Genomic DNA, 114838 nt, shown 5'->3' with positions numbered 1-114838 from the left:
TTAACGGGCCGCAGCCGGGGCACAAGCCCCGGCGGACAGGACCGGGCATTGAGGATGCAGAGACCAAGGGTGGCCTGATGGACACGATGAGCGTCAGCGTCGCAACCGCTCGCTCCGCGACGTCCGTGGCCGGCGCACGCGAGAGCGCCCGGGAATTCCTCGAAGGTCTCGTACCAGCGATTGCATCCGAGGCCGCCGACACCGTGGTCCTCGTCGTTTCGGATGCTCGTCACCAAGCCCCTGCGCCACGGCGGCGCCTGCACCCTGGACCTGACCGCGCACCCGGACAGCATCAAGGTGGCCGTGCATGACAGCAGTCCGCAGGCTCCGCGCATGCGCACCCCCGGCCTGAACGGCGGCACCGGAGGCTTCGGCTGGCCCATGATCAACCGCCTCGCCCGCGCCACCGCCGTGACCCGCCAGCCGACCGGCGGCAAGACCGTAAGCGCCCTACTCCCCCGGTAACGCCAAGGCGTCGGCGCCGACCGGGGCGACCGACGGCCCCCCAAGGCCAATCCCACAGATGACCGCTGTACCGACGTCCGTGACAGCTGCCTGTATCGCCGGTTTTCGTTCCGACGTTGTCCACCCACCGCGGGGGTGACGTCCACTGCGCCGGAACCGGACGCGGTGCAGCCGGTCAGCGGAGCGTGCGGCGGTGGCGGCCGGAGCGCCGCAGGTGCATCCCCAGGTAGACCAGAGCGGCGGCGAACACCACGATGCCGATGACCAGCAGGTAGAGCAGTCCTTCGGCGACGGCGCCGATGATGCCCAGCACGATCGCCGCGATGATGAGGATCAGGAAGAGCGTCATGGCGCGGACACCTCCTTGAGGAGACCAACGTTCAGCGGCGGGCGAGCTGCCGCTCACCGTTCGCGCCGGGCTGGTAGGGCAGGTCGTAGTGCGCGAAGACCGCCGCTTCGTCTTCGGCGGGCAGGACATCGTCCGTGCCGATCGTCGGGCACTTCTTCACCAGCGACTTGTCGTAATTGACCTTGACGTACCCGGGGCCAGCGATCGCGCCAGCCAGCGGGACGAAGACCAGGTGGTGGCGGGTGGGCAGCCCGACCTGGACGGTGGCCATGGCCGGCTCGTCGGTGCTGGTGTCCACGTAGACCGCTTCCATCGTGCCGATCTTATGGCCGCCCGCGTCGACAACGTCGTGGGTGCGCCACTCACGGATATCCGCGATCTGGATCATCCCGGTTCCCTTCGCACGGCGGTGCCCAAGCTCTACACATCGTCAGCGTTGGCTGCCGAGCCGAGCTGCGACAACGACACCCGCCCCGCCGCCCCGCATGAACCCGGGTAACCGCCTGCGCACATCGAGAAGGTCAGCGGTTCAAGCGCGCAACGAGGTGCCTGGTTGCACGGCCAGAGGCCAGCCCCACCGCGGCCGACCCCTGGAGACCGTGGTCACGCCCACTCACACCCTGGATGCCCACAAGACACGCCCTCTAACAACCCGAGACTCACGACGCTCGGAGGCAGGGCATCCGGGCAGACAGTGACCGTGACGCCCTGGTGGTCGTTGTTCCGCCGACGCGGGTGTGCATATCCGTCCCCCACGGACTCGCGTTGTGAGGGCCCTGCTCAAGCCCCTCAGGGCCTGTCGTCTGCCATGAAGAGGTCAGTGGTGCTTGCCACTGGATGTCAGTGGTTCTGCCATGAGGTGTGTCAGTAGGTGCTGACGTCGTCGGTGTCGGTGAGGCGGAGGCTGTACCGGACGTCGTCGGCCAGTACAGCGGTGCCGTCGTCGGCGCGTACCAGGAGCCCGGCGTCGAGCAGGCCCGCGACGGTGGCCGCGGTCGGCTCCTCGGTGTCCGTGGAGACGGAGCCTTCGTAGGACGCCTGGAACAGCACGGCCGCGTCCTGTTCGCTGAGGACGTCGCGCTGGAGCGGCCGGTAGTGCGCATCCTGGGGGTGCCGCCACGATTCGGTGTGGTTGGCGGGGTGGACCCAGTTCATCTGTCGGTCGGTGAGGACGTCCAGGCGCGGGCTCAGGGTGAAGTGCGCGGGGGCCGCCCGCCGCAGGGCGTACGGCCCGGAGAGCTCCGGGTAAGCCCAGGCGCGTTCGACGGCGTCGGTGACGCGGTCGAGGTTCCAGCCGAGGGACTCGGCGAGGAAGTCGGCGGTGAGTGGGCGGCCGCGTGGGCGAGGGCGTTGAGGACGGCGACCGCGTCCGTGTCGGTGCCGGGGGCGGGCTCGGGCTGCTGCTGGACGTCGAGGTAGCGGGGGTGGTCGTAGACGTCGGCGGCGTACGGGCTGAGGTCGCCGGGGTGGAGGTCCAGGCGGCGGGCCAGTTCGAGGACGACGTGCAGCGGCTGGTTGGGCAGGTGGTCCAGGGAGATGTCGTGTTCGTGGACGCCGAGGAGGTCGGCGAGCTCCCAGTCGGACATGCCCGCGTTGTGCTGGCGGCGGCGCAGTTCCTCGCCCCAGCCGCGGGGCTTGTAGCGCGGGGGCTTGTAGGGGCCGGTCACAGGATGGCCCCCCGGTCGCTGAGGATCTTCACGTCGAGACGGCGGGCGGCCATCCAGTCGGTCCGCGGGGCGAGGCCCGCGCCGAGCGTGGCGACTTCGCAGTGACCGCGGTGCAGCCAGAGCGGATCGACGCCGATGCGCCGGCAGGTCCGCAGGACCACTTCGGTCAGGGCCCGGTCGGAGGATTCGAGCTCGGGGTTCTTCGGGTCGGCGAAGAACCGTCGGCGGGTGCCGGCGCCGTCCGCGCGGCGGTGGGCGAGGTGGGCGGCGATGATGTCGGCCGCGTACGGCGGGAGGAGGGTCTTGCCGGTGGTGTGTCCGTAGCTGGGGCACTCGTCCTCGTCGTGGCGGTCGAGTTGATGGGCCCAGTCGGCGCGGAGGTAGACGGCGGCGTCCGCGAAGGTCGGCAGGTACAGGTACCGGCCGTGCTCGTCGACGTTGCGGCACAGCAGGTGGGAGAAGCGGTCGGGGGCGGCGGTGAGGTGCAGGGAGAGCACGGTGACGGCGGCGGCGTGGGTGGAGACGGTCGCGCGCAGGGCTCGGCAGATGCCGGGGGTGAGCCAGGTGGTAAGCCTGTCGGGGACGGCCGGTCCGAGGGCGGCGGACTGCCAGCGCAGCAGGACGCCTCGGGTGAGCAGGGCGGCCTGGATGGCGCGCAGGCGTATCAGGGCGAGGCGCGGGCTGGCGGCGGTGCCGAGGCGTTCGTCGCGCAGGTAGGCGTTGAGCTGCCGCTGGAACTCTCCGGTGGTGCGGTTGGGGGTCAGCTCGTGGCGGTGGCGGCGTACGAACTCGTCGGTGCGCTGGGCTTCGGCGCGGTAGGTGATGTTGAGCTGGTCGAAGGTGTCTCCGGCGAGGCGGCGGCGGCAGGCGGCGAGGAAGAGGGGGAAGTCGACGGTCGGCAGGGCCGGCCAGTCGGCGCCGATGTCGACGTGCTCGTCGGGGTGGAGCGGCTGCTGGTGGGCCGGGGCGGGCAGCGGCAGCAGGTCGTGAAAGATGCTGATGCCGATCACCCGGACTTCTCGGTGGGGTCCGCTGTGCGGCAGGCGGCCGCCGTTGCGGCGGGCACGACCGAGGCTTTCCAGGCAGTTGCAGGTGCGAGTCGGATCGGCGGGTGAGGACCAGATCAGCCACAGGTCGGCGTCTATGGCGTCGGCGAGCCGGGCGAGGTCGAGTTCCTCGCCGGGTAGCAGCCGGTGGGCGCGTTCCACGATGACGTCGGTGACGTGGGCGGCGGTCAGCCAGGCGGTGACGGCCTTCCACGCGTCGCTGACGCCCAGGCGCGGCGAGTGGACGGCGGCGGGGTTCTTGCCCGCGGCGGCCAGGACGTCCCACACCAGGTCGGTGGTGGTGCGTACGGGGTTGGGGCGGATCACGATGCGGCTGGGGGCTTCGAGCGCGGCCAGGCGCCGGTTGAGGTTGGGGTCGTCGGCGGCGTCGATGACGACGCGGACGGTACGGCGTGGGACGACCGGCCGGGCTGCGGGGTCATCGGTCTGTTCGGCGGCGGGCAGGGTTTCAGTCACGCAGGCCGCCGCCGAGGAGGGAGTAGGCGTTGTGCACCGTGGTCTGGTCGACGGTGGCCAGGTTCTGCTCGGCGCACAGGGCGGCGGCGGTGTGGGTGAAGACTGCCCAGTCGCGCATGGTGCCGTGTCCGTAGGAGTTGTCGACGTCGACGAGCAGTTCGTCGGCGGCCTCCTGGTAGATGGGGTGGTAGCGGCGCATCAGGGCCGGGACCTTCGCCGGGGCCAGGGGTGCAAAGGGCAGGCGGCGAAAGACGCGGGAGCGGAGCATCGGCTCCTTGGACAGGACCTCCCAGCAGCCGTCTCCGCCGACGTAGAGCAGCGCGAAGCGGGTCTTGGGGTGGTCGTGGAGGTGGCGCAGCAGCTCGATGCAGTCGCCGTTCAGCCGCTGGGCTTCGTCGACGACGACCAGGCGCATGGGGGTGGCGAGCAGGCCGACCAGTTTGGTGGTGAGGTCGAAGCGGTTGCGGGAGGTGGGGGTGTCGGCGCCGGTGAGTTCGCGCAGCAGCTGGTCGGCGATCATGCGCATGGTCGGGCGGGAGGGGAAGGTCAGCAGGCACACCTGGGGCCGGTCGACGCCGGGGAGCGCGTCGAGGGCTTCGAGGGCGGCTTCGACGGCGAAGGTCTTGCCGGTGCCGGCCGGGCCGTGGACGACGCCGGTCGCCGCGTGCGCGACGAGGTCGCGGACGATCCGGGCGGTCATCTGGAAGTGGCCGGTGGGCAGGGCGTTGGCCCCGTCCAGGTCGACGAAGTGGCGCGGCATCAGCTCTCCGGGTCGGCGGGAACGGGGGCGGTGGGGTCGATGAGCCCGAGCAGGCTGGTGGAGGCGCGGGCGGCGAGGGCTGCGTCGCGGTCGCGCTGGGTGCGGTCGCGGCCGTCGGCGGCCGGGACGAGCCGGGACTCCGCGGGCGTCGGCCGCGCGCTCGCCGACCCGATCCGCTGCCGGATCCTCCTCGCTCTGCGCGAGGCCCCGGCCCACCCTGCCGACCTTGCCGACACCCTGGAGATCTCCCGCACGCGGCTGTCGAACCACCTGGCGTGCCTGCGTGACTGCGGCCTGGTCGTCGGCGTACCGGTCGGCCGGCGCACCCGCTACGAGCTCGCCGACGAGCGACTCGGTCACGCGCTTGACGACCTGCGCACCGCCGTCGTCGCCGTCGAGGCCGACAAGACCTGTGTCGACGCGAACGAGAAGGGCTGCTGCTGATGACCGCCGAGATACCCATTCGTATAGGCCCGGCTCCGGCCCGCCGCGACGTCCTCGCCAAGCGGATACGGCTGCTTGTGGCCGCCACCATCACCTACAACGTCATCGAGGCGATCGTCGCGATCACCGCCGGGACGATCGCCTCCTCCACCGCGCTGATCGGCTTCGGCCTGGACTCCGTCATCGAGGTCTCTTCCGCCGCCGCGGTCGCCTGGCAGTTCTCCGCCCGCGACCACGCCGTACGCGAGGCCCGGGAGAAGACCACCCTGCGGATCATCGCCGTCTCGTTCTTCGTCCTCGCCGTGTACGTCACCCTCGACGCCGTCCGGGCGCTGGCGGGCACCGGCGAGGCCGAACGCTCCATCCCCGGCATCGTCATCGCCGCTCTCTCGCTCGCGGTGATGCCGTTCCTGTCCGCCGCTCAGCGCAAGGCCGGCCGCGAACTCGGCTCCGCCAGCGCGGTCGCCGACTCCAAGCAGACCCTGCTGTGCACGTACCTCTCCGCCGTCCTCCTGGTCGGCCTGGTCCTCAACGCCACCCTCGGCTGGTCCTGGGCCGACCCGATCGCCGCCCTGGTCATTGCCGCCATCGCCGTCAAGGAAGGCCGCGACGCCTGGCAGGGCAAGGGCTGTTGCGCACCCACCGCCGCGGTGGCACCGTCCGCCGCCGGCGGTGAGGCGGACGCGTGCGGCTGCCGCCCCGGATGTGACTGCTGCACCTGACCGTCCTCGGTGACCGGCAGGGCCCGGGCGTGTCAGGGCCCTGCCGGCGTTCACGATCGTCCGCCCCGGCGCCGCCGCTGACGGCACACTGACGCGAGTGACCAACCTGACCGATGTCCTCGCCGCGGACGACGACCTCCTCGCCGTCTTCCCCCTCCGCTCCAGCGAGATCCGGATCGGCTACGCCCGGGTCTCCACCGGCGGGCAGAAGTTCGACCGGCAGATCGACGCCCTCACCCTCGCGGGATGCCGGCGCATCTTTCCTGAGAAGAAGTCCGGGAAGAACGACCTGCGCCCGGAGCTGAAGGCGTGCCACGCCTTCCTCCAGAGCGGGGACACGCTCGTCGTCCCCTCCCTGGACCGGTACGGCCGCAGCCTCCAGGACCTGGTGAACATGGTCGCCGAACTCCGTAAGCGGCAGATCGGCTTCACCTCCCTGCACGAGAACCTCGACACCACCACCCCCGGCGGAAGGCTGATCTTCCACGTCTTCGCCGCCCTCGCGGAATTCATCCGGGAACTGATCGTGTCGGGCACCAACGAGGGCCTGGCCGCCGCGCGGGCCCGCGGCCGCGTCGGCGGCCGACCCACCGTCGTCAACGACAACCTGCTGCGCGCCGCCCGCGACATGCTGCCCAACCCGGAGAACAGCATCGAGACCATCGCGGCCCTGCTCGGCGTCTCGGTGGGCACCCTCTACAACCACATCCCGGAGCTCAAGGAGCTGCGGACCTCCCGCGTCCCGGCCCAGCTCGAAGGCGGCAGCCGGTGACCGACCAGGCGCAGGAGGCATGGGCCGACGCCCTGGCCGAAGAGATCCAGACCAGGTACCCGGGTGTACGCCTTCAACTCGGGATCGATCGTGGTCCGTACCTCGTGCTGTTCTGGATCTTCTTGCCCGAAAGCGAACGGGGCAAAGGGCTCGGCACCCGAGTCATGAAGCACATCACCGCCGCCGCCGATGTCCGTGGTGTACCGATCACGCTCAGCCCGAGCGACACGTTCGGCGGGGACCTGCACCGACTGCACGCGTTCTACCGACGTCTCGGCTTCGTCCCCAACACCAGGCGCGGCGAGATCGGCTCTCCTCGGGAGAGCATGGTCCGCACTCCACACAGCTCCGCCTCGGTCGGCTAACCCCACTGACACACCTCGCGGCAAAGCCACTGACGTTTTCGTGGCAGACGACACTTCGCCGATTGCCGCCCGATCGAATCGAAAGGAGCGTTCATGGACCAAGCACCGAAGTCATGGGCCGATGCCCTGGCCGAGGGGATACGGACCAGCAACCCGAGCGTGCGGCTTGAACTCGGACTCGATCGCGGTCCGTATCTCGTGCTGTTTTGGATCGTCCTCCCGGAGAGCGAGCGAGGGAACGGGATCGGCACGCGCGTCATGGAGCGCATCACCGCCGCGGCCGACCTGCACGGTGTGCCGGTGGCGCTCGGTCCAAGCGGCAATTTCGGCGGGGCCCCGGATCGGCTGCACGCGTTCTACCGACGCCTCGGCTTCATCACCAATGCCAGCCGCGGCGAGATCGGCTCTTCCAAGGAGAGCATGATCCGCGCACCACGCCAGTTGGCGGCCCGGTGACCTGGGCGCTGAAATCTCTGGTGCGGCGACATCTGACCGAGCGAGCGCACCATTTGTTTCAGTGCGGCGCTCTGCTTGGACCTGGCCGTCGGGCGATAGGTCAGCGTTTCACGCGGTTACGAACGGCCAGGACCGCCAGGCCCAACAGGACCGGCTCGGTCACGCGGGACGCCATCTCGATGTAGGTGCCGGTGGTGGTCAGGTCCTGGCCGGAGGAGCGGAACACCACCGAGTTGAGCGTGACGTTCAGGGCCTTCTCGAAGCGCTCGCCGGTGAACCGGTCCCCCGTGGGGTTCTGGGGATCAGCCTTGTCGATCTCGAAGGTGACCTTGCCTCCGCCGGGCGGCACGGTGCCGGTCGCTTCCTGCTTCGGGAAATCCTTCGGGAGCCCGAAGCCCACGAGCAGCATGATGGTGATGAGCATGGCGGCAGCGAGCCAGCCCAGGGCCCGGGAGGCGCGCAGACCGTAGCCGGACAGTGCCCAGTAAGCGGTCAGAAGGCTCCGTTCGCTTCGGGGGATGTGGTCGGCGTGGCGGCGCATCTCCATCTCCCCGTAGTAGAAGTCGGCCGCCCCCGGCTCGTGTTTGCCATCCTCGAACGCTTTGCGCAGCGCCCGGTACACCGGCGCCAGTTGCAACGGCCCGACACGTCCAGTTCCGAGCACCGCCACGTTCCAGCCCCGGACTGCCGCCGGCCGGCTCGCGCGCCAGTGGTGTTCTTCGGCGAGGGTACGGCGCTGGGTGAACCGTACGGGGCGCCAGCGCCCCCAGTGCGTACGCGGCGGGACTGCATCGAAGGAGCAGTTGCCCTCCAGCCGCAGCTGGTCCAGGTGCACGGTCCCGGTGAACAGGCACCCCGACAGGTCGACGTCCGCGAGGACCAGATGCGCCGCGTCCACGCCACGCAGCGAGGCTATGCGCACCGTGGCGTCGGGCGCGTCGGCCAGAGCCTGTTCTGCCACCGGCTGGCCGTCGGGGAGAACGAAGGGGTCGGCTTCCGCGGCGATCGTGAGGGGGTATTCGAAGACCGCGTGGGCGAAGTCCACCGTGGCGTAGCGCAGACGCAACTCGGCGGTAGACGACCAGCGGGTCCGCCGACACTCCAGGCGGCGTGCGGCGAAGGAGAGGGTCGCCGGGCCGCCGAACACCGCGCCGGACAACTTCATCCGCCCCGCGCACACCAACGGCCCGAGGCTGACCGACTGCTCGAAAACCGCCTGCCCGAACCGGGCATCGCTCTGGAAGGTCGCCGACCCGAACATGGCGTAGCGCTGGAAGGTCGCCGACCCGAACATGGCGTAGTCCTGGAAGGTCGCCGACCCGAACATGGCGTAGTCCTGGAAGGTCGCCGACCAGAACCCGGCGCCGCCCTGGAAAGTCGCCGACTCGAAGTCGGCGCCGCCCTCGAAGGTCGCCGACCTGAACCCGGCGTCGCCCTCGAAGGTCGCCGACCCGAAGTCGGCGCCGCCCTGGAAAGTCGCCGACCCGAACCCGGCGCCGCCCTGGAAAGTCGCCGACCTGAACCCGGCGTCGCCCTCGAAGGTCGCCGACTCGAAGTCGGCGTAGTCCTCGAAGGTCGCCGACCAGAACCCGGCGTCGCGCTGGAAGGTCGCCGACCCGAACCCGGCGTCGCCCTCGAAGGTCGCCGACCCGAAGAGGGCGCGGCCCTGGAAGGTCGCCGACCCGAACATGGCGTAGCCCTCGAAGGTAGCCAACCTGAACCCGGCGTCGCCCTCGAAGATCGCCGACTCGAACATGGCGTCGCCCCGGAAGGTGGCCGACCCGAAGAGGGCGCGGCCCTGGAAGGTCGCCGACCCGAACCCGGCGTCGCCGAAGTGGGGGTGTCCGGTGGCGGGGTCGCGGAGGGCATCGAGGAGGGCGTCCAGAAGAGGTTGGGTGAAGGTGGTGCCGCAGTGGTCGATGTCGGCGCCGGGGGTCAGGCCGGCCAGGTAGGCGTCGCGGTCCGTGTCGTCCAGGTGGGCGAGGCATGCGGTGTGGCCGGGGACGTGGATGCCGCGGCAGCCGACGGGGTCCACCGGCGTGGTGCCGTGGCCACAGTGCGGCCAGGCAGGCGGAGTTGGGGACGGTTCGGAGCTCGGGTGGGGCATACCCGAAGGACGATCCTGCACGACCGGATAGTTGCCGATCGAGCGTCCGAGTCCGCACTGCCATCTTCGCTGCGGCACTGAAAGGCGTCCTGAAATGAATCGTGCGCTACTGAAATCTTCCATGCCGTCCGACACGCGACCCCACCGCGGTCAAGGAAAGCCCACTGACATATCCGTGGCAGACCCACTGACGTTCTCGTGACAACCGACAGGGCCCTCACCCTCCTACCGGCCGGCAGCGCGCGTGCTTCTCGTGCCCCCTGCCCGGCCGGGCTCACGGGGAGCACCATGGAGCTGTGGCTTCCTCGGATGAGCAGGGTCAGGGTGCGGGGCTGGAGCCGGTGGGCCGGGTACATGCGGTCCGGCTGACCGAGCAGCTGCGTGCGGCGATCGGCGAAGCGCAGCGGGCGGCTGTGGTGCTGGCGCAGCGGGTGCGCGAAGCGCACCGGGCGCGGGTGTGGGTGGCCCTGGGCTACGGCGGGTGAGTACCCGCAGGCCGAGCTGGGGATCAGCCGGGCGCAGGCGTTGGGGTCGTCGCCGACCTCGACCTGCTGCCCGCGGCCTACCGCGTGCTGCAAGTCCCCCTCGGTGTACCGGGCGCTCGTGTCAGCAGACGGGCCGAGGGTCCTGTCTGCTGGGGGCAGCGAGGACCACATCCGGCCGCCCACCTTGATGGCGGGCATGCACCCGCGACGCGGGATCGGCCAGGGGGCTGATCGCCGTGGTCTGGGCGCGCCTGCTGGCCTTAGGAAATCGAACACGAGTAGCATTCTGGGGTGGCTACGTACGACTTTCCCGAAGACCTTCGCGCGGCTCAGCTGCGCCTGCACCAGACTTGGGCGGAGTACGAAGCCCTCGGCCGCACTCTCCCCTGGTCGGTGGAGCCCTCGGAGGGGTGGACGGCTCCGAAGGTTCTCTACAGCGACGGGGAACCCCGCAGCCTGCCGCCCAGCCCTGGGTACACCGACGTGCAGAAGGTGGAGGTCGCCCGCCTGCGTCGTGAGCTCCTTGAGTTGTCGGCTGTGGTGTCGACGCATCCGTACTGGGAGACGGTTGAGGTGGGCAAGAGGGTGGATCAGCGGATGGCGCTGAAGCATGTGCATGAGCTGGACGCTGATGCTGACCGGGCGGAAGCGGCGTAGTCATGTCTGGTCTGCCTGCCCGGGTGCCCACAAGACGCGCCTTCTGCAGCCCGAGACTCACGACGCTTAAGACACAGCGCACTCCGGGCAGGCAGTGACCGTGACGCCCTGGTGGTCGTTGTTCGCTGACGCGTGCATGCATATCCGTCCCCCACGGACCCGCGTTGTGGGGGCCCTGCCCCCGTTCAGGGCTCTCACCCCCATGCCGGCCGGCACAGCGGCGGCGTCAGTGCTCCCGCGCTCCACCGGCTCACCGGACGCTGACCAGGCCAGACGCCAGCGAATCCCCCCGCCCGGTGCGGGGGACTGCTCGGCGAATGCGTCCGGTTCCCCCTTGGCAGGGCCAGCTGATACGAAAGTCAGGCTGGCCAAAGCTCCGCGCCGTTGGCGTCCGTGTCGGCGAGGAGCACCAGGTCCTCCTCGCTCACGCGGGCCCGCCCGCGGGCCACTGCGAGCTTGGCCAGGTAGGCAAGGTGGAAGTCGTCGGGGAGGTCTCTGCCGCCCTGGGTGGCCCGGTGAACCAGACGACAGTGTCGTCCGATCCGACGCGGGCCGCGACAAGCTCCTCGGCGGACGTGCTGAGGTAGGTGATGGCGTCGGAACGGATCAGACGGCTTTTCTCCGGCTCGCTGTGACTTGGACTGAGCACCCAGACGTCGGCCATGGTCCCCTCCCGAGGGTCAGCGGTGATCATCAAGACCCATCCTCCACCCGGCCGGAGCTAACGACAGGACGACACCGGGGGTGATCGACGACGACTCGCGCACCTTCGCCCTCGCGCAAACCGGAATCGGGGTAGTGGGCCTCTGCGGAGACCCGCTCGTCGTCGCCTCGCCCGGTGAGAGCGACCACCCGACGTTTCACCCGGCGGAGTGTCCGGGCCCGCCCCCACGCCCACTGCGGTGTCCGTTTTAGGCCGATACCCCCACCGCTGGAGGCCCGCCATGCCACGCCCCATCTGGAGTGGAGCCATCTCGTTCGGCCTAGTGACCATCCCTTGTCGCGTCCTGAGCGCCACCGAGAACCACAGCATCGCCTTCCGTCAGTTCCATGAGGCCGATGGCGGTCGGATCCGGTACCAGAAGGTCTGCGAGCTGGACGGGCAAGTCGTGCACCAGGGCGAGATCGGGCGCGGCTACGAGATCTCCCGCGACACGATCATCGAGGTCACGGACGCCGAGCTCGACGCCATGCCGCTGCCCACCGCGAAGGCCATCGAGATCGTCGCCTTCGTGCCGGCCGAGTCCATCGACCCTGTACGCATCGGCGACTCCTACTATCTGGCAGCCGACGGCGCCGTCGCAGCGAAGCCCTACGTCCTCCTGCGCCAGGCCCTGGAGCGCTCCAGCAAGGTCGCCGTCGCCAAGTACGCGTGGCACAACCGGGAGCGCCTCGGGCTGCTGCGGATCAAGGAGGACGCGATCGTCCTGCACAGCCTGAAGTGGCCGGACGAGATCCGTCCCCTGAGTCCTTGCTCCCCAAGCCTGTGCCCGTGGCCGACGAGGAGATCGAGGCGGCCGTCGACCTCATGGAGGCCATGGCCGTTGAGGACCTCAGTGGTTTCCGTGATCATTACCGCGCAGCCCTGGAAGATCTGATCCGCGCCAAGGCCGAGGGTGCGAAGCCCGAAGGGGCTCAGCCCGAGCCGGCCGCGGCTCCCGTCGTCGACCTCATGTCCGCACTGCTCGAATCCGTGAGTCGCACGCCAGGCCCGCGGCGAGGTCCAGGCGGCGCGGGCGGCGATGATGCGAGCGTCCATGACATGGCCGGGCACGTAGAACGCAAAGCCGCGAACGCGCCCGCCAAGAAGCGGCCAAGGCCCCGGGCAAGAAGTCGGCGGCAAAGAAACGACGGGGCGTAAGTCCAGCGCCTAGGTCAGCCCGTCTTACTCGAGGATGCCCAGTTCCGTGTCCGGGCGGCACAGGGTGCAGGCGCTGACCCCGTCGTGCAGGGCCTGGATCGCGTCCTGCCGGCTGATCGCCTTGCTGCGGACCTCGCTTCCGCCCATGGAACACGCGCCGACGTGCACGGCGACGGGCGTGTGCCCGTTGATGCTGATCTGCACCGTCCACTCCGGCGGCGGCTTCTGCCGCTCGATCTTCTCGTGGATGACAGCCTGCTGCTCCAGGTGCCGGATCCGCTCCCGCACCCGGGCCAGGATCGCGAGCAGGAAGGTCTCCAGCACGCGCAGGCGCGACAGGTCCGGTGGGAGATCAAACGGTGCGGACATGGCGGTGCCCCGCCTTCAGGTCAATCGGTAGGAGCGCCAGCGGCTGCCACTGCGCGAGATCACGCCTGCTGCTCAAGCCGCTTGAGCTGGTACTGCACGGACGAGTGCTGGACAGGCCGACCCGGTGACCGATCTCGCGACCGTCGGCCCCTCCCGTGCTCGTAGATCCACTCCCGGATACAGGCCAGAACTTGCTCCTGCGCTCGGTCAGGTGACCATCACGCGCATCCCTCCCTGTTTGTGGGCGCGTACCGGCTGGGACAGGGCGGCCCGGGCGGCGGTCGATGTCCGGCCGGGGTGGACCAGAAGGGATGCCAGAAGAGCCGGTTGGAGAGGTGCAGCAAGCGACGCCGCACGCCGTGGTGCCGCGCGGGTGGGCAGCGGCAAGCGCGGTGTACGTACGGCCCCAGTCGTACTGCGCCTGCGCCAGGTCGTCGCGGAGCGTGGAATGCGCCATGGCTCAAATTAGACCACGTGTTCGATTTTCACTGCACATCGAAGAGACCAGTTCACTGTGTCGCCCGACGCCGCCGCCCACACCCTCTCCCCCTTCCGCCCCCCGGCCGCAGCACCGAACAAGGCCGACAGCCAGGCGCCGCGTACGCCGTAGGCAGGACGGCGGCGGGCCCCAAGGATGCGCCACCCTGTTGCCACGTAGCAGGCGGGGCCGAATGCGGGCTATCCTGTGTGCGATACCAGACGCACGAGGGCCCCCGCCATGGCGGGGGCCTCGTGTTTGTCAGCCCTGTCCGGCGCTGCGCTCTCTTCGACTTCGTCGATGCGCGGCCAGATCGGTCGGCGGCTTCGGCGGGGCCTTCCGCTCCACCGCCTTGCGCTTCAGCTCTTCCTGGTGGCGCTGGACAGCGGCCTGGTAGCGATCTTCGAAGTCCTCGACGTCGAGGTAGTCAGCCTCATCCATGTGCCTGATGGCTTCGTCGGCCTCGGCGGGCGTCGTAAATCCGGCCACCTGGGGGTTGAGCTGATAGACCCCCTGCCTCTCCTTCCAGACGATCCTCGCGAACTGAAGATGCTGGAGGCCAGGTCCGTCGTCTGCGGGATCAACGTCCACGGCGCCGTCAGGGCGTGCTCGGAGAACAGCCCTTCCAGCAGTGCGCGCCGCTCGGCGTACGGGCGTGTGAGGAGCTCCTGGCCGTCCTGCTGCAAGACGTCGAAGGCAACGAAGTAGGCCGGCCACCGGGCGGCTAGGCCCAATGCCACTGACTTAATGTGACTCGCGAGTCGCTGACCTGCAACGATGCAGCGGTTGGCGTGCCTTGGGAGGCCGCAAAGTCACCGGCATTGCGGCTAGGCCGGCGGCGCCGCGGGCGCGGGTGGCGGCCCGTCGCTGCAACGCCTCGAACGACAACCGGCCTGCCTCGGTGTTCCAGACGACGAGTTCGCCATCGAGGACCAGGCCGTGCGGCAACTGCGCCTCGGCGGCCGCCACCAGGTCTGGCCACCGGTCCTGGACCAGCGCTCCGCGGCGGGTCTGCACCAGCACCACGCCGCCCGCGCCGGCCGCGGTGAACAGCAGCGCCCGATGACCGTCCAGCTTCTGCTCGTACGCCACCCCCCGCCCGCAGCGCCGCCGGGCCCGGCACCGACTCCGCGGCCTGCGCCAGCATCGGCTCAACCGGCGGTCTGAGCCTCACGGGGGCCTCCCTCACGGCTTGCCTGCCCCTCTTCCAGGGTCCGCCAGACCAGCCACTGTGCGGACATGCGTCGGGGCCGGCCGCCAACCACTGCGGCCGGCCCCCTGGTGAGCGAGGCGGTAGGACTCCGGCCATGCCCACTTCCACTCACTCACACACGGTCTTAGCCGGGCCTTCTCCGAGCTGGCCAGTACAGCGTGGTGCGGGAACGAGGGCTTGGATGGACGCCCCGCACCACGCCGCCCTGTCGGCGCCACGCCAGGCACCTGCTCGTCAGCCTGCCCCACCCCCAGCCCCCTGCCCCGACCGGACCGTGGCCCAAGATCCACCCGCGATGAACCGCTCGAAGCGTGCACACTTCCGCGGATTCGGATCGCACGCTCAGGGGCCCCAACGGACTGGGGCCCCCACCCCAACTCGTCCCACCCCGGCACCTGGTGGGGAACCGACCAAATGCGGTTCACGGGGTGACGGAATGCCCAGAACGGATCAGCGGGCCGGGGGTCGGCCGAACGGGTTCGTCCTCGCTCGCGCCGGGCATAAGTTCCAAATCTGGGAAAGCGAGTCGTACTGCCTGCGCGGCATGGCCTCACCCGGCTCTGACCGGTCAAGGGATGGGACCACCCGGGCCCGCCGGTGGGGACGGTGGTTGTGGCGGCGGCCCGGCGTTCCCTGCGTTCCCGAGGAACCTCCCCAGGTTCCGCATGTCGCTCGCGTCACTACGCCGAAGAACGAAAACCTTCATTAAGGCAAGCAGAGACGGTCCGCATAGGCCCAGCGCCAACCAAATATTGGTCGGTGCTACATAAATGCCACCGCCGAGCATGGCGAGGGACAGCATTGCAGCGACGATGAGATTGGTCATCTGGTACGTGTGATGGCGCTTCGCGATGACATCGTCCGCAGCCAGCTTGGCGGCCACTTCCTGCATGGCCAACTGGCGGAGACGGAACTGGTGTGCCCGCTTGGATCGAGGCTCCAGAGCCTTGAGAGCGAGGTCGAACTTCTCAGGGTCCAGTTCGGCCCACTGCTCGGCGACTCGGTGAGCGGCAGCGGTATATGGGTCTGGATCGGAAGCCACCGGCAGGGGTTCCTCAAGGCTCATGCCTGCACCCCGCCGTCGCCAGATCCAGTCGGGGCGAAATTCGCGTTCGTGGTGGCTGGGGGTGGTCCAAGTTCCAGAAGCAGGCTGGCGAGCGCATGGTTCAGGTCGTCAGCCGCCTGCGTAACATCTGCCGCCTCGGCGGAGGAAGACAAGTGGGACTCGTCGGGTTCTTCGAACCTCCGCACCAAAGCGTTGTCCCACGCGTCGGCATGGCCACCGAAGCCGAGGCCGTAGATGGCGTCTGTCATGAAACCGATAGTGGATCCTACGTGTGACGTTCCTACTCCGGCCTGAACTGCTGCCTGCAGTAGCCGCCTCCGGCGGATCGTGCGCAAGAGCCGCGCCCACTTCTCGGCTTCAGCATGACGGGTTGAGTCTGAGCCGTCCCGCACGATTCGGCGTGTCTCATTCAGTTGGTCCAGCCAGTCGCTGCTGCTTCTCATGCCATCCGACCGAGATAACTGGGACGCCAGTATCTGAGACCATCGGCGCCACCTGAACGACCATTGTTTCCTGGCCGCTTCGACCACCCACAAGCCGAACTCGTGGTCCCGTTCCAAGGCTGCCCCCTCTTGCCGCGCTGCGTCGACCGTAGCGGTGGCCACCGGAGAAGGGGAACGTTTTGGTGTGATCACTGCGGACTGCCCGCCCAGCGTCCGTGCCGCAGCCCACCACAACACTCGCCACCGTCATCCGCGCCGGAGCCACGCTCGTCTGCCTGTCCGACTGGCCCAACGGGACACCCGGACCGACGAAACTGGCCTACGAAAGCGCACCGGGAATCTCCACGCCTCTGAAGTTTCCCCGTGATCTCGGACACTCAATCGGCCAGCCCCAGGCCTTCCGACCACTGTGGGACGCCGCACGCCACGCCCTGCCCACCCAACCAAGCCACCCCACGCTCAGCGAGCAGCGCGGACCGCTCGCCGAATGCCCGTGTTCCTGGAGCCCGGCGAGGACCCGCAGGACATGGTCGCCAGCGCCTCGTTCCGCCCCCTTGTGGCGGTTCTCCAGGGCCTGCGTTCGCATGACGAACGTCTGGTCGAGCAGCTCGCTTCCCGGGCGCTCACGAGCGGGAAGCGTAAGGTCCACGTCCGGCGTGACGAGAACGGGCGGATCGTCGGGGCCGGCGGCGCGGGTGACGGCGAGGACCAGGAGGACGACACGCAGGCCGCCGCCGAGGCGGCGCTGCTGCACTTCTCCAGCCCGCGCGACGCCGCGACCATCGCGGCGTTCCTTCGCACTCGGGTGTACCGGCCGGAGTCGCTGGTGTGGCTGGAGGGCTACCAGGCGTTGCTGCGGTGGCGGAAGGAGAACGAGATCACCGGCCTGTACGCCGTTCCGTATGACGTCGAGGTCGAGGTCGGCGTCACCAAGGACTTCCCCCTTGGCCGATGGGTCCACCAGCAGAGGAAGGCGCTGCGGGCCGGGGAGCTGGAGGAGCGGCGCAAGACCCTGCTGAACGCACCGGAGGCCGGGATGGTGTGGGAGCCGGGCGAGGAAGCCTGGGAGAACAAGCTCGCCGCGCTGCGGTCCTACCGGCGGGCCATGGGGCACCTCGCGCCGCGTCAGGACGCGGTGTGGGGCGAAGGCGAGGCGATGGTGCCGGTCGGGCAGCACACGGCGAACCTGCGCCGCAAGGGCGGCCTCGGCAAGGACGCGGAGCGGGCCGCCATGCGTGCGCAGCAGCTGGCAGCGGTCGATGAGGACTGGAACTGCCCGTGGCCGCTGGACTGGCAGCGGCACTACCGCGTCCTCGCCGACCTGGTCGACGCCGACGGCAGCCTGCCCGAGATCCAGCCCGGGGTGCTGTTCGAGGGCGATGACATCGGGCGGTGGCTTCAGCGGCAGAAGAACCCGGGCACCTGGGCGCAGCTTCTCCCCAAGCAGCGGGAGCGGCTGGCGAAGCTGGGCGTGACGCCCGATCAGGCCCCCTCTCCCGCCCCGACGGCCGCGCGCGCGACGAAGGGCCCGAGCAAGGCGCAGCAGGCGTTCCAGCGGGGCCTCGCGGCCCTCACGCAGTGGATCGAGCGGGAAGGCACGGACCGGCCCGTGCCGCGGGGGCACAGCGAACAGATCACGGTCGACGGCGAGGCGGAGCCGGTGACCGTCAAGCTCGGCGTATGGATCTCCAACACCAAGGCCCGGCGCGACAAGCTCGATGCCGAGCAGCTCGCCGCCCTCGCCGAGGTCGGCGTGCAGTGGGCGGGACCGGTGCCGGCCGGTCGCTGAGCCGGACCGTACGAGGTCCCGGGCCACGATGCCCGGGACCTCGTGGGTGGGCCGTGCTGCAACGCGGTGATGCAACAGCGGCCCCGGCTGTTCTCTGTCATTGCGGGTCAGGGGTGCAACCCGATGCGGACCCGGCCTTTTAGGAAGCCGGGAGCCCGGTCTGGAGCAGGCCGCCGGGGCCGAGATTGAGAACGCTGGCGGGGCTTACGTCGATGTCCGGGAGTCTGATTGTGACCTTGCCGAAAAGGGGGTCATCAGCGGGAGCTGCTGATGCGGGAGCGACGGGCGTGAGAAGGGCGGCGAGAGTGAGGGCGAGAACGCCTGCCAGCCGCTTGAATGATGTGGCCATGCGACAGACGTACCCCGGCCGACCGGTGCCGTGCGGGAAAGTCACCCGATGGAGTACGGGTGCCTGCGGTCAGCCGATGGCACGCGCGGGCGGCATCCGGCCGCCCAATCCTGCTGAGGCTGCCGAAACGGGGTGCTGTTCGAGGGCGATGACATCGGGCGGTGGCTTCAGCGACAGAAGAACCCGGGCACCTGGGCGCAGCTTCTCCCCAAGCAGCAGGAGCGGCTGGCGAAGCTGGGCGTACAACCCGCTGAGGCCCCGGCCCCCGCCCCAGCGGCCACGCGTGCGACGAAGGGCCCCAGCAAGGCGCAGCAGGCGTTCCAGCGGGGCCTCGCGGCCCTCACGCAGTGGGTCGAGCGGGAAGGCGTGGACCGGCCCGTACCCCGCGGCGCCGTCGTGGAGATTGCGGTCGACGGCGAGGCGGCGCCGGTGATCGTGAAGCTGGGCGTATGGGTCTCCAACACCAAGACCCGGCGCGACAAACTTACCCAGGAGCAGCTGGACGCGCTGCGGAAGCTGGGCGTCCAGTGGGCGTGACGCGTGCGTTTACCGGTCGAGCAGTTCGGGCGAAAGCCCTCCTCAGAGGCTCCAGGATGACCTCGTCGACTTTCGCCTCTTTCGATTCCCGGGCAGCGGGTCAGACAGCTGCGTCATGGGCTCCATCGGGACGAGGTTGGGGTAGAGGGGGCGCGTGGCGGAGTTGGTCGGGAATGAGGTCGCCGTGACGGCTGCGCAGGTAGTCGAGGGCCTGCTCAAGGGAGGGGTTGTGTTCGATGCCGCTCTTGACGAACTCCAACCGCTGCTTGGCCTCACGCAGGATCTCTGACCAGGTCCGGACCCAGACTCGGACTTTGGCGTGCTCGTAGCTGGTGGGCTGGCTGTAGAGCCCCTCTGGCTGGCCGGCTTGTCGTAGCTGCGGCTTCAGCCTGTCTTTGATGTTGCGGACTACGAGGTAGAAGTCCCAGGTGGTGTCGATGTTGGCGAAGCGTGGGTCGTTGAGGACGGTCTGCATGTAGTCGTCGAGCTGGTTTGCCTGGTCGCGGTCGGCATCGACGTCGGGGGCCTTGAGTTCGATCACGAGGTGGCGGACTCGGTCGTGCTCGGTGCTGTTGGCGGAGAGCATGAGGTCGACGCGTCCCCTGCGACCGGACAGCTGGTAGACGGGCCCGTCTGGGGTCGGGTCCCAGCCGATGGCACGCCTGTGGTGCTCAAGCATGCGGGTCAGGCCGATCTCGCTGCTGCGCATCATGTTGTATTCCTCGCCGAAGACCCACAGTTCGCGTTCGAGGATCTTGTGCAGGTGGTCACGCTCGCCGACCAGGCCGTAGGTCTCCTCGTCGAAGACGAGGTGTTCCAGGACGGTGAGGAACTGGAGCCTGGCGGTGACGATCGACGAGGCCCGGATGATGCTGGAGAGGCTGGTCTGCTGGAGGAGTCCGTGGAGGTGGCTGACGTCGTCGCCGGACATCCGGAGAACCTTCTCCAGGATCTCCACCATCTGGTCCGGGTTGTGGCGCAAGGAGTTCTGGAGGAGGGACAGGGTGAGTCGCTTCTTCATCCTGTCGCCGGTGATGTGGCGGTTGATCGATGTGGCCACGAGATCGAATGTTGCCTGTTCGGCCTGGGCCTGGCTGCCTTCTGCTCGGGCCGGGTAGGGGTAGACCCCCTCATCGATCCACCTGTCGACGACGCGTCGGCGCTGACGTCGGCGGCGATCTTCCAGACGTGAGGAGATCCATGCCCGGGCCGTGGTGAGGAGGGGCGCGAGTGGTGTCTCCCCGCCCAGGGTGATCAGCGGTACCTCGTTGCGGTGTCGGGGCATCGGCGACCACAGCACGTAGGCGGTGTAAGTGAAGTCGCTGTGCTCCGCGGTGGCGTCGATGGTCTCCACGGGCGAGGCGGCTGCGTCGCACAACGCGATCATGCGTTCTGAGCCGGTGCGCCAGTGAATGAGCCGGATTTGGAAGGACTGGGGCTGGCCTTCGTACTCGAAGGTGAGGTCTTCCGACCATTCCTCGTCCTGGACCTGGTCGCGCGGGTTGATGAGCGCGCCGTCGTACGTCACGCGCACGTCGGTCCAGGTGAGTAGGTACGGCGCGAGTGCGGCGGTGATCTGGGAGACGGCCTTCGGCTCCAGGAGGCGGTTGAGGTGGGTGGACTGTTTGCCCCACAGCTCGACCGTCGTTCCGCAGTCGGCTGTATCCGGGGCGGGCCTTGCGTCGATGGACCACGTCGTGCGGCTTCCGAACCCTGATTCGACCGTGGTGAGCATGAGCTGACCGTCCAGGGCTCGCGCTGTGCTGGTCCAGCGCGTCGTGTCGCCAAGAGCGAAGGCCCGCAGGCGTCCGCGGCCGGCCTTGCCGTGCAAGGGCCGCTTCAGCCGTGGTGTCGTCCCGCCCTCGCGTTTCTCGGAGTTTCCCACTCGTCGGAAGGCATTGCGCGCCACCTCGGGAGTGAAACCGTCACCGTCATCGTGCACGACGATCTTCTCCACCCCGTCGATGGCCGAACGCTCGATGGTCACGCCTACCTGAAGTGCGTCGGCATCAAGTGCGTTCCACACCAGCTCGAGGACCGCTTTGACGGCTTCCCTTTCGTGAGAGAGCTGCCGTACGAGGTCATCGCCCGCTTCGAGGAGTACGTGATCCGTCATAGCACCGCATCCTCCAGCAGACCGGAACACAATGTCCATGCCTCGTCGACAGGGCGTAAGCAGCGTGGATTGCGCTGTCCCGCCCGGCCGGGGTCTCCGCTGGGCCCCCTGGAGCGGGCGCTGCCGGGGCCGCCGTAGCCGTGCTTGCTGTCGTTGCCGCCCGGCAGCTTCGCCGCCTCCACCCCGGCGACGGCACGCGTGACACCGTCGCCGACCTAGGTAGTTGGTGGGCGGCCGTGACGCAGCCATCCGGCTATGAGGGCCGGCTGTTTCTTCCCGCCGCTGCCGCAGGCACCCGCGCCTCTTGGGGCGCCCGCGTAGGCAACGGGGTAGCCGTCGGCGCGAGCGGGCCGCGGCGGCCGCGGCTGCCGCTGGACCTGGTGGCGCCGGCTGGAAGAGACGACTCCGGGGCGTGTCTGCGAGAGCGGCGTGTCGTTGGGGCAGCCGTGAAGAAGATCCATTCCCTCGCCCTCTCCTTTGGCCTGGTCGCCGCGCTGACCGGAACCGCGCAGGCCACCGGGCAGCCCGGCCGTGCGCCGCTGCCGACCAACCAGATCACGAACGTGATCAGCGGCTACGTCATCGACAGCGCCGGGAAGACCGGCAGCAACCGGGTGCCGGTCTACATCTACAGGGACGCCGCCAACCCTTCCGACAACCTGAGGTGGAGGTATGACCCGGCCACCCAGCACATCGTCAACATCGCGACCGGCTACGCCCTCGACAGCGGCGGCGACACCAGCAGGCCCGTGGTGCAGGTCTACGCCTACAAGGACGCCACCGGCCCGTCGAACAACCTGAAGTGGAGGTGGGACGCCGACAGGCAGCACATCGTCAACGTCGCCACCGGCTACGCCCTCGACGCCGGACCCATCCGCTCGACCAGCCCCAGCTCGCAGTCCCTCTTCGCGTACTGGGACAACACCAGCACCTCGGACACCCTCAGGTGGAAGACCGACATCTTCAACTGACCCCGGTGGAAGGCTGGCCTCCTGCATGGACCGTGCGGTGACATGACAAGGGGCCCGCGCTTCGGCGCGGGCCCCTCGTGCTGATGGCACGAAGGCGCGGTCAGGTGTGGCCGGTGGCCGTCCGGTCGGTCACAAACCACGGTCTGCTGTCGCGCCGGGCACAAACTCGATCAACCTGCCTGGGCAGTACACCTAGGATTTGGTGTCCGAGCCGGCCTTGCCGCCCTGGTTCAGCATGCCGCCGATGGCGCTGAGGTTTCCGCCGCCGCCGGTCACGAGTGGTGCCGCCTTGCCGGCGGCGTCGACTGCGATCTGGGCCATCTTCTGCAGGTGTTCGGTGGCGGTCTTCAGGGCTTCCTGGGCGCGTTCGCCAGCGGCCTTGTCGTTGCCGGCGGCGGCTTCGATGCCCTTGGTGAGCACCTGGCTCATGTTGTTGAGGCCGCTCATGTCACGGAACAGGTTCGCGGTGGTGATGGCCTGCGCCGCTTGCAGGGCGACCGGGTCGGGCATCGCCGCGAGCGGCGTGAACTTCGCCTGGGAAGCGCCCATGCCGGCCGCCGTGACGTCGAGGTTTTGCGCGCGCGATGCGGTGGAGACGGGCGCGATGTCGGCCGGCGTGATCTGGATCGGCGAGTCCTTCCAGTTCCAGAAACGGGTGAGGTCGATCTTCTCCGCCGAGTTGGCCCGGCCCAGTACGGCCTCGGCGAAGACGCCCTTGGTGGCGATGGCGATCGTGTTGGTCACCGGCGCCCCGAACGTGGCATCGCCCGGCTGGCGGGCCTTGGTCCACGCCTCTCGTTCCTGCTCACTGCTGAAGTTCCACCGGAAGCCGAGATAGTTGCCGGTGGCGGCGATCGGCTTCGGATCCAGCAGCGTGCCCAGCAGAACCGGCGCGGCGCTGGAGCCCGCCGGCGTGTACGAGTAGTTGGCGAGGATACGGCTGAGCGTCAACTCGTCGGCGTTGGCCCACACCGCCTGGCTGTAGTGGCGGCGGTTGTCGTTCAGATGGTCCAGGACCGCCTGCGACACGTTCCCGCCGCGCACGTAGAAACCGAGCGACGCGACATAGGTGCGGGTACCGGACTTCACCGTCGAACCGAACACCCCGCAGATGGCCGCGCCGCCGGCGTCCTCGGTCAGATCGGGCGCGACGGTGGTGGTCTCGGCGGGAGCGGTAGATCAGGTGGAGTTCGTTGCCGTCGGCGGCGAGGGCGGAGCCGGAGAAGGTCAGCGTGCCGGGGTTGGTGATCGGCGTGAAGCTGCTCCAGCTGGAGCCGGAGTTGGTGCTGAGGTAAATCCGGTCGTCGGTGCCTCGGATGGCGCAGTGCAGGGTGTTGCCGTGCACGCCCAAGGCGGGTGCGCCGGTGGCGGTTCCGGGGAGGGTTGTCGCCCCGGCCCAGACACTGAAGTTGGTGCGCGTGGTGACGTACACCTTGCCGTCGCGGCCGGTGTAGGCCATATACAGCTTGTTGTTGAAGGAGGCCATGGCCGGCAGGAACATGGACCGGTGGCCGCCGTGATCCTTCCAGGGCACCCAGTCGAGCCCCTCCCCCGTGATGGACGGACCAAAGCTGCCGACCTTGAGGCCGTCGTAGTAAGTGCCGCCGCTGTCAGGGTGATCCCTGCTCAAGTGATCGGGGCTTCGCCGACCAACCTCCGTGGGCGGAGCAACTAGGGCACCGGGTGGGGCGGCTGCACCGGCGGCGGGGGCTCCTCAGGCGGGGGTTGCTCGTGAGGTGGCTCCTGAGCCGGCGGCTCCTCGGGCGGGGGCTCCTCGGGCGGGGGCTCCTCGGCTGGCGGCTCCTCGGGCGGGGGCTCCTCAGCCGGCGGCTCCTCAGCCGGCGGTACCTCGGGCGGGGGCTCCTCAGCCGGCGGTACCTCAGCCGGCGGTACCTCGGGCGGGGGCTCCTCAGCCGGCGGTACCTCAGCCGGCGGTACCTCGGGCGGGGGCTCCTCAGCCGGCGGTACCTCGGGCGGGGGCTCCTCAGCCGGCGGTACCTCGGGCGGGGGCTCCTCAGCCGGCGGTACCTCGGGCGGGGGCGGCACAGGCCCTGGTTCCTCCGGCCCCGGCACGGTCGGTGGCTTGGGAGGGTCGGGCGTGTTGTAGGCGCTCCACGCCCAGGCTCCGGCACCCACCAGCGCGAGCACCCCGATGGCCACGACAATCCCGGGCACACCCCCGATGGCACCTCGGGCAACAGTGGTGACCAAAGTGCCGACGCCCGATTTCGCAGCTCGGACGAGGGCTGCCGCGCCGGAAAGGATCGCCTTCGCGTTGTTTCTGATCGTGGGCCAGGCCGCGTTCCACGCGTTCGCGATTCCGTTGCCGACAGCGACTACACCCTGCACAACCCCGCCCACGACTTTTCCGGTCACGTACGCGATTCCGTTGACGACAGCTTGTACGGCCTGCACACTCCCGCGCCTGATCTTTTGGGTCACCTGCGCGATTCCGTTGCCCACAGCGCGTACCGGTGACCCAAAACGCTGGACCCACTCGGGGGCCAGGTTCCAGAGGCGCTGCCCGATCGACGGACCGTGTGCGATCCTCTGGGTCACCGCCTTCGCGGCCTCGACCCCGCCCTCGCGCACCTGCTGAAGCACCTTCTGGCTGTCGCGTATGGTCCGGAGCCCCTCCTTGAATTCCCTGATTTGCCTGGCCGCGTCTCTCTGCTCTCCGATGATCCGGCGGCGATCCGTCACGGTTCGAGCCTCGCCGAGCTGCTGCTCCAGAGAAGTCGACAGATTGTGGAGATCAGAAATATGTCTCCAGGCGGTACGGACCCCCTCATTGAGGTTGCCAGACAGGTTTTTCAATCCGTCCGAGCCCAGATGTGCCATATCCTGTGGAGTCAGTCTCATTCTCAGCAATTGGTCCGGGGTCAAATTCCCGGTATCCGGTGGCACCGTCATGATGGCTCCTCGTTTGGTTCAGGCCGCCCGCCACCCCGAGGGCGTCCGGGTGTCCTCAGCTGGAACCACGCGTCCACCGCGAACACAGACAGCGGCAAGCCGGTCACCGTGTGCCCTCCCGCAGCAACTGTCACGCGCGCCGCTGCCCTGCCGCGCATTTGGGCCATGTCCCTGTCCATGGAGCCGGTGCCGCCCACCAGCCGGATGACCGCTCGCCGGTGGTGACCTCGGTGAGCACCAAACGCTGCAACGGTTGGCGGGAGGGCAGACGTGAACAGCCCGTGTTCACTGCCGTACCGGTCGGCCACGCCCACGTTTCCGGGATCCGAAGGATCGGCCGGAGAGACGATGGGCTGTCTGCCCAGGAAGAGAAGAGCAGAACCTGGCGCCGCCTACGCCGGTGCGGACCTGTCGAACCCCTCCCCTCGGTGGCACCTCCGGCGAGGGGCAAGCCGGTGATCGGGGCGGCGGTACCGGACGGAGGTCCCCGCAGATAGGGATCCGACATGCGCGGCGAATTCATGGAGCACTTTCTTTCTACACTTCGCCGCACGTCGGCCCGTGTCAAGCAGCTCAGTCCGGCACTTCAACGCCCATGTCATTTACCGTTCAACGGCATACATGCCCTGGCGGGTTCTCAGTACCACGCGCCTTGATTAGATTCCCTAACCGGTATCCACAGCGAGAAAGCCAGCAGGGGCCTCTGACACCGGTTTTTTGGTGCGGCGAAAACCCCTCCGGCGGGGCAATGGCCGCGGCTCAGCGCCAGTCGGGGGTGCCTGAGACAGGGAAACCCTCGCAGCCGCGTCCCCAACCTCACAGGGCAATACAACTAGCGCTGACGACGGCCGCCGGCGATCTACACCCACGAGGACGAGCGACCTGCGCGTGCCGCTCACGTACCGCGGCCGGGAACGAGGCCGAAGCTGAGGGTGCCTGCATCCGTCTCCGGACGAGCGACGGACCCAACGGGCATCCGATCCTGGCGCGCAGGCAGTCACCAGAGCCTCGCCCGTGTCGGCGACCACGCGCAGCGCCTGCTCGTTCCACATGCGGCCAGAGCGGTGCACGTCTCGCCGTACAAACCGTCTGTGCTCATGGATGCGCGTTACGCGGCGCTGACTTCTTCCAGCAGCGCAGCAGGTACCGGATCTTGCTGGGATCCTGGCCGGTCGCGTCCGCGATGGCGCCGATCGAGCTTGACATCCATAGGGGCATCAACGCGATGGCCGAAGCCCTCAACGGCTCCTTCAAGGCCGAGCTGATCGAGCACCAAGGCCCCTGGCGAGACGCTGACCAGGTCGAACACGCCGTCGTCCAATGGGTCGGCTGGTACAACACCGAGCGCCTCCACCCAGCCCTCGGTTACCTCCCGCCCGAGGAATTCGAGACCCACCACTACCAACTCCAGGCGACCACGAACGCCGCCGTAAACCACACAACCCGCCGCTACAAAACGGGGAACAGCTCAGGCCCGTTTCCGATCAGGGGGTCTGTAAAAGGAACGGCTCTGGCTCACATTCGGTGGTGACGGTGAGTCGTGATGGTCGTTGACATTCGCGTGAAGGATGTCAACGAGCTTGTGCAGACGGTGTTTTCGGGCCTGGCCCCGCTGGTCATCGAGGACGTGGCCGACGAGGGCGAGCGGATCGCGGTGCGGGCACGGACTCCCCAGGACACCGCGGCCTGTCCGGCGTGCGGGGCGTCGTCCGGGCGGGTGCACGGCTATCACTGGCGGATCGTGGCCGATGCGCCGGTCGATGACCGACGGGTGGTGGTCCGGGTGCGGGTACGGCGTCTGGTGTGTCCCACGCGCGGCTGCCGCCACACCTTCCGCGAGCAGGTGCCCGGGGTGCTGGAGCGTTACCAGCGCCGCACGACCCGTCTGGCCAGGCAAGTCGAGGCCGTGGTCAAGGAGTTAGCGGGCCGGGCTGGGGCACGCTTGCTGGCGATACTCGCGATGGGGCTGTCGCGTCACACGGCTCTGCGCGCCCTGTTGCGGATCCCGCTGCCCGCCGGGCGGGTGCCCCGCGTGATCGGCGTCGACGACTTCGCTCTGCGCCGGCGGCACCGCTATGCGACCGTGGTGATCGACGCCGAGACCCATGAGCGGATCGACGTACTGCCCGACCGCACGGCCGACACGCTGGAGGCGTGGCTGCGCGAGCACCCTGGCGTCGAGGTCGTATGCCGTGACGGCTCGGCGACCTATGCCGAGGCCATCCGCCGCGCTCTGCCCGACGCGGTGCAGGTTGGTGATCGCTGGCATCTGTGGCACAACCTGTGCGAAGCCGTTTTGAGCGAGGTCAAGGCGCACAGCACCTGCTGGGCCACTGTGCTGGATGCGCCTATCTATGACGGACCCCGCGCCCAGACCACCCTGGAACGCTGGCACCAGGTCCACGGTCTGCTCGACCAGGGCGTGGGCCTGCTCGAATGCGCCCGCCGCCTGGAACTGGCCCTGAACACCGTCAAACGTTACGCCCGCGCCGACCGGCCCGAGCGCATACTCCGCGTCCCCAAGTACCGCGCCAGCCTGGTCGACCCCTACCGCGAGCACCTGCGCAAGCGCCGGGCCGAGGACCCTGGAGTCCCCGTCAAGCACCTCTTCGAAGAGATCAAAGGCCTTGGCTTCACGGGCTGCCTGAACCTCCTGCACAAGTACATCAACCAAGGCCGTGCGGACGCCGACCGCAGCCATATCTCCCCGCGGCGGCTCGCCCGGATGCTGCTGACCAGGCCCGACAACCTCAAGGCCGAGCAACGCCAGCTCCTGTCCAAGCTCACCGCCGCCTGCCCTGAGATGACCCAACTGGCCACAGGTATCCGAGACTTCGCCCCGCTCCTTGTCCCTCACGCCGACAATGCCGACGCACTCTCGCGCTGGATCGTCCAGGTCCGCGGCGCCGACCTGCCCCACCTGCATGCCTTCGCCCGAGGTTTGGAACGAGACCGTGACGCCGTGAACGCCGCCCTCACGCTTCCGTACAGCAACGGCCCCACCGAGGGTGTCAACACCAAGACCAAGCGGATCGCGCGCCAGATGCACGGACGAGCAGGCTTCACCCTGCTTCGCCACCGCATCCTCCTCGGATAGCAGCACCCTCTGTCACCACCGAATGTGAGACAGGGCCGTTCGATTGACAGACCCGCATTCGTTCGGCGTACTCGTGCCCCTGCTCCTGGCGGCGCACCTTCTGTGCCATCCGCTCGGAAGCGCTCGGGTTCACAGAACCAGGGCGGCGTCATGCGTGAATCCGCACGCCGATCGCTGCTGTGTGTCAATTGGGCGACGAGTCAGCACGACGCGCTGTGGCCAGTGGACGACTGAGGCGCCCCGAAGTTCTCGGACAGCTGTCCCCATAGGATCGAAGTCCAGAACGGCGGAGAGAGCACGTGGCACAGAAGCGTAGGAAGTTCAGTCCTGAGTTTCGGGACGAGGCGGTCAAGATGGTGGTCGTGGAGTCCCGCCCGATCGCCGAGGTCGCCCGAGAGATACAAGTGAACGAGGGAACGCTGGGCACCTGGGTCAGCCGGTACCGGCAAGAGCATGCCGGGGAGGAGCCTCCCTGAACATCAGCGAGCGCGCCCGCTTGCGCGAGCTGGAACGCGAGAACCGGGAACTCCGCATGAAGACCGAGTTCCTGGGAAAAGCGGCGGCCTTCTTCGCCCAGGAGTACCGGTGACGGAGAAGTACGAGTTCATCGACGGTGAGGCCCAAAACTTTCCCGTGCAGCAGATGTGCACCTGGGCGGGAGTATCCACGTCTGGTTTCTATCACTGGAGATCGAGGCCGTTGTCGGCCACCGCGAAGCGCCGTGCGGAACTGAGGGCCGTCATCCTCCAGGTCTTCTCCGACTCGCAGGAGACCTATGGCTACCGGCGTGTCCACGCCGTGCTCCAGCGGATGAACGTGCAGGCCGGAGTAGAACTGGTCCGCGCGCTGATGCGCGAGCTCGGCCTGGTGCCATGCCAGCCGCGGCCCTGGCGGGCGACCACGATCGCTGATGATGCGGCGCCGGCCACGCCCGACCTGCTGGCCCGTGACTTCACCGCTGACGCCCCCGGGCGCAAACTGGTCAGCGATATCACCTACGTTCACACCTGGGCCGGGTTCCTTTATCTCGCGACCGTCATCGACTGCCACACCAAAGCTGTGGTCGGCTGGGCGATGGCCGACCACATGAAGACCTCCCTCATATCGGATGCACTCGATATGGCGGCCCGGAACATCGACCTCGCCGAAGGCTGCATATTTCATTCCGATCGCGGCAGCCAATACACGTCTCGGGAACTTCGTTGCAAGCTCCGCTCGTTGGGCCTGCGAGCGTCGGTCGGCCGCACCGGTGTCTGTTGGGATAATGCGATGGCTGAGTCATTTTTCGGCGCCCTCAAAAACGAACTCGTGCACCGAACTACGTTCCCAACACGCGCACATGCCCACCGGGCGATCGTCCGCTACATCGAGATGTTCTACAATCGAAAACGCCTCCACTCCGGACTCGGCTACAAGACGCCCGCAGAAGTCCACGCCGAGTACGAGGAGTTGCAGGCAGCGGCATAAGGAGAACCCTCAACACCACTGTCCGAGAAGCGCAGGGCCCTCAGACGCCTAGTAGGGCTTGGTCACGTTGGTTGTGGTTGAGCGTGTCCTTCGGGCCCGGCGTTGCGTTGAGAGGGTGTGACTTGGGCAGCCGGGGGATGGGAAGCGCTCGCACCGGGGCTTTCGGCGCCGGGTAGGTGCCATGTGCCAGGTAATGGCGCCCTGCGTCAGTCAGCACCGCATTCCACACCCCACCTCGCCTGGCTACCTTGGCCAGCCCACGGTTCTGCAGAGCCTGACAGCTGGTCTTGTAGGTGGCGGAGGCCCCCTCAGGGCATCCCTTTCCGACCCACTCCAGCACCGCCAGCTGCCGTTCGTTGAGTGTCTGCTTCATGCCGCGCGCCCTCTACCGATCGACAAGTTCGGCCCGGATGCTGCCAGGGACAGAACCAGTCCGTGCGCCCTACCGGAGCTGATTAGCCCGAAAGGATGTGCTCGCGGGTGATCGGGCGGGAATAGTCGGCGGGCCTCCGGCCCGTTGTCGGATCCTGTGACCAGCCTGTAACCGGTCCCGGCCGTGCCCCGGGACCGACGCCGGCGTTGAGATCTGAAACGCGCGCCCCCGGCCCATCTCCGGGGTGGCTAGCAGGTCCGTCCGTTCCCTGGAGCGGTACGCCCGCTCCGAAGTCGACGCCGTCGCCCTTTCCTCTGACAATCTGTCACTACCGGTTGCCGGTCTGTGGCGCCGCCGACGAGAGCAACGAAAGGTTTCCATGCCCAAATACCTTCACCCAGATGTGTACATCGAAGAGCTCCCTTCGGTGGCCCGCGGCTTCGGCAAGGACCCGGTTGCTGTCTTCACTGAACCGGACTTGGGGGGTGACTACCAATTCTTCACCGAGCCCGGCCGGTATGACATCGACGCTCTGACGATCCCGGACGACTCCATCCGCTCTCTTCTCGTCCCTGTGGGCTACAAGGTCACACTGTTCGAGCATGCCGGTTTCTCCGGCGAGCGGGTTGTGGTCCATGCCGCAACCGAAGTGCTGGCTGGCGGCATCGAGGGCAAGGTCTCCTCTCTCATCATCACCGAGACCACCGTCTGAGCGGAGCATCTAATCGGCTCTGACCTGCCTCGTTGAGGGCCGGAGTCTGAAACCCCCTGCTGGCCTGCGAAACTTCGGCGGTGAGCACCACGCGACGCCGCCCTCTCGGGCAAGGACCGGCCCCCCTCGACGACGACCAGGTGGTGCGCGCCGTCCGTGGCCGGACAGCCGCAGAGCGGGCTGCCGAGGAGATTCCCCAGCAGCCCGCCCCGCAGATCGAGACCGTGCGCGCGACGGTACGGCGCAGCCTCGGGGCCGGCCCCGAGGCTGAGGTCAGAGACTCATACGCAGCCTGGACTGGGTAGGCGTCGGCATGCTGTAGGACCGGGGGGTCGTACTGTGCCGCAGCCTCCTGCTGCTGCCTGCGTTGCTCGGCGGCAGCGGCCATCTGCCGCTGCTGTTCGACAAGGCGGGCGCTGGGTGCGCGACCGTCAGCCCGAGCTGACCTACGACGGGCTGCGGGCCGCCGAGGCGAAGGGCAACAAGAGCGGGCGCCGCCCGGCCGCCAGGGACGAGAAGGCCGACGCCGTGCGCGCCGCGTACCTGTGGGCAGCCAGTCCATCGCCAGCCTGGCCCACGAGTACGACGTCAGCCGCGGGGCGATCCGTACGGCCGTCGCCGACCTTATGCCCGACCACACCGCCGGCCATTTCCTCGGCCGCGCCCCTACCCGATCAGTGGCCGTGCTGAAAAGGCTCAGTCATCAGTGTTGGTTCCCTTCTCGGGATGGATGCTGGGGACGCCTGGCAGTCTGCCAGGACAAGATCGCCCACACCGGCCGATGCGGTAGTTGGGTCATCCCGCCGGGCTAACGCGTCCCCGGGACCCTGTGCCGGTCCTCAACGCCCCTGCTGCGCCCCGTCCTCCCGGGCCGGATTCACTCCTGCGGGGGACACGAAGCGGGGGCCGCCGCACATCGGTGACGACCCCTGGGGAACCCGTCCGCCGGCGCGGGACGGGCGGCTCTGTCGGCGGTCAGCCGGCCGCCGCAGCCAGCCCTGCCCCGAACCGCGGGACATCGTCCGCGGTCACGTCCAGGCGCAGCCGCTTGAAGCGGAGCGGGTGACGGAAAACGCCCCGGTCAACGGCCCGATCCGCGCTGACCTCCGCCACCACATCCGGGCGGACCAGCACCGTCTCCAGGACGTCACAGCTCCCCCACGCCGCCGTGAACCGCACCCCCTCGAAGGGGTGGCCGGGGCCGGCCTCGGCGAGGTGCTCGCCCACCTGTCGGGACACGTCCGGGAGCAGGGGGACCGTCCGGCCCACCGCGCGCAGCCGGCCGACCTTGTCGTAGCGGCCCAGGACAAGGAGCCCCGGGCGGGTCAGGGTGCCAGTGATCGCGCCGATGATCGCTTCGGTGGTGTCCCTGCGGCGGACCTTGGCCCACCCTTGTATCCGGGCAGGTAACGGCTGGTCAGGGGCTTGATCACCAAGCCTTCGACGCCACTCACGTCAGTCCAGGACTCCAGCCACTCCCGAGCCTTGGCCAGGTCCGTCGTCGTCGGGCACAGGGTCCATGGGGCCGTCAGGGCGTGGTCGGTGAACAGCTGCTCCAGGAGTGCGCGCCGTTCCTCGTACGGGCGCGTCAGGAGCTCCTGGCCGTCCCGCTGCAACACGTCGAACGCGACGAAGTAGGCCGGCAGGCCGACCGCGAGGCCGGCGGCGCCACGGGTGCGGGCGGCGGCCCGGCGCTGCAAGGCCTCGAACGACAACCGCCCCGCTTCGGCGTCCCAGACGACCAGTTCGCCATCGAGGACCAGGCCCTGCGGCAGCTGCTCCGCGGCGGCCGCCACCAGGTCCGGCCACCGGTCCTGCACCAGCGACCCGCGGCGGGTCTGCACCAGCACGGCGCCGCCCGGCCCGGCCGCGGTGAAGACGAGCGCCCGGTGCCCGTCCAGCTTCTGCTCGTAGGCCACCCCTGCGCGCAGTGCAGCCGGATCCGGCACCGACTCCGCGGCCTGCGCCAGCATCGGCTCCACCGGCGGTCTCAGCGTCACCCCGGGGCCTCCCTCACGGTTGCCCCTTCCAGGGTCAGCCTCACCGCATGAGCCCGGCCCGGTGGGGCCTGGGCCGCGTCATTCATCCGAAGGGCCGGTGGGGCCGACCGGGGACGGGCGCAGCTCCGCCCCGGCGCAGGGGCGGCACCCTGTGTCGGGGCGGGCATGGGCCGGGCCCAGGAACGGCCTCTCTTGGTCCGCCCTCGGTACGTCAGATAGCGGCTGATCAGGGGAACCCTGATCCCCTCCGCCCAGGCCGTGTGTCGTGGCTGGGGGCGGGGCCGCCGGCCACGACACACGGTTCACGCGGCGCCTGGCGGTTGTCTGTCAGCCCTCGATGGCCCGGTAGAACACGGAGAAGTAGGGGGGGGACGCCACTGGGGTTGAGAGTGATGTGGCGCCTGGGATGCCGTGGAAGTTCCCCCACGTAGTGCCGTCGATGCTGGTGCCGTACGAGATCGAATTGTTCGTGTGGCGGAGGGTGCAGACAAGGTTGTTGCGGGCGGCAAGGGACGGTGCGTCGGCGGTGGTGTAGCCCATACGGACCGGTTTTTCCCAGCCGGTGCCGTTGGGGATGATGATTGCCCCGCCGTCCTTCGCGTCGCGGTAGGCGAGGTAGAGCTTGTCCTTGTAGCACGCCAGGGCCGGTGCGGTCACGGTGTGAGCAAGAGTCGCCATCGCGGCTTGGCTCCAAGTGGCGCCGTCCTGGGACTCATTGGTGTAGATGCCGAAGACGGACCGGGCGATATGCAGTGTGCTGTTGCGCACCGCCAGGGCGGGGGCGGTGAGGGACTGGCCGGGAGGTGCCTGCCCGGGAACCCAGTCTCTGCCGTTGGTGGAGGACAGGAGCCCCGCCTGGCTGTCGGGTGCGGTGTAGGCCAGGTACAGCTTGCCCATGAAAGAGGCGAGCGCCGGAGCGTGGCGGGTCTGGACGTTGGGGACCTCCTCGAAGGCAGTCCAGGTGCCGTTGAGCTTGCTGACGTAGATCCGGTCGTTCATGCCGCGAATCGCGCAGTACACGCTGCCGTCAAAAATGGCCACGGCGGGAGCGTCGGGGGTTTTGGCGGTGGCCCAGGGCAAAATCGGGGCGCACCATTCGCCTCCCTTGTAGGTCTTGATGGCGAGCTTGTCGCTGTGGATGACAGCGGTCCCCTTGATGGTCAGGTTGCGGCGTCCGTCGACGTAAGAATTCGTTTCGAACTCGGGGGAGTACTCGTGACCGGGGTCGGCGGCCAGCGCTTCCATGGCAGCGCGGTTGAAGACAAAGGTGCGCTCCCCCACCAGGTCGTCGTGGATGTAGTCCATGATGTTGGCGATGAGGCTGGCGATGCCGCCCAGCAGTGCGACGAAGTGGGCTGTGTTCTCCAGCGCTTCGGTCACCGCGTACTTTTCCAGTTCCTGCGAGACGTCGTGCAGCAGGTCACCGATCTCCCGCATGTCGTCCATCAGGTCCCGCGGAGGGCCCTCGTCTTCTTCCCAGCACTGGATGTGGAAGGTCAGGACCTTGCGGGCAAGGCCGTCGAACATGATGGTGTTCGCGGGGAAACGATGGATCTCATCCTCGTCGACGCCGCCGAACTTCCCGCTCTTCAGCGTCTGCGCCACCGGCGCGGCGTCGGATGCCGCGGTGGTGGCCCAGTAGATCTCGTCCGACCCGCTCCACTCATCCGTTTCGTCGATGGTGTAAAACCTGTCCAGGGTCAGCTTGGCCTGGATATGGCTCAGTTCTTCCTCGGCCCTGGCCTGGTGCCCGGAGGCCGTCACCAGCGTGGCCCCGTACCCGTAGTCGGCCATCCCCTGACGGAAGTCCTGCGAGTCCGCGCCGGCGCCCTCACCCCCGTCCGTGGGCGCGTTGAGGTCGATCACGTTGACGTTCGGCTGCGCCGCGATCTCCTCGTGCAGCGATGCCAGATCCTTGAACAGGTCGGCCGAGGTGTAGCCCTCGCCGATCGGGCGCGCCGCGAGAGCGTCGGGGAAGATCCGGGAGCGGGAGTCGGCCTCCTGGGCGTAGACCTGACCGAAGTCGCGCACCTCGTCCTCGGAGAGCAGCCGGATCATCGGCCCGACCAGCCGTGCTTCCAGATCCGTCAGCTCCAGGCCCGCCCGGAGCCGGGCCGCACCGTGCAGCATGGCCCCCCACAGCAGATTCGCCCCCCTCGGCGGCGTTTTCTTCCTCTTCGCGTCCTGGGGCAGCACCCCCTGCAGCTGCCCTCTCAGTCGCTCCAGCCGCTCCGCCCGCGACATCTTGAAAGTTTCGGCCGACATGGGCTACTCCCTGGGCTCGACAGTCCACGGCCGGACACAGGCGTGACCGCGGAGCCCGATACTATCCAGAGCGACCACTCAGCGTGACGACTCGCGCACGATCCGTATTAAGTGCTGGTACGCGGCGCGACAGGGCTTGGGGCGTTCCAGGCGGGCCGCCTTGAGCGACACGTTAAGTAACTTCAATGTTACAGTCAGTAACTGTGAGGGCGGGGTGGCGGATCCCAATCCCTGCCGGAGTCGCGGCAGGCCGGTGCACTGCCCGCTCGCTCGCACGCGACAGGGATGGGCTGTGGCGGGCCCGTGAACAACACCTACGCAGAGGCGGTAGCTGTCCCATGGCACAGGAAGCCAGGATCGATGTCGAACTGACGTGGAAGCAGTCCGAGGAGGAGTCCTCGGCGGGCAAGGTGGCGGAGTTCGCGAAGACTTTGCCGCAGGGCCCTTGGTTCGGCACCCCGACGGGCGTGGCGCGCGACAGCGACCGGAAGCCGAAGTACACCTGGCCGCTTCGGTCCGCCCGACCGTACCGGCGGGAGGTGGCCCTCGGTGAGGCTGCGGTCTACCTCGCCGACGGCCACGACGAGCTGGAACGGCCGTTCATCTTCGCGGACGGCTTCAACTACGGCCGCAGTGACCTGCCGGGGCTGTTCGCCCACTTCAACGCGCCCTACCCGGGCAGCGACGCGGGCTTCTTCGAGCAGCTGCTCACCGCGGGCATCGATGTCGTCCTGGTCGGCTTCGAGGAGCGCCACACATACATCCAGGCCAACGCCGGGGTGGTGATCAGCGCCATCACCAAGGTCATCGCGGAGAGGCACGGCCAGGAGCCGCTGATCGTCGGCGGGGTCAGCATGGGCGGCATCATCACCCGCTACGCCCTCGCCGAGATGGAGAGCCAGCAGCAGGACCACCAGACCGCGACCTACCTCTCCTGGGACTCCCCGCACAACGGCGCGTGGATCCCGCTGATCCTCCAGCAGATGGCCTACTTCTTCGAGGCGCTGCCGGCCGAGCCCGGCAAGGTCAAGGAGGCCGAGCTCATCAGGAGCCCCGCCGCGCAGCAGCTGCTGTACGCATGGGTCCCGGACGCGAAGTACGAAGGCCCGGTCGCCGCCTCCAGCGCGCTGCGCACGCAGTTCCTGGCCGAGCTGCGCGACCTGGGCCAGTTCCCGCGACGGCCGCGCAAGCTGGGCGTGGCCAACGGCACCGGCAACGGGACCGGCCGCGACCTGCCGGCCGGCGCGGAGGTGTTCAAGCGGCAGGTGCCGCTGGTCGTCTACGCCCAGGCGAACTTCCAGCCCGACGGGGCAACGCGCCAGCCGATCGGTGAGATGCGGGCCGCCGGCCAGGTCCGGCGGGGCTTCACCTCCTACGTTCCCGGCCTTGACGGCTCGCCCGGTGGCACCCTCGGCTCCTTCGGCGAGATCGCAGGGGCACTCGGGGCTGACATCCCGGAGGAGTACAGGTTCAGCTGCTTCGTCCCCTCCGTGAGTGCGGTCGCGCTGGACTACGACCCGGCCAAGTGGGAGGTCAACCCGTACGAGAAGGTCGAGGCGGCCGACGAGAAGAGCGCGCTCGACGAGTTCAAGTGCGACAGCGAGAACACCGAGCACAGCCAGGTGACCAAGCTCCTGGTCGACTGGATCATGGAGCGAATCGTCCCCTAATACCACGAGCTGGACAGTGCTGGGCCTCGGGGCCGGAAGTCGCAACACGCCCCGGGGCCGCGCCCGGATCCGCCTCGGTGCCAGCAGGTGGGACTTCCAGAAGCAGACCAGAACTGGAAGTCCCACCGTGTAGCTGATTGTGTGTTGGCCCAGGCAGGCTGCCACGCTCCCGGGGCGATAAGCGCACAGCCGGCCCGCGAGTTCCGGTAAGTGTCCCGGGCGGCCGCCGCCGCGCAGGGCACCTACCGGTCCGGTCAGGCGCCCGGGGGGCGGCGTAGGTCAAGTACAGCGCATCGTTGAGAGGGACACACGCACTGCCACACCGTGTGCGCCCCATACGCCCACGGGTGAAGTGCGATCTCTCGTTTGCATGTCAGAGCGATCAGAGGCGGGCGTTCCGGGCGGGGAGCACCGGCACCCTGGCCGCCCTGCCACGCCACCGAACCCCGGGCAGTTGGGGTGGACCATCGACTGGCAGCGCCATTACGTGGGGCTGCGTTCCCTGCTGGAGGCCGGCGGGACGCTGGCCCTGAAAGGCCGGGCCGCAGGGTGGGATGGCCGGCGATGACCCGACCGCTCAGCGAGTACGAACATCAAAGCGCGTGGTCCAGGAGTGCCCCTGCTACCTCAGCCCTGGTCCGAAGACTTGCGGTGGTCGACCACAGAGTCCGGACCAGGGCTCATGATCGTTTCGTGGCCGTTCTCTGCGCGCACACGGTAGGGCGGTGTTCCGTCAGGCCCCAGAACCTCGACGATCTCCACCACATGGTCCTGCTGGCCGACGACCCGGCCGTGCATCACAAGGCGGTCACCCTTGCTTGCGTGCATTGTCAACTCCCCTTCTGAGTGGATGCCCCCCTGCGCAGGCGCAGGCCCGCCACATTGGCGTGGGGTCAGCAGTGCACTACCCACCAGGGGCAGCACCTACCTTTCGCGCCGGCCACCTCCCACCAGATGGCTGATGAAACAACAGGTCCCGGTCGGCCGCCAACCACAACCAGGCTCGGAGCGCCTAGTAGGGCTTGGTCAGGTTGGGGTGGGTGTGGGTATGCCGCGGTGACATGTTGGGCAGGCGCCGGCCAGGTGGCGAGGAGGGTCTGTAGCTCGCGGACGACGTGGTAGAGGCTCAGGCCGGCGCCGTGTCTTTTGGGGCTCTGGCCAGTCGTTGCAGGGTGCAGAAGGCGTGTGCCACGGAGACGAGGGTGACGTGGTGGTGCCACCCGTTCCAGGTGCGGCCCTCGAAGTGGGCCAGGCCCAGGGCCTGTTTCATCTCCGGTAGTCGTGTTCGATGCGCCAGCGGAGCTTGGCCAGGCGGACCAGGGTGGTCAGCGGGGTGTCGGCGGGCAGGTCGGAGAGCCAGAACTGGACGGGTTCGGCCTGGTCGGCGGGCCACTCGGCGATGAGCCAGCACTCGGGCAGTTCCGGACTGTCGGCCGCTTGGCGGACCTCGCGTCCGGCGGGCCGGATCCGCAACGTCATGAACCGCGAGTACATCCGTTTGAAGCCGCTGCGGCCGGTGCCGGGCCGGGAGCCCTCACGCCATTGCACCGGCTTTGCTGCCTTCCGGCCTGCCGCGATGACCAGCTGTTTCACCGACTGCGGCTTGTCCGGGTACTTCGCCACCGGCCGGCGTCCCGTTCCGGAGTACGGCTCGGTCACGGGCACGGCTTCGCCGGGCTGAGCCGACAAGGTCGTGGAGATCCCCACGACGTAGTTCAGGCCGCGGGCTTGGAGGCCGTGCCGGAAGGCCGCCGCGTCGCCGTATCCGGCGTCCGCGACGGCCACCGGCACCTCGATGCCCCACGAGCGGGTCTCATCGAGCATGTCGAGTGCGAGCTGCCACTTCTCCACATGCCCCATGTCGTCGGGAATGCCGCAGGCGGTGCGGCGGGCGACCTTGGCAGGATCGGCCTTCGCGGACCCGGGCGCCCAGGTCTCGGGCAGGAACAGCCGCCAGTTGACCGCCGCCGACGCGTGGTCGGACGCCAGGTGCAGGGATACACCGACCTGGCAGTTGGTGACCTTGCCGGCGGTGCCGGTGTACTGCCGCGACACGCACGCCGAGGCGTTGCCGTCTTTGAGGAACCCGGTGTCGTCGAAGACCAGCACGGTGGGCAGGATGGCCTTCTCCATCTTCCAGGCCAGCCGGGCCCGCACATGCGCGGGGTCCCACGGGCTGGTGGTGATGAAGTGGGCCAGGGCCTGCCGGTTCCCGTCCTCCCCGAGCCGGGCGGCCATCGGCTCGACCGACTTGCGCTGCCCGTCCGTGAGCAGGCCCCGGAGATAGACCTGCCCCCACCGACGCTGGTCGTTCCTCGCGAACGGCTCGAAAACCTCCGCCGCGAAGTCCTCCAACTCACCACGCACAGCAACAATCTCATCCGGAGTCACACCCCCTCAACGCAACACCGGGCCAGAAGGAAACGCTCAACCACAACCAACCTGACCAAGCCCTACTAGAGGTGTTGCGAAAATCAACGGTGTGACATCCGACCGAGCACCGTTACCGAGCCGTGATCATCCGGCGGGCGCCGCGCAGAGCTCGGAGACGATCGCGAACGACGTCGTCACCATCTCCGCCGCCATGGCCGGCGGCATCACCGCGTGCGTGGTCCGGCCGTGCGCCATGCCGTTGCGGATCTGCCGACCGTAGTCGAGGTAATCCGCCTGCCGGGCCGTCAGGATGCCCGCGTCGGCGCCCTGCTTGATGAGCCCGTGCAGCGGCTTCTCGCCCGCCTCCGGGATGCGGTCGCGCAGCACGATCTCCACCGCGATCAGGGAGTGCATGACCGCCACGATGGAGAACTCGTAGCAGTAGTACGACTGGCGCAGCAGTTCACGGGCGGTGCGCAGAACCGTCGCCGCGGCCTCGGGAACACCGTCGGGCACGACCAGGTCCTCAACGAGGTCGTGCATGTCGGCGTAGCTGTCGACGAAGTGGTGGGCGCGTTCATCCGGGACCGGGAACGGCAGCCGCTGCGTGGTCATCCGCGAAGTCTCCCAGCAGCGCGCCCCGGGCGGCAGCGGCTCTTGCCCGGTCGTCGCTCAGCGTGCCGGGACGGAGATTTCTCCCCCATCGAAATGGGCGGTATGTCGCACGTGGCGGACCAGGTCAAGGAGAAACGCGGCGCGGCAGCCACACGGCGGCGGTCACCGATGGTGCGCGGACTCTGTCCACAGGGCCGCGGTTCGAGGGTGTCTTCGAGGCCGCCGCGATCAGCGGGGCGGCCCGTACGTGAGGAGCCCTCATGCCCGAGAACACCGTCACCGCGCCGCTCGCCCCGATGGAGCCGGGAGACATCGCCGACGCCTTCGCCTACATCCGGGCGTTGCAGGCCGACGACATCGACACCGCCTGCGCGGTCGCCGACGACACCGGCCCGGAGCTGCACCGGCTGCTCCTGGACGTCGCCGCACGCGTCTTCATCCCGGTCACCGCCGTGGACGACTGCGACGGGGAGCCGTGCGCGCACTCCTTCCTGGCAGCGGCACTCGGGCGGCTCCTGCTGGAGCTCCTCTGCGACGGCGAGTGCCTGGCCGGTGCACCGGGCATTGCCCAGACCATCGTCCGCTTCACCGAGAACATCCTCACGGAGGAGCCCGGGGACGTCGCCGGCGTACTCCGCCAGCTGGAGGCCATCGGGATGGAGCAGGCGATGGAAGCACACCCCGCACCGGCCGATGCACCCGTGGAGCGCACCACCGGCGTGTAGTGCGCACCGAGCCCGTCGGTGGTGCGCATCGTGCGCGCGCCACCGACGGGAGGTGCGGTGCGCACCGCGCATCGCGTGTATCGAGTGCGCGCATCACGTCGCTGTTCGCCGTCCGCAGGCGGGGGCGGGGGCGGACTCCTATATCACATGCCCCCTTGACTTCGATCTGATCGGCGGTCGGGACCGGCTCTGGCAAGGGGAAACGCTCCGGTAGCGAAGGTGGTCAAGGGGAAACGTGCGCCCACTCCGAGCTGGACAAGGGGTGGCTGGGTTCCTGCCTGGAGGCGGACAAGGGGGGCCGGTTCGCCCGGCCGGAGGCGGACAAGGGGTCAGGCCGCCGGTGCGCACGACCCGGGTGGTGCGCACCGGGTGGAGTGCGGAACATCGGGTGCCGGACATCGTGGTGCGCACGAGAGTGCCCGGCATCGTCGGCTGGTGCGCGCGATCCGGGCGGTGCGCATCGCGTGCGGTGCGGAGCATCGGATGCTCGACATCGTGGTGCGCGCGAGAGCGCCGGGCATCGTCGCGAGGCGCACCGGGTGCGGGGGCGGACATCGCGGTGCGCACCGGAGTGGAGTCCTCTCGGTGGAGCCCATCGGGTGGACTCCACCGAGAGGGGGCTCCACTTAATGGTCTCGGCCGCCCTTCTGTGCGCCCCCCGTGATCGCCTTCACCATCGCGCTCCACGTCTCGGAGAACGGCGGGCCCTGGACCTGGACGCTCCTCCCCGCTCGGCACGGCGTACGGCACCCTGATCACCTGGGCGGGCCTCGCCTGGCCGCCCCGCGAACGGCGTCCCGCCTGCCGGAGATCCTGACGGCGGTCAGCAAGGGGTAGGCGCCGGCGGGCCTGCTACGCGCAATGCCGTACCCGACATCATTCCGGGCATGGTGCGGGGCGGTCATTTGAGCTGCGCTCGTCCAGGCTCAGCACCATTTCTGGGCGACTACGAGGTTCCCGGCTCCTGCTGACGGCGCGTATGCCTACGATGCAAACGTTCGGCGTACTGGAGAGAACAGCACAATAGGAGAGACATGTCCGAAGGACAGATGTCGCCCGACCGCGCGGAGCTGGAGAAGCTGCTCGGCAAGGACATCGACGAACTGCTCGTGCTCCTGGCGCAGTCCGACCCGCGCTGATGGCCTGTTGCAGGTCGTCGAGCCGCCCGGTCCGGTCGAAGCGGTACTGCAAGGTGGTGCCGTAGCTCGTCAGGATCGTCGTCCGGACGGCCTCGTCGTGGGCACATGCGGCGAGAGCTTCTCGACCCACATCGATCGAGCGGTTCAGGTCGTCGAGGGCCTGTGTGTGGTGCGCACGCGTCTGCAGGCCGACCGCGAGGTTCTGCAGCAGCGCCGCCCGATGAGGGTGCTCGAAACCAGCGACGTCGACGGCGGCGTTACAGAGCCGAACCGAGTCGTCGAGATCGGTGCGGACACGCAGTTCCTCGAACAGCTCGCCCACATGGTTGCCGCACTGGGACAGGAAGAGAGCGCGATCCCCTCCGTCAGACAGCGTCGGGCGACTGTCCGCCACACTCTGCGGATCCGGCTGTCCAAGCATCGCGCTCGCAACCAGTGGACCCCATGTGTCCCGGTCATGACTGGCAATCAGGCTCGTGGCCATGAAAGGACGCAGCTGCTCGGGGACGCTCCCGGGATCTCTTGGATAGATCAGGGCGGACAGGCCCGTACTGGCGTACAGATCGCCGACGCATCCTGCGGGATCGGCGCAGAAACGGCACCAGAGAAACTCGGCGAACACCGCCAGCGCTCGACCAGGTGGATCCGCAGGCCAGGCGGCCTGCGCAATGGAGATCAGACGTTCGAACTCTTGTGAAGCCTGCTCATCGAGCACCCCCGCAGGGTCAGCGTCATGCACCCAGCGGCCCACCCGAGCCTGCAGCGCCGAAAGCAACAGTTCCGCCTCGTCCCGCATGCGCCCCCCTCGTTCAACTGGGACACACGCACGCTGAGCCCACCCCTAGTCGGCTCGCGAGTCCGTCAAGCGCGTTTCCCCACCCCGAAACCGAAAAGACAGGTCGATTCCCCTGCTCCCGGACATAAAGTAGCGGAGTGCACGCGCAGGCGCAGGCATCCGCCATAAAGTGCTCTCACGACACCAGGCCGCCATAGGCGGCCGCCCCGCTCTTCATGACGATGCTTTGGGTGCGCAGGAGTCGACGGCCCGCATGCCATCGGAACGGGTCAGATCGATCGTTACCTCGCCGCTGTCGGTCTTGAGGGTCAGACGTCCCGCAGTCATTCGAACCACCTCACCGCAGCGAGTGCCGGTGGGGGTGGTGACCTCGATGACGGGACCCTTCTTCGCAGGGCCGTACCAGGTTAAGCCTACGGCCATGACCAGCAGCGCGGTGCAGGAGAATGACAACACCACACCCCAGAACAGCGCGCCCGCAGCGCGGAGGGCCTCGATGTGGTCGGCGCCGAGCGCAGATCCCCCGCTGCGGGCCCTGTACTCCTTGATCGAGGTCGCAGCGGGACGGCCGTGGGCGGCGCGTAGGAGCAGCATGGCCGACGCCGTTCCGGCCAGCAGAGCCGCCAGGAGAAGGAAACCGACGGCCGCGTCGTACGGCGAGGCCAGCTGCCCCACGTCCGTGCGCCCTTTGAGTAGCCCGAAGCCGATCAGGCCCGCCAGCAGGGCGCCGACACCGTTGCGCCAGGCGAGTGCAGCCGCCCGCACACGCGGCAGCGAGTCCTTGACCAGCTGGTAGTCCTGTAGCGCGGCCACCTGGTCGGCAGGGCCGGCCGGAGGGCCTGGGGTCACGCGCAGGGTCACGGTCCCACTTCCAGGATGACGTTCCAGTACGCGCCGCAGCCTTCCCGCTCCTCAGAACAACCGGGGTGGAACACGGAGCATGTGCAGATCATGTGCACAACGGCCTGCTCAGCCGCTGCCACCGGGGTGGACCTCCGGCGCAGTAAGGACCGGACGACACTGTTGACGTACAGGTAGTCCATCGGATCGCCGCACCGTGGGCAGAGACCTTTGAAGACCACCCCTGCATGGGTCGGAACGGCTACGAAGGAGGCCGCTTGCTCGGCGAACGACGGGCGCGTGACCTCCTCGTAGGGTTCGGGGCCCGCCAGCGTTCCCCGTCCGGCCGAGTCCGATTCGGGAGGTGCGCTAAGCCCACCCGGCTCCCCGGGAGTTGGGGACACGGGAGGGGCGGGCAGCCGCGGCGCCGCCCCCGGGGCGGGCTGCGGATCCAACAAACCATCGGACATGGGTATTCCTCCCGTGTGTGCAGGGGCCCTCACCGGCCCAGGCGCTGAGATAATCCATAACGGGCGTCTTTACGGTCCGATGTGGGTGAAGGGGGTCCACAGTCGGGGCTCGTCGGGCGCGTCGTCCCGTAGAGCCCGTACGGCCCGGTGAAGAGCCGGCGCGGCGGCCTCGGACCGCAGGCGTCCGCCGGTGGTGACGTCCCTGTACACCGCGCTGAACACGCGTGCCGCCGTCTCGTCGTCGACGGACCACAGGGCCGCGATGACATGCCGGTAGCCGGTGTAGTGCAGCGCGGCCGCCAGCGTGATGGTCTCGTCCAGCAGGTTCACTCCGCCGACGGCGGTCTTGCAGGCGGACAGGCCAGCGAAGTCCCCGCGAAATCGGCGCGCGGCCAGGTCGGTGATACTGAGCATCCCGTCGTGCAGCAGCAGACCTCCGCGGGACGGCTCGGAGAGGTCCTGGTCGCCATGGCAGCTGAAGTGCACCCAGCGGTGCCGCGCGAGTTCCGCGTCGACGGCGCCACGTGTGGCGCCAGGGCCCTCCAATAGGGTGCGGCATCCGGGCGGGAAGAGCGCCGTGAGCGCGTCGCGTTCCGCTGCGACGTTGCGCAACCGGGGCTGGCCCGGCGCGTCGTCCATGGCGACCACGAGCATGCGCTCGTCGGCGACGGTCTGACTCGTGGGGGTGCTCGCGGAACAGGTGTTGTCACTGGTGGTGGCATCGCCCGCAACTCGTCCGGCGCGCGCCTCCAGCAGCGCCCGCAGCGTCGGTGTGTACGAGGACACGACGCGGTCGAACACCGTGCGGGGTACTTCCTCACCGGCAGTGGCAGTGTGGTGTCCGGCAGTGTGGAGGGGAAGCAGGGTGAGAGGTCCCGTCGGGCACCACCACAGCCGGGGCCAGGGCGCGTCGGCGGGTGGCACCCGGTTCAGACCCAGTTCGTCGAGAACGGGCTCGGCAACGCTGTCCCACAGGTGTCCCTGCAGGGTCGTGAGCATGTCGTCCGTGCGGCGCTCCGCCTCCATCACTGCGCTCGCTGCGCGGAGTTGGGCCCGGATGGTGGCCGGGTACGGGTCCGTCTCCACCGCGTCCTGCGTCAACTGGTGTGCGTGCCGGGCCTGTTCCGCGGCGTGGAGGACGCCCAGATACGTGTTGGTCCACTCGATGGCCCGATCCAGCGTCAGATCGGGCAGCGCGCGGTTGCGCACGCCCTCCTCGGTCACGATCAGTGCGTCGCACCGCCACCGGCTGACGTTGACGATGACGACGGGGCCGCCGCTCGCGGCCGGTAACAGCGCCTCGAGGCGGGGCGGGCGCAGGAAATCCTCGAAACCCTTCAGTTTCCGCACTCGCCCGATCAGGCCATCCCACTCACGAGCCAGAGCCATGCGCCGGTCCACCAGCCCGCCCGGACTCGTCTCAGCCTCCGTCACGCCATGCTCCCCTGCCTCATCCCGGCGGCTATTCGACACGCCAGGCCCTCACTCCGGCCAGCTTAGGGAGTCGCGCACAGCGGCGGACGGGTTTCCCGCGCATACGCGGCTGCGCATCGTGACTCGGCCCAAGCCACACACCCGTTACGAACTCGCAGACGGGGCATCGCTTGCTCCGTATGAGCTCAACAGGCTCGCGCCGAGGCCAGCGGCCCGCCGCGGGCCAGTGATGTCTGCGAAGCCCTCGACCACGAACTGCTGCCGAAGAACATCGAAGGCACGCGCACCAAGCTGAAACGCCTGGTCAAATCGGCATCATCAGGAAGCAGTAACCGACCAAGGCCCGCGACCAGAGAAACGGATACCAACTCACGAACCGCCCTCTCAGCAGCTTGTGAGCATCGGCGTGGAGCTCTCAGCCGCTGGAGGGCTGGGTGCCTTGCCCGAACGGCGGCACGTCGGTCACCGCGACGTCCAGGCGCAGCCTTATGAAGCGCAACGCGTGACGCCAGGTGCCGCGATCGATCGCGGCATCGGCACTGATCTCCGCGATCAGCCCGGGGACGACCAGGATCGGGTCGAGGGGTTCCCGGCTGCCCCAGGCGGCGTTGAACCGGACACCAGTCCACGGATGGTCGGGGCCATCCTCGGTGAGGTGGTCGGCAAGCTGCCTGGCTGCATCCGGCGTCAGCGGCGTGGTGCGGCCGACGGCACGGCTTCCAGGATTGCGCGGTGGTGTTCGTACGGCTCACCCTTCCCTGGCCAGCCTCTACGGGGCACTCGCCGAGCACGAGAAGGCCCAGGCATACCCCGAGGCGATCGAGGCGGCCCACGCCGACTTCGCCGCCCTGCACGCCAGGAGCCAGGGCGACCACATTCCGCAGCCCCGCCACCACGTCCCCGCTGTAAACCCGTAAACCCGCTGGTCAACGGTGCGCAGGCAGAGCGATGATGACCGCCACACACCCGTACGAGAAGAAGTGGAGCGGCGCCCATGGCTCTGCCCAACCTGACGAAGGCCCAAAGGGCCGAGGCGCTGGTGAAGGCCGCCGCCGTCCGCAAGGAACGCGGCGAGATCCTGGCCGGCCTCAAGGACGGCAAGGTCTCGCTCAAGGAGGTGCTGGAGCGTGAGGACACCGTCGTCGGCAAGACGTACGTCAAGCGCCTGCTGGAGTCGCTGCCCGGTATCGGCAAGGTCCGCGCCGGCCAGCTACTGAACGACCACGACATCTCCGAGCGCCGCCGCGTCCAAGGGCTCGGTGCCCGCCAAAAGGAACGCCTGCTCGAACTCTTCTCGCCGCGGGGCTGAACGATCGCGCCTCGGCATCGACGTCTGACGCCCGGCTCAGGGGACTCTGGCGATCACCTCACGGCCAGGGGCCCCTGTCGTGCGCCCGACCGCCTACGAGCGCGGCCAGGCGGCCGGGACACTCGGCGGCAGCGGGATCTCGTCCAGCCGCAGCCACCGCTCCTGGCCGTTGGGCCCACAGTCTCGGATAGGGGGCCTGCATCGCCCAGCCGCGCACACCTTCACCGCGCAGGGCTGCCAGAGTGAAGGACGCGACGTTCACCCCGGTGCGCCGGTGACTGTCGGCGTGGGCCACCACTTCCGGGTGCTCCACGATGGAGGCCAGCGCCTCCGGCCCGGCGACCGTGTACGTCAGCACCAGATCCCCGCGCTGGAGCACCACCTGCGCCCCGGCTCCATCAGCGAACCGTCGCCATCGATCGGCAACGCCACCTTGCCGACCATCGGACCCATGCCGATCTCACGGACCTCGTCGAACTGCTCCACCGTACGTCCACGAACCGCCCGGAGTCCGGCAGCACCAGTACGCAGTGCCCGTTCCACGAGGCACCCGTCCAGCGCGGCGTGAGCGAGCCGTAGCGGGTCCCGCTTCCGTCCTTGTTCTGGATCACCAGGTCTACCGGCAGCAGTTCAGCCCCCACCCCCAGCTGCCCGTAGGCGTTGCGCAGCGTCATGCAGGCGTCCACGCACACGTTGGCCGGGACACGTCCGTCGGCGAGGGCCACCCACAGGTACGGCAGCACCAGTTCCACCAGCTGGTCCGGCTTCGCGTGCTGCAACATCCGCGCCGTATGGTCCATGCTTCTCCGCAGGGGCAACCCGCCTTCCGGCAGTACCGCAGCCGCGCACGCGGACGCGGTACCGAGGGGCGGGGGGCCCGCTTCTGCGGCGTTCGCTGCTTCCTGCCCCGCTTCTGCTTCGACATGAGCAGAGCCTAAAGATCCCAACCGGCATCGCGACAGACCGCGTTGACCGTGTGAGCGGCACCAGTCAGCACTTCGCGACCAAGATCGATCTCACCGATACTGACTGTTCCATCGGTATAGGGGACGCCGGTTGCATCCGATGTGAATCCGCGGCCCTCGAACCCCGGCGATTACCTGCCGGGCACCGCCCGGGTGCGCGATGATCACCTTCCGGATAGCGAAGGAGACGTCTCATGGCCAAGGGCACGCGGATCACCGGTACGGCGCGCGACAAGATCGCCGCAGAGATCAAGAGCGCATACGAAGGCGGCGCCTCCATCCGGACCATCGCCCAGGACAAAGGGCGTTCCTACGGCTTCGTCCACCGCATCCTCACCGAGGCTGACGTCACTCTGCGCGGACGCGGCGGGGCCACCCGCAGCAAGCCCAGCTCGTAACCCCGCTGCCGCCCGGGGGTGAGACGGCGCCCACGACCGGGCCGGTCCCTAGTCCGGCAGGTTCGCCATGGTCGGGTCGGCCTTGATCCGCTTGGAGCTCCGTACCGTGCCGAGCACGGCAGCCGGGAGCTCGTCCGGCCACTCGTCGGGCTCGACCATGGTCTGCCGGCCGACGGTGAGCACGGACATCAGCAGCCCCTTGCCGACCTGCGGCTGGAGCGCCTCGCGCATCCCACCCTCGCGCGGCGTGATACCCGCTGCCTCCCGTACGGCCTGCTCACAGTCCCGAGTCAGATACGGGTGTGCCGGAGCGGACAGCGCCATCATCAGGTTCATCGCCTCGTGCGCGAGCCCGTCACAGATCCGGTTCCACGTCTCGCGGTCGTAGCCGCCCTCCTTGTAGTAGTCGATCGCGAGGGTGACCCCCTCCATCAGCTCCTTTCACCTTCGGGGCGACCTCGCCCAGGAGCTTCTTGATCTGCTCGTCGTTCAGGTCGTTCAGCGGCCGGCTCGTCGGCACTCAGCATGACGGCGACGCTACCGATCCGCCCACGGTCACCGCGGCAGTTTCCCGAGATCACCCCGGATCAGGGGCCGCCGTGCGCAGGTAGGCACGGGCGAACCGGGCCGCTGGCTCAACGAGCAGGGCCCCACCCTCCACGTCTCCGAGTTCTTCGGCCCGGTCCTCAAACGATGCCGTGGCCTCCAGCCAGGCGGCGAGCGCGAGCGCGGCCTGCGGGTCCAGGGCGGCCATGTGCGCCGCCGCCCCGAACGCCCGCGCGTGCGTGTGCTGCTCCGAGCTGTCCGGCGAGCCGTGGTCGCCCACCTCAAAGGACTGGTCATGTTCGCCAAGCTCAAGAACGCCCCAACCGTCCTTGACGACCTGTGGCCGCACACACGGCTGCTGCTCGGAACCGCGTGATCCCGGACCTGCGTAGCTGCGGGCCAGCCGCATCGCTGCCCAGCTCGGGGCAGGCACGCGGTGGTCCCGGGCTATCACCGGACCAAGGGCGGCGCCCCGCAACTGGCCCCCGCTGCGAACGAGGAGCAGACCGCGTTGCTGACCGCGATCGTCGGCCAGCTCAGGAAGCTCCTGGGACTGGCGAACGTGCCGAGGAGTTCGCCGGCCTGCAGGAGAAGGCCAAGGCGCTCGTCGCAGACAAGTAACTGGCTGCATCATCCCAGCCGGAGCCCAGGACGGGGAGCAAGGCCAGCCCGATGACAATGGTCAGCCGCGGAATCGAAAAGTGTAATCTTCTGAGATCGTCACCCGGATGCCTTTTACCTTTTCCGGGCGTCCTACGTTCCGGCTTTCCTCTGCGATAATTACGGGATTACCTCCGGCCGCCCCGCAGATCTTGAACGTGCTCAGCGAAGAGTAGTTCTCGTGCTGAAGCTCGCCTTCCAGTGGGAAGGCTGCATGGAACCCAAAATCACCCTTCCACAGGAAGCTCCCATCTGCAGTCCTCCCATGCAAATAAAAAGTTTCCGAGCCTCGCCGAGGTATCCCACATGTGAATCCAGTATTTTCGCCCGACCGAAGGAGCCTCCACCCCGCAGACTCATCGACCGAGGGGTAGTACGCGCAGAAATACAGGACCTCCTCGGATTCGTTAACGAGACCCACAGTCACTTTCTTTGGGCCGAAGTACGAGCCTACGAGTGCCCCTGCAAGCACACCTATTGTGTCCCCGGTGGCCTTCCCCGCACCCTTTCCTATAGCACCCCAGACACTGTCCGCCACAACCCCACCCCGCAGTCTTCTCGGTCTCGTGCCCGGCTTGGCCATCACCAGAATGACCCATGCGGTCGCTGCATGTACAGCCATTGACGAGTGGGTTAATGGTGAAGACGTCGCGAATCGTTCCTGCGTTCGGGAAAGACGATTCTGCAAGAGGGTGCATGGTGCTAGTGAACGTAATGTTGCGGGTGAGACGTGGGTGGCGGCAGGGATTTTCCGGAACGCCTGGCGCAGGAGGCGCCCGCAACGACCGGGCGGGGCCGTCCGGTTCACCGTTGTTTGGGCTTTGCCCGCGCTGCTGGTCCCCACGGTCGGATGTCCACCTCGTCGAAAGAACTCATACGAAGTCCCTGTCCAGGATGATTGGTGCCGGGAGGTAGTGGGTGCGATCAGGCATGAGGATGACGGTGGCGTCGAGGGGGCCGTCCAGGCGGTGGCCCCCTACCGTTGTAGCGGGGGGTGATGTAAGACCATTCGAGGTTTCCGGCGATCATCCACTTCAGGGCTTCCAGGTACGCGGTGATGTCAGCGCTCTGTCCTTGCGGCCGGACGCGGAGCTGTTCGCAGAGCTGGGGAAGTCGTCCTCGACGAGGTGGGCGGTGGCTACGATGCGGTCGACGGCGCCTTGGAGGTCGCCGCCGTTGTCGGCCAGCGCGAGCTGGATCTCGTTCATGGTGTCGCCGCTGTAGAGCTCGTTTCGGTAGGAGAAGATGTCGCTGACGGCGATTCAGTGGTGGCCCACCAGGGTGTTGAGGCGCCGCAGCTCGGGCAGCTGTGAGGTGACATCGGTCAGGTCGGTACCGAGTCCGAACTCGGCCAGCGGGAACCAGCACTCCCCCGATCGACACCGTCCGGTACTTCTCGTAGGTCGCCAAATCGATCGCCTTTAAAGAGCGTTTTGTCCCAGCGAGGTTGTTTGGTGGGGTTTCAGAGGGCGAGTTGATGAGGGCTGATGGGGCGGAGGTGCTCCATGTGACGGATGGGACAGGTGCCTTCCTTCGGCAGCCCTTTTCCTTCGGTTCGCTCCTGTCTGATCCCAAGGCGCCCCCGCTTGGCGCTATTTGCGCCCTGGAGAGACGGACTGCCCGACGGTACTACCGAAACATGACGCGACAACGCCCGTATCCCAGTGACCTCTCGGATGCACGCTGGGAACTGATCGGGCCCACATTCACCACCTGGCGGGCCGAGCGCAGAGGCAAGGGCCTGGACATCGGCCGACCGCCCGAGCACGACCTGCGTCGGATCATGGACGCGATCCTCTATGTCGACCGGACAGGGATCCCGTGGCGCTATCTGCCCCACGACTTCGCGCCCTGGGAAACGGTCTACGGCTACTTCGCCGCCTGGCAGAAGGAAGGCGTCTTCGACCGGCTCAACGGTCTCCTTCGTCGTCTGGTGCGAGAGGCCGAAGGCCGCGACGGCGAACCAACCGCCTGCGTACTGGACGCGCAGAGTGTGAAGACCTCCGCGAACGTACCCGCGGTGGGCCAGGGCATCGACGCCGGCAAAAAAACGCAGGCCGCAAGCGCCACATCGGGGTGGACACCCTCGGCCTGCTCCTGGCCGTCTGGGTCACCGCGGCGAGTGTTTCCGACAACGTCGGCGGCATGCACCTGATGTCACACATCGCCGCCACCCACCCGCGCGTGACCAAGGCATGGGCCGACACCGGCTACCGCACCAAAGCCATCGACCACGGCGCACGTCTGGGCATCGACGTCGAGGTCGTACAACGCGACCCAGGCGTCAAAGGATTCAAAGTCATCCCCCGACGCTGGGTTGTCGAGCGGACCTTCGGCTGGCTCATGCAACACCGTCGACTCGCCCGCGACTACGAGACCCACCCCCACCGCTCAGAAGCCATGATCCGCGTCGCGATGATCGACCTGATAAGCCGCAGACTCACCCGCGAATCCACCCCCAACTGGCGCGACACCTGAACCTCGAACCAAACAACCTCGCTGGGACAAAACGCTCTTTTAGGGCGAACGACGTGATGCCGGTGACCGTCAGGCCGCCGGCCGCGCCCCGCAGGTGCCAGGCGGCGCCGAGTCGGCGTAGGTGCCGTCTTCCAGGGGCGCGGTCGCCGTCAGGTCGGCCTTGCCGTCCTTGTTGGTGTCCGACAGCAAGACCTGGCCCCCGTGGATCGGCCTCGCCCCGTGGGCCCGCCGTACACCGTGGTTCACGGCCGTCCACCTCGCCCTGGCCGTGCCGGTGGCCGTGGTCTTCACCGCCGCTTTCATGACGGGGCGCTCGGCCGGATAGCCGCTTCGCCCGAGGAAAACTGACTTCTCCAGCAGGCTTAGCGGCAGCAAGAGACAGCCCTCACAGGGCCCCGTTCACACTGGTCACCGGCTCGTAGGCCCCAGGGAGCCGTAGCACCGGCGGAGGGCGCGGTAGGCGGCCTGTGGGGGCTTCCAGCTGTGCCGGGCCGGGAGGTGCGGGCGGCCGCCACACCGGGCGGGTGCGGCGGCCGTGGTGTGGGATCGGCTCGTGGTTCGAGTCAGTCAGCAGAGCGCGGCGGATCAGCCCGGTGTCACCGAATCATGGGAGTGACTGGGCGTATCGGAAACGCGGCCGGGGGCCGTCGCATGCGACGGATCGCGACCGGGTTGGGTCGATGCCATCGCCGACACCAGGTGTCGCTAGTGTCCTGGTTACGGGGTTTTCTACCAACCGCACGGGGGCGTCGGCGGCCTCCTGCTCGAACTGGGGCATCAGCGAGGTGTAAGTGTCCGTGTGGCTCGCGATCACCCCAACCGGAGAAGTGACCGCTCACCTCGCGGCGGGAAGTACCTCCAAGGTCACCTGGATCAGTCTGGATGGCGCCGCCTGCCGTCTGGACGCACCCGACGAGGTTGACTGAGTCGAGCCCGTCACCGCCCGGCAGCGGTCTGGCTGGCCCTCCATTCAGGAGCCTCGGGCGTGTCCTGGAACTCCAGGAGGTGCTGTCCGGCGAGCCGCTGCAGGGCGGCGCGTACGTCTGCCGGTGTGACGTAGAAGAACTCCCGGCGTAGGTTTACCCGGTTGACGCGGCGGGACTCGAACTCCTGGTGCAGGCGGCGTTCCAGGCCGACGGCGTCCTCACTGAAGATCAGGGCGTGTACGTCGAAGCGGAAGGGGACGGACGCGTCCCCGAGTTCGATGACGCGGTCCATGGGATCGAGGCGCCGGGTCATACCGATCTTGACCATGCGTTCGCCGAACGCTCCGACGTTGGAGATGACGTAGACGTATCCGGCCCGGATGTTGGCCTCGCGGGCCTCGACCGTCTCCAGTTCGGCAACCAACTCGGCGAGCTTTCCTTCTAGTTCGGCGATGGCGGCCTCATCGCCGGTGCCGGAGCGCAGGCGGCGCAGGGCGCCCTCGTAGTGGCTGCGTTCCTTCTCCAGCCGCTGCCGCTCGCGCTCGATCTCGCGCTGCAGGCGCTCCTCCTCGCGCTGCTGGGCTCGTAGCTCTCGCTGCTCCTCCCGCTCGGTCTCCTTCCTCACCAGGTAGTCCGCCGTCAGCTCCAACTCCTGGACCCGCAGCTGGTGGTAGTCATCGCCGATGCGGATCTGCATGGTGGCGCCGAGCCGGGCGATCGACTCCCGCGTCTTGCCGAGCCGGTCGATCAGCGAGTCGAGCCGGTGCGGCTTCATGCCGCGCACTGCGTTGTCCGCCTCGGCGTTGTACGCGCGCAGCATCAGCTTGGAGAAGTCACGGACCATCTTGCGGCCCTTGGCAGCTGAGCCGTCCACCATCCAGTACTGGTTCCCGAGCACTGCCCGATCGTCCCTCGCCAACTGCTTGTAGCGGGCCTTGAGACTGTCGAGCCGGTCCTTGTAGGCGAGCGCGTCGGCGAGCGGATGGCGGTACTCGTAAATGCCGGCCTCTTGCAGCATCCGCGTCTCATCGGTGAGCACCAGATCCCGGCGCGCGGCCGTGAGGCGCTGTTCGGCCTCCGCCGTCTGGCGAGCTATGTCGTCGGCTTGTCGGCGCACGTCAACCAGGGACTGCGCGGCGCTCTCGGCGGCGTGCTCTATCTTCTCGTCGAGGAGAGCGTCGATCCGTCCGATCTCTTGGAGCTTCTCCTCATGCGCGCGGCGCAGTCGCTGCTGCTCGGCGGCTATCTGAGCGCTGTCGGCTCCGATGAGACGACTCAATTGCTCCGTCAGGTGACGGTTGTCTTCCTGTAGTCCGCGTACCCGTGTTTCCATCAGCGCCAGCTCGCCCGCAAGACGCGCCGCCTCGGACTCCGCTTGCTTACGGCGCCGGCCGAACAGACCCCCACCTGTGGCCGGGACCGTCGCCTGAGGACCGTAGGGGGACTGCTGAGGAACGGGTGCGCTCGGCTGCGGCACGGCCCCTTCCGGGATCCAGATCTGCCAGCCTGGGGGTGTGGGCCATGCGGGATCCGGTTCCCAGCCCGGTGGCGGGCTCCACCCCTCCGGCGGGGCGGGCCAGGTGGGCGGCGGGTTGAACCGGTAGGTCATGGGGCAACGACTCCTGTCGCGAGGGCGAGAGACGGCCGGCGTAACCCCGATGCCGTCCGGCAGCCAGCGGGCCGAGTCGAACGTACTCGGCCTTGTGGACCTTCGTCCTGCCATCTCCTGTTTTTGGCCCTCCTGGCACTAGATCCGACGAGGTGGGTGAGCCGCAGGGAGCCGTTAGACTCCGGCCGCTGTCAGGACGGCCCTCCGCCGGCAGCGAAGTGCCCTTCGTCCTCGAGGGACCGGTCCGGCGCCCCCGGGCACGGCCGACCCCGCACTCTTCTGCTTCCAGAACCAGGACGAGATCGCAGCCTCCCATGCCCTGTTCCACCGCCAGACCGAGAACGGCATGGCGCAGGCCATCAAAGACACCCTGCCCTACTTCCTCGGTGCTGCCGGCCCCGAGCAGGCTCTTCGGCAGCACCGTCTCGGCGACGCCAGACGCGAGGTACGCGCCGCGCAGCGCAAGCTGGACGCCGATCTGCGACAGCGCGAGGTCTTGGACACCAACGGCATCGCCTTGCTGAGACTCGCGCAGAGTGAAGGGCTTCTCCGGGACGTTCCCGCAGCCCTCGACGCCGACACGGTGCACGCTTTGCTTCGAAAAGCGCTCACCGTACCGCCCCTCGCCCCGATCAGCTCCGACGTCGGTGACCGCCGTCAAGAGCTGAATGAGGAGCGTCGGACGCTGCGGGCACAGCTTCAGGAATTCGATGCCGCCCTGGCCACCGTCGACCGTTGGCAGCGCAGAAGCTTCGACTTCCTAGGAGAGCTCCACTTTCAGGTCGACCGGCTCAAGACACTCGACCTTCTGGGGCCTGAACGGGATCACGACACCGACGTCTGCCCCATGTGCACCCAGCCTCTCGAACACCCGGACCCGTCAGTCCGGGACATCGTGAGGCTGACGGACCGGCTCTCGGAGGAACTGGAACAAGCCGCCGGAGTTCAACCCGTCCGCCAAGAGCATCGCCAGGCCCTGCAAGCGCAGCGTGACAGCCTCGTCGAGCGGCTGAAGACGAACGGCGCGCTCATGAAGGAGCTGATGGCGAGCGACGAAGACATGACTCGCCTGCAAGAACAGCACCTGCGAGCAGCGCACCTCCAAGGGCGCATCGCACAGACCCTGGCTCATGACCGCAGGCCCACCGACGACGTCGGTCAGCTGCGCAACGCGCTGGCATCCGCGCAAGAAGTCGTGAGCGTGCTCGAAGAACGCACGGCCAATGACGACGTGCCCGCCGAGACGGAGCGCCGTCTCGCGGATATCGCGGCTGACATGACCCCATGGGCGCGCCGACTTCAGCTCGGACAGTCCACAGCTCCGAACGAAGCAGGCATCAGCTTCAACAGCCTGAAAGTGGTCATCCGGCGCCCCCAGGGACGACTGGCGCAGGAACGCGTGGGCAGCGCCAAGAACTACATCGGTTACCACCTCGTGGCCCACCTAGCCCTGCACACCTACCTACGCCGCCACCACAGGCCTGTTCCGAGCTTCCTCGCGCTCGACCAACCCACACAGGCATTCTTCCCATCCAAGCCCCGTGACGCGTCCACTGTTCCGGACGCCGACTGGTCCACCGTCACCGAATACTTCCGGCTCCTCCACGACGTCACGGAACTCAACGAGGGGAAACTTCAGATCATCGTCTGCGACCACGCCAATCTCCCCGACGACTGGTTCCAAGACGCCGTGATCGACAACTGGAGGCCCGAAAACGACGGCACACGCAACGCGCTCATCCCCCCAGACTGGCTCACCTAATGGGACTCGACGGGCCGTGAGGGAGACTACGGTCCGTAGCCGCCAGCAGGTGAGCACTATTCTCACCGGAGCCGTTTGAGCTCTGTTGTCAGACCGTGCCCCTGCTGCTCAATGGCATAGGTCATGCCGTGAGGCGACTCGAATCCAACGACGCCGACCTGGTACATGGTTGTGGCCAGCCCTTCCTTAGTGGCGTATCCGGTAAAAACGTCCGTGAATGCCTCGAATGCATTCTTCGCCGCTTTGGCCGCCTTAGATTCAGGTGACAATGACTCGCCGACCCGACGCGCAAAGATATGTGAGCGTGCCAACGACCAGGCCGATGACCACGGCCGACAAGAGAACGACGGCGGTGTGCCAGGGCGCGAACGAGTCCGATCAAGACTCGTACACCGCTCAGGCGAAACGCGCAGGTTAGCTGGGCCTGGCGTCTTCTTGTGCCTTTTCCGTGTGTGTGGGCTGGTGCGCGTCTACTGTGATGACGACTGCCCGGTGCCCACCGGGCGGTGCCTGGCAGGGGAACGCCCCAACGGGCCGGGGGACATTGGGAGTTGTAGGGATGCGTGTACGGATCGACAGTGGTAGCACGAGCGACGACGGGCCGGACGGGCATGCCACCGCGCGGCTGACCGGCGAGTTCGCCGACTGGCTGGCGCAAGACCGGTCCGTGGGCCCGCATACGGAGATCCGCCGGATCCGCCCGCAGCGGATCGACGGCGCGATGTCCGGCGACCTGGTCGAATGGATCAGCCTCGCGGTCTCCTCCGGTTTCTCCGCCACGGCGCTGGTGTACGCACACAGGTCCTTCCGCGCCTCACTGCCGCCACGCCTCCGGGCGGGAGCCCGGATGGTGGTCGAACGCGGGGACCTACGAGTGGTGGTGGAGAACGGCACCGAGCAGGACCTGGCACGCGTCGCCCAGGTCATTGCCGCCGCGGGCCAGTCCCTGGCCATCAGCCCGCCTTCCCCGTCCGCCACAGGCGGCACGCCACCGCAGGGCCCGGAGTAATGCCTGTTCCTGACCCCGCCCGCAGCCGGGCCGTACTGATCGGCATCGAAGCCTACCGTCACCCGGACCTCGAGCCGCTGCCCGCCGCGGCGGCCGGAGCCAGGCGACTGGCCGCCCTGCTGCGCGACCACACCGTCTGGGGACTGTCTGCGGGAAATGTCACCGAACTCGGGTCGGAGGCCTCCGCTCCGCAGATCCTGCGGGCGGTGCTCGAAGCGGCCGAGCAGGCCACCGACACACTGCTGGTGTACTTCGCTGGGCACGGACTGCGCGACCATGATGAGCGGTTGTATCTGGCCCTGGCCGATGCAAGCGCAGACCGCCCCGAGATCGGCACCCTTCTCTACCGAACCCTGCGTAACGTCGTGCGCCAGGCCGGCTACAAGGCCCAGTACCGGCTTACCATCCTAGACTGCTGCTTCAGCGGACTCGCTGGCGCCATGACCGTCACTGCGGTGCCCTCCCGCGCCGAGCTCGCCTACGCCTTGGACGAGCCCACGGCGGATCAGGCCGAAGACCTAGACGACTACGGCGACTGCGTGCTGACCTCCGCCCCGCCCACCCGCCGATCCTTCGTCCAGAGAGGGGCCCGCTTCCCGGAGTTCACCGGGGAACTGATCAACGTCCTGGAACACGGCATCACAGCCGCAGGTCCGACGGTGAGTGTGGAAGCTGTATGGAAACGCATCCGCCGCCGCATGCAGGAGCGTGGCAGCCCTGAACCGCAGCAATTCGCTCAGAACACAGTCGCCCGCCAGATCCAGTTCCACAACCGCGCCACTGATCCGCGCCCTCGCCCGTGGCGCTTCCGCTGCCGTGACTCATCGGTCTGGCGGCTGGCGGTGACGGGCGGCCTTGTATGCGTCCGGGACGAAGCAGAGTGCGTGGCACTCAACGCAGCAACCGGCAGCGCCCGCTGGACTCACACCACTGAGCCCAAATCTGGCTGGTGGGGCCCAGAGTTCCCACAGTTTGTGGCGGAAGGCGGAACCGTTTACGTCAGCGACGGTGCACGCGTGCGCGCGATGGACGCGGCAACTGGCACGGCCCTCTGGGAATTCAACCCGCGCGGTCAACCTGACTACTGCACGGTGGACGTGGCCAGTAGGACGGCCTACGTCATCAGCCGATACTCCGAGCTTGTGCCAATGCGCGCGCCTCTAATCGGAGTCTTGACCGAATGGCGAGTGGAGGCTGTGGCACTGAATGCAGCAACTGGCACAGTACTGTGGGCTCAGAAGGTCGACACTGATGGATCGTTGACGGTCAGTGGCGGCGTGCTTTACGTCACCGATGACAGACAGGTGCGTGTGGTGGACGCGCAGACCGGTACGGAACTCCGAAGGCACGCCATCCCCGGCGCCTTCGCTCGGTGGCCGACAAGGGTAGCGTCAGATGAGGCGATCTATCTCAGCTCTCGTCCGGGCGTGGCTGCCTTGGCTGCGTCAACCGGCGAGACGGTCTGGACCCATGTCACAGCCACTTCCTGGGACTTTCCGCCCCTGGTGGTGAACGGGGAGCTCTTGTCGCTCTCAGAGCAGCCGGAACCTTCAGACAGCATTGCCCTGTCGCACCGGACGCTCTACGTCAATCACGGCCCGTACATGCTCGCCCTCGACGCAAGCACTGGCACCAAGCTCTGGACCCACTACCTGGACAACGGCAACGGGATCTTCTGGGAAGCCGGAGCGGCGGGCGGGACCGTATATGCCGGAGCCTCCACCGGAGACGTCTACGCATGGGAGGCGGCCACCGGAACTCAGCTCTGGGCCCGCCACATCGGAGGCCAAGAGTTCTCACCCCCCGTCGCAACAAACGGGTTGGTCTATATTCGCACATCCGACGGTTTCGTATACGCGCTCGATGCCGAGACCGGGCTGGGGCCACCGTAGGTGCCAGGCCACGCAGGGCATCGACGCAGTTGAGCTCGCCGGACACGTCGCCCCCAGTCGGTGGAACGGTCCAAGTCCCGGCTTGAGCCAACACTTCCTTGCCCGTAGGTCCTCGGTTGTGTCGTCGTCGTCTGCGACACCTTGGCCAGCTCCACTGACCGCCCGCCCACAGGACAAGTCGCCCACCCGGCCTATGCCGCGTACGTCGGAGTCCCCGAGACGGGATGCAGGGGCAGATCGGAACTGTACGGGGAGTCGCAGCGGGCGCCTCGTTGCTGGGAACCGACGCAGCGAGGAATCTCGTTCGAATGACAACAGGGAGGAGTCACGCGCCCCGGCGCAGGAATCTGCCCTGCGGCCAGTCTGCCCCGCGTCAGATCGAGCTTCTCGGCGTACTCGAAGAGCAGCGTCGCGTCCTGCTCGAGATCCTCGAAGGTGCAAATGAGGTTGGCGCCGTCCTGCTTCCTGAAGAAGCGGCACCGTACGACGCCCACACCGTCCGCGTTCCACCATGAGGCATGCACGGCGTCGTCGCGCCGGCGCTTCAGTTCGTGCGCGTCACCCCACTGAAGGGTCTCGGCCAGTGCGGCGGCCTGCGGAATGCTCCGGCGTGACTGCGTCACCAGGTTCTTGTGCAGATCTGACCATGCTTTGTCGACCACCGAGAACTCGGTTCCCGCACTCGCGACAGCTTGAGCCTGGTGCCAGCTCTCGCTGGAAAGTGCCATGTCTCGCTGAGAATTTCACCTCGGCGCCGGGCGCGGTCAGCTGCCCGTGGGGAGCTTGCCGACGGCCGTCTTCATGTGGCGGTCCACCAGGGCGGGTGCGCCCACCAGCATCACCGCCACATTGCCCTTGCGGACCGCCATCGTCTTGAGCACCTGCGCCCCCGAGGGCAGTTCCATCGTCGACGTGTAGGCGAACTGTTCGTCTCCGAGCTCCGGGGCGGCGGACTTGACGACCTTCACCTCGATGGGAGTGGTGCCCGCCGTCATCGTGTAGGTGGGGCACGACGTGTAGGCGCCGAACAGTTCGCGCAGCTTGGTGGAGAGCATTGAGGGGCGGTCACTGTGCAGTTCCTCGCCGAGCGTGGCGTCCGTGTCGTAGGTGAAGCTGGTCTCCGCCTTCGCGGCGAACATGTTCTCGTCGCCGTCCTGCCCCATTTTCTCCAGCGCGGGGCAGCCCTGGACCGAGATGTCGTCGAACTTCCCGCTGTCGGGCTCCTCCTGGACCTGGACGTAACCCGATCCGAGGTCGGCCTGAGACAGCAGCAGGGGGCGCAGAGCGCCTTCCGCGAGAGGCTTGGGTTCCGCCGCCGGCTTGGCCCTCGACTTCGCGTCGCCGTCGCCTCCCCCGCTGCCGCTGCCGCTGCCGCTGCTGCACCCTGTGATCAGTACGCCGCACAGAGCGCTGGCCAGGATCCAGCGTCGTGTCCCGGACGTTGAGATGCGCATGAGATGACTCACAACTCCCTCCCCGATTAACCGAACATGACACTACTGCCTCGTATCGATCAGTGCGTCCCGCGCTCCACGCGTGTCGGCGGGGCGGCGCGGCGGGCGGGCCAGGTCTCGATCCGCGTGAGTCGTCCGCTGCGCCCGAGCGTCCCGCGCTTGGTGAACAGCAGGTGGGCGGCGGCCAGCAGGATGCCGTCGGCGTCGCGGGACGGGGCGTGCTGCTGGGCGCGGGTGCGCTCAACCAGGTCTTGCAGCAGTGAAGCCAGAAGGGCAGGTTGCTCGCTGGGGACCCGGTGGGTGGCGCCTTCGACCACATAAACGCGGGCGTGGGAGAGCTCGGCGGCAAGTCGGCATGTGTGGGATGACCCGGTCTTGGGCGCCCGTGACCAGATGGACAGGTGTGTCTTCCAGTGCGGCGAGGCGGCCCGAGACGTCGAAGTCCAAGATCGCGCGGAACCAGGCGGCCGCCACGTCGGTGGCTGGCCGCGGTGCTGCCGAGGGAGACAGATGATCTCGCAGGAAGCGCGTGGAGCGCGGAGCACGGGTGCAGGCTTCGGCGATGGCGGTGCGCGCGCTGCCCACGACACGGGCCAGTGGCGGATGTCCTTCGAGGCGCAGGGCGATCTCGCCGCTGCTGGCGCTCACCAGCAGCAAGCCCGCGAGCGCCACGGGCGTGGTGCGGCTGCCTCTTGCGGCGCCCATCAGTACGGCCTTCCCTGTCAAGTCAGCATGTTAAGAAATCGGAGGAGACTACCTACCAGGTCGGACTCCACCTCGCCGCCCTCTTCATCTGGTCAGCGCGGTGATCCGAAGGAACGACCTAGTCGGAGTGATGGTCAGAGGAGGTCCTGGATGACGTTTTCCGCCGCCCGGTGCTCGGCGGCGGCAGGGTCGAGCTCGCTGAGCGTCAGCAGAGAAGCGTCATCCTGGAGATAGCGCTCCCACGCCTCGGCCATCTGCTCCTGCTTCTCGCGCGGCAACCGCTGGACGTCATCCCGGTTTGCCGGGCTCAGTGCCCGGAGGAAGCGCGCCACGGTGTCTGTTTGATCAGTCTGCATGGGCTGCATCCTTCCAGCGCTCGCGCCGTGAGGACAGCCGCCCGGCCGCGCTTCGCGGAGTGACGCCCGGATAGGTGCGTCCGCCCATCCACCCTGTAGTCCGGCGTCAGGGAAATCGCATCCCCTGCCCGAACACCCACGGCGCGCTCACGCTCCGGCAGGCTTCCCAGCCGTCGACCGACGCCAGCGATAGTCCGCCCCGCGCCGCGTCCTGCGGTACCCAAAAGACCCGCCAACTCACGAGCCGCGCACCCCTCTTGATCAGCTTCAACGCGCTGATTCAATAGGGAACGCGCGATCGACCCCATCGAGTGCGCGGCCACGATGGCCGGGGTATCCGGGCTGGATGCGCTCAGCACGGCTTGCAGGTCGTCGGCCAGGAGCGCTGGTCGAAGGTGAGCACGCGCATCCGGTCGTCTGCCGGAAGGTGGCGGATCACGTCGTCCCACACGGCGGCGGAGGCCGACCAGTCGTGCGCCAGGATCAGCGTCACGTCGCGGCGGCGCTCGGCTCTCGCCGGTAGACGGCGAGGCGCGCGCCGTCCGGCCGGGACAGGTGCAGAGGCTCTGCTGGCGCGGTGAGGTCCATCGGGCTACCCGACGGGGACCGCGAGGTCGACGGTCGAACTGTGAATGGCCGGCGGGGCGGCACCGAGCGTCCTCATGATCTTAAGCATCCGCACGTTGTCCGAGCCGGTCATGACGACCATCGAGGAGCAGCCGAAGGCGCGGGCTTGCCTGCGGGCGTACTGCACCAGTGAGGTGCCCAGGCCCCGGCTCTGCCAGGCGTCCTCGATCATGATGCCGAGCTCGGCCGCGCAGGCCTCCGTCGTGCGGACCAGGTTGGTGGTCGCGACGAGCTGGTGTGGGTCGTCCTCGGGATAGGTGACCCAGGTGAGGCTGCTGTCAGGGCGGGTCAGGTGATGGAACTCGGCGAGGCGCAGTGCTCGCCGGGCGGCTTGGTAGCGGGCGAAGCGCGTCTGAAGTGAGCAGCGTTCATGGAGCGCGTTCACCGCGTCGAAGTCGTCGAGCGTCGCGGGGCGGGTGAGGGTCTGGGTCTCAGCGTGCGAGAGAACGGTTGTTGCGGCGGCTGGGTGTGGCGCGGTGGCATTCAGGGCAGGGGTGGGCACGGTAGTCCTCGGCTCGGAAGCGGGGCAGCGGGGGCTCAGGACACGGTGCTGGACCGCTGCAACCGCCGGTAGCCCTCCGGGGGCTACTGACCGGGGTCCGGCACCAGTACTTGAGGCGCTGTTACCCCGTGGCGGGATCGGGCCCATCGCAGGGCTGGGTTGGCCGCCGCAGGATGCGGCCGGGGTGTCGGCGCCGCTGCTCTCTCCGTGTTCCAGCCCAATCGGCGCCTGGCCCACCGGCCCACCGGAAGAAGCGCTCCTTCGGACCCGTCGCGGTGGAGGCTGTCGCCCATGACGCAGCTGTGGGTGTCCTGTCGCAACGCACGTGACACATGAAAGGGTTTTGACCTGCGGTGTTGCCAGACGGTTTGAGAATCCGGGCTCCGGACGTTCTCAATCGGCCTGGCTTTCACGGAAGTCGCGTCTGCCGTGGGCGCGGCGTCAACGCGAGCGTGGGTCAGGGCGCTGGTGTGAACGGGACTGTCCCGCCCCTGAGCTCACTCCTCCGGCTCGGCTGCCACGATGCCCAGCAGTCCAGGAAACCGCTGCTCGATGTCGGCCCGGCGCAGGCTGGCCATCCGGCTGTTGCCCCGGTCGACCTGCCGGATCAACCCGGCCTCGCGCAGTGCACGGAAGTGGTGTGTGACGGTCGCCTTGGAGACCGGCAGCCCGAAGGAGCTGCACGTCCTGGCCGCGCCGTCGGGTCCGGCTGCCAGCTCACGCACCACTCGGCGGCGCAGCGGATCTGCCAGCGCGGAGAGGACCGGGCCGAGCTCGATCTCCTCGACGTTCGGGTGGCCTTCACCGTCGGGCATTCGGGACACCTCCATTCAGGTACGGATTGCATCGTACCTATGAGTTCGGTAGCGTCCGGCAGGTACGAGATTGATTGTACCTATCAGGGAGAGAACCCTGCATGACTCAGCCATTCGCACTCGTCGGCACCGCTCGCCCCAAACCCGAACGTGCCGAGGAGCTGAAGCAGCTTCTGCTCTCGTTCGTCGAGCCGACCCGGCAGGAGTCCGGCTGCCTGGAGTACCACTTCCACGAAGATCGCAATGACCCCGGAGTCTTCGTCTTCTACGAGGCCTGGCGCTCCCAGGCCGATCTCGACGCCCACCTTGCCCTCCCCCACATGCAAGCCTTCTGGGAGCGGCGCATGGACTACCTGGAGACCGACCTCGACGTCCGCTTTCTCTCCATACACAGCCCCTACCGGTCGGTCGGCCGGACTGGAGCGCGGCCTCTGGCACCCCAGTGACGCCGCGCCGATCTTAAACGTCTCGACCGACCTCGCCCCCGCAGTACAGGCCGGACGCATCCGGTGCGGCGCCGCTCTGAGCGCGATGACATGAGAATCCGCCAGCACGGCTGGGACCCCGCGAGAATCCGCCAACTGGGATGCGACGGGGCAGCGGGCGGTCTCACGGCCGGTGTGGTTTCCGACGTCGATCCGACATTGGCCGTGAGATTCCGACACGGGATTTGAGATCCCACAGGGCTCCTTGTCGGCTATGCGGATGTGACCGAGGACTTTAGTTTGCGGATCATGATCTGAACCGTGGAGGTCAGAAGCGCGTCAAGGATTCATGTTTGCGGATCTTGAGAGGGTTAGTTTGCGGATCATGATGGTGGACGTTCACTGTGCGTGAGTATCATGGAGAGGCGGTCCGACGTCATGGCGGCAACAGGGCTGTTGCTGCCCTAGTCGTTGCCGTATTCGGGCTCGTGACCGATGTATTGATCGACGTCGCCTTGCCACAACCTCCCGGGGCAATACACCTAAGCACGGGCCCTCGCCCCGCTACCGCGCCCGCCTCGTCCAATGCGATATCCCGCTGGGCCTCTCTGACTGCTGCGTCTGGTCTGTTGGTCGTAGGGTGGACGGATCGCCGCGCACCCCAGAGCCGTTTGCGGTTCAATCTCTGTCCCTGCAAAGGTTGAACAGCCAGCCAGCACCTCGCCCTGACCGGGTCATCCGGACGTGCTACGTCGCGGCGGCGGGCGCATTCTGGAAATAGCAACGCTTCCAGGGAGCGCCAAATGTCCAAGAACAGGGAAGACCGGGAAAGCGTCGCGGAACGTGAGCAGATGCGGAAGGCAGTCGATTTCCAGGCCAAGATCGAGGGGCTTGCCGTCCTCACTGGGGAGGGCAAGCACAGGATCGAGATGGGCAAGCTGCGCGAACTCGTATCGGCTGAACCGGAGCAGTGTGTCGCCGCATGCCGTGCATACGTCGGTATGGCGGTGGACCGGATCAGCACGTGGCAGGCCTATGCGCAGTTCGCCATCGCGATCTCGTGGGCGTACCGGGCCGAGTTCGAGGACGACACCCTAATGGTCTGGGTGGCGGACGAACTCGAGGCGAGCGGCGTGGACGTACCTGCTCCGGCCCTGTCCGCCCCAGTCTGCAAGTCGGACGGCCCGGCAGCGGGAAGGACAGAGGTCGAGCACCTGGAGGTCGCATCCGAACTGTTGGCCTCCTGCGACATCTATCCGTTCGTCGTGCGCTATTCGCACCACGCACTCGGCTCGGGACCCGATGAGATCGTCCGGCTCAGACAGATGCGGGGCAGTCTGGTCATCAGCTTCGACGTGCCGCAACACGACCCTCGGGAGGTCTGGGAGGTTCCCGAGGTGCGGGCCTACGTGACAAAGCTCGCCGATCGTCTGCCCTATCTGCCGTACTACTTCTACCCGGATCCGAAGTACGCCATGGCGCAGGTTTGGATCTGCTGCCTGGCGCCGCCTTCGGCCTGGACGGGCAAGCACCTCGACCTCATGGACGAGGTCGTCCTGGTGCGCATGGCACACACGATGAACAGCCTGCAAGTGCTCGCCCAGCTGCTCGGTGACGACCCTGAAGAGGTGAGGCAATCGGTCTTCGCCTCGCTGCCGGCGGACTTCACGGCCATCGCCGCATCCGTGGCTCAGCAGATCGCGGATCTGGACGACGAGGGGACGCCTGAGGAGCATGCGTGACAAGGATGAGGTGATTCGGTGGGTCACTGCAGTGCTTGACGGTCAGGCATCGCGGGAAGAAGCGGTCCGGTTCTTTCAGGCGGTTCCCGGTGCTGCGGAAGCGGCCTTTCTCGAACAGCGCGCCACCCAGGTGCTCGACCTGATCGCCCGTATGAATCTGGAATCCTCGGTGATGCGCCTGCTAACTATGATCGAGCTGGGTGAGCGTGCAGCCTCTCCCATCGGTCCTCACCTTCAGACAGCGGTTCTGCTCGCAGGCGCCCAGAAACTCCTCATTCTCAATGTTCCGCATCGTGCCGGATCCTTCTTCGACCAGGCCGTAGAGTACACCGACGCATTCCCCAGAATGCACTTGCTGGCTCGACGAATGCGGCTCGACGTACTTTACGAAATGGAGAGATACGAGGAGTTCGACCAGGAGGTTTCGGCTGTCGTCTCCGACGCCGAACGGCAGGGTAGCACTGCCGATCTGTGCATGGCACTGCTCTACAAAGCCGATGCTGCAGCCAGACGGGGGCATGCGAAAACCGCATTGGAAACCATCACCGCCGCGCGCCCAATCAGGGACCTCGTCGACGAGCGGGATGCCCAGGCGATGGTTAGCCCTGCCGCCTTTGCGCGCAGGCACGGGCTCATCGCGCGCCAAGCCGGAGAGTTCGAGGAGGCGTTGGCCGTACTGGAGGACGCCCGTGCGCTCTCACTTGCCGCGGGCGACGTGGCCTGGGCAGCGTACGCGCTCAGTGAGATCGGGATCACCTGGGAACAGATCGGTGAACACACACGCGGCCAGAGCATCCTGCACCAGGCAGCCGTAGAGGCCGAGAGCGCGGGCCACACCGACTGGGCCCGGCACTGGCGCCACGACCTGCACAACGATGCGGCCGGGGAGGGTGAGCCCGACCTCTGGCACCGCGCGTCAGCGCTCATCCGTCATCCGGAGCGTGCTGCCGAGGCCATCCCGCTGCTGCGGGCATGCATCGCGGAGGCTCGCCGGCTTCACGAACCCTCCTACGAGGCGGACGCGCGGATGGGCCTCGCACTCGCCTATTCCAGGACCGACCAGCCCCTGCAGGCAGAGCTCTCCATCCGCGCTGCCATCGCCACCGCTCGCCGGCATGGAGACCACCTGCGCGAAATCCTGTTCCGTTCGCACCTGGCGCGGAATCTGACCAGCCGGGATCGGCTCCACGAGGCACTTGCTGAGGTCCAGCCCGCCCTTGAGCTGGGCGAACAGCTCCGCAAGCGAACCGCCTCGACGGAACTTCGCCAGAGCATCGGCGTCGCCCTGGCCGAGGCCTACGATGTGACCGTACTCGCCGCGTCTGTGAGCTACCGTCCCGGACGGTGGATGATTGCGGCCGGGGCCGACCCTGCAGGCCTCGAACCGCGGCCGGACACCTTGCTCCTGATAGGACAGCGGGCCCGGGCCGCCACGATGACGGAGGCACTGCGCGTGGGCTCGGCGGTCGAGGGCCACGACGACCCCGCGTTGGTCCGCGGCATGCTCAGGCTGCGAGCCGCCGAGGCCGCCCTGCAGCTCGCCGCCGCCGAGTACCGGCCGCTCGCGGAACCGATTGCCGAACGCAACCGAAGCGCGGCCGCCCTCACGGAACAGGCGGCGCGGTCGGGGATCCGGCTCACCGTGAGCTCCAACCCCGTCCCCCCGAACGAACTGGCCGCCGCGCTCACTCCCGGCGAAGCCCTGGTCGATCTGCTGGCTGTGCCGGAAGGCATCGCCTTCACGTGTCTCACCGGCGAAGGACGGACCACGGCCCGGCTCGCTCCCTGGCCGACGGAGGAACGTCAGGCGCTCCTTCGCCGCCTACAGCGCACCCGCAGAGAGTTCCTAGGAACGCATCCCGACGACCGGGATGAAACGGCCAACGCCGCCGAGCAGGCGCTGGCCGCACTGGACACGGCGCTGCTATCCACCATCGCCGAGCTGGCCGGGGAAGTCCTCACCGAGCCGCCCACGCGGATGCTGGTCACCCCCGAGAACGAGCTATTCCATCTTCCCTTCTGGCGGCTTGCCTCGCTCTTCCCTGGCTGCGCCGTCAGCGTCCTGCCCACCCCGGGCGCACTGCCCCTGATGAGGGCCCGACCGCGCGACGGTCGCCGCCCCTGGGTCTCGGTCCCAGATCCTTCGAGGACCCTTCGCCACACGACGTACGACCTGCCCGCCAACCTTCGTTACCAGCCGTGCACCCCCTCAGCTCAATGCTTGATCGACACACTGTCTGCGACGGGCCGTGTGCACTTCGCCTGCCACGGCCATTTCAACGGAGTAAGCCCCTACCGTTCCGGGCTCGAAGTCTTGGCCGGTCCGGAGCACGACCCGCTCGGTGCGCCGCGGCCAGGCGAAGGGGAAGCGCTTGAGCTGTTCACCGCCGCCCAGATCGCGGGTCGGCTCCACCTCCCGCACTGTGCCCTGGTCGTACTGGCGGCCTGCGAATCCGGACTTCCCCGGCTGCACGCAGCCAGTGAGTTCACCAGCCTCCCTGGGGCGTTCCTGATCGCGGGGGCACGCAACGTGGTGGCGTCGCTTTGGCCCGCACACGACGGAGCGGCGGCTCTACTCATGCACGCCTTCTACGAGGCATACACCACATCCCCTTCGGCCGCACTCGCCACCGCGCGAGCGCGGCTTGCGGCGATGTCCCGTGCCGAGGCGTCCGCACGCCTCGGCACAACCGATCTGCCGTACGGCGATAAGCCGTTCGGCGCGAGCATCTACACCGACTGCTTCCAGCACTACGGAGTCGACTGATGGCCGATATCGCGCGATCGTTCATATCTGAGCTGTCCGGCCTGTGGGGCGAGGGGTACTGGGTGACATGGCACCCCTCGACCCGGCACAGCCTGGGCGACATAGGCACTGTGAGTGCCGGCAGCCTTGTACCGATCAGCACCCTGGAGGAGAACGGGATCACCTCATTGGCACTGACTCCCGAGACACGCGACGAGCTGTCCTGGCGCACAAAGGGCCAGGTCGATGTCACGTTCAAGGCAGTGGGAAACACGGCTGGTGGTGTGTTCAGCGCACTCGCCGACGCCCAGGCTGGCGCCCTCGTCGAGTTCAAGGGAGACAATTCAGTGCTGGTCTCCTACCGGGGCCTCACCGAAAGTCGCTTGGCATCCCAGCCCGTGCTCGCCGCCGAGATGGTCAGCCGCTACTGGGCCGGTACCTGGCCCAAGGAGTGGTGCGTAGTGAGCCACCTCGTCACAGCGGAACACGGCACCGTACTCGCCGGGGGCGAGAAGGGCTCCACCGTCGAACTCGCCGCCCAGGCCACCGTCGGACCAGCTCCCGCCGCGATCGCCGACCTCGCAGTCAGGATGAAGGTGGCCCGCTCCAAGGGCCTCACCCTGGAGCTCCTGGGCGAGGCCATGACCCCGTTCTTCCGTATCCTGCGCTTGCGCCGCAAGTTCCTCAACGGCATCGAGGCCGTGTACGGGGCTTCCCCACTCCGGATCGGCTCCGGCAGGCCCAGCGAAATCCCCCAGGACATCCTTGAGGAAGCTCGCAGCGACCCGGACACCGTCCTGGAGTTCGCATCCCAGGCAGACCCCATCGGCGAGCAGTCAGCCTGAGCCTGGTAGCCGCTCGCGACACCCCGCACGGCGCGTCAGCTCGCGAGCCGCGCCTGCTCCGCCGCAACGGCCCTCGCGAGCCGCGCCTGCTCCGCCGCAACGGCCACAGCCTCCATGCCGTCCCGCATGCGAACGGACGGGCGAGGGCGCGGCTGCAGGAGATGCCAGAAACCCGTCCTCCGGTCGTGGTCACCGGCGGACGGTGTCCTTCGGGGAAAACTGACGATGGTCTCCCACGTCGCCAGCGCTGACTCCAGGTCCGTCACCGCGACCTGGGCAGCGTCACGGTGCCGCGTAATCCGCTCGAAGGCCTCCGCCTACAGCCACTTTCTGGGGGTTCAGCCCCTTCAGCCCCTCTTGTGGCAGTGGGACCCGCCGGAGTCCGAGCCGGCTCCGGCTTCCAGGGTCCGGTAGCCGAGGTGCTGCAGACCGAGTCGGACCGCCTCCGGGCGGTGCATCGCCTTCGTCTCCGCCACCTTCGCGTGGCGGCGCTGGGTCAGTGTTGTGCAGTCCGGGTCGTAGGCAGGCCGGGGTTCACCCGGCAGGGCCCGAGCCGGGTGGCCCTCCCGGAACCCCGTCTCGGCTTCCAATACATGTGCAGCCCTCAGCCGGGCCCGCTCCCGCTGGTCCTCGGTCAGGTCAGCCAGTGTCTTCGGCTGCCGGGAGACCGGCGAAGGTCGCCCCGATGTTTCGGCTCTCGGCAGAAGCCGCAGGTCGGCATGGTTGACGAGCCAGCGGAACGAGCGGGTCTCTGTGCGGCCGTCGCCATCCACGAGGACGAGCCGGCCGAGCTGGCCATGGACGTCTTTGATCGTCCACTCGACCCCGTTGAGCGCGACCTGCCTGCCCGGCGCGATCTGCAAGAACCCCCTCGCCGCCATTACGTCTCCCAGATCAGCGAGTTGTCGCGCAAGGGGCTCCCCAGATCAACACCGAGCTCGCGTTGCCAGAGCAGCCGGACGATGTTCGCCCGGCCAACGGAAGGCACGCTGGTCGCGTCCGCCAGCTCGGAGAATGTCATCACCCGTCCCGCCCGGTCGCCGACAGCGGTGAGCAACTGGTCCCGCATGCCCAGCAGATCCCTCGACGGCCGCCGGCGCGAGGACAGGTGATCAAGGACGCTCCAGAACATGCAGGCGCCAGGCCGCGACCACCGAGTACCGCCAGCCGCATGCCGCCGCCACCTCCCTGGCCGCCGCGAATTTCAGCGCGTCCTCGTCCTTGACCAGCTCCATCGGGCGGACGTCCAGCAGCCACATCCCGCCGTCGATCAGGGCCAGGAAGTCCGGGATGTGCCAGGACTGCCCGCCCATGTGCTCGAAGTCCAGCCGGAACGGCTGCGACAGCACCTCCGATGCACCCAGGAAGTCCAGCGCGACCAGCAGCCGCATCTCCTCCAACGACTCGAAACCGTGCTGCCTGCCCGTTGACGCCATGCCCTCAAGCCCGGGGCGATGCCGCTGCTTTGCCCGCCACGTGAACCCCCGCATCGGCCGGGACGACAGCACCGGCACGTGATCCATATCCCGGATCGGCCAGCAGGCATCGCCAACACCCACCCGCCACGTCGAACTCCACCGACACGGCCAGCCGTCCCCGAGCCGCAGCCGATCCTGCAGCCCGGCATCCCCCTTGTACTCCGCGATCAGCTGGTCCAGGTGACTTGAATCCGACGGGATCTTCGCCCTCGCTACCTCGCCCACGCGCCAACCACAGCACCCCCCGCCCGGCAACGGGGGCCATTTTTCGGAACTGATCGCAACGCAGTGTTATGGGACCAAGATCCGCAAACTAACTATCTCGCCCGCAAACTAAAATCCTCGATCACAGCGGAAAGACGAGCAGTGCGGATCTCGGCCGCGGCGCTGCGCAGGCGCGCGGTGCACTGGGGGTAGTCCGTGCCGGAGACCAGTAGGTGACCTCTGCGCCGCAGGGGTCCCACGCGGCGCTCAACCGAGTACGGCCGAAGCGTGGCGTACGGGGGGACGTGGTGAAGGGCTGCCGTGTTCGGGGGCAAGTAAGGGGTCGTGTCGGGACCCTGGAGGAAGCGCACCGCGCTCGCGCCGAGGCGGCTCTCGTCGGTGAGGACGGTCCCGCCGCGGGCGTGGTGGGCGGCCTGGGAGATGAGGTCGATCCCGGTCACCTGCTCGATCAGCATGCCTATCAGGGGGTCCGTGAGGTGGGTCGCGACGCTGATGACCCGTGGTCCGGTTGAGGTGATCCGCATGCGGATCTGCGCCAGTCCTGAGCGATGCCCGAGGGCGGCCAGCGCACGGCTCGCCGTGTCCTCGACGGCGGGGGCGCAGACGTCTTCCGCGTCGACCACCACTTCCACCGGGAGCAGGGCGGGCTCGGCCTGCGGGTCAAAGGTGGCGTGGGAAATGGCGACAACCCTGGGTCCGGATGGCGAGTCGGAGGTGTAGACGGTGGCTTCGATCCCGTCGAGCAGTGGCTCTATCACGGTGCCAGTGCCGGGCCAGGTGGCGGCGGTGGCCTGAGCGAGGGCTTCTGCGAGCTCCGGCAGGCCGGTCACCTGCCTCGCTGCGTACCGGGTGCGGGGCGAGGCGGGCTTGCACACTAGCGGGAAGCCGACTTGATGTGCTGCTTCCAGGGCCTGGTCGTAGGAGTCCGCGTGGACGGCTCCGCTGTTGTCGACGCCAGCAGTACTGAGTAGCCGTATCTCAATCGATCATGGAACGTGTAGGTCGAACAGGTTTCCCGCCGGGGTGATCTTCCCGTTGTGCGCGCATGAAGGCAGGGCCTCTCGGTAGCTCGGGGATGCGAATCTAACCGAGCAGTGCCGGGAGGCCCTGGTGTCGTTGTTGTACGCGTCCGAACCCGTTCAGTTCAACTCGGCTGCTCCATCGTGTGACTGCCTCGCGCATGTGTACGGCAACGCGGCCGACCATCCGGACCGGGAACGCCGGTATCCCTCGGACATGTCGGATGCGGAATGGGCGGCCATCCGGCCTTTGGTGCCGGTGCCGGCCTGGCTTCAGGGACGGGGCGGGCAGCCCGAGGGCTACTGCCATCGGCAGATGTTGGACGCGATCCGTTACCTGGTCGCGGGCGGGATCTCCTGGCGGGCGATGCCCGTGGACTTCCCTGATTGGGGCCGGGTCTACGCGTTCTTCCGCCGCTGGCGCGAGCACGGGCTGACCACAGAGTTCCACGACCGGATGCGCGGACGGGTGCGTGAGCAGGAGGGCCGTGAGGCGGAGCCGACGGCCGGGATCATCGATGCGCAGTCGGTGAAGGCAGCGGCCTCGGTGCCGTCCGTCTCGCGCGGATGGGACGGCGGGAAGAAGGTGGGCGGCCGCAAGCGGCACATCGTGACCGACTGCCTCGGTCTGCTCCTGGTCGTCGCGGTCACCGCCGCGAACATCGGTGACCGGGATGCCGCGGTGGGTCTGCTGCAGCGGCTACGCCGCCTGCACCGCGACATCTGCCTGGTCTGGGCCGACGGCGGTTACACCGGCGGCCTGGTCGACTGGTGCCGGCAGAAACTCGCGCTCACCCTGGAGGTCGTCAAGCGCACCGAAGATACGGCGGGGTTCGTGGTGCTGCCGAGGCGTTGGGTGGTAGAGCGCACGTTCGCGTGGTTGATGCATTCGCGCCGACTGGCCCGGGACTACGAGACGTTGCCAGCCAGCAGCGAGGCGATGATCCGGTGGTCGATGGTCACGCGGATGGGCCGGCGTCTGGCGCGGACACGGGCCGCCGGCCGGCTCTGAACATCCCCGACGTCTCCTGCATGAGCCACCCGCGCTCCACCAGGCGCCTGGCCTTCGAGCGCACCCCCTCGACCTTCGCCGGCGTCGTCTCCAAGCCCAGCCCCACCGTGATCTCCCTGGCCTTCAGCGGTCCTTGGCCCGCCGACTGCCGCTCCTCCAGCACGCCCAGGATCCGCTGGTAGTCCGGCGCCAGCACCGTCACGGGCAGTCCTTCGCGCCAGGGTGGCACGATCGAGCCCGGCACCGGCGCGGGCGCGGTTTCCCGCTCCGCCTCAACCTCGGTCACTGCGGTGGTCCCGGCAACCGAGGCTGCCAGGGCCTCGACCAGCTCTTCCCGCGCGATCACCCGCCGGTCCAGCTCGATCTCGGCGGCCTCCAACACCCCAGCCAAACGGGCGACTTCCTCCCGCAGCCCTTCCACCCGCACCCGGGCCGCTGTCTCCCGCTCCTCCAGCACTCCCAGCACCGACGCCATCGCGCACCCCTCACTCACGGAGCGGAAACAAGACGCCGGATGTCTCCCTCCTTCAGAGCTAGACCATTCCTGACCAGCACAAATCAAGCGATCATGTTCGGTTGAGATACGGCTTCTGAGGAGTTGGGCGGTGCGGTGGCGCAGGGTGGTCACTTCGATCGTCGCGTTGGATGGCCCGGGCAGTGCGAGCTCCCGCCGGAGATGGGCGGCCGTGCGGGCATGGGCGGGATGAAAGGTGAGCACGCCGGCGATGGGCTGGGGGGGCCTCCCCCTGAGTGGTGGACACGCTGATACTGGATCTGCTCGATCCGGAGGAAGCGAGAAGACCGCCGATGGCGATGAAGGACTATTCGGACGAGTTCAAGGCCCGTGGCCCTGTACGAGTCCACACCCGGGGCGATCTACAAGAGCATCGCCGCTGACCTGGGCGTCAACCGGGCGACCCTGCGGGAGTGGGTACTGCGGGACCGCGAACGCCGTGGCATCACCGCCGCGGCTGCGAAGCCGGGCGCCCAGCCTCGGGAGGCGGTGCCGTCCGCTGATCCGAACGAGCGGGTGCGGCAGTTGGAGGCCCGGGTGGCCGAGCTCGAGGCAAGTGAGCGCAAGCTCGCCACCGAGCGGGACATCCTCCGCAAGGCGGCCAAGTATTTCGCCGGAGAGACGAACTGGTGATGAGCCGCTTCCAGTTCGTTGACGACCATCGCAACACCTACGAGGTGAAGCGGCTCTGCCAGGTCCTGGACGTGAACCGGTCCAGCTACTACAAATGGCTCGCCGGCGCCGAGGCCCGGGCCACCCGGCAGCGGGAGGACCGGATCCTGGCCGAGGAGATCCGCGAGGTCCACGGCGCATCCGGCGGCGCCTACGGCTCCCGCGCGTGACCGCCGAGCTCCGCGAGAAAGGACGGCGGGTCAACGAAAAGCGCGTCGCCCGGATCATGCGGACGTTCTCCATCACCGGAATCCGCCTGCGCAGACGCGTGCGCACCACCGTCCCCGACCCGGCCACCTCACCGGTCCCGGACCTGTTCCAGCGGGACTTCACCGCCACCGAACCCGGCCTGAAATACATGGGCGACATCACCTATCTCCCCCTGAAAAACGGGGAGTTCCTCTATCTCGCGACCGTGCTGGACTGCTTCAGCCGCAAGGTCGTCGGCTGGTCCATCGCCGACCACATGCGCACCGGCCTGGTCGCCGACGCACTGCGGATGGCGGCCTCGACCCGAGGCGGCCTGGACGGTGCCGTGTTCCACTCCGACCACGGGGCCCAATACGGATCCCGGGCCTTCGCCGGCCTCTGCGACCAGTTCGGAGTGACCCGATCGATGGGCGCGGTCGGCACCAGCGCCGACAACGCGGCCTGCGAAAGCTTCCACGCCTCCCTGAAACGCGAGACCCTCCAGGGCACCCACGACTACGGTGACGCCGACACCTGCCGCAGGACCGTCTTTGCCTGGCTGACCCGCTACAACACCCGCCGCCGGCACTCCGCCAACGGCCACCTCAGCCCCAACGAATACGAACGCCGACACCACACCGCTAAACTCACGCTCGCCGCGTGATCAATAACCGCGTGCCCACCTTCACGGGGGAAGGCCCATTCTTCATCCCTGTGCGACATGTCATTAACAAACCCAGCACGTAGCGTCTGGCAGGCTGATCTTCTACGCGTCGGGACCCGAATTCGGAACTGAGGGGTGTCGTCGGCGTCATCCCTCCTCCTGCGGACTGCGCTCGGTTGGACAACCTGGCGCTGTCGGAAGAGGGCTGCTTCGCTGCCGATCATGGCTGGTTGCAGGGTCTCGGCTGCCCCGCCTGAAAGGTGCAAAGCTCCGCCGTCGGAGATTCTGCCGGTGACGCCGGTGCTCGCACGAGTCCATTCGGCAGTGACTAGAGATGAGAGAGGGGCGCCGATGCGGAGCCGAACGAGCAGGGATGGTCATCGTTTCGTCGGACGTCCGCGTGGCGTTGGGTGCTCTCTACGAAGCAGGCACGTCGCGACGGGTGGGCTCGCGGCCGCAATCCTTTTCCTCTTCGGATGTGAGCTGCCTAGACCGTACGCACCGCCGAGCCCGAACGCTGCGGGTGGGTATACGTATTACATCAGTCCGGATGGTGACGACGAAAATGACGGTATGTCCTCCTCCCGCGCTTGGCGGTCGCTGGCGCGGGCCGACTCGGCAAGGTTCAAGCCTGGGGACCGGCTGAGACTCCGGGCTGGTGTCCGCTTCCGCGGCGAGTTGACTCTTGGCTCGCAAGATGCGGGAAGCGCGAAGGCTCCCGTGGTGATCGATTCGTACGGCGACGGACGAGCCACGATCGTGGCCAACGGTAAATCAGGAATCTCCGTCCACAACACAGCTGGTGTCGAGATCCGCAATCTCAACCTCGTCGGCGACGCCACCTCGTTCAAGAAGCGGGCCGGCATCAGCTTCTTCGCCGATGCCGCAGGCGGCAAAGAGCTGGACCACGTCACCGTCTCCAATGTCGATATCTCACGTTTCCGGACCGGGATCGGGATCGGCGCGGGAAGGGGTAGCTCAGGCTTCCGCGATGTGCGGGTCACCGACTCCACCGTGCGCGACAACAAGGATGCGGGTCTCGCCACGTACGGGCCCGCCTTCGATGCGGAGGCTCCGAAGTACGCGCATGAGCGTGTGACCCTGTCACGAGTCAAGGCGTACGGCAATGACGGCGACCCAGCGGCCCACGACCGCAATACCGGTAGCGGCATCGTCCTCGGCAGTGTCCGCACCGGCAAGGTACAGCGGTCCATCTCGCACGACAACGGGTCGAAGTCGTCTGCCATGGCAATGGAGGGGCCAGAGGGGATCTGGACGTACGACTCGACCGGATTGGTCATCGAGAACAACGTGTCGTACGCCAACCACACCGGCTCTCGTTCGGACGGTGGCGGGTTCGGCCTGGACAACAATGTGTCCTCCTCGGTGCTCCAGTACAACCTGTCCTTCCGCAACGACGGCCCCGGATACTTGGTCTATTCCGCTGCGGACAACAGTGCGCACAAGAACAACACCGTCCGCTTCAACCTCAGTGGGGACGACGCCCGGAAGTTGTCCCTGTATGGCGGGATCGTGGCGTACGGAACGCGGATCAAGGACTTGGATGTCTACCACAACACGGTCGTGCAGAAGGCCAACGGGTCCGTGCGAGCCCCGGCCCTGCGTCTGCAGGAGGGACTCAGCGGCGCCATGGTTCGCAACAATCTCTTCGTCACTGACCGGGCCTCGCTGGTCGAGTCGCTAACGGCCTACACACCCGCACAGGTGCGCTTCCAGGGCAACGGCTACTTCAGTACGGGAGATTGGCAGGTGCGGTGGGGTGGCGGAACGTACAACGATCTAGGCCTGTGGCGCACAGCCGCTGGTCAAGAACGGCTTGGCTCCGACCCGACGGGCACGAGCGAAGACCCGTGCCTTGCGGGTGTGACGGTCCCGATCACGAATGTGACCGAGACCGTCACGATGGTGCCAGCATGCACCGAAGGCGTGACGGGCGCAGTGGATCTGAGGTCGCTCGGCGTCGACCCCGGCCGTGTTGACTACTTCGGTGCGAGGCTTAGCCTGCCGGCGTCGATCGGGGCGGCCCAGCCCAAGCCGGCGGCGTGAGGGATGGTGACGTGTACAGGCTGGCGGCCGGGCGTCGGCCGTCCGAGCGCACGCACGGTCCAGCCAGCCGAGCGCCACAGCTCGGCATCAAGGCCATTGCGTGCGTCCAGGACGTTCGGCGTGCGCACCACCGCTGCCAGTGCGACGGGATCCAGCTTGCGGTACTGGCTCCACTCCGTCAGGTGCAGCACCAGACAGGCGTCCTGGCAGGCTGTGCTGACATCAGGGGAGTACCGTAGGGCGGGGAGGACCGCGCGAGCGTTGTCGACGCCTTCCGGGTCATGGAGGCAGACCTCGGCCCCTTCGCGGTGGATCGCAGCGGCGACGGCGAGCGAAGGCGAGTCGCGTACATCGTCGCTGTTCGGCTTGAACGTCGCGCCGAGCACCGCGACGCGGCGCCCGGTGAAGGTGCCGCCGGCCAGTTCTCTTGCGATGTCGACGGTGCGCCGACGCTGCCGCATATTGATCTCGTCTACCTCCCGCAGGAAGGCCACGGCACGGTCAACGCCGAGTTCACGGGCGCGGGCGGTGAAGGCCCGGATGTCCTTGGGGAGGCATCCGCCGCCGAAGCCGAGACCTGCGGAGAGGAAGCGACGTCCAATCCGCGTGTCGTGCCCGATCGCGTCAGCCAGGGTGACCACGTCGGCCCCGGATGCGTCGCACACCTCGGCCATGGCGTTGATGAACGAGATCTTGGTGGCGAGGAACGAGTTCGCCGCCACCTTGACGAGCTCTGCGGTCGCCGGATCCGTGCTGATGTATGGAACGCCTGCCTCCAGCATTGGCGCGTACACCGCACGAAGCACCTCGTCGGCGTGTGACGAGACGACGCCGGTCACGAGCCGGTCGGGCTGGAGGGTGTCGTGGACGGCGTAGCCCTCGCGCAGGAACTCGGGGTTCCAGGCGACCTCGACGGCTGAAGCGTCGGGGAGGAGTTCTGTCAATCGGGCGGCGAGCCGTTCCGTCGTGCCGACCGGAACAGTGGATTTGCCCACGATCAGGCACGGGCGGCGCAGATGCGGAGCCAGAGCGTCGATGACAGCGTCGACGTGACGTAGATCCGCGGCAAGGGAGTCACGCTGCTGTGGTGTGCCCACGCACACGAAGTGGACGTCGCCGAACTCGGCAGCTTCGCGCAGCGAGGTAGTGAATCTCAGCCGCCCGGAACCGATGTTCCTGGTGAGAATCTGACGCAGACCTGGTTCGAAGAAGGGGGGTCTGCCGTCGGCCAGCGCCCTGATCTTGTCGGCGTCGATATCGACGCCGAGGACCTCGTGCCCGATATCGGCCATGCACGCGGCGTGCACAGCTCCGAGGTACCCCGTGCCGATGACGGTCAACCGCATGCTGGGGCTCCTGTCTGAAGAACTTCAGACGACTCCAGATGAGTCAGTCTGGGATAGCCCGACGGGTTCTGCTCCTGGAATCGCCACGCGTCGCGGCACATCGTGGCGAGATCGCGCGTCGTGGCCCAGCTCCAGGCCCGGGCCACGGCGCTCGGATCAGCGACAAGCGCGGCCACGTCACCCGGCCTGCGCGCGACGATCTCGTAGGGGATCTCCCGGCCGCACGCGTCGGCGAAGGCTGCCACGAGTTGGAGGACGGAGGTGCCCACCCCGGTGCCGAGATTGAACGTGCGCATTCCGTTCGCATCACCGAGATGTTCGAGCGCGGCCCTGTGCCCCTCGGCAACGTCCATGACGTGGATGTAATCGCGGACTCCGGTGCCGTCCGCAGTGGGGTAGTCGTCGCCGAAGACCCTGAGCCGGCGCAGTCGCCCGATCGCGATCTGGGCCAGGTACGGCATGACGTTGTTGGGCACGCCCCGGGGGTCCTCGCCCAACAGCCCGGTTGGGTGAGCGCCGACCGGATTGAAGTACCGCAGCGCCAGGACGCGCATGTCCGGCAGGTGCCGACAGGTATCGGCCAGCACCTGCTCGCAGAGCCACTTCGTCGTGGCGTACGGGTTGGTGGGGCCTGCCGGGTCCTGCTCGGTCAACGGCTCCTTGGCGGCATCGCCGTAGATCGAGCAGGATGACGAGAAGACCAGCCGGTTCACGTCGTGCGTGCGCATCGCCGAAAGAAGTGTGGTAGTGCCACCGACGTTGGTGTCGTAGTACTCGACCGGATTCTCCACGGATTCGCCTACCGCCTTCTTCGCGGCGAAGTGGATGACCGCGTCGAAGGCATGGGTGTCGAACACCCTGGACAGTGCGCGCCGGTCGCGCAGGTCAATCTCGTAGGTCGCGGCGACCGGTCGGCCGGCGATCGCCGCAACGCGCTCCAGGGCCTGGGGCGAGCTGTTGGAGTGGTCATCGACAACGACCACGTCGTAGCCGTGATCGAGCAGCTCGACGCAGGTGTGGCTGCCGATGAATCCGGCACCGCCGGTCACCAGGACCGTTGCAGACATTGGATTACCTCTTTCTTTCAGGCTCGTCACGAGACTTCGTGGGGGCATGTCCGTTTCACCAGTTGAGTAGGCCTGCCAGGTAGACCGGGTACATCGAGATGGCCCACGCGAGCGGAAGGAGCACCGCGGTGCCGGCGAGGAGCGGCCCGCGGGCCGTCACCAGCGCGCGGTGCGCGGGCACTCCAGCCGCTCTGGCCGTCTCGACGACATGCAGTCCGCTAATCGCAAGCGTGACCACCGCGTACGACAGGGCGCCGATAATGCACAGGAAGACATATCCCGCCGCAGGCCCGGTGAGCTCTCCGATGATGGCCGCACCTGACAGTGTCGCTGTGATGAGGAGATGTGGCGCCACGAGCCGCAAAGGCAGGGGTTCCAGACCGTGACGTCTTTTCGGCGTGACCTTGAAGACGACCGTCCGGGGACGGAGCTTCTGCAGTACGGCTGCGCCCACCCCCCAAGCGACGAACGGCCAGCGGGACAGACTGAACAGCCAGTTCTCCCAGCTCAGCACTGGTGCGTCCGGTGGCCGCAACAGGCCGCGCCGACGCATCATCACGGCCATGAATGCCATCCATACGGACATCGCCCAGAAGTGGCCGAGGAATTCGAAGTAGTTCACGTTGATCCATGCCAGTCCGGTGACTGCTGCCACGGGAGGCAGCGCGAGTCCGGCCGTCGACGTCAGCGCGAGGAGCGGATAGAACAACAATGCGAGGAGGAACCTGACCCGCAGCCACCCGCGCAGGCGGCCCAGGTGCCGAGGGACCAGCCCGAAGAGCATCACAGCCAGGCTTCGCGACCACTGGAACTCCTGTGTCGCCATCGCGGCGAAGGTGATCGGCCCGTCGCCGTGAGCCTCGGCATCAATGGCGAATGCCCCTTGCCAGCCTGCCGAGTTGATGAGGAAGCTGGTGGAGAAGTCCTCGGCCAGCTCGGGGCCCACTCCCCCGATGTCCCGCAGAGCCCGAGTGCGAACTGCGTAGTGGGAGCCGATGCATACGGGAGCCAGACCTCCGGAGTGTCCGAGCTGGACAGCGCCGTGAAACAGTGCTTCCCGGTGGAGACGCCCTCGAGCCGACCACGAGGTGGCGGCGTTGGTGTCGCACACGCTCGGGGCGGCCACGTATCCGATCGCGGGGTCGGCGAACGGCCGGACCACCTCGGTCAGGTACGTCGGGTGCGGCACGTGGTCACAGTCGAGCTGGGCGACGACGTCGTAGTCCCGGTACCCCCAGTTGTCGTAGAAATATGCAAGGTTGCCCTCCTTGCATCGCGTCCGGCGGGGCCACGTGGCCCGGTGGTAGTCCGGCAGGCCACGCCGGCACGACATCCGCACCCCGTTCGCCTCGCACCACTGCAGGATCTCCTGAGACGGGTCCTCGTCGCAGAGCCACACGTGGTACGAGTACGCAAAGTCCTGCGCCAGCATCGCCCGGAGCGTGGCGCGGGCCATCTCCCATTGCTCGGAGGGGGCGCGGGTCACCACGAACGCGGCCCTCACGGGTGGCACCTCGATCTCCGGATTGAACCTGCGAAGGCGCAGGACCGCGACGAGGAAGTGCAGGGGAATGAGTGCCAGGTACATCAACAGCGCGCTGTTCACAGCCAGCCCTACCCAGCTGATCCGGTGCTCGGGCTGCAGCCACCATGTCCAGAACCAGACCAGGCACACTACCCAGCCGGCTGTCAACGCAGCCACCTTCACCCGGTCGAGCGGGGAGAGCGAGGTAGTGAAGCTCGAGGCTTGAATCCGCAGGGAGCGTGGTGGAAGACCGAACTCCGGCCCGTCGGAGGGGATTCGGACGACGTTGCCGTCCGAGAGGCCAAGGAGCTGGGCACTCAGGGCTTCGTGCGGACCGGCGGGCGCGGTGATCAGTTGGTCGGTCGCGTCAGAGTGGCCTGCGTAACCTAGCTCGGCCTGCGTCATGAAAATGCGCTCCGGAAGTCGTCTCGGCTTGGCGACCTGAATGGCTCATGGCCGCCCTGGCTGCGCGGGATCGCCCCGGCCCGGCGACACGCGAGCGCCAAACCCGGCCGGGGCGATGGTCAATGCACGGGGCCCGCAGTCTGTGAGGCAGTCGCAGCGACAGGGAGCGACGTGCTGTTGTCCGGCCCGGCGAACGGGACGCCGTCCTGCTGGCCGCCCCTGATCGCTGCCGCACCAACCGCCACGTCCTGAGGGCGGGAAGCGAACCACTCCACAGTCCGCCGCAACCCGTCCTCGATGTCCACGTCCGGGTACCAGCCGAGCCGGTCCTGGGCACGATTGATCAGCGGGCGACGACGAACCGGGTCGTCGACGGGAAGCGGGTAGTACCGCACCTCCGACGTCGAACCGGTGATCTTCAGCACGAGTTCGGCGAGCTCGATGACAGTCCGTTCCACCGGATTGCCCAGATTGAACGGCCCGTCTTCACTTGAGTCGAGCATCGCGACGACCCCGCGGACCAGGTCATCCACAAAGCAGAAACTGCGCGTCTGCTTCCCGTCGCCGTAGATCGTCAACGGCTCGCTACTGAGCGCCTGCGTAATGAAACTGGACACCACTCGACCGTCGTGCGGGCGCATCCGCGGACCGTAGGTGTTGAAGATGCGCAGGATACCGACATCCACGCCCAGGCTTCGCCGGTAGGCAACCGAAACTGCCTCGGCGAACCGCTTGGCCTCGTCGTAGACACTTCGCGGCCCGACAGGATTGACGTTCCCCCAGTACTCCTCGTCCTGCGGATGGACTAGAGGATCGCCATACACCTCGCTCGTCGACGCAAGCACGAACCGCGCGCGGTGGCGCAGCGCCAACCGGAGGACGTTCTCGGTTCCACGGCTGCCCACAGCCAGCGTCTCCAGGGGCCACCGGAGATAGTCCGGCGGCGACGCGGGACTCGCGAGATGCGCAACCGCATCGATCCGCCCCGGGACGTCCGCCGCGACGCTGACGTCAGAATGGATGAATTCGAAGGCGGGATTCTCCCTCAGATGTGCGATGTTCTTCGGCTCACCGGTCGAGAAATTGTCCAGGCACACGACGGAATCCCCACGCCGCAGGAGCGCCTCGCACAGGTGTGATCCTAGAAAACCACCGCCACCAGTCACGGCAACGCGCATGAGTCTCTCCACGAATCAGGGACAGGAAAGCCTGAAATCCGATACCCGGAACGCAAACGAGGCCCTCGGGATCGGAGGCGTTTCTCAGGAAACCGCAGGGAAATCATATTTACACACACTGAGGTCTTCGTGAGGCTCGGAGCGCGGTGGTGCGCCAATTGGCCGTCACGCCGGCAAAGCGCGCAACCCCACTGACTACGGTCCGGGAACCCTCTGGTGACTGCCGATTACCTCGCTCGATCACTCACCCAGGTGAATCGAAGTCGCGCGTGTCGAGCAGCGGAGAGACTGAGCGCCATGAGGTTCCGGGCGCACCACGTGGGAGCCTTCAAGGTCGCGTTCGACACCACCTCCGAGCAGGTCGACGCCGACACCGGGAGGTCGCCCGCCGAAGGTGGCCACGCTGGTCGCGATGTGGGAGCAGATCGAGGCGGTCATCCCCCGCGAGGAGCTGGCCGCGGCGATCTCCGCCGTTCGAGCTGACTCCGCCGCTTAAGACGTCATCTCATTTGGCTGGTTCGGTAGGCTGTCGGTCGTGGTGGGGATCGTTGAGCGGCTGGTGCCGGATGAGTTGTGGGAGTTGTTCCAGCGGGTGGTGCCGGAGGCGCCGTCGCGGCCTCAGGGCGGTGGCCGGCGTCGACATGGCGACCGAGAGGTGCTGGCCGCGATCGTGTTCGTGGCCACGTCAGGCTGCACCTGGCAGCAGTTGCCTACGGCGTCGTTCGGGCCGTCAGGGGCGACGGCCCATCGGCGCTTTGCCGAGTGGACGAAGGCCAGGGTGTGGGCCAAGCTGCACCGCCTGGTCCTCGACGAACTCGGCTCCCGTGGCGAGTTGGACTGGTCCCGCTGCGCGATCGACTCGGTGAACATGCGGGCCCTGAAAAGGGGGACCTGACAGGTCCGAATCCTGTCGACCGAGGCAAGTACGGGTCGAAGATCCACTTGATCACCGAGCGGACCGGACCGCCCCTGTCCGTCGGAATCTCGGGCGCGAACCTGCACGACAGCCAGGCTCTGATCCCCCTGGTGAAGGGCATACCGCCGATCCGCTCCCGCCGCGGACGCCGACGACGCAAGCCGGACAAGCTCCACGCCGACAAGGGCTACGACTACGCCCACCTGCGGCGATGGTTACGCGAGCGCGGCATCACCCACCGCATCGCCCGCAAGGGCATCGAAACCTCCCAGCGACTGGGCCCCACCGCTGGACCATCGAACGCACCATGGCCTGGCTCGCCGGCTGCCGACGCCTCCACCGCCGATACGAACGCAAAGCCGACCACTTCCTCGCCTTCACAAGCATCGCCTGCACCCTGATCTGCTATCGCAGACTCGCCAATTGAGATGACTTCTAATACTGCAACGGCGCTTGCTGTGACTCGTGGGTGTGTCAATTTAACGGCTGATCTTGGTTGTTGAAGGTCAGTTGTTGCTCGGGGTGAGGCGGCCTTCGAAGGCGATCTGGAAGGCGCTCAGGGGCGCCTTCCAGCGCATGGTCCACCGCTTGCGGCCCTTGCCGGTCGGGTCCAGGCTCATCAGCGCCATGTAGATGCACTTCAGAGCGGCGGCTTCGTTGGGGAAGTGCCCGCGGGCGCGGACGGCCCTGCGGATGCGGGCGTTGACGCTCTCGATCGCGTTCGTGCTGCAGATGACCTTGCGTATCTCGACGTCGAAGGAGAGGAAGGGCACGAACTCGGCCCAGGCGTCCGACCACAGCTTCACGATCGCCGGATACTTCCCTCCCCAGGACTCCTGGAACTCCAGGAACCGCTCCGTCGCCGCGTCCTCGCTGGGTGCGGTGTAGACGGGCTTGAGTGCCTTGGCGACCTTGTCCCAGTCCTGGCGGGCGGCGTAACGGAACGAATTGCGCAGCAGGTGAACCACGCACGTCTGGACAATCGTGCGAGGCCAGACGGTTTCCACAGCCTCGGGAAGGCCCTTGAGCCCGTCGCAGACGAGCATGAGCACGTCGTCCAGGCCGCGGTTCTTCAGCTCGGTGAACACGTGCAGCCAGTACTTGGCGCCCTCGCCGCCGTCGCCGGCCCAGATGCCGAGGATGTCGCGGGTGCCGTCCACGGTCACCGCCATCACCACGTAGATCGGACGGTTCGCGACCTTCCCGTCCCTGATCTTCACGTTGATGGCGTCCACGAACAGGACGGGGTAGACGCGGTCGAGGGGCCGGTTCTGCCATTCGGCCATGCCGTCCATGACCTTGATGCTCCTATCGTCGGTCAAGCAGCAGTGAGCCACTGGCGGTAGGCATCGGCGAAGGCGTCGTCGCGGCGGAGGCCGCGTTCGATGTTGGAGATGACGGCGGGCCACACGCCGAAGTGGTTGGCGGCGGCGGTGAGAGTGATGTTCTTCGTCTGCCGGGCCGGACGGAGGTCCGCGATCTCGGGGACTTGGACCTGGGTGGTCAAGAGCCGGAAAACCTCGCGGGCTATCGCGCGTTTGAGCAGCCGGATGATCTCCTTCTTCGTGCGTCCGGCGCCGGTCTGTCGGGCGACGAACTCGCGGGTGCGCCGGCATCGGGCCATCCTCACGAGCGCGATGCGGTAGAGAGCGGCGTTGGCCGCCCGGTCGCCGCCCCGGGAGAGCCGGTGCCGGTTCGTCTTCCCGCTCGACGCGGGGACGGGCGCCGCGCCGCACAGGGCAGCGAAGGAAGCCTCCGTGCGAAGGCGGGCCGGGTTCGCGCCAGCGGTGATCAGCAGCTGGGTGGCGGTGTCCGGGCCCACCCCGTAGGCGGCGCGCAGGCCGGGGTTGAGGATGGTGACCTGTTGGTCGAGCTCCCCGGTCAGGGTCGTGTGTTCCTCGGTCAGGTTCTGGACACGCTTGGCCAGCGTGCGCAGGGCTGTCAGGAGCGGGGCGTGCGCGGGGTCGCTGGCCGGCCGGAGCCGGGCGAGGGTGGTGACGCGCTTGTCACCGGACAGGGCGGTGTACTTGGCGCGGATAGCGTCGGGGGCGGTGATCAGGAGGTGCGTGATCTGGTTGAGCGTCGCGGTGCGAGCCTTGATCGCCGAGCGGGCGGCGGTCTGCAGGGCGCGTATCCCGACGATGGCCCCGTCCTTGGGAGCGCTGGTCGCGCGTCCGGAGACGACGGCGCGGGCCGCGGCGTAGGCGTCGATCGGGTCGGACTTGCCGATCCTGCGGCGTTCGGCCTTGTCGGGCCGGTTGACCTCGACGACGGCCAGGCCGGCCTGCCGGGCGGCGTGTGTGAAGCCGGAGCCGTAGGAGGACGTGCCCTCCACGCCGACGGCAGCGACGGTGCCGTGGGCCTGCAGGAAGGCGATCGCGGCGGCGTATCCGGCAGCATTGGTGGGGAATTGGGCGTCGGTGAGGTGCCCGCCCCGGTCGGTCACCACGGCGACGTGGATGGTGTCGGCGTGCGAGTCCACCCCGCCGACCACGACTTGGTCCCTCGTGTCCGCCGCCTCTGTGCCTGTCATGCTGGAGATGCCTTCCTTGCCGAAGGTAGCTCCGGCCGGAAAGTGCAGACAGGACAGTCAGGGGGCCTCTTGCCAGGCTCCTATGAGGTCATGCTCCGCCCGGCCGGAGCCCTGGGAACCGGGCCCCGGCGGTCGGACAGATCAAAGCAAGGACAGCCCAGCAGGACGTCAGTCAGTGATTGGGTCACCACCACCGGGGACCCGTGTACCACTATGACTGTCGGTGATGGTGGAGATGGTCTGTTTGGACCCTCCGCTCCGTAGACCTCGGCGAGATGAGCGGAGATCTCCCCGTGAGTGAGGCCCTTCGCGGACAAGGAGAGCACCATCTCGTCGACGCCGGTCAGACGCCGCTGCCGCTTCTTGACGATCTGCGGCTCGAAGCTGCCGGCGGTATCGCGCGGCACCCTCACCTCCACCGGGCCGACATCGGTCAGCACGGTCTTCGCCCGGGTCCCGTTGCGGCTGTTGCCGTTGTTCTTCCCGGCCGGATCGTGCTTCTCGTAGCCGACGTGATCGGTGATCTCGCCCTCCAGGGCGGACTCCAGCACCCGCTTGGTCAGCTGCTGCAACAGCCCGCCCTCCCCGGTCAGTTGCAAACCCTCGTTGCGGGCACGGTCAACGAGCATCGCAACGAGCTGCTCGTCCGACACCGCACTCGACGGTGCCTGAACCACCTGCCCGGCCTGCTCGTTCTCCACGGCGGTCTCCGTCATCAGACGCATCTCCTTGATCCAGCAGATCCGCCGTTGATTAGACACTCCCCTTCCCTGGCGCCCGCCAGGCCGTCCAGATCGTCCGCCGCCGCGTGAATCGCACGACGGGGAAGATCAGCCTCAAGACCATCTACGCGGTCACCAGCCTCGCCGCGGAACAGGCCCCGCCCGCCCGGGTCGCCCAACTGATCCGCGGGCACTGGACGGTCGAGGCCCTGCACCACATCAGAGACGTCACCTTCGCCGAGGACGCCTCCCAACTGCGGACCGGGAACGCACCCCAGGCGATGGCGACCTACAGAAACCTCGCAATCGGAGCCCTCCGCCTCGTCGGCGTCCGCAACATCGCCGCCGGCCTCCGCCGGACAGCCAGGGACCAAACCCGCACCCTCACCCATCTCGGCCTCACATGATCAAAAAGGCCGAGGTGCGACTACGCCGAAGCCTTGCCTGCGGAGGGGAGCGTCATTCAGGTTTCAGTTTTTCGGACAGAGCTTTCCTAGCATGCCTTATGGAGGACCTGACGGTATTACTATTGATGTCCAGAAAGGCGGCAATCTCGTCGGTACTAAATCCTTGCAATTTCAATGACAGGGCTTGCTTCTGTCGAGACGGAAGTTCCCGCAGAGCCTTCCAGATGTACTCGGAGTCCGTAAATTCATCAGCTTTTGAAGGAATAGCAACTTCGGGGTCAATCGCAGTAAGAACTTCCTTGACGTATGAGCTTTTTCGCTTCTCCCGGAAGAGGATTCTTCGAGCTACCGTAAATGCCCACGCCTTAGGATTTTCAATCGTTGACCAATTTTTGTACAGCTCAATCATTGCCTCTTGGGCCATTTCGCTCGCCAGGTGCGAATTCCCCCCGGAGAGTCCGAGATACGAGACAAGGCGTGGCATGAATTCGCGATAGAACTGCTCAAATTCGCCTATTTCCGGGCTTCTTGACGCAGGGCCGCCGCCCCACCCCCCGGCCTTGCCTTGCCGGGCGGGAATCTGGGCAGCGTGAACGGTGTCCTGCGCATGCGACGGTGCGTCAGACTCGGCCCCGTGGAGATCCCGGGACCGAGCTGACGTCTTGTGCGCTCCGGTTTCCAGGGTCAGGCTCCCGGGGGTCCCTTGCGACCGGGGTCGCCATTGCTGGCACGGCCGCCGCCCAGCCACTTCTTGAGGGCTTCGATGGCGCGGACTGCCACATCCAGCAGCTTCAGACTTCTGGCCGCAAAGAAAGCGCGGATTGTCCGCGTGCGGGGCCAGATTGCGCTGCCGACGAGGCAGACTGAAAGGCCGATCAGCGAGCCGGTGAAAGCATGCTGGTGCCAGACGGCCAGTTCTTCGGAAAGTTCATACTCGTTCCCGAAGAGGTAGAGGAGCACTGCGGCTCCGGTGAACCATACGATTAACAGCAGGCGGCGGTCGCTCCGGAGAGCAACGCCGCCCTGATTTACCGTGGCCAAGTGGACCACCTCTTTTGTCGCACCGTTTAGCGGTCTCTCCGTTGCCCCCACTCGGGCGAAGTCGACAGACAGCGGAGAGTCCGTGACCGGATGGTCAACACAGAGTGAAGCATCGGTCACTCGGGCAGCGCAAGTGCCCCAGGCTGCCCTAATCGACCTGGGGTAAACCATATTAAAAGTGTTGTTTTTATGCAGAAAGCTCAGCTTTCGGACCCGCCGCCTGTCTACTCGCCCGAGTGGGGGCGGCGGGTCCCAGTGCGACAGCAGATCCACTACCAATCAATCCACTGCCACTACCTACGTGCAGTTGACGGGCGGTCAACGTGCAAGCCGGCGTCGACATTGTTTCACGAGCTTTGATCTTGCTGCGTCTTCATGACGCACCACAGCTTCCTGACCTGCGAAAACACACTCCTCGCCTCCCCCTCGCACCGATCGTTCTACAGCAGGTTCTTTGGCGATTTGAACGACGGGAGGGCGCCGAGCGTCCCACGCCGCATCGATTTGCAACAAGACTGCCTCGCTGCGGGGAGCCCCATCGGCATCTTCGGCCTCCCCGTTCACAGCTCTGACAGCTCCTGCTACACACCTGAGGCTCCCGAGACAGCGAAGCATCGTGCGTTTCTGTGACCTCTCGCCAATTTGAACCACGAGTGCGTTGAATACACCGCCACTTCGCCGATTTGACAGCACGACTGCCATCAAGGGCGCCACGTGACGCCCCAGCGCACCGCGAAGAAGGAGGCGAAAGGCTCACCGAAGGGCCAGGGAAAGACGACCGGCGGCCGAGCTCGGTCAGTGCGACTCATCCGAGGTAGGCCAGGACCCGGTCGGGCCTGCACACCGGGACGTGGTATTGCCGGCGCGAGCCCTCGCCACGCCTGCGCACCAGTCGATCCGGGTAAACGCGCTCCCCTCGAGGCTGCATGCCTCGACCCGCGCGTCCATAGGGGCCTTCCCTCGCCAATGCCGAACCGAAGCACCCAGTCTGGAGGCGGTGCGGCAGGCCGCCAAGCAGTGCTCCGGCCTGGTGCTGGGCCTCTGCGCGGTGCCAGCGCCTGATCTTATCGAGCTGCTGGAGCCGCACGCGCTCCAGAAAACGGAGCAGCTCAACCCGGCGGACTCACCCGACCAGCGTTGCGCCTCACCCCGAGCAGCGAGCCTGTCACGAGTGGCGGTTGCAGGAATGGGAGCCGTCAGGGAATCCCGCTGTCGCCTACGGGACGAGTTCAGGGGCCCGGTGCGACGGATAGGGCCGTTGGCCGGCCGCGCCGCCGCCCCTGGGGCCCAAAGCCACCAGGGGCGGGGCGATGCGCGTTCCTCCTATGGGCCGGCTCGAAGTGGACCTCCGTGGCGAGGCACTGCTCGGCCCGGTCGAGCAGCTCGGCTTGTTCCTGCGGGTCGACGGACAGGTTCCAGCGGATCTTGGTAGCGGTCCATTCCGCGGCGTACTGGCAGTGGACTTCACCGGCCGGCGGCATCCACGTGCCGGGGTCCTGGTCGGACTTGCTGCGGTTCGAGCGGGCGGTGACGCCGACCAGCGAGGTCGGGGCGCCCAGGTCGTTGGCGTAAGCCTCACGGCGCTGTGCGGTCCATACGGAAGCGCCGGAGTCCCAGGCTTCGGCGAGGGGCACCATGTGGTCGATGTCCAGGCCCGAGGGGCCGGACACGGTCGTCGCGTCGTAGTACGACCACCAGGTTCCGCCGGTCAGCTTGCAGCCGGGGCCGACGGTCGGCGGCTCGACCGCTTCCGCGATCAGACCTTCGTTGCGGGTGTTGCAGCCGTCGGTGGGATTCTGTCCGGTGTTCCAGTGGCGGAACTTGTCGCGCGTGTACCCCTCGCGGGATTCGGCGGCGGTCTCGAGCTGGTGGACCGCGGCGCCGAGAGGAAGAGTCTCGGCGGCGTAGACCGGCGGAGAGATCATGGGAAGGACGGCGAGTGCTGCGGCCGTGAGGGCTCGCTTCAGGCTTTTGATCACGACCGCATGGATAGCTGGGCGCACGCAGCGGGCGGGCGAGGACGCCCGGGTGGTGCGATTCACCGCAGAAACGATGCCGCTGCCACGCCACCCCCTGGCAAGGAGGCGCCCCCGACGGGCGCTCAGGATGCCATCCGGGCATGAATCGGCTCGCCGCACAGGCAGGCTGGGCGACACGTACGGGTGGGAGATGGGTCATCGGCGAACCACGGGGTGCCAGGGCAGCGTCGCCATGAGCATGGAGAAGATCGACGAACAGCACATCAATGAGCCCGGCCTCGTCGTCCTGGACATCAGCGCCGCCGACGAGGCGACCGTCCACGCTGTCATGGCCGATCTCGGGGAATGGTGGGCCACCTCCGGCGTCACCCCGGTACACCGCGAGCCCGGCGTTCCGGGCGTGAAGGCCCGCGTGTACGCGGACATCCGACGCCCCGGATCGATGATGTAAGGGCGCCGTAAACGGTGATCCCGCGCGGGTCGGGTGCACGAGAGCGAGCGCCCGCCCGGCCGATTTCAGCCTGGCATGCACCTCACGCAGGGCTGCTGGCGGCGCGTTCGGCCCCCCCTGCTCAGGCTCGGGTGCGGTGTCGGCAGCGGCTCTTGCACACGTCACAGGTGTGGGTGGAGTGCCCGGCCCCCTGCTGACCCAGAAGGTGGGTTCGCCGGCCTTCCAGCGGTCTCGGTGAACTTCCGTAACGCCCTCGGTGCACCAGGCCGGCAGGCCGCGCGTTCGCGTCCTTCTGTTCAACGACCCTCGGCTGCTCTCCCCGGTCGGCGGCTGCCGCGGGGACTCGGCGGCGATCGGGGATCCGGGCGACGCCTCTCGCCGTGATGCAGCTCGCGCTCCCCTCGCCATCAGGTGAGGGGAGCGTGAACGGGCGCGGGGTTAGTGGAAGGTGATGTAGCCGTTGCCGTCGCGGTCGTTGCCGCTCTTGCTGTAGGAGTGGACGTCCGCGCGGCTGCCGGAGGGCCTGTAGAGGTAGATCGTGTCGCGGTCGTTGTTCCACATGAAGTTGCAGTTGTCGCGGTAGACCACATTGCCCGCGTCGGAGTCGGTGCCGTGGCCACCCCGCAGCTTCACGAAGTCGCCGGGCTGCAGGTAGTGATTGGCCAACACATCAGACGTCGTCCTGGCTCGGTGAGGCACCGGAAGATGAGGACGGCGAGGAGCAGCGGGTGCTGCTGCGGTTCGGGTCTCATCGGGACCCGGCGTTGGTGGCGCGGTTGGTGCAGTACACCTGATCGAGCCGGAGAACGCGTTCTGGAAGGCCGGCCACCGTGCGGCCGTCGCCTACCGGGAACGCGAAGACAGCCTGTCCGTGCCCTACAACCATCAGGAGGACGGGTTCCCGCTGGGGAGGTGGTTGTCGGATCAGCGGCGGGCCATGCGGGGCGGAGGCCTGCCCGCCAAGCGGGCCGGCGACCTCGAGGCGCTCGGGATCGTGTGGGAGCCCGCGGACGAAGCCTGGGAGGAGAACCTCGGTGCGGCGGCTGCGTACTTCGAGGCGTACGGGACGCTCGCCGCGCCGGTGACGGCGGCGATGTTGGACCGGCCAGTGGGGCAGTTTCTCGCGAACGCGCGGAAGAAGAACGGGCTCGGCAAAGATCCCGCGCGCGCGGCGCGGCGTGCGGCGCTGCTGGCCGCGATCGACCCGGACTGGAACACCCTGACTGGCCCATCGACTGGCAGCGCCACTACGCCGCACTGGCAGGCCTTACGGCGCCCGGCAGCGTCCGGGGTACGTCGAGCCCGGGACGATGGTGCACGGCATGGACGTGGGCCGGTGGCTGGCCACCCAACGGCGCGACTGGCACCTGCTGCACGACGGGCAGCGCGAACGCCTGGCGAAGCTCGGGATCGGCCCTGCGGAAAAGCCGGCGGTCCCGGCCCAGAAGGCCGTACGGCGGGGCTCTGGCGGGGCGTTCGAGCGGGGCGTCGCCGCGCTCGCCCGGTACAAAGCACGGGAAGGCAAAGTCGTCGTTGCCCGGGGGCACGTCGAAGATCTTCCGGATGGAACGTCTGCTCGACTGGGGGTATGGCTGTCCAACACCCGCAGCAGGCGTGCGGGGCTAAGCGAGGAACAGCGCGAGCAGCTTGCCGGACTGGGACTCAACTGGGCAGCAGAGTAACGACGGTGGAGGACTGACTGCCGCGTTCGGCAGCCCACCCTGACGGCGGGCAGAACCGCCTGCGCGCCGCGCTTTGAGCGTCACGCTCGCCGGCGGGCCTAGTGGGAGGAGACAGCGATCACAGCAGTGATGAACGCCCCGCAAGTGCGGCGGCTGAGCGATCTGATCCGCCAGGAGGAGATCCGGGTCGGCCGCGATCTGCTCGACCGGTGCCAGGTGTTCCAGGACCGCTACGACCAGGCGCTGCGGCATGCGGACATCGGACGAGACCATGCAGTCACCGGCACCCGCCGTGCCCGTGCTGTCAGCTCAAGTCACGCAGCTTCTTGCCCAGTTCTGAATTGGCGTCATGGACATTCGGGAACTTTTCCTTGATCTTAGCCAAGATCGAAGCGTCGACCGCCGAATGCGGGCCCTCGAAGATGTTCTTGTTGAACAGAATAGTGGTCTTGATGATGTCAATGATCTCCGGGTCATCCTTGATCTTCGAAATGAGCTGATCCCGATCCGGAGTATCCGCGTGAGCGGCCGTGGTGACCGAGAGGGCAGCCCCTGCCAGGACTAGGGCGGCAAGTACGCGCTTGGTGTTGTTCACACGCTACCAACGATCTTGAACCCGTCTGGGTCACGCCCAGATCCGCAGACACCCCCTCGGAAGTGCGCGAGCACGGCAAGGCGCTCCACGCCCAGTTCAAGCAGCTCGCCGACGCCGAGGACAGCGACGACCTCGCCCACCTGGCCGACGCGCTCACCGCTGCCGCCGCCAACCACGACGCCCAGGCAAACGTCTACGACCAGCTCGTCACCGCGGAGCCGTCCCTGTCCGACGAACACCGAAACCAGGCCGAGAAGCAGCGCGCCAACGCCTGCGAGGCCCGCAAGTTCGTTGTGCTCGTCACCAGCAAGGCCACCTCGGCCGGCACCCGGAAGTCCTAGGCCGGAAAGCGGCGGCACCGACGGGAACGGCAGCCGCACCGCACCGACTGCCCCTCAAGATCATTCTTGCCCAATTACCCAAGAAGGATCTTGAGAGGCGGGTGCGGGCAGTCGGTTCGCCCGGCCTCCCTCAGGGCGGGAGGAGGGGAGGCCGGGCAGAGTGCGGACACGGAGGCGGGTCCGCACTCCAGCGGCCGGGGGGCGACCGCCGGAACACCTCCACCCTGCCACCAGCCTGGGAGAAAAGCAGCCATTGCGACACGGCAACTTCCGGCCATGGGCTGCTTGGCCGCAGGTCGGCGCAATGGGGCATCGGCCTTGCAGGCCGCCCAATAGACAAATAGACAGCCCGGACATGCGTGGCCTCCAGGGGCTGGCCGCTGCGGCCGACCCCCAGGAAGCCACGCGCTGTTCCACTCCCCACTCATGGATGCTCGGCCCCCTTCCGCAGGGTTCCAGGCCCAGCCCATCAGCGAATGCCCGGCGGCGACATCGGCTTCGAGGAGATGGGCACCACCGGGCACGACAAGCGTCTCAGGGGGCACCGACGCCCACAGAGAGCGGGGCCCGGCGAGTCCCCCGCCATTCGCGAACCAGTACAGGACCGACTAGGAGCCAGGCGCCCACTGACGGGCAGCTCGTCATGGCGGTTTCGGTCCCGGCCTGGGTCGTCGCGTACGTCTCCGAGCGCCGCTGTACGTCTCCGAGATGACGTACGTCGACGAGCACCGGGAGCACGAGCAGGAAAGGCCGGCGGGCGGCGCGGTCAACGCCCTACTCCACCTAGGTGTATTGCCCTGTGAGGTTGGGGACGCGGCTGGCGGGGGTTGGCCCTTCAGCGCGGTGTGTCCGCGGTGGTGATTGTAGGTGTGCAGCCACTCGGGGAAGACGTCGCGTCGTTCCTGCTCGGAGCGGTAGGGGCGGGCGTAGGCCCATTCGTCGAGCAGGGTCCGGTTCAGGCGTTCGACCTTGCCGTTCGTCTGGGGCCGGTAGGGGCGGGTGCGCTTGTGGGTGATCCCGGCCTCGGCGAGGACGTTGCGCCAGTCTCGTGAGCGGTAGCAGGAGCCGTTGTCGGTCAGGACCCGCTCCACGGTGATTCCGGCTTGGGTGAAGAACGCGTGGGCACGGGTCCAGAAGGCTGTGGCGGTCTCCTTCCTCTCGTCGGTGAGGATCTCGCTGTAGGCCAGGCGGGAGTGGTCGTCGACGGCCGTGTGGATATAGCTGTAGCCGGCCCCGCGCCGTTTGCTGCGGCCTTCTTGTCTGCCGAGAACCTTGTGGCCGCCGCCGTTGGGGATGTTGCCGAGTTTCTTGATGTCGACGTGGACCAGTTCGCCGGGCCGCTCGCGTTCGTAGCGGCGTATGACGCGGCCGGTGGCCCGGTCCAGGTGGGTGAGGCGGGCCAGGCCGTAGCGGGTCAGGACGCGGTGCACGGTCGAGGGCACCAGGTGCAGCAGGCCTGCGATGCGGGCCGGTCCCCAGCGGCGCAGGATGCGGACCTTGATGATCCGCCGTTCGGTGCGGGTCGGGGTGCGGCGCGGGCTCGTGTGCGGGCGGGAGGACAGATCCCTCATGCCGGCCTCGCCGTGTGTGCGGTAGCGGTCGGCCCAGCGCTGGGCCGTGGTGGGCGAGACCTGGAAGCGTTCGGCGGCCCGGCGCAGGGGCCAGCCGTCCTCGACCACGCAACGGGCAAGACGCAGCCGTCCGGTCTCGGTCAGGGGTGCATTACGGTGGGGCACGAGGGCCTTTCTGTAGGTGTAGACGTCGCAATCCACACCGAACCGGAAGGCCCTCACCCATTTCAAGATCCCTCAGCCGAGACATGGCTCACCCGTCCACAACCTCCCGGGGCAGAACACCTAGGCCGCCCGCTGACGGGGACCGGCGGGCGGCCCGGCCGGGCCTCTCATCCGGCCTGCGGCCCGCCTGACCGACCTCCAGGCAACCGACTCACTCACTCCTCTTCGAAGCACCCTGGCGGTCCGGCAGTCCTGTCCTGGACCGGCCGAGCCCCGCGAAGGGGAGGAGGTCACTTGCGCGGCTAACTCTGCGGTCCTCCAACGTGCTGCCCACCCCACCGGCCAGGCCGGGAGGGCGGGACTTTTCCGCCTCGACTCACTGGAGGACTCGTGCCCAACGACCGCAGCAACATCGCCATCGCCCTCATGGGCGCCGCCTTCTTCACCTACCTCGCCGTCGCCAGCCCGGCCTTGATCCCGGCTCTCGGACTTGGCGTCGCGGCCTTCCTCGCGATGCTCGCGTTCCTGAAGCTCTGAGAAATCAGCGCACACCATTGCATTCACATCCGACGGCCCACAAGAAGCACGACCAGGAGCACGGCGAGGGGCGCGACGACCGAGGTCGATTCGGAATGTCTGAGGTGTGCGAGATCCGAGCATCGCGAAGCGAGCGGCGAAGCCGTCGGCCGGCAGCACTGCAGAACCGATGCGCAGGCCGCAACCGCTCAGTGAGCAAAGCGTTAGACCAGCAGGGAAGCCTCCATACACAGGGCCCCCGGGATGTCATGGCGGATTCCCCGGGGCCCTTTTCGTGTCAGCAGTCCTTGGTGGGGATGGTGAAGCCTCAGGGCCGGCTCGCCGCGTTGATGTACGACTTGGTGGCGGCGGTGATGAAGTCGCGACGGCCGGGGAGTTGAGGGCGACGTACCGCCGCGTGGTCGCGGTGGCACTTGTCGGCCGCCTTGGTGAAGGCGTCCTCGACATGGCGCAGCCCCTCGGCGGCGAGTTCCAGGGACTGCGCATCGGTCCGGGACTCCCGCTGCGCGCCACCCGCCGCACCGGCCGCATCAACGCCTCGCGCGCCAGGACGGGTAGGTGCTAACGAGGGGGCTGGGAGCGCATTTTGAGGGCAGATGTGAGCAGGAGTTGACCAGCGGCTCCAGCCGAACCGGCAGGGGAACGTCTCGACGAGGGGGGAGATCCGGGTGATCATCGCATTCCTGTGCGTCTTCATAGTGATGGGCCTGGTTCAGGTGCTGAAGCCGCAGCTGCTGTGGAGGATGAACCGGCCGCTGCAGCAGCCGATCGTGAAGGACTACGACGCGACGGAGCCCTCACGCGCCGGGTACACGATGATGCGGGTGACCGGTGCCGTGTTCCTGGCCTGGGCGGTCTGGATGCTCGTCACCCAGGCCTCATGACACACCGCCGCCTTCCAGTGCTGGTGAAAATGCGGCGAACGACCACGTCCCCACAGGTGCAGCCGAGCTTGTCCGACTGGCGACGACGTTCGCGCCCCGTCAACGGCGCCAAAGAGGCCGGCCGGCTACCCCTCGCCGGTGACATCCAGCGTGTTTCGCGCACACCGGCGCGCTGCCTCGCAAGCCGCCGTGTCGCAGGTGCAGCGCGTCGTTACGCCAGTCTTTGCAGGCGTTTGAGCATCTCTTCCCGGTGACCCGCACGTGGGCGCCGCACGAGGTGCTCGGCTACCTGCGCACCACGTCCTTCGCCGCTCCCGAGCTCTTCGCAGAGCGGCACCAGGCGTTCGAGGACGAGGCCCTCGCCCTTCTCCACGCGCACGCGGTGGACGGGTCTCTGGTCGAGGAAGCGACGTTCAGGGTTCTGCTCGCCCGGCGTCCGGAGGGAGCGCGGTGAGCGGCGGGCAGCGGCACACCGAGCCGGTGGACGTCCACCTGATCCTGCGCCGGGAGTCCGCCGACGGTCCGCAGGTGCTGCTGTCGCGGCGGGCCGGGCAGGTGTACGCCGCCGGCCTGTGGCATCTGCCGTCGGGGCATCTGGACGGTCCGCATGAGGACGTGGTCACCGCCCTGATCCGCGAGGCGCGGGAGGAGACCGGTGTCGTCATCGACCCGGCCGACGTGCGGTCCGCCGTGACCGTGCACCACCGCAGCCCCGGAGGCGCCAGTCGTACCGGGCACTTCTTCGAGGTCCGGCGGTGGAAGGGCGAGCCAGAGATCGCCGAGCCGGATATCTGCGACGCGATGGACTGGGCGCCCCTTCACGCCCTGCCCGCCCCAATGGTGGCGTACTGCCGTGCGGGCCTGGACGCCTACAGCGCCGGCGCACGGCTCGCCGTGCACTTCCAACTGCCCGGCGACAGAATCGCCTTCGACTCCGGCGCCGACCGGCTGCGCCTTGTGCCGGACGTGACCGGCCAGGCGTCCGCCGCCCGTCCCGACGCTGCGGTCGTGGAGTTCGCGGAGCGGTCGGTCGGCCGGATCGGGCACTGGACGGATACGTCGTGGGCGCGCGAGGCGAGCCGGGTGTGGCGGGTCCACGGCGTCCAGGGCGGCACCTGGTACGTGAAGGTCCACCAGAACGAGCGGTTCCACGGCAGGGAAGTGCGGGGGCTACGGGGTTGGGCGCGGAAGCTGGGGGCGGCCGCGCCGTGGCTGGTCGCCGCCGACGAGACCCTGCGGGCGGTGGTCCTCACCGCGGTGCCGGGCCGCCCGCTGCACGGCACCGTTCTGGCACCGGAGCGGGAGAGGGCGGTCTTCCAACGGATCGGCGTGCTGGCCCGCCGCATCCACCAGGCCTCTCCCCCACGGCCCGCTCCTGCCGGCAGCGGCCCGGCTGTCGCCAAGGCCGACCGGCACCTGGCCGGGGCGCGGTCTCATCTGCTCCCGAGCGATGAGGAGTTCGTCCGCGACCTCGTCCGGCAGGCCAAGGACCTGCCACCGCTGGAGTGGGTGGAGACCCACGGCGATTTCCAGCTCCGCAACATTCTCTCGACCCCTGACGCCGCCGACGAGACGGACGACCTTGAGGTCGTCGTGGCGGTAATCGACTTCGAGCGCATTGTCTCTGCTTAGTGGTCATGTCCCATACCCGGAGCAAGCGAGACCCTGACTCGCATTTGCGCTTTGCCGTCTCTGCTGTCCCCCACGTACCCAGGGCTGATTCATAGTCCGGGCGGCTTCAAGAACCAGCAGGTCACAGGCATGTGACGAACCTTCACCACGGCAGCCAGGCATGCAACGAAGCTCCGATGATCAAGGGGACCTACCAAGTCGCCCGACCACCGGAGCTCCGATGTGCCGCCAGTCTGCCACCGTCTGCCTGATCAAGCCGCCCTCGCGTCAGCAGCGTGAGCTGTCGGACAGGGCTGCCCGGTTGAGTGCTCTGCCCGATCCGCGTCACCGGCGCGGACGGCGGCACACCCTGGCCTCGGTCCTGCTGACCGCCGCCTGCGCGGTCCTGGCCGGCGCCCGCTCCTATCTGGCCATCGGGCAGTGGGCCCGCCACGCACCCCAAGACACCCTCGCCCGCCTGGGGTTTCTAGCGCGCGGGCCGCTCGGCGTGCGCCGGCCGGCCTCGCCTTCCACCCTGCGCCGGGTGCTGGTCCTGGTGTGTCCCGGCGGGCTCGCCGACCTGCTCGGCCACTGCCCGGCCGGCACGCAGGCAGTCGCGGTGGACGGCAAGAGCGCCCGTAGCTCGCGCACCGATGCCGCGCCCGCCGCCCACCTGCTGGCCGCCGTCACAGCCGCCGGTCGTGTCGTCAGCCAGTTGCGGGTGCCGGACAAAACCAACGAGATCTCCGCGTTCACCGCCCTGCTGGCCCCGTTCGACCTGGCCGGCACCGTGGTGACAGCCGATGCCCTGCACACCCAGCGCGAGCACGCGAAGTGGCTGGTAGAGGTGAAGAAGGCGCACTACCTGCTGGTGGTCAAGGGCAACCAGCCGAAACTGCACGCGGCGATCAAAGCCCTGCCCTGGAAGGAAGTGACCGCCCGCCGCTACGACCGCGAGCGCGGGCACGGGCGGCGCGAGACCCGCTCGGTGCGCACGCTCACCGTCACCGGCCTCCACCTGGACTTCCCGCACGTGGTCCAGGCAGTGAAGATCCTCCGGCATCGCACCGAGATACGGACCGGCCGCGTCACCCGGCAGACCCTCTACGCGATCACGGATATGACGGCACGTGAGGCATCGCCGCAGCGGATCGGCCGTCTCGCCAGATCCCAGTGGGGCATCGAGGCGGTGCACCACGTGAGGGACACGACGTTCGCCGAGGACGCCTCCAAGATCCGCACCGGGCACGGGCCGGAGAACATGGCCACACTGCGCAACCTCGCGATCAACACCCTTCGGGACGCCGGCTGCCGCAGCATCGCCGCAGGACTGCGGGAGGTCTCCTACACACCGTTCACCCGCCCACTGGACCTGCTCGGACTGTCCTGACCTGCAACACGAAATGATCAATCTGACTTTGAATAAGCCCTGCCCACGTACCGTCCCGGCCATGCAGATGATCTTCTTTAGCTCAAAGGGCTGGAGGTCGTGGGGGCTCAGCGGCCGACCCGTCATATCCGAGCTCATGCCGGTCCTCGTCGATGACGACCTTCTCTTCGAGGATGAGCGCGGCGTACGCGACACCGTGGCGATCAACACCTGGCTGCGGTGGCTGCCGCTGGACGGTGTCCCCGCCCCCAACTCATGGGAGTTCTACGGCCGGACTCTGCGGGAGTGGTGCGAGTTCCTTGCGACCTTGGGGATCGGCGTCTTCGACGAGCGTGCCCGGCTGAAAGACGCACTGAGTCTGTACGCGACCGACAGGTCGTGCGGGCCACTCAGGCGTCGGCTCGCGGCCACCACGTGGAACCAGCAGATGAGCATCCTGTGGCGCTTCTACACGTGGGCGGACAAGGAGAGTTACGCACCCGCGGTGCCCTTCACTTACAAGGAAGCCGTCTCGATGTACGGGGACCATGTGCGGACCCAGCAAGTCAACCAGGCCCGCCGACGCACTCCGAAGCGACATGTCACGATCCGCTACTTCGAGGCCGACTTCGCGGAGATGTTCGTTCTGGGTTTGGCAGGGCTCCGCCCGGATGGATCACCCGACACGTCGTACCGCGGACGGACGCTCACGCGCAACGCGGCCGTGGGTGACTTCGTGCTCTCCTCGGGGCTGCGGTCGCAAGAGTTCACCTACTTGCTGGACGTGGAGGTCCCCCCGCTCCCCCCGAAGCCGACCGCGCTGCCGATCTCCTTCTCCGTACCCGAGGGTGTCACGAAGGGGCGCAAGTTCCGTACGACGTGGACGTCCTACAAGAGTCTGGCTCGCGTGCACCGGTACCGGACGACGGTCCGGCCCCTGGCCACGGTCGGCTCGCGCTGGAAGCCGCCGGCCCGGTGGGGTGAGCCGCTGGTGGCGAGCGAGGCTGACGCCCGGGGCGGGCGGGTGAATGGCACCCGGGTGAAGTGGGCGGCGCTAACGCCGTCCGAGCGGCGACGCCTGGTGGCCCCCGATGGGGGCTCGATGCTGCTGGGGGTGCAGGCGGGCGGGGCCCCCTTCACAGCTTGGGCCACGGTCTTCGAGCGGACCTCGACCCGGATCCGGGAGCGTTTCGAGCCCCGTTTCCCTCACACTGCCCCGCACCGACTCCGTCATACCTTTGCGATCAGGACGTTGGAGTGGCTGGTCAGCGGCCATTTCATGGAAGCGGCTCGCATGGTCCACGCGACCGACACGGATGCGGCACTGGCTCTGTACCTGGGCAAGGCGGACCCGATGATGGTGCTGCGTGACCTCCTTGGACACACAAGTGTCCTCACCACGGAAGCGTACCTACGCCGTCTCGACATGACCCGGATCTACCGCGAGGCGTATGAACGCGCCGGGCATGAGTTCTACTTGTTCGCCGAGGCCGAGGCTGATGAGGAGTTCGAGGACGAGGCGGTGATCGTCTGATGGCCGCTCGACTGATGGAAGAGCCCGCGCGGCTGGTCTGCTGGTTCACCAAAGGCACGACCGCGACGGTAGAGCTGCCCCAGGAGGAGAACCCCCAGCAGCCGGATTGATCGGACTGATACATCCACACGGCCAGGTGGACGCGGAGACCACTGTCCGTGAGTTCGTACGGACAACTCGTCTATTCGCTGCGGCAATGGCTAAGCGTGGGCATGCCGGTGGCGCTGCGGAGCTCACTCGTCCTGCCCTCGTCGAGCAGCTCTGGATGACCAGACCCGTTCACGAGTCGATGATCCGTCGGATGCTCGCGGCGTTTGACCAGGACACCGGGGTGCTGCGTCCCGAGGTCCGCGAACTGGTGGGCGGTCGGGCATTCAACCAGAGCCGCCGCCGACGGAACTCCAAGCCACTGCTGCCGTACGACGAGGCGGTCTGGAGCAGGCTGCAGGAGACATGCCGGACAGAGATCCAGGAAGCATGGTCGCAGTTCCGGCAGGCCCGTGCCGCGGCCGAGACCGGCCGGGACCCCTATCAGCACGGCTGGTCATACGAGAATCTGTGCTGGTGGATGGTCCGCCATGGGCCAGAAACTGCGGTCAGTCTGGGGCTGAGGGCCGGGTGGACACCGACGATGACCTACCACCGAATGGGCCGCGGCGCTGCCGTACAGAGTGCCTGCACTGCACTGTTCCCCTCCCCGTCGGTGGTGATCGCCTACCAGCTGCTGTTCGGCGCGTACACCGGCATCGTCCCCGACGGCATCGTCGATCTGGGAGTCGAGGACCTGGAGTGGGCCGGAGACGCAACGATGCTGGTGAACTACCTCAAAGGCCGGACGTCCGAGGAGAGCGTGACGCTGTCCCCGCGGGCCGTGCGGCTGGTGGAACGGTGGCTTGAGCATTCCGCCGTCTCGCGCCGCTTCGCCGCGGAGACCGAAGGCTCGGAGCTGTGGCTGCGCCACGAATACACCCAGCTCGGCGTCTGGAGGACGGGAGCGTCGCTCCACGATTCCATCCAGCGGTGGGTGATACGGGCGGGCTTGAAGGGCGCCGACGGCAAGCCTCTTCGGATCCATCGGCACAGTATCCGGACCTCGTTCGAGTCTCACCGGGACCGCAAACGGTGGTTCGGCAGCGGGCGCGGGCGGATCGATCCGAACCACAGCCCACGGGTCGAAGGTGATCACTACCTGACGGCCGCGACTCCCGCGCAGAAGGACGCTCTGGAGGCGATCGTAGAGGAGGCTCAGGGTGATCTTCTGCGTAAGGCGCTCTCGCCGACGGTGCTCAGTGACGACGATCTGGCGGAACTGGCCGGCAGCCTGCCTGATCTCGTCTCCCGGCTCGGGCTGGACGACGCGGCAATCGCCGAACTGGTCGGCGGACAGCGTGATGTATTCGTCGCGGCGTGTGCGGACCCGCTCGCGGGACTGCACGGTCCGAAGGGAAAGCCGTGCCCGGCCCGTCCATGGGTGTGTCTGTTGTGCCCTCTCTCGCTGTTCGCGCCGCGACACGCCGCCAACTTGCTGCGGATGAAGGCGTTCTTCGCACGGCAGTGGCAGCAGATGCCTGCCGCACAGTTCATGGCCGTGTTCGGGCCGTACGTGCACCGGATCGAGCAGGTCCTCACCTCCTACGACCCGGCCGAGCTTGCGCGTCTGGCCACGGTGATCACCGACACCGATGACGAGATCCCCCTGCACCCCGAGGAGCGCACCGCGTGATGCCCCCGTTGAACCCCAGACCGAGGCACGAGGTCTCGCCCTTCGCCGACGTCGAGCTGTGTCCTCTGTTCGGCTTCGCCCTGCCGCTGAGTGTGACGGGCCCCTACTTCGACGAGGACCGGTGGCCCTTCGACGCTGTGATCGGACTGCCGGCCTATCTACGGCCCAACCAGCGCGCCCTCGACTTCACACCGATCACCAACAGGGAGTGGAGACTGACCGCAAAGGAGTACATCGCGGCGCTGATGGCACCTCGCCACGACGCCGTTCGTGACCTCGCCCATGCCGAACGCACCGTGCAGACGCTGACCACCTGCCACGGGAAGCTGTCCGAGCTCATACGGTGGTTCAAGTGGCTCATGGACCAGGGCATCACCGATCTGGGCGAGGTAACCAGTTACCACTGCACCGCGTATGTGGACTTCCGGGGCGAGCGGATCGGCGACGACGGTGAAGTGGTCGCCGACTCCCCGTCGACCAGAGCCGTCGCGATGGGCACGGTGATCGGGCTCGCGCAGTACCGGGAGCTGTTCACCGGGCTGAGGTTCCGAGATGACCTGCACCCCTTCAACGGCGCGAGTGCCGCTGCAGGCTCGGGCCGGACAGCCGAACTCGCCGGCGCGAACAAGGTGCAGCCGCTGCCGTCCGAGGTTCAGCAGCCCCTGCTCGCCGCGGTGCTATACGTGATCCAGACGCTGGCCCCGCACATCCTGCGAGAAGCCGAGGCGAAACGAGTACGTCAGGCCGCGGACCGCAGCATCGCCGCCACCACCCACCCCGGACTCGGGGCGTTCTTGCGCAATCTGGAGCGCCGGATTGAAAGCGAAGAACCTCTGGAACTGATGACACAGGACTCGGTGAAGGCAGCGCGTGTTCGTCGATTGCGTGAGGAGCACGACCCGCTGGCTGCTGTTTCCCTCAGCGCTCTCGCTCGGGAATGCGGGATCAGGCAGTTTCGGGGCGCCTGGCTTCCGGAACTCCGCCCTCACCTGGAGCGGGCCCATGCCCTTGTCGGGGCTTGCGCTCCGTACGGCCGTAACGCAGCCGAGGTAGAGCGCGCCGACGGGCAGGGACACGTCACCTGGACGCAGCCACTCTTCTCCCTTGATCTGAAGTTCCTGGTCGGATTCCTGGCCACGGCCTGCGGCCTGGCACTGGCCGCACTCGTCGGGATGCGCCACTGCGAGTTGGGCGAACTGGTCGTCGGCTGCCGTCAGCCACCGCAGGAGATCGCTCCTGGACTCTTCCGTTACCGGCTCGCAGGCAAGCTCATCAAGGGCCAACCGCTCGGCGGCGTCCGGGACGAGTGGGTGGTGACCCGGGAGGTCTACGAAGCGATTGAGGTGGCCGAGCAGCTCCTCGGCCCAGACGCGGCGCCCGGCACCTCACTGTTCCATCCGGTCTTCTGCGACACGACGTACCAGAACTTCAGAACGTGGGTGAACGGGCCGGCAGGGCAGCGGCTGGGACTGACCCCCATCCCGGAGGGGGCGGTGACGCCACGGGCACTCCGGCGCACCCTCGCTGTCGAGATCGCCTACCGTCCTGGCGGCCTTCTCGCTGCAAAACTGCAGCTCAAGCACCTGTCTGTGGCCACTACGGAAGGGTACGCGGCCCGACCGGGTGGTGCTCAGGCGAAGTTCCTCGCCGAGATCAACGAGCTCGAGGAAGAGCGCAACATCGGCATTCTGACAGACGTTTACCGCGACTATCAGAGTGGGATCATGCCGTCCGGTCCCGGCGCCCGTGATTTGATCAGTCTCTTCACCAGCGTGGACGGACGGCTCCACGAGCCCACGCATCATCCGTGCCATCGCCCGGTGTGGGAGGAATCGCGGGAGACTGCCCAGGTGTTCATCGGCGTCTCAGCCGCCGGCAGAAGACCGAGCGGGCCCGGCTGGAAGTCAGCGTGACCCGTGCCGAACGGGTTCTCGCCGAGATCGACCAAGTCGCCGCCGACACGGCTGGGAAGGACGAGATCTGATGGGGCGGATCAGCGACAGCGGCCGCGCGCGCAACGAGGAGGCCATCCGAGTGGCCATGGACCGGCTTCTGCGCGGGGAACTCCCTCCGGGCGGCAAGTGCGATCTCAAGACCCTGGCTTTGGAGTCCGGCGTCACCCGGACCGGCTTCTACCCGAAGAAGAACCGGGACGGCACTACCCGCCCGGGCCCTTACCAGCACCTTGCCGAGGAGTTCGAGCGGCGCATTGCGGCTCTGCAGCGGGCCGGCGAGATCGTCGACCCACGGGCCGCGCAGATCGAACGGCTCAAGGCCCAGGTCGCCGAGCTCAAGGACCGGGTCGCCAAGCGGGACGAAGCCATGGCCGAGCTCACCGCGTTCAAGACCGTTGCCCTCTCGCGACTCGCGGCCCAGCACGAGGAGATCACGCGGCTGCGGGAACAGACGGCCGCCCTCGGAAATGTCCGCCGACTGCCTGCCGCCCGCGGTGGTACGACGCCGTAGGGGTCGTGCAGCTGAGGTCACTGGGAACATTCACATACAGGGGACGCCGCCGGGCCGATGAATGTCGGGCGGCCGCCCTGTGTTGCTCTGGTGATCTGCGCATCAGGACGAGGGCGCGTGCTGGCGCTTGTCGCCTGGATTGGTCAGGTCCCTGTCGTGCCGCCGCAGGGGGCCGACTATGCGTCCGCGGGAGGCGAGCTGCTGCCACCAGGCGGTGGACATGTCCCCTGCGCCCGCGGTGACGGTGATCCTGTCGAATACCGCGCCCTTCGGGTCGCGTTCTACCTGCTCGCCGCCCAGCAGATGGAGATTCAACGACTCCGGGGCGCCCTGGCCGCCTGTCCAATATCCGAGCACTCCCGTCAAAGGCCACGTCAAGGCCGTCCTGCCGCCCAGCCAGTCCGGTCTGCTTCGCCGAGACGCGTGCCCCGGCGGAGAAGTGTTCTCGTGGTGCGAGCAGAACAGTGCGTGTAGCGTCTGCGGTATCTGTCATGGTTCCGAAGTACCGGTCGCCCGTGAGCACACCTTCACGGGCGATTTCGTCGTTCACCGTCTCTGAGGACCAGGGCGATCACCTCCGGTTCCCCGCACGGTGCGGGACCGATTTCGAGTCCCCTTGGAGGACACATGGCCAGCGGCATCGTTAAGTGGTTCAACGCCGAAAAGGGCTTCGGCTTCATCGAGCAGGACGGCGGCGGTCCGGACGTCTTCGCCCACTACTCGAACATCGCCGCCCAGGGGTTCCGCGAGCTTCAGGAAGGCCAGAAGGTGAACTTCGATGTCGCCCAGGGCCAAAAGGGCCCCCAGGCGGAGAACATCACCCCCGCCTGACGTACGCCTCTTCAGTAGGCGCCGCCGCCTCGTTGGCGCTCGTCCTGTGAAAAGCCCGGCCGGGCCGTTACTACCGGCCGGGCTTTTCTATGGCGCGTATCTCCGCGGACGGCGGGCCGTCCGGGTGAGTGGTCATTTCAGGTCCCTGCGGGCGGACAGTTGATCTCCCTGTCCGGTATTGCTTTTCGTCCCCTGGATGGAGACGGCGAGCTGAACCTCACAGTTTGGTCAAGCCTGCCGGTTGGGAGGGGGCAGCTGGTTGGGGGTGTAGGTGTGCTGGGCGGGTGGGCAGCCAGTATGCGGCGGCTGCGGCAGTGAGCAGGGTGACCAGTCCGGCAAGGAGGGCGGTGTGGGTGAGTCCTTCGGTGAAGGACTCTCGGGCTGCTGTGAGGAGGTGCTCGCGTGTGGGACTTGGCAGGCGGGGCGCGAGGGTATGCGGGGCGAGGACGTTTTCGGTGGCGGCCCGGGCGAGATGCGCGGGCATATCAGTACCGGTGAGCCGGTCACTGAGCCGGTCGCTGTAGAGGGTGGCCAGGAGCGAGCCCTGTACGGCCACACCCAGGGCCGAGCCGACTTGGCGCGTGGCGTCGTTGATGGCAGAGCCAAGGCCGGCCTGCTCGCCGGGGGTGGCCCCCATGACCGTCTCCGTTGCCGCGGCGACGGTCAGTCCGGCTCCCGCGCCGGCGACGGCCTGGAAGACGATCAGGTGACCGTAACCGGAGGTGGCGCTCGTGGTCGCCAGAACGGCGAACGAGGCTGTGGTGATGAGCAGGCCCGTGACGATCGGGAGCCGGTTTCCCCACCGGGCCCCGAGCGGCAGGGCAGCAGCCGCTCCCAGTACGAGCCCCGCAGGAAGAGGCAGGGTCCGTACTCCGGCCTGCCAGGGGGTGTAGCCGAGTACGCCCTGGAGGTAGAGCGTGACGACGAACAGCGCTCCGAAGCAGGCGAAGGACATCAGTGCCAGTGCCGCGGCACCCATGCTGATCGAGGGGATGCGCAGCAGGGGGATGGGAAGCATCGGGAACCGGGCGTGGTGCTGGCGCGCGATGAAGCCTGTGAGCAGGAGGGCTGCTGCGCCGAAGGCGGTCAGGACGGGCGTGCTGGTCCAGCCGTGCGTGGGGCTTTCGATGAACGCCCAGACGAGTGCAAGGAGGCCGGCGGCGGACAGGACGATGCTGGGCCAGTCGATGGGGGTGTGCGGTGCGCACGACTCCGGTACGAGGATCAGGGCGAGCGTGATGGCGATGGCCGCGACGGGCAGGTTGATCCAGAACGCGGCGCGCCAGGAGAAGTGTTCGACGAGCCAGCCACCGAGTACCGGTCCGGTCAGCCCCCCGACGCCGATCACTGCCGTCCACAGGGCGATCGCACGGCGCCGTAGCTCGGGCTCGGGGAAGAGCTGGTGGATGATGGACAGCGTGGCGGGCATCAGCAGTGCGGCGCCGGCGCCCATGGCTCCGCGGGCCGCGATGACTTGCTCCGGTTCCTGCGCGAGGGCTCCGAGGAGTGAGGCCGTGGCGCACAGCAGGAGTCCGGTGGTGAAGGCCCGGCGGCGTCCGATGCGGTCGGTCAGTGAGCCGGTGGCCAGCACGCATCCGCCCAGGACGAGGGCGTAGCCGTCGATGATCCATTGGATCTGTGACATCGAGGGCTGGAGATCGGTGTGGAGGTCGGGGACGGCGACGTTCAGGACTGTCAGGTCGATGGCGAGCAGGAACAGGCCCAGGCACACGGTGAGTGTCGCCGCCCAGCGATGAACCTCGCTCGTGCGTGTCACAGAGACGTTCATGGTGTCGCCACGGTGTAGCGGGCGGCGGCGTGCAGGTCCTTGCACAGCCGGTCGGTCAGGGCGCGGATCTGTTGGTCGGGGTAGCTGTGCGCGCCGGGGAAGAGCTGTGGGGATACGGGCTGTGTGGTGAGGTCGCCCCAGGTGCGCAGTCGTTCCATGGGGGCGATTGGATCGTCCTGGCCGCCGTATACGGCGACGGGGAGGTCCAGCAGTGGTTCGGGCTGGTGTCGGTATTGCAGGGCGAGCAGCAGGTCCGCGAGGATCGGGGTGTAGGCGGCGGCGAGGATCTGGGGTTCGTTCAGGAGTTCGTCGGGGATGGGGCCGAGGAGCCTGGCGGCGCCTTGCCTTCCGTCCAGCAGGACCGCGGACAGTGCGGTGACAAAGGTGTCCAGATGGGGTGCGGGCAGGGCGGAGAGTGCGAGCAGTACGGGCGTGCGGTGGCGGGCGCGGACCAGGGTGCGCGTGGTCTCGTAGGCGAGCAGGGAGCCGAGGCTGTGGCCGAACAGTGCGAACGGCCGGTCGTCGTCGTTCTGGTGGATCAGGTCCGCGATGGCCGTGGTGGTGTGGTGGGGGTCGGTGAGGGAGGCATGGTCGGCGAGAGCGCCGCGGCCGGGCAGCCGGACGGCCCACAGGTCTACGGATTCGGGCAGGTGCTCTGCCCAGGGGCGGTAGAAGCTGGGTCCGCAGCCTGCGGGTGGCAGGCACAGCAGTCGCAGTGCGGCGGCGGGCCGGTCGGTGAGCGAGGCCAGGGAAGGCTGCCCGGCGTGGGGACGGTGCGGTGTCACGGTTGTGTCCGTTCAGGAGGCGAGGGGCAGGCGAGGGGCCCGGGGCCGCACCGGCTCGGCGCGGCCTCGGGGGGAGTTCAGTTGCCGGTGTGGGTGCGGTTGCCCAGGCGGGCCAGGACGCGGAGTGCGAGGTCGGTCAGATGGCCGGCCCCGGTCAGCTCGACCACGGGCAGGTCGCATCCGATGCTCGTGCTGATCGCGCTGGACAGCTCGACGGCCATGAGTGAGTCGACGCCGAGCAGGTCCAGCCGACGGGAGCGGTCGATGCGCTCTGGGGTTGTCTGGAGGACGACGGCCAGGAGTTCGGCGAGCTTGTCTTCGACCAGTCGCACGGTCTCGTCGGCGCTGGTGGCGGCCAGCGTGTCCCGCCACTGATCGGCGGTGTCACTGTCGCGCCGGCCCTTGAGGAGGCCGGCCGTGCGGGGGGCGGTCAGGGTGGGCATCACGTGTTGCTGGAGCCTGTCCCAGTCGAAGAAGCCGACGGCCGCGGTGGCGGTGTCGGGGTGGCTCAGCAGCTCGTCCAGGCGGTTGAGGGCGCCGGCGGCGGTGAGATGACCGAGGCCGATCGCCGTCATCTCCTCCGAGCGGCCGGTGCGGTGTACGTATCCGCTGTCGGTGATGGCTCCCCATTGGACAGCAAGGGCGGGAAGACCCGCGTTTCGGCGGTCCCGGACCAATCCCTCCAGGACGAGGTTGCCCGCGACGTAGGCCGCCTGCCCGATGTTGCCTGCCAGGGCGGCCGCCGAGCTGTAGACGACGAAGAAGTCCAGTGCACGCTCGCGGGTGAGGGTGTCCAGGAGCAGGCCGCCGGTCATCTTGGGTGCGAGGACCGCGCGCAGGCGGTCGTCGCCCAGCTCGGCCAGGGGTGCGTCATCGAGGACCATGGCGGCGTGGATGATGCCCGCCAGCCGGCGCCCGGAGGTGTCGACGTCGTCCAGCACGCGGAGCAGTGCGGCTTCGTCACTGATGTCCGCCGCATGGACGGTCGTTTCGGTGCCGCAGCCGCGCAGGTGGGCGAGGAGCTGGGCGGCTTCGGGTGCGTTCTCGCCGCGGCGGCTGATCAGGGTGAGATGGCGCGCCCCCCGGGCGGCCAGGTGGCGTGCGGTCGCGGCGCCGAATCCGCCGAGGCCGCCGGTGATGAGATAGGTGGCGTCAGGGTCCAGTACCGGCCGGCCGGCGGGGCGGCGTACGGGTACTTCGCTGTCGAAGGTGACCACGATCTTGCCGGTGTGCCGGGAGTGCTGGAGGTTGGTGAACGCCTCGTCGATGCGGTGGGCGGGGTAGCTGCGGTAGGGCAGCGCCGTGTAGTCGCCGGCGTGTACGGCCTTGGTGAGGGTGCTCAGGTGCTGGTCCATCAGGGGCGAGGGCCCGCTCATCATGGGGGAGAGATCAACCCCGAAGAAGGTCAGGTTGTGCAGGAAGGGGGCCAGTGGCAGCGAGCTGTCCTGGAGGAAGTCCCGCTTGCCGAGTTCGAGGAACCTGCCGTGGGGCTTGAGCAGGCCCACACTGCGTACCAGGGCTTCCCCCGCGAGCGAGTTGAGGACCACGTCGACGCCCGCTCCGCCGGTGAGGTCTTTGACCTGCTCGGCGAAGTCGAGTCGGCGTGAGTCCAGCACGTGTTCGACGCCCAGCAGACGCAGCAGGTCACGTTTGGCCGGTGTGCCGGCGGTCGCGATGACCTGGGCTCCGGCGCGACGCGCGTACTGCAGAGCGGCCAACCCGACCCCGCCGGCAGCTCCATGGACCAGGAGCGTCTCACCGGGAGCCAGGCGGGCCAGGTGGTTCAAACTGTGGTGCACCGTGGCGAAAGCCACGGGCAGGGTACTGGCAGCGGCGAAACTCATCTCCGCCGGCAGCGCCATGACCCTGTCGGCACGCGCAAGCGCATACGTACCGAAGCAGCCTCGCGCCAGCCCCGCCACGCGGTCGCCGACAGCGACCTGGGTGACGCCGGGTCCCACGGCACTGACCACTCCGGCACATTCGAGGCCGACGTCCGCGGTGTACGGCATCCGGCTGGACGCAACGGCCGGGACACGGCCTGTGGCGATCATGATGTCGCGATAGTTCAGGGCAGCCGCCGCGACAGCGATCACGATCTCGCCGGCGTGGGGTGTGGGCACCTCGGCGGGCCGCCAGGCCAGCCGGTAATGGAGGCCGGGGTCGTCCAGGGTGAGGGTGTAGCTGCTGGAGGCGCTCCCGGTCACCGGCGGGGACAGGGGGCGCACCACAGTGGCGAACCGGCCGGCGGGGGTGAGCAGTACCTCGTCTTCCTCCGGCCGGGCCAGCAACTCCGCCACCACGCGTTCAGCGAGCTCCTTGTGCTGCCCTTCATCGCGCGCACCCGTGAGGGCGATCCTGCGGACCGTCAGTTCTGGGTGCTCGTTCGCCAGAGTGCGCGCTCCTCCCCACGCGCCTCCATGCTCCGCCGCAGGTGGCGCGGACACGGTGGTGTGGGAACTGGTGGCGATCAGCCACACGGTCAGGTCACGGGTGTCGGTGCGCTGCTTGCAGGCGGCACTGAGGGCCCGGAAGACCGCGAGGTGGCGTACCGCTGCGTCGGTCGCTTCGGCCGGTGACGCGGCGGTGCCTTCCTCAGTGAACAGAACCAGGTCGGTCGGTGGCTGCTCCGCGCACAGCAGCCCCTTCCACGACGCGGTGGTGTCGTCGACAGACGTCGTCTGGACGGCGGCGGCTGTGCGGTCGCGCAGGGCGGCCAGCACCGAGCTCTGTGCCGGGCTCGGGTCCTGGCGTTGGCCGGGCAGGGCGCCCACGAGCCACCGGCGGGCGAGGACCTCCTCGGTGCGGGGCGCTGTGGCGGGGGCGTGGGAGCGAGGACGCCGGGCGGTGAGGAGGACGGAGTGGTCGCTCAGCGCGAACGACGCCGGGTTTCCCGTCTGGGCGGTGCCGGTGAACCCGCACTCGTGCAGGAAGTCCTTCCAACGGTCGTGTGCCAGCAGCGGCCCGTCGGGCCGCAGCTCACGGTCGGTCGCTGACCAGAACGTGTCCAGCAGCCCGAAGACCGGTGCGAGAGCTTCGTGACTGTGGCTCTCCACCGCCAGCAGGTGTCCGCCGTCGGCCAGCAGATCCGCAACTCGGCGCAGCGTGGCAGCAAGGTCGGTCGTGGCGTGCAGGACGTTGGAGGCCACCACAAGGTCGAAGGAGGAAGGGGTGAATCCCTGTTCTACGGGGTCTGATTCGAGGTCCAGGACCCGATAGTCGACGAAGTCGTACGCGGCGAAGCGGTTCTTGGCCTGCGGGAAGAAGGCGGAGGAGATGTCGGTGAAGGTGTAGTGGGCACGCTCGCGCGGCAGGTGAGGCAGCATGGCGGCTGTGGTGGCGCCGGTGCCCGCGCCGACTTCCAGGATGCGCAGGGGGCGGTCCTGCGGCCAGCGGGCGATGGTGCTCGCCATCAGCGTCGCTGCGAGCCGGCCGTGGTAGGCCAGGATGGGCGCGCCGTCGTAGAAGCGGTTGGCCATGGAATCGGCATCGGAGAACAGCAGTTCCAGGGGGTCGCTCTGCCCTCGCAGGACGCGCGTGAGGTGTTGTCCGCATGCCCCGTAGGCCAGCGCCGTCGCGGCCTCACCGGGGAAGTCACCGAGCAGCGCGGCGAACAGCGGCTCCGGGGTGGGCTTCTTCGCCAGGCGCCAGCGGCCCGGTCCCTCACTTCGCAGCACCCCGTGCTCGGCGGCCGTGCCCAGGAGGGTACGCAGGAGCTGGGTGTACTTGACGTCCACACCGGAGGCGATGAGCGCCTCCACCGATACCGTCTGGGCGCCGGGGAGCAGTTCGCGTACGGCGGCGCCGGCGAAGTGCCCGGTCATCTCCATGACCCTCGTGCGGAACCGGTCGTAGGGACTCGCCGTCCACGCTGCGGTGAGCGTGGCCATCTCCGGTGCACAGGCGGCGAAGACATCCGTCGGCGCGGGCAGAGGCGCCGGCCGCGCGGGCTCTGCCGGGAGGGGGGCGGCGCGCAGGACTTCGGTCAGTTGCTGGGGCCGGGTCCTGGCGCCCGCCTCGAAGCGGCGCAGATGGCAGCCCAGCAGTTCCAGGGCGACCGTTCCGCCGAGGTCGCTGACAGTGATGTCCCAGACGGCTTCCTGCGTGGTGACCAGCCGGGCCCGCACGTGAACAAGCCCCCTTTCAGGCATCGGGTGCCAGCAGCGCACCGTCTCGATTCCCGAGGGCAGATAGGGGCACGAGTCGTCGCTGACGGCGGCGAGCAGGGGCATACCCGCCTGCAAGGCACCGTCGAGAACAGTCGGGTGGGCTTGGTGGCCGGGGGCCGCCTCCATCGTCGCCGCGTACTCCGCGAGAATCTCGCCCGCTCCGGTGTGCAGGGCGGTCAGCGGCCGGAAAGCGGGGCCGTAGGGCAGACCGGCGCGTGCACAGGCGGCGTAGTGCTCCATGGGGGACAGCAGCCCGGTCAACCGGGAGCGGATTTCGCCGAGGTCGAGGGCTTGCGGCTGGTCGCGCAGCAGACGCCGCACACGTCCGCGTGCGTGTTCGTTCCAGTCCTGCTGCTCGCCGCTGCGGCTGCTCACCGCGAAGCCACCATCAGCATCCAAGCTTGTTGAAAGGGCAACGTCCATGTCCGGGTCGTCGAACGGCAGCACCAGGGCCCTGTCGAAGGTCAGGCCGGTGATCTCGGCGGGTGCGTCGAACACCTCGAAGCCGGCGGCCAGTGCCATGTCGGTGAAGGCCGCCGCCGGCCACACGACAGCTCCTTGGACGGTGTGGTCGGCCATCCACGCCAGAGCATCCGGATTCATCTGCTGTCGCCACACGGGCTCCGCGACCGGTTGGCGAGTCCCCAGGAGCGGCTGTCGCACCGGGGCGGAGGTCTGCTGCCCGGACTCCTCCAGCCACCAGTCCGAGTGGCCGTTCCAGTGCCGTTCGCGCTGCCACGGGTAGGACGGCAGATTTGTCACCACTCCCCGCTGCGGGAAGAAGACCTTCCAGTCGACCTGCGCACCGACGGCCAGCAGACGGGTGAGTGCCGCGTCGAGGGCTGCCGGGCCGGGCTGGATGCGAGACAGCGTCGCGATGACGGCGACGGTCTGGGCGTTGTTCGCCGCCACCCGACGCAGATATCCGCTGAGCACGGGATGCGGGCCCACTTCCACCAGCACGTCGCACTGCAGCTCTTCGTCGACCAGCACCCCGGCGGCTTCAGCGAAGCGAACCGGCTCACGCACATTGCGCCACCAGTACGCCGCGTCCAGCTCCGTGCCCTCCACCGAGCGTCCCGTCACAGTGGAGATCAGCGGGATACGGCACTTGTCCGGACGCAGGTCGGCCAGCGCCTCGGCCAGCGGCTTCTGGATCCTGTCCATCGCGGGGGTGTGGAAGGCATAGTCCAGGCCCAAGTCGCGGAAGAAGACGCCCTCAGCATCCATTTGCGCACCGAGCGCTTCCAACGCTTGTGCCTCGCCCGCGATCGTCACATCCTGATCCGAGTTGACGGCGGCCACCACCAAGCGCTCGGCAAACCCGTTGTCAGCCAGCAGCCTCCGCGCCGCCTCCTCACCGAGACCTGCCGCTGCCATCCGGCCCGCGCCCGCCGTCGCCGCCTGGGCGCGGCTGCGTTCGGCAACCACCCGGCATGCCTGCGATCGCGTCAACGCCCCCGCACAATAGGCTGCCGCGACCTCGCCCACGCTGTGCCCCATGGCCGCGAGCGGCTCGATCCCGCGCGCGGCGAGCGCTGCGACCACACCGGCCTGCACGGTGAACAGCAGGGGCTGCGTCACCTCGGTCCGCTCCCAGCGCCCGGGATCCGCCGAAGCCGAAAGCTCCGCCTGCACCGACCACCCCAGCAAAGGCGCCAACTCACGATCCACAGCCGCCACCTCGGCAGCGAAGGCCGCGTCCCCGCCCAGCAGCTCGGCCCCCATCCCAACCCACTGGGCACCGTTTCCGTTGAAGACGAACGCCACGCGACCTCGCACGACCGCTTCCTCCACGGCGACTGCCGCAGCCGGCCTGCCCGAAGCGACAGAGCGCAAAGCGGCCGCCGCCTCGACGGCGCCTTCGGCAAGTACGGCGATGCGCTGCTCCCGCCCCGCCCTACGGCGGCTGGCGGTGAACGCGTCATCGCAGAAACGCCGGTCGGCGCCCTCGGCGTGCTTCTGCGCCTGGTCTTCGAAGTGAGCGGCCCACTCATGCGCGGCGTCCGTGAGCGCCCGGGAGGTGCGGGCGGAGACCACCACCGGCAGACGGGTGCCCTGCGCGACCACCTTCCGGCCCGACGACTGGGCGGGGGCGGGGGGCGCGGCCAGGACGACATGGGCGTTGGCGCCCCCGAAGCCGAAGGAGTTGACGCCCACGACACCCCTACCGGCTTCCGGCAGCGGCCGCGCTTCGACAACCGGTTCCAGCCCCAGACCGGCGAAATCGATCGCGGGGTTCTGCGGCACACCGTGCAGCGTCGGAGGAATCCTGCCCTCACGCAGCACCAACAGCCCCTTCAGCAGGCCCGCCACACCCGCGGCGGACTCCATGTGTCCGATGTTGGACTTCACAGATCCCACCAGCAGCGGGCCGCCGGTACGGCCGGCGCCCAGGGCCCGGCCCAATGCCTCGCACTCGACCGGGTCGCCCGCTTGGGTCCCCGTGCCGTGCGCCTCCACATACGCCACATCACTCGGCTTGATGCCCGCGCTCGCATACACACGCTCCAGCAACGCCGCCTGTGAACGGGCGCTGGGCAATGCCAGACCAGCAGTCCGGCCATCGGCATTGATGCCGCTCGCGAGGATCAACGCATGCACCCGGTCCCCGTCAGCCAGCGCCGCGGACAACGGCTTCAGAAGCAGCACCCCCGCGCCTTCCGAGCGCACGTACCCGTCCGCCGACGCCGAGAACGGCCGGCACCGCCCTGTCGGCGACAGCATCGAGGCACCTGAGAAGCCCGCGAAA

The 114838-nt window shown here is 67.9% G+C and carries 102 protein-coding genes and 14 pseudogenes (1 of these 116 cut by a window edge); 53 read left to right on the top strand and 63 right to left on the bottom strand.

The genetic code is table 11. The features are described from left to right. Positions 1 to 77 precede the first annotated feature (77 nt). Positions 78 to 465 (top strand): annotated as a pseudogene (locus tag AS594_RS35560) (ATP-binding protein). Positions 466 to 640: 175 nt separating this feature from the next. Here AS594_RS35560 and AS594_RS45005 read toward each other — a convergent pair. From AS594_RS45005 to AS594_RS35535, 6 genes are all read right to left on the bottom strand, one after another. Next, entirely contained in the window at positions 641 to 814 is a 174-nt protein-coding gene (locus tag AS594_RS45005) for a hypothetical protein (RefSeq protein ID WP_167368098.1), read from the bottom strand. A gap of 31 nt (positions 815 to 845) precedes the next feature. Beyond that, the gene (locus AS594_RS35555; RefSeq protein ID WP_069931500.1) at positions 846 to 1202 is read right to left on the bottom strand and encodes a PRC-barrel domain-containing protein; all 357 of its coding nucleotides are present in this window, start codon (positions 1200 to 1202) and stop codon (positions 846 to 848) included. Positions 1203 to 1678: 476 nt separating this feature from the next. Beyond that, positions 1679 to 1969 carry a hypothetical protein gene (locus tag AS594_RS35550; RefSeq protein WP_069931501.1) on the bottom strand — a complete coding sequence of 97 codons (291 nt, stop codon included), beginning with the start codon at positions 1967 to 1969 and terminating at the stop codon, positions 1679 to 1681. A 32-nt stretch (positions 1970 to 2001) separates the two neighbouring features. Next, complete coding sequence (locus AS594_RS35545; RefSeq protein WP_069931502.1) at positions 2002 to 2481, bottom strand: helix-turn-helix domain-containing protein; 480 nt, start codon at positions 2479 to 2481, stop codon at positions 2002 to 2004. Then, positions 2478 to 4004, bottom strand: a complete 1527-nt coding sequence (locus AS594_RS45000) for a hypothetical protein (protein WP_069931503.1) — start codon at positions 4002 to 4004, stop codon at positions 2478 to 2480. The genes AS594_RS35545 and AS594_RS45000 overlap by 4 nt, the downstream gene beginning before the upstream one ends. Further along, positions 3997 to 4764, bottom strand: a complete 768-nt coding sequence (locus tag AS594_RS35535) for an AAA family ATPase (RefSeq protein ID WP_069931504.1) — start codon at positions 4762 to 4764, stop codon at positions 3997 to 3999. The genes AS594_RS45000 and AS594_RS35535 overlap by 8 nt, the downstream gene beginning before the upstream one ends. Before the next feature lie 39 nt (positions 4765 to 4803). Between AS594_RS35535 and AS594_RS35530 the strand changes: the two genes are divergently transcribed. From AS594_RS35530 to AS594_RS35510, 5 genes are all read left to right on the top strand, one after another. Beyond that, positions 4804 to 5208: an ArsR/SmtB family transcription factor gene (locus AS594_RS35530; protein WP_240509191.1), complete on the top strand. Its 405-nt coding sequence runs from the start codon at positions 4804 to 4806 to the stop codon at positions 5206 to 5208. Beyond that, complete coding sequence (locus AS594_RS35525) at positions 5208 to 5930, top strand: cation efflux transmembrane domain-containing protein (protein ID WP_069931505.1); 723 nt, start codon at positions 5208 to 5210, stop codon at positions 5928 to 5930. Before AS594_RS35530 ends, AS594_RS35525 begins: the two co-directional genes overlap by 1 nt. Positions 5931 to 6036: 106 nt before the next feature. Then, the gene (locus AS594_RS35520; RefSeq protein ID WP_069931595.1) at positions 6037 to 6702 is read left to right on the top strand and encodes a recombinase family protein; all 666 of its coding nucleotides are present in this window, start codon (positions 6037 to 6039) and stop codon (positions 6700 to 6702) included. Next, the gene (locus AS594_RS35515; protein ID WP_069931506.1) at positions 6699 to 7067 is read left to right on the top strand and encodes a GNAT family N-acetyltransferase; all 369 of its coding nucleotides are present in this window, start codon (positions 6699 to 6701) and stop codon (positions 7065 to 7067) included. The genes AS594_RS35520 and AS594_RS35515 overlap by 4 nt, the downstream gene beginning before the upstream one ends. 93 nt (positions 7068 to 7160) lie before the next feature. After that, positions 7161 to 7523 (top strand): GNAT family N-acetyltransferase, encoded by a 363-nt coding sequence (locus AS594_RS35510; RefSeq protein WP_069931507.1) that lies wholly within the window; start codon positions 7161 to 7163, stop codon positions 7521 to 7523. A gap of 100 nt (positions 7524 to 7623) precedes the next feature. Here the strand turns inward: AS594_RS35510 and AS594_RS35505 are convergent, their stop codons facing one another. Next, complete coding sequence (locus AS594_RS35505) at positions 7624 to 9630, bottom strand: pentapeptide repeat-containing protein (protein WP_069935787.1); 2007 nt, start codon at positions 9628 to 9630, stop codon at positions 7624 to 7626. Positions 9631 to 9926: 296 nt separating this feature from the next. Between AS594_RS35505 and AS594_RS44085 the strand changes: the two genes are divergently transcribed. Then, positions 9927 to 10115, top strand: a complete 189-nt coding sequence (locus AS594_RS44085) for a hypothetical protein (protein ID WP_141747207.1) — start codon at positions 9927 to 9929, stop codon at positions 10113 to 10115. A 291-nt stretch (positions 10116 to 10406) separates the two neighbouring features. Continuing rightward, complete coding sequence (locus AS594_RS35500) at positions 10407 to 10772, top strand: hypothetical protein (protein ID WP_069931509.1); 366 nt, start codon at positions 10407 to 10409, stop codon at positions 10770 to 10772. Between the two features lie 424 nt (positions 10773 to 11196). Here AS594_RS35500 and AS594_RS35495 read toward each other — a convergent pair whose 3' ends face one another. Next, positions 11197 to 11466: a hypothetical protein gene (locus AS594_RS35495; RefSeq protein WP_069935786.1), complete on the bottom strand. Its 270-nt coding sequence runs from the start codon at positions 11464 to 11466 to the stop codon at positions 11197 to 11199. Positions 11467 to 11716: 250 nt separating this feature from the next. Between AS594_RS35495 and ku the strand changes: the two genes are divergently transcribed. Beyond that, positions 11717 to 12370 carry a non-homologous end joining protein Ku gene (gene ku, locus AS594_RS35490; protein ID WP_338120201.1) on the top strand — a complete coding sequence of 218 codons (654 nt, stop codon included), beginning with the start codon at positions 11717 to 11719 and terminating at the stop codon, positions 12368 to 12370. A gap of 287 nt (positions 12371 to 12657) precedes the next feature. Here the strand turns inward: ku and AS594_RS35485 are convergent, their stop codons facing one another. From AS594_RS35485 to AS594_RS44075, 6 genes and pseudogenes are all read right to left on the bottom strand, one after another. Then, entirely contained in the window at positions 12658 to 13002 is a 345-nt protein-coding gene (locus AS594_RS35485; protein WP_069935784.1) for a DUF6233 domain-containing protein, read from the bottom strand. Between the two features lie 739 nt (positions 13003 to 13741). Then, positions 13742 to 14071, bottom strand: a complete 330-nt coding sequence (locus AS594_RS35480) for a hypothetical protein (RefSeq protein ID WP_240509190.1) — start codon at positions 14069 to 14071, stop codon at positions 13742 to 13744. Between the two features lie 74 nt (positions 14072 to 14145). After that, positions 14146 to 14220 (bottom strand): annotated as a pseudogene (locus AS594_RS47680) (hypothetical protein); the annotation flags it as partial. Between the two features lie 4 nt (positions 14221 to 14224). After that, positions 14225 to 14572: an ATP-dependent DNA ligase gene (locus AS594_RS35475; RefSeq protein WP_069931514.1), complete on the bottom strand. Its 348-nt coding sequence runs from the start codon at positions 14570 to 14572 to the stop codon at positions 14225 to 14227. A gap of 689 nt (positions 14573 to 15261) precedes the next feature. Next, complete coding sequence (locus AS594_RS44080) at positions 15262 to 15759, bottom strand: hypothetical protein (RefSeq protein WP_141747206.1); 498 nt, start codon at positions 15757 to 15759, stop codon at positions 15262 to 15264. After that, the gene (locus tag AS594_RS44075; RefSeq protein ID WP_069931515.1) at positions 15756 to 16007 is read right to left on the bottom strand and encodes a hypothetical protein; all 252 of its coding nucleotides are present in this window, start codon (positions 16005 to 16007) and stop codon (positions 15756 to 15758) included. Before AS594_RS44075 ends, AS594_RS44080 begins: the two co-directional genes overlap by 4 nt. A gap of 682 nt (positions 16008 to 16689) precedes the next feature. Between AS594_RS44075 and AS594_RS35470 the strand changes: the two are divergent. Next, positions 16690 to 17991: pseudogene (locus AS594_RS35470) on the top strand (helicase associated domain-containing protein); the annotation flags it as partial. A gap of 478 nt (positions 17992 to 18469) precedes the next feature. Further along, positions 18470 to 18877 (top strand): annotated as a pseudogene (locus AS594_RS35465) (helicase associated domain-containing protein); the annotation flags it as partial. Between the two features lie 100 nt (positions 18878 to 18977). Here AS594_RS35465 and AS594_RS35460 read toward each other — a convergent pair. Then, positions 18978 to 20993, bottom strand: coding sequence for an ATP-binding protein (locus AS594_RS35460; protein WP_069935783.1), 2016 nt, complete (start codon positions 20991 to 20993; stop codon positions 18978 to 18980). A 446-nt stretch (positions 20994 to 21439) separates the two neighbouring features. On the opposite strand from AS594_RS35460, the gene AS594_RS35455 reads away from it, so the two are divergent. Further along, entirely contained in the window at positions 21440 to 21964 is a 525-nt protein-coding gene (locus AS594_RS35455; protein WP_069931520.1) for an RICIN domain-containing protein, read from the top strand. 192 nt (positions 21965 to 22156) lie between these two features. Here the strand turns inward: AS594_RS35455 and AS594_RS35450 are convergent, their stop codons facing one another. Together AS594_RS35450 and AS594_RS44995 are read right to left on the bottom strand one after the other, a co-directional pair. Beyond that, a complete protein-coding gene (locus AS594_RS35450) occupies positions 22157 to 23053 on the bottom strand; it encodes a hypothetical protein (protein ID WP_240509189.1) in 897 nt (298 codons plus the stop codon). Positions 23054 to 23635: 582 nt separating this feature from the next. Then, positions 23636 to 24877: a hypothetical protein gene (locus tag AS594_RS44995; RefSeq protein WP_167368097.1), complete on the bottom strand. Its 1242-nt coding sequence runs from the start codon at positions 24875 to 24877 to the stop codon at positions 23636 to 23638. 595 nt (positions 24878 to 25472) lie between these two features. Between AS594_RS44995 and AS594_RS48095 the strand changes: the two genes are divergently transcribed. The 5 genes and pseudogenes from AS594_RS48095 to AS594_RS44070 all read left to right on the top strand — a co-directional run bounded on the left by AS594_RS48095 (position 25473) and on the right by AS594_RS44070 (position 30831). Next, positions 25473 to 26408 (top strand): integrase core domain-containing protein, encoded by a 936-nt coding sequence (locus AS594_RS48095; RefSeq protein WP_420877875.1) that lies wholly within the window; start codon positions 25473 to 25475, stop codon positions 26406 to 26408. Positions 26409 to 26420: 12 nt separating this feature from the next. Further along, positions 26421 to 27974 carry an ISL3 family transposase gene (locus AS594_RS35435; protein WP_167368137.1) on the top strand — a complete coding sequence of 518 codons (1554 nt, stop codon included), beginning with the start codon at positions 26421 to 26423 and terminating at the stop codon, positions 27972 to 27974. Between the two features lie 299 nt (positions 27975 to 28273). Beyond that, positions 28274 to 29441, top strand: a pseudogene (locus AS594_RS35425) (IS3 family transposase). 752 nt (positions 29442 to 30193) lie between these two features. Further along, positions 30194 to 30526 (top strand): hypothetical protein, encoded by a 333-nt coding sequence (locus AS594_RS35420; RefSeq protein ID WP_141747204.1) that lies wholly within the window; start codon positions 30194 to 30196, stop codon positions 30524 to 30526. An 80-nt stretch (positions 30527 to 30606) separates the two neighbouring features. Then, entirely contained in the window at positions 30607 to 30831 is a 225-nt protein-coding gene (locus AS594_RS44070; protein WP_141747203.1) for a hypothetical protein, read from the top strand. 670 nt (positions 30832 to 31501) lie between these two features. On the opposite strand, the gene AS594_RS47675 is transcribed toward AS594_RS44070, so the two are convergent. The 3 genes from AS594_RS47675 to AS594_RS35405 all read right to left on the bottom strand — a co-directional run bounded on the left by AS594_RS47675 (position 31502) and on the right by AS594_RS35405 (position 34791). Then, positions 31502 to 31765 (bottom strand): hypothetical protein, encoded by a 264-nt coding sequence (locus tag AS594_RS47675; RefSeq protein WP_338120200.1) that lies wholly within the window; start codon positions 31763 to 31765, stop codon positions 31502 to 31504. 86 nt (positions 31766 to 31851) lie between these two features. After that, on the bottom strand, positions 31852 to 32526 hold the full coding sequence (locus AS594_RS47670; protein ID WP_338120199.1) for an ATP-dependent DNA ligase: 675 nt from the start codon (positions 32524 to 32526) through the stop codon (positions 31852 to 31854). Between the two features lie 327 nt (positions 32527 to 32853). Next, positions 32854 to 34791: a hypothetical protein gene (locus AS594_RS35405; protein WP_069935777.1), complete on the bottom strand. Its 1938-nt coding sequence runs from the start codon at positions 34789 to 34791 to the stop codon at positions 32854 to 32856. A 338-nt stretch (positions 34792 to 35129) separates the two neighbouring features. Here AS594_RS35405 and AS594_RS35400 point away from each other — a divergent pair, with 338 nt between their 5' ends. Next, on the top strand, positions 35130 to 36461 hold the full coding sequence (locus AS594_RS35400; protein ID WP_069935776.1) for a lipase family protein: 1332 nt from the start codon (positions 35130 to 35132) through the stop codon (positions 36459 to 36461). Positions 36462 to 37088: 627 nt separating this feature from the next. Here AS594_RS35400 and AS594_RS35395 read toward each other — a convergent pair. From AS594_RS35395 to AS594_RS35385, 3 genes and pseudogenes are all read right to left on the bottom strand, one after another. Continuing rightward, complete coding sequence (locus AS594_RS35395; RefSeq protein WP_069935775.1) at positions 37089 to 37289, bottom strand: DUF1918 domain-containing protein; 201 nt, start codon at positions 37287 to 37289, stop codon at positions 37089 to 37091. A gap of 298 nt (positions 37290 to 37587) precedes the next feature. Next, positions 37588 to 38852: pseudogene (locus AS594_RS35390) on the bottom strand (IS701 family transposase). A 126-nt stretch (positions 38853 to 38978) separates the two neighbouring features. Then, a complete protein-coding gene (locus AS594_RS35385) occupies positions 38979 to 39449 on the bottom strand; it encodes a hypothetical protein (protein WP_069935774.1) in 471 nt (156 codons plus the stop codon). A 260-nt stretch (positions 39450 to 39709) separates the two neighbouring features. On the opposite strand from AS594_RS35385, the gene AS594_RS35380 reads away from it, so the two are divergent. The 3 genes from AS594_RS35380 (at position 39710) to AS594_RS35375 (ending at position 42010) form a co-directional block, all read left to right on the top strand. Then, a complete protein-coding gene (locus AS594_RS35380; RefSeq protein ID WP_069935773.1) occupies positions 39710 to 40174 on the top strand; it encodes a hypothetical protein in 465 nt (154 codons plus the stop codon). 660 nt (positions 40175 to 40834) lie between these two features. After that, positions 40835 to 41011 carry a hypothetical protein gene (locus AS594_RS44990; protein ID WP_167368096.1) on the top strand — a complete coding sequence of 59 codons (177 nt, stop codon included), beginning with the start codon at positions 40835 to 40837 and terminating at the stop codon, positions 41009 to 41011. Between the two features lie 309 nt (positions 41012 to 41320). Further along, complete coding sequence (locus AS594_RS35375; RefSeq protein WP_141747202.1) at positions 41321 to 42010, top strand: hypothetical protein; 690 nt, start codon at positions 41321 to 41323, stop codon at positions 42008 to 42010. A gap of 312 nt (positions 42011 to 42322) precedes the next feature. Here AS594_RS35375 and AS594_RS35370 read toward each other — a convergent pair whose 3' ends face one another. Together AS594_RS35370 and AS594_RS35360 are read right to left on the bottom strand one after the other, a co-directional pair. Then, positions 42323 to 42970 carry a hypothetical protein gene (locus AS594_RS35370; protein ID WP_069935771.1) on the bottom strand — a complete coding sequence of 216 codons (648 nt, stop codon included), beginning with the start codon at positions 42968 to 42970 and terminating at the stop codon, positions 42323 to 42325. A 518-nt stretch (positions 42971 to 43488) separates the two neighbouring features. Then, entirely contained in the window at positions 43489 to 44853 is a 1365-nt protein-coding gene (locus AS594_RS35360) for a CHAT domain-containing protein (RefSeq protein WP_069935769.1), read from the bottom strand. A 725-nt stretch (positions 44854 to 45578) separates the two neighbouring features. On the opposite strand from AS594_RS35360, the gene AS594_RS35355 reads away from it, so the two are divergent. Both AS594_RS35355 and mihF read left to right on the top strand, forming a co-directional pair. Then, positions 45579 to 45770, top strand: a complete 192-nt coding sequence (locus AS594_RS35355; RefSeq protein WP_069935768.1) for a hypothetical protein — start codon at positions 45579 to 45581, stop codon at positions 45768 to 45770. Positions 45771 to 45847: 77 nt separating this feature from the next. Further along, positions 45848 to 46162, top strand: coding sequence for an integration host factor, actinobacterial type (gene mihF, locus AS594_RS35350; protein ID WP_069935767.1), 315 nt, complete (start codon positions 45848 to 45850; stop codon positions 46160 to 46162). A 58-nt stretch (positions 46163 to 46220) separates the two neighbouring features. On the opposite strand, the gene AS594_RS35345 is transcribed toward mihF, so the two are convergent. Both AS594_RS35345 and AS594_RS35340 read right to left on the bottom strand, forming a co-directional pair. Beyond that, positions 46221 to 46544, bottom strand: coding sequence for a hypothetical protein (locus tag AS594_RS35345; protein ID WP_069935766.1), 324 nt, complete (start codon positions 46542 to 46544; stop codon positions 46221 to 46223). A 16-nt stretch (positions 46545 to 46560) separates the two neighbouring features. Next, a complete protein-coding gene (locus tag AS594_RS35340; RefSeq protein WP_141747201.1) occupies positions 46561 to 46962 on the bottom strand; it encodes a hypothetical protein in 402 nt (133 codons plus the stop codon). Positions 46963 to 47321: 359 nt separating this feature from the next. Here AS594_RS35340 and AS594_RS35335 point away from each other — a divergent pair, with 359 nt between their 5' ends. Next, positions 47322 to 47525 carry a helix-turn-helix domain-containing protein gene (locus AS594_RS35335; protein WP_069935764.1) on the top strand — a complete coding sequence of 68 codons (204 nt, stop codon included), beginning with the start codon at positions 47322 to 47324 and terminating at the stop codon, positions 47523 to 47525. Positions 47526 to 47573: 48 nt separating this feature from the next. Here AS594_RS35335 and AS594_RS35330 read toward each other — a convergent pair whose 3' ends face one another. The 4 genes from AS594_RS35330 to AS594_RS44985 all read right to left on the bottom strand — a co-directional run bounded on the left by AS594_RS35330 (position 47574) and on the right by AS594_RS44985 (position 49939). Further along, positions 47574 to 47957: a hypothetical protein gene (locus AS594_RS35330; protein WP_069935763.1), complete on the bottom strand. Its 384-nt coding sequence runs from the start codon at positions 47955 to 47957 to the stop codon at positions 47574 to 47576. Positions 47958 to 48102: 145 nt separating this feature from the next. Beyond that, complete coding sequence (locus tag AS594_RS44065) at positions 48103 to 48504, bottom strand: hypothetical protein (RefSeq protein WP_141747200.1); 402 nt, start codon at positions 48502 to 48504, stop codon at positions 48103 to 48105. A 249-nt stretch (positions 48505 to 48753) separates the two neighbouring features. Beyond that, positions 48754 to 49269: a hypothetical protein gene (locus tag AS594_RS44060; RefSeq protein ID WP_141747199.1), complete on the bottom strand. Its 516-nt coding sequence runs from the start codon at positions 49267 to 49269 to the stop codon at positions 48754 to 48756. 496 nt (positions 49270 to 49765) lie between these two features. Next, positions 49766 to 49939: a hypothetical protein gene (locus AS594_RS44985; RefSeq protein ID WP_167368095.1), complete on the bottom strand. Its 174-nt coding sequence runs from the start codon at positions 49937 to 49939 to the stop codon at positions 49766 to 49768. A 431-nt stretch (positions 49940 to 50370) separates the two neighbouring features. Between AS594_RS44985 and AS594_RS35320 the strand changes: the two are divergent. Next, positions 50371 to 51209 (top strand): annotated as a pseudogene (locus tag AS594_RS35320) (IS5 family transposase). Positions 51210 to 51278: 69 nt separating this feature from the next. Here AS594_RS35320 and AS594_RS47665 read toward each other — a convergent pair. After that, positions 51279 to 51398 (bottom strand): hypothetical protein, encoded by a 120-nt coding sequence (locus AS594_RS47665; RefSeq protein WP_338120198.1) that lies wholly within the window; start codon positions 51396 to 51398, stop codon positions 51279 to 51281. On the opposite strand from AS594_RS47665, the gene AS594_RS44980 reads away from it, so the two are divergent. Continuing rightward, complete coding sequence (locus AS594_RS44980) at positions 51385 to 51534, top strand: hypothetical protein (protein ID WP_167367947.1); 150 nt, start codon at positions 51385 to 51387, stop codon at positions 51532 to 51534. The genes AS594_RS47665 and AS594_RS44980 overlap by 14 nt on opposite strands. Before the next feature lie 611 nt (positions 51535 to 52145). On the opposite strand, the gene AS594_RS35310 is transcribed toward AS594_RS44980, so the two are convergent. After that, on the bottom strand, positions 52146 to 53153 hold the full coding sequence (locus AS594_RS35310) for an SNIPE associated domain-containing protein (protein ID WP_240509187.1): 1008 nt from the start codon (positions 53151 to 53153) through the stop codon (positions 52146 to 52148). On the opposite strand from AS594_RS35310, the gene AS594_RS46695 reads away from it, so the two are divergent. The 4 genes from AS594_RS46695 (at position 53145) to AS594_RS35295 (ending at position 58407) form a co-directional block, all read left to right on the top strand. Further along, positions 53145 to 53447 carry a hypothetical protein gene (locus AS594_RS46695; protein WP_240509186.1) on the top strand — a complete coding sequence of 101 codons (303 nt, stop codon included), beginning with the start codon at positions 53145 to 53147 and terminating at the stop codon, positions 53445 to 53447. The two genes, AS594_RS35310 and AS594_RS46695, sit on opposite strands and share 9 nt — an antisense overlap. Positions 53448 to 54090: 643 nt before the next feature. Further along, positions 54091 to 55506, top strand: coding sequence for a DUF3732 domain-containing protein (locus AS594_RS35305; protein WP_069935759.1), 1416 nt, complete (start codon positions 54091 to 54093; stop codon positions 55504 to 55506). Between the two features lie 559 nt (positions 55507 to 56065). Further along, positions 56066 to 56515, top strand: a complete 450-nt coding sequence (locus AS594_RS44975; RefSeq protein ID WP_069935758.1) for an effector-associated constant component EACC1 — start codon at positions 56066 to 56068, stop codon at positions 56513 to 56515. Beyond that, entirely contained in the window at positions 56515 to 58407 is a 1893-nt protein-coding gene (locus tag AS594_RS35295; protein ID WP_069935757.1) for a caspase, EACC1-associated type, read from the top strand. Before AS594_RS44975 ends, AS594_RS35295 begins: the two co-directional genes overlap by 1 nt. A gap of 191 nt (positions 58408 to 58598) precedes the next feature. Here the strand turns inward: AS594_RS35295 and AS594_RS35290 are convergent, their stop codons facing one another. The 7 genes from AS594_RS35290 to AS594_RS35265 form a co-directional block, all read right to left on the bottom strand. Continuing rightward, positions 58599 to 59135: a hypothetical protein gene (locus AS594_RS35290; protein WP_141747198.1), complete on the bottom strand. Its 537-nt coding sequence runs from the start codon at positions 59133 to 59135 to the stop codon at positions 58599 to 58601. A 36-nt stretch (positions 59136 to 59171) separates the two neighbouring features. After that, a complete protein-coding gene (locus AS594_RS35285) occupies positions 59172 to 59861 on the bottom strand; it encodes a hypothetical protein (protein ID WP_069935755.1) in 690 nt (229 codons plus the stop codon). A gap of 59 nt (positions 59862 to 59920) precedes the next feature. Further along, positions 59921 to 60178, bottom strand: coding sequence for a hypothetical protein (locus tag AS594_RS46690; protein WP_240509185.1), 258 nt, complete (start codon positions 60176 to 60178; stop codon positions 59921 to 59923). A 522-nt stretch (positions 60179 to 60700) separates the two neighbouring features. Beyond that, complete coding sequence (locus AS594_RS35275) at positions 60701 to 60922, bottom strand: hypothetical protein (RefSeq protein ID WP_069935754.1); 222 nt, start codon at positions 60920 to 60922, stop codon at positions 60701 to 60703. Positions 60923 to 61274: 352 nt separating this feature from the next. Next, on the bottom strand, positions 61275 to 61415 hold the full coding sequence (locus AS594_RS46685) for a hypothetical protein (RefSeq protein WP_240509184.1): 141 nt from the start codon (positions 61413 to 61415) through the stop codon (positions 61275 to 61277). A 99-nt stretch (positions 61416 to 61514) separates the two neighbouring features. Next, positions 61515 to 62051, bottom strand: a complete 537-nt coding sequence (locus AS594_RS35270) for a GNAT family N-acetyltransferase (RefSeq protein WP_240509183.1) — start codon at positions 62049 to 62051, stop codon at positions 61515 to 61517. A 497-nt stretch (positions 62052 to 62548) separates the two neighbouring features. Next, positions 62549 to 62866: an ArsR/SmtB family transcription factor gene (locus AS594_RS35265; protein ID WP_069935753.1), complete on the bottom strand. Its 318-nt coding sequence runs from the start codon at positions 62864 to 62866 to the stop codon at positions 62549 to 62551. Positions 62867 to 62967: 101 nt separating this feature from the next. On the opposite strand from AS594_RS35265, the gene AS594_RS35260 reads away from it, so the two are divergent. The 4 genes from AS594_RS35260 to AS594_RS35245 all read left to right on the top strand — a co-directional run bounded on the left by AS594_RS35260 (position 62968) and on the right by AS594_RS35245 (position 68624). Further along, positions 62968 to 63312 carry a putative quinol monooxygenase gene (locus AS594_RS35260; RefSeq protein WP_069935752.1) on the top strand — a complete coding sequence of 115 codons (345 nt, stop codon included), beginning with the start codon at positions 62968 to 62970 and terminating at the stop codon, positions 63310 to 63312. Between the two features lie 782 nt (positions 63313 to 64094). Further along, complete coding sequence (locus AS594_RS35255; RefSeq protein WP_069935751.1) at positions 64095 to 65033, top strand: hypothetical protein; 939 nt, start codon at positions 64095 to 64097, stop codon at positions 65031 to 65033. Next, a complete protein-coding gene (locus tag AS594_RS35250) occupies positions 65026 to 67800 on the top strand; it encodes a CHAT domain-containing protein (RefSeq protein ID WP_069935750.1) in 2775 nt (924 codons plus the stop codon). The genes AS594_RS35255 and AS594_RS35250 overlap by 8 nt, the downstream gene beginning before the upstream one ends. Further along, entirely contained in the window at positions 67800 to 68624 is an 825-nt protein-coding gene (locus AS594_RS35245) for a hypothetical protein (protein ID WP_069935749.1), read from the top strand. Before AS594_RS35250 ends, AS594_RS35245 begins: the two co-directional genes overlap by 1 nt. A 347-nt stretch (positions 68625 to 68971) precedes the next feature. On the opposite strand, the gene AS594_RS35235 is transcribed toward AS594_RS35245, so the two are convergent. From AS594_RS35235 to AS594_RS35225, 4 genes are all read right to left on the bottom strand, one after another. Then, positions 68972 to 69505, bottom strand: coding sequence for a hypothetical protein (locus tag AS594_RS35235; protein ID WP_069935747.1), 534 nt, complete (start codon positions 69503 to 69505; stop codon positions 68972 to 68974). After that, the gene (locus tag AS594_RS46680; protein ID WP_240509182.1) at positions 69505 to 69693 is read right to left on the bottom strand and encodes a hypothetical protein; all 189 of its coding nucleotides are present in this window, start codon (positions 69691 to 69693) and stop codon (positions 69505 to 69507) included. Before AS594_RS46680 ends, AS594_RS35235 begins: the two co-directional genes overlap by 1 nt. 43 nt (positions 69694 to 69736) lie before the next feature. Beyond that, positions 69737 to 70060, bottom strand: coding sequence for a hypothetical protein (locus tag AS594_RS46675; RefSeq protein WP_240509181.1), 324 nt, complete (start codon positions 70058 to 70060; stop codon positions 69737 to 69739). 359 nt (positions 70061 to 70419) lie between these two features. Continuing rightward, positions 70420 to 71157 (bottom strand): hypothetical protein, encoded by a 738-nt coding sequence (locus AS594_RS35225; protein WP_240509180.1) that lies wholly within the window; start codon positions 71155 to 71157, stop codon positions 70420 to 70422. A 406-nt stretch (positions 71158 to 71563) separates the two neighbouring features. On the opposite strand from AS594_RS35225, the gene AS594_RS35220 reads away from it, so the two are divergent. Next, positions 71564 to 72358, top strand: coding sequence for an IS5 family transposase (locus AS594_RS35220; RefSeq protein ID WP_107383068.1), 795 nt, complete (start codon positions 71564 to 71566; stop codon positions 72356 to 72358). Here AS594_RS35220 and AS594_RS35215 read toward each other — a convergent pair. Beyond that, the gene (locus AS594_RS35215; RefSeq protein WP_107358027.1) at positions 72306 to 72833 is read right to left on the bottom strand and encodes a hypothetical protein; all 528 of its coding nucleotides are present in this window, start codon (positions 72831 to 72833) and stop codon (positions 72306 to 72308) included. The genes AS594_RS35220 and AS594_RS35215 overlap by 53 nt on opposite strands. Positions 72834 to 73165: 332 nt before the next feature. On the opposite strand from AS594_RS35215, the pseudogene AS594_RS35205 reads away from it, so the two are divergent. Both AS594_RS35205 and AS594_RS35200 read left to right on the top strand, forming a co-directional pair. Continuing rightward, positions 73166 to 74397 (top strand): annotated as a pseudogene (locus AS594_RS35205) (IS3 family transposase). Between the two features lie 723 nt (positions 74398 to 75120). Continuing rightward, the gene (locus AS594_RS35200) at positions 75121 to 76464 is read left to right on the top strand and encodes a right-handed parallel beta-helix repeat-containing protein (RefSeq protein WP_240509179.1); all 1344 of its coding nucleotides are present in this window, start codon (positions 75121 to 75123) and stop codon (positions 76462 to 76464) included. Here AS594_RS35200 and AS594_RS35195 read toward each other — a convergent pair. The 4 genes from AS594_RS35195 to AS594_RS35180 form a co-directional block, all read right to left on the bottom strand. After that, positions 76398 to 77810, bottom strand: coding sequence for a UDP-glucose dehydrogenase family protein (locus AS594_RS35195; protein ID WP_069774476.1), 1413 nt, complete (start codon positions 77808 to 77810; stop codon positions 76398 to 76400). The two genes, AS594_RS35200 and AS594_RS35195, sit on opposite strands and share 67 nt — an antisense overlap. After that, entirely contained in the window at positions 77801 to 78877 is a 1077-nt protein-coding gene (galE, locus tag AS594_RS35190; RefSeq protein ID WP_069774478.1) for a UDP-glucose 4-epimerase GalE, read from the bottom strand. Before galE ends, AS594_RS35195 begins: the two co-directional genes overlap by 10 nt. 55 nt (positions 78878 to 78932) lie before the next feature. Continuing rightward, a complete protein-coding gene (locus AS594_RS35185; protein ID WP_069935746.1) occupies positions 78933 to 80807 on the bottom strand; it encodes a glycosyltransferase family 2 protein in 1875 nt (624 codons plus the stop codon). 119 nt (positions 80808 to 80926) lie between these two features. Beyond that, a complete protein-coding gene (locus AS594_RS35180) occupies positions 80927 to 81985 on the bottom strand; it encodes a UDP-glucuronic acid decarboxylase family protein (protein ID WP_079144224.1) in 1059 nt (352 codons plus the stop codon). A 544-nt stretch (positions 81986 to 82529) separates the two neighbouring features. Here AS594_RS35180 and AS594_RS43370 point away from each other — a divergent pair. Next, a pseudogene (locus tag AS594_RS43370) lies at positions 82530 to 83328 on the top strand (IS5 family transposase). 79 nt (positions 83329 to 83407) lie between these two features. Here AS594_RS43370 and AS594_RS35170 read toward each other — a convergent pair. The 3 genes and pseudogenes from AS594_RS35170 to AS594_RS35160 form a co-directional block, all read right to left on the bottom strand. Continuing rightward, a pseudogene (locus AS594_RS35170) lies at positions 83408 to 84199 on the bottom strand (IS256 family transposase); the annotation flags it as partial. Between the two features lie 20 nt (positions 84200 to 84219). Continuing rightward, entirely contained in the window at positions 84220 to 85434 is a 1215-nt protein-coding gene (locus AS594_RS35165) for an IS110 family RNA-guided transposase (RefSeq protein WP_069935745.1), read from the bottom strand. A 219-nt stretch (positions 85435 to 85653) separates the two neighbouring features. Continuing rightward, positions 85654 to 86063 (bottom strand): annotated as a pseudogene (locus tag AS594_RS35160) (transposase); the annotation flags it as partial. 164 nt (positions 86064 to 86227) lie between these two features. Between AS594_RS35160 and AS594_RS35155 the strand changes: the two are divergent. After that, entirely contained in the window at positions 86228 to 86563 is a 336-nt protein-coding gene (locus tag AS594_RS35155; protein ID WP_338120223.1) for a hypothetical protein, read from the top strand. Between the two features lie 52 nt (positions 86564 to 86615). Here AS594_RS35155 and AS594_RS47360 read toward each other — a convergent pair whose 3' ends face one another. The 3 genes from AS594_RS47360 to AS594_RS35145 form a co-directional block, all read right to left on the bottom strand. Then, complete coding sequence (locus AS594_RS47360) at positions 86616 to 87311, bottom strand: RNA polymerase sigma factor (protein WP_276207455.1); 696 nt, start codon at positions 87309 to 87311, stop codon at positions 86616 to 86618. Beyond that, positions 87248 to 87604, bottom strand: coding sequence for a hypothetical protein (locus AS594_RS35150; RefSeq protein ID WP_141747197.1), 357 nt, complete (start codon positions 87602 to 87604; stop codon positions 87248 to 87250). Before AS594_RS35150 ends, AS594_RS47360 begins: the two co-directional genes overlap by 64 nt. Positions 87605 to 88833: 1229 nt before the next feature. Continuing rightward, complete coding sequence (locus AS594_RS35145; RefSeq protein ID WP_079144227.1) at positions 88834 to 89583, bottom strand: HNH endonuclease family protein; 750 nt, start codon at positions 89581 to 89583, stop codon at positions 88834 to 88836. Between the two features lie 232 nt (positions 89584 to 89815). On the opposite strand from AS594_RS35145, the gene AS594_RS35140 reads away from it, so the two are divergent. Next, positions 89816 to 90034, top strand: coding sequence for a DUF6207 family protein (locus AS594_RS35140; protein WP_240509178.1), 219 nt, complete (start codon positions 89816 to 89818; stop codon positions 90032 to 90034). A 438-nt stretch (positions 90035 to 90472) separates the two neighbouring features. On the opposite strand, the pseudogene AS594_RS35135 reads toward AS594_RS35140, so the two are convergent. Continuing rightward, a pseudogene (locus AS594_RS35135) lies at positions 90473 to 90697 on the bottom strand (lamin tail domain-containing protein); the annotation flags it as partial. Positions 90698 to 90824: 127 nt separating this feature from the next. Here AS594_RS35135 and AS594_RS46670 point away from each other — a divergent pair. Both AS594_RS46670 and AS594_RS46665 read left to right on the top strand, forming a co-directional pair. Next, a pseudogene (locus AS594_RS46670) lies at positions 90825 to 91226 on the top strand (helicase associated domain-containing protein); the annotation flags it as partial. Positions 91227 to 91356: 130 nt separating this feature from the next. Beyond that, positions 91357 to 91716, top strand: a complete 360-nt coding sequence (locus AS594_RS46665) for a helicase associated domain-containing protein (RefSeq protein WP_240509177.1) — start codon at positions 91357 to 91359, stop codon at positions 91714 to 91716. A gap of 304 nt (positions 91717 to 92020) precedes the next feature. Here the strand turns inward: AS594_RS46665 and AS594_RS35125 are convergent, their stop codons facing one another. After that, entirely contained in the window at positions 92021 to 92311 is a 291-nt protein-coding gene (locus tag AS594_RS35125) for a hypothetical protein (RefSeq protein WP_069774496.1), read from the bottom strand. Between the two features lie 62 nt (positions 92312 to 92373). Here AS594_RS35125 and AS594_RS35120 point away from each other — a divergent pair, with 62 nt between their 5' ends. Beyond that, positions 92374 to 92652, top strand: coding sequence for a hypothetical protein (locus AS594_RS35120; RefSeq protein WP_069774498.1), 279 nt, complete (start codon positions 92374 to 92376; stop codon positions 92650 to 92652). A 783-nt stretch (positions 92653 to 93435) separates the two neighbouring features. On the opposite strand, the pseudogene AS594_RS35115 reads toward AS594_RS35120, so the two are convergent. Then, positions 93436 to 94388 (bottom strand): annotated as a pseudogene (locus AS594_RS35115) (IS481 family transposase). A 390-nt stretch (positions 94389 to 94778) separates the two neighbouring features. On the opposite strand from AS594_RS35115, the gene AS594_RS44970 reads away from it, so the two are divergent. Continuing rightward, positions 94779 to 94925: a hypothetical protein gene (locus AS594_RS44970; protein WP_167368094.1), complete on the top strand. Its 147-nt coding sequence runs from the start codon at positions 94779 to 94781 to the stop codon at positions 94923 to 94925. Between the two features lie 307 nt (positions 94926 to 95232). On the opposite strand, the gene AS594_RS43365 is transcribed toward AS594_RS44970, so the two are convergent. After that, on the bottom strand, positions 95233 to 95601 hold the full coding sequence (locus AS594_RS43365; RefSeq protein WP_107364756.1) for a hypothetical protein: 369 nt from the start codon (positions 95599 to 95601) through the stop codon (positions 95233 to 95235). Here AS594_RS43365 and AS594_RS35105 point away from each other — a divergent pair. The 8 genes from AS594_RS35105 to AS594_RS35070 all read left to right on the top strand — a co-directional run bounded on the left by AS594_RS35105 (position 95594) and on the right by AS594_RS35070 (position 104512). Next, positions 95594 to 95809 (top strand): DUF6199 family natural product biosynthesis protein, encoded by a 216-nt coding sequence (locus AS594_RS35105; RefSeq protein WP_069774502.1) that lies wholly within the window; start codon positions 95594 to 95596, stop codon positions 95807 to 95809. The two genes, AS594_RS43365 and AS594_RS35105, sit on opposite strands and share 8 nt — an antisense overlap. 250 nt (positions 95810 to 96059) lie before the next feature. Further along, a complete protein-coding gene (locus tag AS594_RS35100) occupies positions 96060 to 96263 on the top strand; it encodes a hypothetical protein (protein ID WP_069930131.1) in 204 nt (67 codons plus the stop codon). Continuing rightward, positions 96260 to 97441: an NUDIX domain-containing protein gene (locus tag AS594_RS35095; protein WP_240509176.1), complete on the top strand. Its 1182-nt coding sequence runs from the start codon at positions 96260 to 96262 to the stop codon at positions 97439 to 97441. The genes AS594_RS35100 and AS594_RS35095 overlap by 4 nt, the downstream gene beginning before the upstream one ends. A 220-nt stretch (positions 97442 to 97661) precedes the next feature. After that, positions 97662 to 98810 carry an ISAs1 family transposase gene (locus AS594_RS35090; RefSeq protein WP_240508908.1) on the top strand — a complete coding sequence of 383 codons (1149 nt, stop codon included), beginning with the start codon at positions 97662 to 97664 and terminating at the stop codon, positions 98808 to 98810. 61 nt (positions 98811 to 98871) lie between these two features. Then, entirely contained in the window at positions 98872 to 100323 is a 1452-nt protein-coding gene (locus tag AS594_RS35085) for an integrase (protein ID WP_079148812.1), read from the top strand. A 265-nt stretch (positions 100324 to 100588) separates the two neighbouring features. Further along, positions 100589 to 102046, top strand: coding sequence for a site-specific integrase (locus AS594_RS35080; RefSeq protein WP_206281736.1), 1458 nt, complete (start codon positions 100589 to 100591; stop codon positions 102044 to 102046). 137 nt (positions 102047 to 102183) lie between these two features. Further along, positions 102184 to 103959 carry a site-specific integrase gene (locus AS594_RS35075; protein WP_141747196.1) on the top strand — a complete coding sequence of 592 codons (1776 nt, stop codon included), beginning with the start codon at positions 102184 to 102186 and terminating at the stop codon, positions 103957 to 103959. Positions 103960 to 104029: 70 nt separating this feature from the next. Then, on the top strand, positions 104030 to 104512 hold the full coding sequence (locus AS594_RS35070) for a hypothetical protein (protein WP_069774552.1): 483 nt from the start codon (positions 104030 to 104032) through the stop codon (positions 104510 to 104512). Between the two features lie 102 nt (positions 104513 to 104614). Here AS594_RS35070 and AS594_RS43360 read toward each other — a convergent pair whose 3' ends face one another. Next, positions 104615 to 104890, bottom strand: coding sequence for a hypothetical protein (locus tag AS594_RS43360; RefSeq protein WP_240509175.1), 276 nt, complete (start codon positions 104888 to 104890; stop codon positions 104615 to 104617). A gap of 249 nt (positions 104891 to 105139) precedes the next feature. On the opposite strand from AS594_RS43360, the gene AS594_RS35060 reads away from it, so the two are divergent. Beyond that, a complete protein-coding gene (locus AS594_RS35060; RefSeq protein ID WP_069774516.1) occupies positions 105140 to 105343 on the top strand; it encodes a cold-shock protein in 204 nt (67 codons plus the stop codon). A gap of 217 nt (positions 105344 to 105560) precedes the next feature. Here the strand turns inward: AS594_RS35060 and AS594_RS35055 are convergent, their stop codons facing one another. From AS594_RS35055 to AS594_RS35045, 3 genes are all read right to left on the bottom strand, one after another. Further along, positions 105561 to 107120 (bottom strand): MFS transporter, encoded by a 1560-nt coding sequence (locus AS594_RS35055; RefSeq protein WP_240509174.1) that lies wholly within the window; start codon positions 107118 to 107120, stop codon positions 105561 to 105563. Positions 107121 to 107128: 8 nt separating this feature from the next. Continuing rightward, complete coding sequence (locus AS594_RS35050; protein WP_240509173.1) at positions 107129 to 107917, bottom strand: thioesterase II family protein; 789 nt, start codon at positions 107915 to 107917, stop codon at positions 107129 to 107131. Positions 107918 to 107994: 77 nt separating this feature from the next. Further along, a protein-coding gene (locus AS594_RS35045) for a type I polyketide synthase (RefSeq protein ID WP_069935743.1) crosses the window boundary here: on the bottom strand, positions 107995 to 114838 show its 3' portion. It continues 683 nt past the right edge of the window; the window shows 6844 of its 7527 coding nt (coding positions 684-7527); its start codon lies off the right edge, out of view; it ends in the stop codon at positions 107995 to 107997.

Source organism: Streptomyces agglomeratus, assembly GCF_001746415.1.
In the GTDB taxonomy this organism is placed as follows: Bacteria; Actinomycetota; Actinomycetes; order Streptomycetales; family Streptomycetaceae; genus Streptomyces; species Streptomyces agglomeratus.
Note: the sequence above shows the minus strand (reverse complement) of the source record. Positions and strands in the feature narration are given on the sequence as shown.

Excerpts from the sequence above, each read along its gene's own strand:
- AS594_RS45005 (WP_167368098.1), bottom strand. The coding sequence starts at position 814 with ATGACGCTCTTCCTGATCCTCATCATCGCGGCGATCGTGCTGGGCATC.
- AS594_RS35555 (WP_069931500.1), bottom strand. The coding sequence starts at position 1,202 with ATGATCCAGATCGCGGATATCCGTGAGTGGCGCACCCACGACGTTGTC.
- AS594_RS35550 (WP_069931501.1), bottom strand. The coding sequence starts at position 1,969 with ATGAACTGGGTCCACCCCGCCAACCACACCGAATCGTGGCGGCACCCC.
- AS594_RS35535 (WP_069931504.1), bottom strand. The coding sequence starts at position 4,764 with ATGCCGCGCCACTTCGTCGACCTGGACGGGGCCAACGCCCTGCCCACC.
- AS594_RS35530 (WP_240509191.1), top strand. The coding sequence starts at position 4,804 with ATGAGCCCGAGCAGGCTGGTGGAGGCGCGGGCGGCGAGGGCTGCGTCG.
- AS594_RS35525 (WP_069931505.1), top strand. The coding sequence starts at position 5,208 with ATGACCGCCGAGATACCCATTCGTATAGGCCCGGCTCCGGCCCGCCGC.
- AS594_RS35510 (WP_069931507.1), top strand. The coding sequence starts at position 7,161 with ATGGACCAAGCACCGAAGTCATGGGCCGATGCCCTGGCCGAGGGGATA.
- AS594_RS35505 (WP_069935787.1), bottom strand. The coding sequence starts at position 9,630 with ATGCCCCACCCGAGCTCCGAACCGTCCCCAACTCCGCCTGCCTGGCCG.
- AS594_RS35495 (WP_069935786.1), bottom strand. The coding sequence starts at position 11,466 with ATGATCACCGCTGACCCTCGGGAGGGGACCATGGCCGACGTCTGGGTG.
- ku (WP_338120201.1), top strand. The coding sequence starts at position 11,717 with ATGCCACGCCCCATCTGGAGTGGAGCCATCTCGTTCGGCCTAGTGACC.
- AS594_RS35485 (WP_069935784.1), bottom strand. The coding sequence starts at position 13,002 with ATGTCCGCACCGTTTGATCTCCCACCGGACCTGTCGCGCCTGCGCGTG.
- AS594_RS44080 (WP_141747206.1), bottom strand. The coding sequence starts at position 15,759 with ATGAGCCTTGAGGAACCCCTGCCGGTGGCTTCCGATCCAGACCCATAT.
- AS594_RS44075 (WP_069931515.1), bottom strand. The coding sequence starts at position 16,007 with ATGACAGACGCCATCTACGGCCTCGGCTTCGGTGGCCATGCCGACGCG.
- AS594_RS35460 (WP_069935783.1), bottom strand. The coding sequence starts at position 20,993 with ATGACGGATCACGTACTCCTCGAAGCGGGCGATGACCTCGTACGGCAG.
- AS594_RS44995 (WP_167368097.1), bottom strand. The coding sequence starts at position 24,877 with ATGACGGTGCCACCGGATACCGGGAATTTGACCCCGGACCAATTGCTG.
- AS594_RS48095 (WP_420877875.1), top strand. The coding sequence starts at position 25,473 with ATGTCATTTACCGTTCAACGGCATACATGCCCTGGCGGGTTCTCAGTA.
- AS594_RS35435 (WP_167368137.1), top strand. The coding sequence starts at position 26,421 with ATGGTCGTTGACATTCGCGTGAAGGATGTCAACGAGCTTGTGCAGACG.
- AS594_RS35420 (WP_141747204.1), top strand. The coding sequence starts at position 30,194 with ATGCCCAAATACCTTCACCCAGATGTGTACATCGAAGAGCTCCCTTCG.
- AS594_RS35405 (WP_069935777.1), bottom strand. The coding sequence starts at position 34,791 with ATGTCGGCCGAAACTTTCAAGATGTCGCGGGCGGAGCGGCTGGAGCGA.
- AS594_RS35400 (WP_069935776.1), top strand. The coding sequence starts at position 35,130 with ATGGCACAGGAAGCCAGGATCGATGTCGAACTGACGTGGAAGCAGTCC.
- AS594_RS35395 (WP_069935775.1), bottom strand. The coding sequence starts at position 37,289 with ATGCACGCAAGCAAGGGTGACCGCCTTGTGATGCACGGCCGGGTCGTC.
- AS594_RS35385 (WP_069935774.1), bottom strand. The coding sequence starts at position 39,449 with ATGACCACGCAGCGGCTGCCGTTCCCGGTCCCGGATGAACGCGCCCAC.
- AS594_RS35380 (WP_069935773.1), top strand. The coding sequence starts at position 39,710 with ATGCCCGAGAACACCGTCACCGCGCCGCTCGCCCCGATGGAGCCGGGA.
- mihF (WP_069935767.1), top strand. The coding sequence starts at position 45,848 with ATGGCTCTGCCCAACCTGACGAAGGCCCAAAGGGCCGAGGCGCTGGTG.
- AS594_RS35340 (WP_141747201.1), bottom strand. The coding sequence starts at position 46,962 with ATGGACCATACGGCGCGGATGTTGCAGCACGCGAAGCCGGACCAGCTG.
- AS594_RS35335 (WP_069935764.1), top strand. The coding sequence starts at position 47,322 with ATGGCCAAGGGCACGCGGATCACCGGTACGGCGCGCGACAAGATCGCC.
- AS594_RS35330 (WP_069935763.1), bottom strand. The coding sequence starts at position 47,957 with ATGGAGGGGGTCACCCTCGCGATCGACTACTACAAGGAGGGCGGCTAC.
- AS594_RS44985 (WP_167368095.1), bottom strand. The coding sequence starts at position 49,939 with ATGAACGAGATCCAGCTCGCGCTGGCCGACAACGGCGGCGACCTCCAA.
- AS594_RS35310 (WP_240509187.1), bottom strand. The coding sequence starts at position 53,153 with ATGCTGCAAGAGGCCGGCATTTACGAGTACCGCCATCCGCTCGCCGAC.
- AS594_RS35305 (WP_069935759.1), top strand. The coding sequence starts at position 54,091 with ATGGCGCAGGCCATCAAAGACACCCTGCCCTACTTCCTCGGTGCTGCC.
- AS594_RS44975 (WP_069935758.1), top strand. The coding sequence starts at position 56,066 with ATGCGTGTACGGATCGACAGTGGTAGCACGAGCGACGACGGGCCGGAC.
- AS594_RS35295 (WP_069935757.1), top strand. The coding sequence starts at position 56,515 with ATGCCTGTTCCTGACCCCGCCCGCAGCCGGGCCGTACTGATCGGCATC.
- AS594_RS35290 (WP_141747198.1), bottom strand. The coding sequence starts at position 59,135 with ATGGCACTTTCCAGCGAGAGCTGGCACCAGGCTCAAGCTGTCGCGAGT.
- AS594_RS35285 (WP_069935755.1), bottom strand. The coding sequence starts at position 59,861 with ATGCGCATCTCAACGTCCGGGACACGACGCTGGATCCTGGCCAGCGCT.
- AS594_RS35275 (WP_069935754.1), bottom strand. The coding sequence starts at position 60,922 with ATGCAGACTGATCAAACAGACACCGTGGCGCGCTTCCTCCGGGCACTG.
- AS594_RS35265 (WP_069935753.1), bottom strand. The coding sequence starts at position 62,866 with ATGCCCGACGGTGAAGGCCACCCGAACGTCGAGGAGATCGAGCTCGGC.
- AS594_RS35260 (WP_069935752.1), top strand. The coding sequence starts at position 62,968 with ATGACTCAGCCATTCGCACTCGTCGGCACCGCTCGCCCCAAACCCGAA.
- AS594_RS35255 (WP_069935751.1), top strand. The coding sequence starts at position 64,095 with ATGTCCAAGAACAGGGAAGACCGGGAAAGCGTCGCGGAACGTGAGCAG.
- AS594_RS35250 (WP_069935750.1), top strand. The coding sequence starts at position 65,026 with ATGCGTGACAAGGATGAGGTGATTCGGTGGGTCACTGCAGTGCTTGAC.
- AS594_RS35245 (WP_069935749.1), top strand. The coding sequence starts at position 67,800 with ATGGCCGATATCGCGCGATCGTTCATATCTGAGCTGTCCGGCCTGTGG.
- AS594_RS35235 (WP_069935747.1), bottom strand. The coding sequence starts at position 69,505 with ATGGCGGCGAGGGGGTTCTTGCAGATCGCGCCGGGCAGGCAGGTCGCG.
- AS594_RS46680 (WP_240509182.1), bottom strand. The coding sequence starts at position 69,693 with ATGCGGGACCAGTTGCTCACCGCTGTCGGCGACCGGGCGGGACGGGTG.
- AS594_RS46675 (WP_240509181.1), bottom strand. The coding sequence starts at position 70,060 with ATGGCGTCAACGGGCAGGCAGCACGGTTTCGAGTCGTTGGAGGAGATG.
- AS594_RS35220 (WP_107383068.1), top strand. The coding sequence starts at position 71,564 with ATGTCGGATGCGGAATGGGCGGCCATCCGGCCTTTGGTGCCGGTGCCG.
- AS594_RS35215 (WP_107358027.1), bottom strand. The coding sequence starts at position 72,833 with ATGGCGTCGGTGCTGGGAGTGCTGGAGGAGCGGGAGACAGCGGCCCGG.
- AS594_RS35195 (WP_069774476.1), bottom strand. The coding sequence starts at position 77,810 with ATGCGGTTGACCGTCATCGGCACGGGGTACCTCGGAGCTGTGCACGCC.
- galE (WP_069774478.1), bottom strand. The coding sequence starts at position 78,877 with ATGTCTGCAACGGTCCTGGTGACCGGCGGTGCCGGATTCATCGGCAGC.
- AS594_RS35185 (WP_069935746.1), bottom strand. The coding sequence starts at position 80,807 with ATGACGCAGGCCGAGCTAGGTTACGCAGGCCACTCTGACGCGACCGAC.
- AS594_RS35180 (WP_079144224.1), bottom strand. The coding sequence starts at position 81,985 with ATGCGCGTTGCCGTGACTGGTGGCGGTGGTTTTCTAGGATCACACCTG.
- AS594_RS35165 (WP_069935745.1), bottom strand. The coding sequence starts at position 85,434 with ATGACAGGCACAGAGGCGGCGGACACGAGGGACCAAGTCGTGGTCGGC.
- AS594_RS35140 (WP_240509178.1), top strand. The coding sequence starts at position 89,816 with ATGAGCATGGAGAAGATCGACGAACAGCACATCAATGAGCCCGGCCTC.
- AS594_RS46665 (WP_240509177.1), top strand. The coding sequence starts at position 91,357 with ATGGACGTGGGCCGGTGGCTGGCCACCCAACGGCGCGACTGGCACCTG.
- AS594_RS43365 (WP_107364756.1), bottom strand. The coding sequence starts at position 95,601 with ATGATCACCCGGATCTCCCCCCTCGTCGAGACGTTCCCCTGCCGGTTC.
- AS594_RS35090 (WP_240508908.1), top strand. The coding sequence starts at position 97,662 with ATGTGCCGCCAGTCTGCCACCGTCTGCCTGATCAAGCCGCCCTCGCGT.
- AS594_RS35085 (WP_079148812.1), top strand. The coding sequence starts at position 98,872 with ATGCAGATGATCTTCTTTAGCTCAAAGGGCTGGAGGTCGTGGGGGCTC.
- AS594_RS35080 (WP_206281736.1), top strand. The coding sequence starts at position 100,589 with ATGACCAGACCCGTTCACGAGTCGATGATCCGTCGGATGCTCGCGGCG.
- AS594_RS35070 (WP_069774552.1), top strand. The coding sequence starts at position 104,030 with ATGGGGCGGATCAGCGACAGCGGCCGCGCGCGCAACGAGGAGGCCATC.
- AS594_RS35060 (WP_069774516.1), top strand. The coding sequence starts at position 105,140 with ATGGCCAGCGGCATCGTTAAGTGGTTCAACGCCGAAAAGGGCTTCGGC.